General features: G+C 71.0%; 97 protein-coding genes, 2 tRNA genes and 2 pseudogenes (2 of these 101 cut by a window edge). 37 read left to right on the plus strand and 64 right to left on the minus strand.

Annotation, left to right across the window (positions count from 1 at the left end; all coding sequences use genetic code 11):
- Positions 1-414, minus strand: partial view of a hypothetical protein gene (locus tag ACWDLG_RS05810; RefSeq protein ID WP_449916396.1) — the 5' portion only. 453 nt of this gene lie to the left of the window's left edge; only the first 414 of its 867 coding nucleotides appear in the window; it begins with the start codon at positions 412-414; its stop codon lies beyond the left edge, outside the window.
- 61 nt (positions 415-475) lie between these two features.
- On the minus strand, positions 476-910 hold the full coding sequence (locus tag ACWDLG_RS05815; RefSeq protein WP_354913197.1) for a TIGR02611 family protein: 435 nt from the start codon (positions 908-910) through the stop codon (positions 476-478).
- A gap of 158 nt (positions 911-1,068) precedes the next feature.
- Between ACWDLG_RS05815 and ACWDLG_RS05820 the strand changes: the two genes are divergently transcribed.
- On the plus strand, positions 1,069-1,971 hold the full coding sequence (locus tag ACWDLG_RS05820; RefSeq protein WP_449916399.1) for a phosphotriesterase family protein: 903 nt from the start codon (positions 1,069-1,071) through the stop codon (positions 1,969-1,971).
- 264 nt (positions 1,972-2,235) lie between these two features.
- Complete coding sequence (locus tag ACWDLG_RS05825) at positions 2,236-3,414, plus strand: ROK family protein (RefSeq protein ID WP_354913067.1); 1,179 nt, start codon at positions 2,236-2,238, stop codon at positions 3,412-3,414.
- Between the two features lie 12 nt (positions 3,415-3,426).
- Here the strand turns inward: ACWDLG_RS05825 and ACWDLG_RS05830 are convergent, their stop codons facing one another.
- Positions 3,427-4,416 (minus strand): helix-turn-helix domain-containing protein, encoded by a 990-nt coding sequence (locus ACWDLG_RS05830; RefSeq protein ID WP_449916402.1) that lies wholly within the window; start codon positions 4,414-4,416, stop codon positions 3,427-3,429.
- A 59-nt stretch (positions 4,417-4,475) separates the two neighbouring features.
- Here ACWDLG_RS05830 and ACWDLG_RS05835 point away from each other — a divergent pair, with 59 nt between their 5' ends.
- Entirely contained in the window at positions 4,476-5,723 is a 1,248-nt protein-coding gene (locus ACWDLG_RS05835; protein ID WP_449916404.1) for an MFS transporter, read from the plus strand.
- A gap of 432 nt (positions 5,724-6,155) precedes the next feature.
- Here ACWDLG_RS05835 and ACWDLG_RS05840 read toward each other — a convergent pair whose 3' ends face one another.
- Positions 6,156-6,785 carry a winged helix-turn-helix transcriptional regulator gene (locus ACWDLG_RS05840; RefSeq protein WP_449916405.1) on the minus strand — a complete coding sequence of 210 codons (630 nt, stop codon included), beginning with the start codon at positions 6,783-6,785 and terminating at the stop codon, positions 6,156-6,158.
- 81 nt (positions 6,786-6,866) lie between these two features.
- Here ACWDLG_RS05840 and ACWDLG_RS05845 point away from each other — a divergent pair, with 81 nt between their 5' ends.
- From ACWDLG_RS05845 to ACWDLG_RS05855, 3 genes are all read left to right on the plus strand, one after another.
- Entirely contained in the window at positions 6,867-7,514 is a 648-nt protein-coding gene (locus tag ACWDLG_RS05845; protein ID WP_449916407.1) for a DUF899 domain-containing protein, read from the plus strand.
- Between the two features lie 95 nt (positions 7,515-7,609).
- Positions 7,610-9,262, plus strand: a complete 1,653-nt coding sequence (locus tag ACWDLG_RS05850; RefSeq protein WP_449916409.1) for a histidine kinase — start codon at positions 7,610-7,612, stop codon at positions 9,260-9,262.
- Between the two features lie 325 nt (positions 9,263-9,587).
- Positions 9,588-10,241: a response regulator gene (locus tag ACWDLG_RS05855; RefSeq protein WP_449916412.1), complete on the plus strand. Its 654-nt coding sequence runs from the start codon at positions 9,588-9,590 to the stop codon at positions 10,239-10,241.
- Between the two features lie 168 nt (positions 10,242-10,409).
- Here ACWDLG_RS05855 and secY read toward each other — a convergent pair whose 3' ends face one another.
- On the minus strand, positions 10,410-11,681 hold the full coding sequence (gene secY / locus ACWDLG_RS05860; RefSeq protein WP_449916414.1) for a preprotein translocase subunit SecY: 1,272 nt from the start codon (positions 11,679-11,681) through the stop codon (positions 10,410-10,412).
- Positions 11,682-11,766: 85 nt separating this feature from the next.
- Between secY and ACWDLG_RS05865 the strand changes: the two genes are divergently transcribed.
- Positions 11,767-12,363, plus strand: coding sequence for an AAA family ATPase (locus ACWDLG_RS05865; protein WP_449916417.1), 597 nt, complete (start codon positions 11,767-11,769; stop codon positions 12,361-12,363).
- Positions 12,364-12,548: 185 nt separating this feature from the next.
- Here ACWDLG_RS05865 and ACWDLG_RS05870 read toward each other — a convergent pair whose 3' ends face one another.
- The 7 genes from ACWDLG_RS05870 to ACWDLG_RS05900 form a co-directional block, all read right to left on the minus strand.
- Positions 12,549-13,325, minus strand: a complete 777-nt coding sequence (locus ACWDLG_RS05870; RefSeq protein WP_449916418.1) for a putative hydro-lyase — start codon at positions 13,323-13,325, stop codon at positions 12,549-12,551.
- A 9-nt stretch (positions 13,326-13,334) separates the two neighbouring features.
- Positions 13,335-14,561, minus strand: a complete 1,227-nt coding sequence (locus tag ACWDLG_RS05875; protein ID WP_449916419.1) for a sugar ABC transporter permease — start codon at positions 14,559-14,561, stop codon at positions 13,335-13,337.
- Positions 14,554-15,318: an ATP-binding cassette domain-containing protein gene (locus ACWDLG_RS05880; protein WP_354913084.1), complete on the minus strand. Its 765-nt coding sequence runs from the start codon at positions 15,316-15,318 to the stop codon at positions 14,554-14,556. The genes ACWDLG_RS05875 and ACWDLG_RS05880 overlap by 8 nt, the downstream gene beginning before the upstream one ends.
- 1 nt (position 15,319) lies before the next feature.
- The gene (locus ACWDLG_RS05885; RefSeq protein ID WP_449916422.1) at positions 15,320-16,438 is read right to left on the minus strand and encodes a sugar ABC transporter substrate-binding protein; all 1,119 of its coding nucleotides are present in this window, start codon (positions 16,436-16,438) and stop codon (positions 15,320-15,322) included.
- 110 nt (positions 16,439-16,548) lie between these two features.
- Positions 16,549-16,923, minus strand: a complete 375-nt coding sequence (locus ACWDLG_RS05890) for a DUF4190 domain-containing protein (RefSeq protein ID WP_449916424.1) — start codon at positions 16,921-16,923, stop codon at positions 16,549-16,551.
- A gap of 91 nt (positions 16,924-17,014) precedes the next feature.
- Positions 17,015-17,251 carry a hypothetical protein gene (locus tag ACWDLG_RS05895; protein WP_449916425.1) on the minus strand — a complete coding sequence of 79 codons (237 nt, stop codon included), beginning with the start codon at positions 17,249-17,251 and terminating at the stop codon, positions 17,015-17,017.
- Positions 17,248-17,463: a DUF6158 family protein gene (locus ACWDLG_RS05900; RefSeq protein ID WP_354913091.1), complete on the minus strand. Its 216-nt coding sequence runs from the start codon at positions 17,461-17,463 to the stop codon at positions 17,248-17,250. Before ACWDLG_RS05900 ends, ACWDLG_RS05895 begins: the two co-directional genes overlap by 4 nt.
- Positions 17,464-17,561: 98 nt before the next feature.
- Here ACWDLG_RS05900 and ACWDLG_RS05905 point away from each other — a divergent pair, with 98 nt between their 5' ends.
- The 3 genes from ACWDLG_RS05905 (at position 17,562) to ACWDLG_RS05915 (ending at position 21,233) form a co-directional block, all read left to right on the plus strand.
- On the plus strand, positions 17,562-18,491 hold the full coding sequence (locus ACWDLG_RS05905) for a LysR family transcriptional regulator (protein WP_449916427.1): 930 nt from the start codon (positions 17,562-17,564) through the stop codon (positions 18,489-18,491).
- An 86-nt stretch (positions 18,492-18,577) separates the two neighbouring features.
- Positions 18,578-20,029, plus strand: coding sequence for an alpha-lytic protease prodomain-containing protein (locus ACWDLG_RS05910; protein ID WP_449916430.1), 1,452 nt, complete (start codon positions 18,578-18,580; stop codon positions 20,027-20,029).
- Positions 20,030-20,210: 181 nt separating this feature from the next.
- Complete coding sequence (locus ACWDLG_RS05915) at positions 20,211-21,233, plus strand: LLM class flavin-dependent oxidoreductase (RefSeq protein ID WP_449916431.1); 1,023 nt, start codon at positions 20,211-20,213, stop codon at positions 21,231-21,233.
- Positions 21,234-21,243: 10 nt separating this feature from the next.
- On the opposite strand, the gene ACWDLG_RS05920 is transcribed toward ACWDLG_RS05915, so the two are convergent.
- Genes ACWDLG_RS05920 through ACWDLG_RS05945 form a run of 6 tightly spaced genes read right to left on the minus strand, consistent with a single transcriptional unit; the run spans position 21,244 to position 24,055 of the window.
- Positions 21,244-21,627: a MauE/DoxX family redox-associated membrane protein gene (locus tag ACWDLG_RS05920; RefSeq protein WP_354913098.1), complete on the minus strand. Its 384-nt coding sequence runs from the start codon at positions 21,625-21,627 to the stop codon at positions 21,244-21,246.
- Positions 21,624-22,166, minus strand: coding sequence for a hypothetical protein (locus ACWDLG_RS05925; protein ID WP_354913100.1), 543 nt, complete (start codon positions 22,164-22,166; stop codon positions 21,624-21,626). The genes ACWDLG_RS05920 and ACWDLG_RS05925 overlap by 4 nt, the downstream gene beginning before the upstream one ends.
- An 18-nt stretch (positions 22,167-22,184) precedes the next feature.
- On the minus strand, positions 22,185-22,352 hold the full coding sequence (locus ACWDLG_RS05930) for a hypothetical protein (protein ID WP_354913102.1): 168 nt from the start codon (positions 22,350-22,352) through the stop codon (positions 22,185-22,187).
- Between the two features lie 3 nt (positions 22,353-22,355).
- Positions 22,356-22,859, minus strand: coding sequence for a hypothetical protein (locus ACWDLG_RS05935; RefSeq protein ID WP_449916435.1), 504 nt, complete (start codon positions 22,857-22,859; stop codon positions 22,356-22,358).
- Complete coding sequence (locus tag ACWDLG_RS05940; RefSeq protein ID WP_449916438.1) at positions 22,856-23,359, minus strand: hypothetical protein; 504 nt, start codon at positions 23,357-23,359, stop codon at positions 22,856-22,858. The genes ACWDLG_RS05935 and ACWDLG_RS05940 overlap by 4 nt, the downstream gene beginning before the upstream one ends.
- Positions 23,360-23,362: 3 nt before the next feature.
- The gene (locus ACWDLG_RS05945) at positions 23,363-24,055 is read right to left on the minus strand and encodes a hypothetical protein (protein ID WP_449916441.1); all 693 of its coding nucleotides are present in this window, start codon (positions 24,053-24,055) and stop codon (positions 23,363-23,365) included.
- A gap of 459 nt (positions 24,056-24,514) precedes the next feature.
- Here ACWDLG_RS05945 and ACWDLG_RS05950 point away from each other — a divergent pair, with 459 nt between their 5' ends.
- The gene (locus ACWDLG_RS05950; protein WP_449916443.1) at positions 24,515-25,768 is read left to right on the plus strand and encodes an esterase/lipase family protein; all 1,254 of its coding nucleotides are present in this window, start codon (positions 24,515-24,517) and stop codon (positions 25,766-25,768) included.
- Between the two features lie 56 nt (positions 25,769-25,824).
- Here the strand turns inward: ACWDLG_RS05950 and ACWDLG_RS05955 are convergent, their stop codons facing one another.
- The 3 genes from ACWDLG_RS05955 to ACWDLG_RS05965 all read right to left on the minus strand — a co-directional run bounded on the left by ACWDLG_RS05955 (position 25,825) and on the right by ACWDLG_RS05965 (position 30,914).
- Positions 25,825-26,289, minus strand: a complete 465-nt coding sequence (locus tag ACWDLG_RS05955; protein WP_449916445.1) for a hemerythrin domain-containing protein — start codon at positions 26,287-26,289, stop codon at positions 25,825-25,827.
- Between the two features lie 213 nt (positions 26,290-26,502).
- Entirely contained in the window at positions 26,503-28,572 is a 2,070-nt protein-coding gene (locus tag ACWDLG_RS05960; protein ID WP_449916447.1) for an ATP-binding protein, read from the minus strand.
- On the minus strand, positions 28,569-30,914 hold the full coding sequence (locus tag ACWDLG_RS05965; protein ID WP_449916450.1) for an ATP-binding protein: 2,346 nt from the start codon (positions 30,912-30,914) through the stop codon (positions 28,569-28,571). Before ACWDLG_RS05965 ends, ACWDLG_RS05960 begins: the two co-directional genes overlap by 4 nt.
- Before the next feature lie 271 nt (positions 30,915-31,185).
- Here ACWDLG_RS05965 and ACWDLG_RS05970 point away from each other — a divergent pair, with 271 nt between their 5' ends.
- Entirely contained in the window at positions 31,186-33,489 is a 2,304-nt protein-coding gene (locus ACWDLG_RS05970; protein ID WP_449916452.1) for an ATP-binding protein, read from the plus strand.
- Positions 33,490-33,652: 163 nt separating this feature from the next.
- On the opposite strand, the gene ACWDLG_RS05975 is transcribed toward ACWDLG_RS05970, so the two are convergent.
- The 6 genes from ACWDLG_RS05975 to ACWDLG_RS06000 all read right to left on the minus strand — a co-directional run bounded on the left by ACWDLG_RS05975 (position 33,653) and on the right by ACWDLG_RS06000 (position 37,567).
- Positions 33,653-34,075 (minus strand): hypothetical protein, encoded by a 423-nt coding sequence (locus ACWDLG_RS05975; protein WP_354913117.1) that lies wholly within the window; start codon positions 34,073-34,075, stop codon positions 33,653-33,655.
- Positions 34,072-34,266, minus strand: coding sequence for a DUF5999 family protein (locus ACWDLG_RS05980; RefSeq protein ID WP_449916454.1), 195 nt, complete (start codon positions 34,264-34,266; stop codon positions 34,072-34,074). The genes ACWDLG_RS05975 and ACWDLG_RS05980 overlap by 4 nt, the downstream gene beginning before the upstream one ends.
- Before the next feature lie 166 nt (positions 34,267-34,432).
- Positions 34,433-34,657 carry a hypothetical protein gene (locus tag ACWDLG_RS05985; RefSeq protein WP_354913121.1) on the minus strand — a complete coding sequence of 75 codons (225 nt, stop codon included), beginning with the start codon at positions 34,655-34,657 and terminating at the stop codon, positions 34,433-34,435.
- The gene (locus ACWDLG_RS05990; RefSeq protein ID WP_449916458.1) at positions 34,644-34,892 is read right to left on the minus strand and encodes a DUF6400 family protein; all 249 of its coding nucleotides are present in this window, start codon (positions 34,890-34,892) and stop codon (positions 34,644-34,646) included. The genes ACWDLG_RS05985 and ACWDLG_RS05990 overlap by 14 nt, the downstream gene beginning before the upstream one ends.
- Before the next feature lie 213 nt (positions 34,893-35,105).
- Positions 35,106-35,561 carry an ATP-binding protein gene (locus ACWDLG_RS05995; RefSeq protein ID WP_449916461.1) on the minus strand — a complete coding sequence of 152 codons (456 nt, stop codon included), beginning with the start codon at positions 35,559-35,561 and terminating at the stop codon, positions 35,106-35,108.
- Positions 35,562-35,800: 239 nt separating this feature from the next.
- Complete coding sequence (locus ACWDLG_RS06000; protein WP_449916462.1) at positions 35,801-37,567, minus strand: thiamine pyrophosphate-binding protein; 1,767 nt, start codon at positions 37,565-37,567, stop codon at positions 35,801-35,803.
- Between the two features lie 396 nt (positions 37,568-37,963).
- Between ACWDLG_RS06000 and ACWDLG_RS06005 the strand changes: the two genes are divergently transcribed.
- Positions 37,964-42,406, plus strand: a complete 4,443-nt coding sequence (locus ACWDLG_RS06005; RefSeq protein ID WP_449916464.1) for an HAD-IC family P-type ATPase — start codon at positions 37,964-37,966, stop codon at positions 42,404-42,406.
- Positions 42,407-42,646: 240 nt separating this feature from the next.
- Here the strand turns inward: ACWDLG_RS06005 and ACWDLG_RS06010 are convergent, their stop codons facing one another.
- Positions 42,647-42,913, minus strand: a complete 267-nt coding sequence (locus tag ACWDLG_RS06010) for a hypothetical protein (RefSeq protein WP_449916466.1) — start codon at positions 42,911-42,913, stop codon at positions 42,647-42,649.
- Positions 42,914-43,037: 124 nt separating this feature from the next.
- Positions 43,038-43,895: a TetR/AcrR family transcriptional regulator gene (locus tag ACWDLG_RS06015; protein WP_449916469.1), complete on the minus strand. Its 858-nt coding sequence runs from the start codon at positions 43,893-43,895 to the stop codon at positions 43,038-43,040.
- A 385-nt stretch (positions 43,896-44,280) separates the two neighbouring features.
- On the opposite strand from ACWDLG_RS06015, the gene ACWDLG_RS06020 reads away from it, so the two are divergent.
- Positions 44,281-44,919 carry a hypothetical protein gene (locus ACWDLG_RS06020; protein WP_449916471.1) on the plus strand — a complete coding sequence of 213 codons (639 nt, stop codon included), beginning with the start codon at positions 44,281-44,283 and terminating at the stop codon, positions 44,917-44,919.
- Positions 44,920-45,318: 399 nt separating this feature from the next.
- Here the strand turns inward: ACWDLG_RS06020 and ACWDLG_RS06025 are convergent, their stop codons facing one another.
- Positions 45,319-45,705 (minus strand): hypothetical protein, encoded by a 387-nt coding sequence (locus ACWDLG_RS06025; protein ID WP_449916474.1) that lies wholly within the window; start codon positions 45,703-45,705, stop codon positions 45,319-45,321.
- A gap of 356 nt (positions 45,706-46,061) precedes the next feature.
- Here ACWDLG_RS06025 and ACWDLG_RS06030 point away from each other — a divergent pair, with 356 nt between their 5' ends.
- The gene (locus ACWDLG_RS06030; protein WP_449916475.1) at positions 46,062-48,200 is read left to right on the plus strand and encodes an alpha-L-fucosidase; all 2,139 of its coding nucleotides are present in this window, start codon (positions 46,062-46,064) and stop codon (positions 48,198-48,200) included.
- A 64-nt stretch (positions 48,201-48,264) separates the two neighbouring features.
- Here ACWDLG_RS06030 and ACWDLG_RS06035 read toward each other — a convergent pair whose 3' ends face one another.
- The 6 genes from ACWDLG_RS06035 to ACWDLG_RS06060 all read right to left on the minus strand — a co-directional run bounded on the left by ACWDLG_RS06035 (position 48,265) and on the right by ACWDLG_RS06060 (position 53,258).
- Entirely contained in the window at positions 48,265-49,002 is a 738-nt protein-coding gene (locus ACWDLG_RS06035) for a dienelactone hydrolase family protein (protein WP_449916477.1), read from the minus strand.
- Between the two features lie 219 nt (positions 49,003-49,221).
- Complete coding sequence (locus tag ACWDLG_RS06040) at positions 49,222-50,082, minus strand: DUF899 domain-containing protein (protein WP_449916479.1); 861 nt, start codon at positions 50,080-50,082, stop codon at positions 49,222-49,224.
- 225 nt (positions 50,083-50,307) lie between these two features.
- On the minus strand, positions 50,308-50,688 hold the full coding sequence (locus tag ACWDLG_RS06045; protein ID WP_449916481.1) for an ArsR/SmtB family transcription factor: 381 nt from the start codon (positions 50,686-50,688) through the stop codon (positions 50,308-50,310).
- On the minus strand, positions 50,678-51,109 hold the full coding sequence (locus tag ACWDLG_RS06050; RefSeq protein WP_354913142.1) for an SRPBCC domain-containing protein: 432 nt from the start codon (positions 51,107-51,109) through the stop codon (positions 50,678-50,680). Before ACWDLG_RS06050 ends, ACWDLG_RS06045 begins: the two co-directional genes overlap by 11 nt.
- 99 nt (positions 51,110-51,208) lie before the next feature.
- On the minus strand, positions 51,209-52,354 hold the full coding sequence (locus ACWDLG_RS06055) for an epoxide hydrolase family protein (protein ID WP_449916484.1): 1,146 nt from the start codon (positions 52,352-52,354) through the stop codon (positions 51,209-51,211).
- A 229-nt stretch (positions 52,355-52,583) separates the two neighbouring features.
- On the minus strand, positions 52,584-53,258 hold the full coding sequence (locus ACWDLG_RS06060; RefSeq protein WP_449916487.1) for a YqeB family protein: 675 nt from the start codon (positions 53,256-53,258) through the stop codon (positions 52,584-52,586).
- A 310-nt stretch (positions 53,259-53,568) separates the two neighbouring features.
- Between ACWDLG_RS06060 and ACWDLG_RS06065 the strand changes: the two genes are divergently transcribed.
- The 5 genes from ACWDLG_RS06065 to ACWDLG_RS06085 all read left to right on the plus strand — a co-directional run bounded on the left by ACWDLG_RS06065 (position 53,569) and on the right by ACWDLG_RS06085 (position 59,786).
- Entirely contained in the window at positions 53,569-54,618 is a 1,050-nt protein-coding gene (locus ACWDLG_RS06065) for an NAD(P)-dependent alcohol dehydrogenase (RefSeq protein WP_449916489.1), read from the plus strand.
- 81 nt (positions 54,619-54,699) lie between these two features.
- On the plus strand, positions 54,700-56,529 hold the full coding sequence (locus ACWDLG_RS06070; protein ID WP_449916491.1) for a glycoside hydrolase family 15 protein: 1,830 nt from the start codon (positions 54,700-54,702) through the stop codon (positions 56,527-56,529).
- Positions 56,526-57,920, plus strand: coding sequence for a glucose-6-phosphate dehydrogenase (locus ACWDLG_RS06075; RefSeq protein ID WP_449916494.1), 1,395 nt, complete (start codon positions 56,526-56,528; stop codon positions 57,918-57,920). Before ACWDLG_RS06070 ends, ACWDLG_RS06075 begins: the two co-directional genes overlap by 4 nt.
- A 193-nt stretch (positions 57,921-58,113) precedes the next feature.
- A complete protein-coding gene (locus ACWDLG_RS06080; RefSeq protein ID WP_449916496.1) occupies positions 58,114-59,097 on the plus strand; it encodes a GlxA family transcriptional regulator in 984 nt (327 codons plus the stop codon).
- Between the two features lie 80 nt (positions 59,098-59,177).
- Entirely contained in the window at positions 59,178-59,786 is a 609-nt protein-coding gene (locus tag ACWDLG_RS06085; protein WP_449916499.1) for a cysteine hydrolase family protein, read from the plus strand.
- A 6-nt stretch (positions 59,787-59,792) separates the two neighbouring features.
- Here the strand turns inward: ACWDLG_RS06085 and ACWDLG_RS06090 are convergent, their stop codons facing one another.
- From ACWDLG_RS06090 to ACWDLG_RS06110, 5 genes are all read right to left on the minus strand, one after another.
- Positions 59,793-61,277: a serine hydrolase domain-containing protein gene (locus tag ACWDLG_RS06090; RefSeq protein ID WP_449916501.1), complete on the minus strand. Its 1,485-nt coding sequence runs from the start codon at positions 61,275-61,277 to the stop codon at positions 59,793-59,795.
- A gap of 321 nt (positions 61,278-61,598) precedes the next feature.
- Positions 61,599-63,401, minus strand: a complete 1,803-nt coding sequence (locus ACWDLG_RS06095) for a DUF5107 domain-containing protein (RefSeq protein WP_449916503.1) — start codon at positions 63,399-63,401, stop codon at positions 61,599-61,601.
- 249 nt (positions 63,402-63,650) lie between these two features.
- Positions 63,651-64,694, minus strand: a complete 1,044-nt coding sequence (locus ACWDLG_RS06100) for a CAP domain-containing protein (RefSeq protein WP_449916506.1) — start codon at positions 64,692-64,694, stop codon at positions 63,651-63,653.
- Positions 64,695-65,119: 425 nt separating this feature from the next.
- On the minus strand, positions 65,120-66,961 hold the full coding sequence (locus ACWDLG_RS06105) for a serine hydrolase domain-containing protein (RefSeq protein WP_449916509.1): 1,842 nt from the start codon (positions 66,959-66,961) through the stop codon (positions 65,120-65,122).
- A 103-nt stretch (positions 66,962-67,064) separates the two neighbouring features.
- Positions 67,065-67,367: a hypothetical protein gene (locus tag ACWDLG_RS06110; RefSeq protein WP_449916512.1), complete on the minus strand. Its 303-nt coding sequence runs from the start codon at positions 67,365-67,367 to the stop codon at positions 67,065-67,067.
- Between ACWDLG_RS06110 and ACWDLG_RS06115 the strand changes: the two genes are divergently transcribed.
- Entirely contained in the window at positions 67,356-67,520 is a 165-nt protein-coding gene (locus ACWDLG_RS06115) for a hypothetical protein (RefSeq protein ID WP_449916514.1), read from the plus strand. The genes ACWDLG_RS06110 and ACWDLG_RS06115 overlap by 12 nt on opposite strands.
- Before the next feature lie 137 nt (positions 67,521-67,657).
- On the opposite strand, the gene ACWDLG_RS06120 is transcribed toward ACWDLG_RS06115, so the two are convergent.
- Positions 67,658-68,803 carry a serine hydrolase domain-containing protein gene (locus tag ACWDLG_RS06120; protein WP_449916517.1) on the minus strand — a complete coding sequence of 382 codons (1,146 nt, stop codon included), beginning with the start codon at positions 68,801-68,803 and terminating at the stop codon, positions 67,658-67,660.
- Positions 68,804-68,926: 123 nt separating this feature from the next.
- On the opposite strand from ACWDLG_RS06120, the gene ACWDLG_RS06125 reads away from it, so the two are divergent.
- From ACWDLG_RS06125 to ACWDLG_RS06135, 3 genes are all read left to right on the plus strand, one after another.
- Positions 68,927-72,055: an AfsR/SARP family transcriptional regulator gene (locus ACWDLG_RS06125; RefSeq protein WP_449916519.1), complete on the plus strand. Its 3,129-nt coding sequence runs from the start codon at positions 68,927-68,929 to the stop codon at positions 72,053-72,055.
- A 38-nt stretch (positions 72,056-72,093) separates the two neighbouring features.
- On the plus strand, positions 72,094-72,801 hold the full coding sequence (locus tag ACWDLG_RS06130; protein ID WP_449917556.1) for a serine hydrolase domain-containing protein: 708 nt from the start codon (positions 72,094-72,096) through the stop codon (positions 72,799-72,801).
- Between the two features lie 119 nt (positions 72,802-72,920).
- Positions 72,921-75,836: a BTAD domain-containing putative transcriptional regulator gene (locus ACWDLG_RS06135; RefSeq protein WP_449916521.1), complete on the plus strand. Its 2,916-nt coding sequence runs from the start codon at positions 72,921-72,923 to the stop codon at positions 75,834-75,836.
- Positions 75,837-75,870: 34 nt separating this feature from the next.
- Here the strand turns inward: ACWDLG_RS06135 and ACWDLG_RS06140 are convergent.
- From ACWDLG_RS06140 to ACWDLG_RS06150, 3 genes and pseudogenes are all read right to left on the minus strand, one after another.
- Positions 75,871-77,930 (minus strand): annotated as a pseudogene (locus tag ACWDLG_RS06140) (ABC transporter ATP-binding protein).
- Positions 77,927-78,832: an ABC transporter permease gene (locus tag ACWDLG_RS06145; RefSeq protein WP_449916523.1), complete on the minus strand. Its 906-nt coding sequence runs from the start codon at positions 78,830-78,832 to the stop codon at positions 77,927-77,929. The pseudogene ACWDLG_RS06140 and the gene ACWDLG_RS06145 overlap by 4 nt, the downstream one beginning before the upstream one ends.
- Positions 78,825-79,805, minus strand: coding sequence for an ABC transporter permease (locus tag ACWDLG_RS06150; protein WP_449916526.1), 981 nt, complete (start codon positions 79,803-79,805; stop codon positions 78,825-78,827). The genes ACWDLG_RS06145 and ACWDLG_RS06150 overlap by 8 nt, the downstream gene beginning before the upstream one ends.
- Positions 79,806-79,957: 152 nt before the next feature.
- Here ACWDLG_RS06150 and ACWDLG_RS06155 point away from each other — a divergent pair, with 152 nt between their 5' ends.
- From ACWDLG_RS06155 to ACWDLG_RS06165, 3 genes are all read left to right on the plus strand, one after another.
- Entirely contained in the window at positions 79,958-81,565 is a 1,608-nt protein-coding gene (locus tag ACWDLG_RS06155; RefSeq protein WP_449916529.1) for an N-acyl-D-amino-acid deacylase family protein, read from the plus strand.
- 199 nt (positions 81,566-81,764) lie between these two features.
- Positions 81,765-83,501, plus strand: coding sequence for an ABC transporter family substrate-binding protein (locus tag ACWDLG_RS06160; protein ID WP_449916530.1), 1,737 nt, complete (start codon positions 81,765-81,767; stop codon positions 83,499-83,501).
- Between the two features lie 127 nt (positions 83,502-83,628).
- Positions 83,629-84,414: a carbon-nitrogen hydrolase family protein gene (locus ACWDLG_RS06165; RefSeq protein ID WP_449916533.1), complete on the plus strand. Its 786-nt coding sequence runs from the start codon at positions 83,629-83,631 to the stop codon at positions 84,412-84,414.
- A 20-nt stretch (positions 84,415-84,434) separates the two neighbouring features.
- Here the strand turns inward: ACWDLG_RS06165 and ACWDLG_RS06170 are convergent, their stop codons facing one another.
- The 6 genes from ACWDLG_RS06170 to ACWDLG_RS06195 all read right to left on the minus strand — a co-directional run bounded on the left by ACWDLG_RS06170 (position 84,435) and on the right by ACWDLG_RS06195 (position 91,371).
- Complete coding sequence (locus ACWDLG_RS06170) at positions 84,435-84,740, minus strand: ATP-binding protein (RefSeq protein WP_449916535.1); 306 nt, start codon at positions 84,738-84,740, stop codon at positions 84,435-84,437.
- Positions 84,741-84,793: 53 nt separating this feature from the next.
- Complete coding sequence (locus tag ACWDLG_RS06175; protein WP_449916538.1) at positions 84,794-85,972, minus strand: ABC transporter permease; 1,179 nt, start codon at positions 85,970-85,972, stop codon at positions 84,794-84,796.
- A gap of 2 nt (positions 85,973-85,974) precedes the next feature.
- A complete protein-coding gene (locus ACWDLG_RS06180; protein WP_354913179.1) occupies positions 85,975-86,652 on the minus strand; it encodes an ABC transporter ATP-binding protein in 678 nt (225 codons plus the stop codon).
- Positions 86,645-88,471, minus strand: a complete 1,827-nt coding sequence (locus ACWDLG_RS06185) for a peptidoglycan-binding protein (RefSeq protein WP_449916540.1) — start codon at positions 88,469-88,471, stop codon at positions 86,645-86,647. The genes ACWDLG_RS06180 and ACWDLG_RS06185 overlap by 8 nt, the downstream gene beginning before the upstream one ends.
- Positions 88,472-88,663: 192 nt before the next feature.
- Positions 88,664-89,527, minus strand: a complete 864-nt coding sequence (locus ACWDLG_RS06190; protein ID WP_449916541.1) for a hypothetical protein — start codon at positions 89,525-89,527, stop codon at positions 88,664-88,666.
- Between the two features lie 635 nt (positions 89,528-90,162).
- Positions 90,163-91,371 carry a vanadium-dependent haloperoxidase gene (locus ACWDLG_RS06195; RefSeq protein ID WP_449916544.1) on the minus strand — a complete coding sequence of 403 codons (1,209 nt, stop codon included), beginning with the start codon at positions 91,369-91,371 and terminating at the stop codon, positions 90,163-90,165.
- A gap of 436 nt (positions 91,372-91,807) precedes the next feature.
- Between ACWDLG_RS06195 and ACWDLG_RS06200 the strand changes: the two genes are divergently transcribed.
- The 3 genes from ACWDLG_RS06200 (at position 91,808) to ACWDLG_RS06210 (ending at position 96,684) form a co-directional block, all read left to right on the plus strand.
- Complete coding sequence (locus ACWDLG_RS06200) at positions 91,808-93,490, plus strand: hypothetical protein (RefSeq protein ID WP_449916545.1); 1,683 nt, start codon at positions 91,808-91,810, stop codon at positions 93,488-93,490.
- A gap of 790 nt (positions 93,491-94,280) precedes the next feature.
- Positions 94,281-95,366 (plus strand): RICIN domain-containing protein, encoded by a 1,086-nt coding sequence (locus ACWDLG_RS06205; RefSeq protein WP_449916547.1) that lies wholly within the window; start codon positions 94,281-94,283, stop codon positions 95,364-95,366.
- Between the two features lie 475 nt (positions 95,367-95,841).
- Positions 95,842-96,684 carry a sulfurtransferase gene (locus ACWDLG_RS06210; RefSeq protein WP_449916548.1) on the plus strand — a complete coding sequence of 281 codons (843 nt, stop codon included), beginning with the start codon at positions 95,842-95,844 and terminating at the stop codon, positions 96,682-96,684.
- 472 nt (positions 96,685-97,156) lie between these two features.
- On the opposite strand, the pseudogene ACWDLG_RS06215 reads toward ACWDLG_RS06210, so the two are convergent.
- The 5 genes and pseudogenes from ACWDLG_RS06215 to ACWDLG_RS06235 form a co-directional block, all read right to left on the minus strand.
- Positions 97,157-97,301 (minus strand): annotated as a pseudogene (locus ACWDLG_RS06215) (IS1380 family transposase); the annotation flags it as partial.
- 38 nt (positions 97,302-97,339) lie between these two features.
- Positions 97,340-98,344, minus strand: coding sequence for a hypothetical protein (locus ACWDLG_RS06220; RefSeq protein WP_449916550.1), 1,005 nt, complete (start codon positions 98,342-98,344; stop codon positions 97,340-97,342).
- A gap of 219 nt (positions 98,345-98,563) precedes the next feature.
- Positions 98,564-98,637 (minus strand) — tRNA-Ile (locus ACWDLG_RS06225).
- Between the two features lie 586 nt (positions 98,638-99,223).
- A complete protein-coding gene (locus ACWDLG_RS06230) occupies positions 99,224-99,376 on the minus strand; it encodes a PEP-utilizing enzyme (protein ID WP_449916553.1) in 153 nt (50 codons plus the stop codon).
- A gap of 492 nt (positions 99,377-99,868) precedes the next feature.
- Complete coding sequence (locus ACWDLG_RS06235) at positions 99,869-100,372, minus strand: DinB family protein (RefSeq protein ID WP_449916554.1); 504 nt, start codon at positions 100,370-100,372, stop codon at positions 99,869-99,871.
- Between the two features lie 42 nt (positions 100,373-100,414).
- Here ACWDLG_RS06235 and ACWDLG_RS06240 point away from each other — a divergent pair, with 42 nt between their 5' ends.
- Together ACWDLG_RS06240 and ACWDLG_RS06245 are read left to right on the plus strand one after the other, a co-directional pair.
- Positions 100,415-100,801 (plus strand): hypothetical protein, encoded by a 387-nt coding sequence (locus tag ACWDLG_RS06240; RefSeq protein WP_449916557.1) that lies wholly within the window; start codon positions 100,415-100,417, stop codon positions 100,799-100,801.
- A 79-nt stretch (positions 100,802-100,880) separates the two neighbouring features.
- The gene (locus tag ACWDLG_RS06245; protein WP_449916559.1) at positions 100,881-101,555 is read left to right on the plus strand and encodes a DUF6766 family protein; all 675 of its coding nucleotides are present in this window, start codon (positions 100,881-100,883) and stop codon (positions 101,553-101,555) included.
- Here the strand turns inward: ACWDLG_RS06245 and ACWDLG_RS06250 are convergent.
- Positions 101,489-102,310, minus strand: a complete 822-nt coding sequence (locus ACWDLG_RS06250; RefSeq protein ID WP_449916562.1) for a 1-aminocyclopropane-1-carboxylate deaminase/D-cysteine desulfhydrase — start codon at positions 102,308-102,310, stop codon at positions 101,489-101,491. The two genes, ACWDLG_RS06245 and ACWDLG_RS06250, sit on opposite strands and share 67 nt — an antisense overlap.
- A gap of 43 nt (positions 102,311-102,353) precedes the next feature.
- Here ACWDLG_RS06250 and galK point away from each other — a divergent pair, with 43 nt between their 5' ends.
- The 3 genes from galK to ACWDLG_RS06265 all read left to right on the plus strand — a co-directional run bounded on the left by galK (position 102,354) and on the right by ACWDLG_RS06265 (position 106,028).
- The gene (gene galK / locus ACWDLG_RS06255; protein WP_449916565.1) at positions 102,354-103,469 is read left to right on the plus strand and encodes a galactokinase; all 1,116 of its coding nucleotides are present in this window, start codon (positions 102,354-102,356) and stop codon (positions 103,467-103,469) included.
- A 230-nt stretch (positions 103,470-103,699) separates the two neighbouring features.
- Entirely contained in the window at positions 103,700-104,818 is a 1,119-nt protein-coding gene (locus ACWDLG_RS06260) for a nitric oxide synthase oxygenase (RefSeq protein ID WP_449916567.1), read from the plus strand.
- Positions 104,819-105,254: 436 nt separating this feature from the next.
- The gene (locus tag ACWDLG_RS06265; protein WP_449916570.1) at positions 105,255-106,028 is read left to right on the plus strand and encodes an enoyl-CoA hydratase-related protein; all 774 of its coding nucleotides are present in this window, start codon (positions 105,255-105,257) and stop codon (positions 106,026-106,028) included.
- A 179-nt stretch (positions 106,029-106,207) separates the two neighbouring features.
- Here the strand turns inward: ACWDLG_RS06265 and ACWDLG_RS06270 are convergent, their stop codons facing one another.
- Positions 106,208-107,137: an aminoglycoside phosphotransferase family protein gene (locus ACWDLG_RS06270; RefSeq protein WP_449916572.1), complete on the minus strand. Its 930-nt coding sequence runs from the start codon at positions 107,135-107,137 to the stop codon at positions 106,208-106,210.
- A 422-nt stretch (positions 107,138-107,559) separates the two neighbouring features.
- Positions 107,560-107,632: transfer RNA gene (locus ACWDLG_RS06275), tRNA-Asn, on the minus strand.
- A 126-nt stretch (positions 107,633-107,758) separates the two neighbouring features.
- Here ACWDLG_RS06275 and ACWDLG_RS06280 point away from each other — a divergent pair.
- Positions 107,759-108,076, plus strand: coding sequence for a YtxH domain-containing protein (locus tag ACWDLG_RS06280; protein ID WP_449916573.1), 318 nt, complete (start codon positions 107,759-107,761; stop codon positions 108,074-108,076).
- A 36-nt stretch (positions 108,077-108,112) separates the two neighbouring features.
- Here the strand turns inward: ACWDLG_RS06280 and ACWDLG_RS06285 are convergent, their stop codons facing one another.
- The 5 genes from ACWDLG_RS06285 to ACWDLG_RS06305 all read right to left on the minus strand — a co-directional run bounded on the left by ACWDLG_RS06285 (position 108,113) and on the right by ACWDLG_RS06305 (position 112,498).
- Complete coding sequence (locus ACWDLG_RS06285) at positions 108,113-108,586, minus strand: hypothetical protein (RefSeq protein ID WP_354906518.1); 474 nt, start codon at positions 108,584-108,586, stop codon at positions 108,113-108,115.
- On the minus strand, positions 108,583-109,860 hold the full coding sequence (locus ACWDLG_RS06290; RefSeq protein ID WP_449916576.1) for an amylo-alpha-1,6-glucosidase: 1,278 nt from the start codon (positions 109,858-109,860) through the stop codon (positions 108,583-108,585). The genes ACWDLG_RS06285 and ACWDLG_RS06290 overlap by 4 nt, the downstream gene beginning before the upstream one ends.
- A 24-nt stretch (positions 109,861-109,884) precedes the next feature.
- Positions 109,885-111,084 carry an iron uptake transporter deferrochelatase/peroxidase subunit gene (gene efeB / locus ACWDLG_RS06295; RefSeq protein WP_449916578.1) on the minus strand — a complete coding sequence of 400 codons (1,200 nt, stop codon included), beginning with the start codon at positions 111,082-111,084 and terminating at the stop codon, positions 109,885-109,887.
- A gap of 3 nt (positions 111,085-111,087) precedes the next feature.
- Complete coding sequence (gene efeO / locus ACWDLG_RS06300) at positions 111,088-112,263, minus strand: iron uptake system protein EfeO (RefSeq protein ID WP_449916581.1); 1,176 nt, start codon at positions 112,261-112,263, stop codon at positions 111,088-111,090.
- Positions 112,264-112,339: 76 nt separating this feature from the next.
- Positions 112,340-112,498 (minus strand): hypothetical protein, encoded by a 159-nt coding sequence (locus ACWDLG_RS06305; RefSeq protein WP_354906522.1) that lies wholly within the window; start codon positions 112,496-112,498, stop codon positions 112,340-112,342.
- A 180-nt stretch (positions 112,499-112,678) separates the two neighbouring features.
- Between ACWDLG_RS06305 and ACWDLG_RS06310 the strand changes: the two genes are divergently transcribed.
- Positions 112,679-113,615 carry the 5' portion of a hypothetical protein gene (locus tag ACWDLG_RS06310; RefSeq protein ID WP_449916584.1) on the plus strand. Its footprint extends 236 nt past the window's final position, so the window shows 937 of its 1,173 coding nt (coding positions 1-937); its start codon is at positions 112,679-112,681; its stop codon lies off the right edge, out of view.

Below are 113,615 nucleotides of genomic sequence, written 5' to 3' on the forward strand. Positions count from 1 at the left end.
CGCGGCCACGTCGACCGTGACGTAGCCGCCGGTGCGCCACTTGCCCGCGGTCTTCCGCTCCAGCGTGAGCAGCACCTTCGTGCCGTCGCGCGACCAGGAGGCGTAGGAGGCCATCAGCGGCCTGGCGACCGTGGGGATGCGCTTCACCCTGCCGGTCGTGCGGTCGGTGACGACGAGGGCGTCGCGCCCGCCCGTGTAGGCGGCCGGTACGGCGGCGGCGAACCGGCCGTCGGGCGAGACGACGACCTCGGCGGCGCCGCGCTGCCGGGCGAAGGCGGTGGCGCCGCGGAGGTAGGCCTGCCGGGTGCCGAGGCCGTACGCGGTCAGCCGTACGGGGTCGCCGGGCTTCTCCTGGAGCACCACGGATGTCCCGGGAAGGGGGATGAGGGCGAGGGCCACGAGGACGGAGAGCACGGCGGCAGCCTAGGCAGCGATCACCTCTTCGTCCCGCCAGCAGAACGAATGGGCATGAATGTCAGATACCGAGGATCTTGCGGCCTTCGACCACCAGGTCGATGCCGAGGCTCAGCTTCATCGCGGCCCAGATGATCACACCCATCGTGGCCAGCGTGACGAGCAGGACGAGGATCCGCACCGTCCAGCCCTGCTGCTTGTACCAGACGGTCCAGGCGCCGAGGACGCGCTTGCCGAACACCAGGAGGTTGTGCGCCCAGTGGAACTCGGTGGCCAGCACCGCCAGGCCCGCGAAGACGACCAGCCACCCGGGGCCGGGGAACGGCACCATGATGAGGCCGCCCACGACCATCACCGCGCCGATCACACCGATGACGATCTTGAGCGTGAGGGCGCCGGTCCTGGTCGACCTGATGCCGTCGAGCCAGCCGTGTATGCCGGAGCGACGCGCCGCCTCGTCTTTCAGCTGGTCGGCGTCACCGGTTTCGGAGTCCATTGCCACCCATCCAGCCTAATGGGGGAAAAGCCGCGCCACGGCAGACATCGCGCCGGAGTGGCGCGGCTTGTCACCGCAGGTCAGCGGTGAAACCTCCGCCGGGTAAAACTTTCTGCCGACATTAGGCCTCTACCGGCAAACGTCGGTTAATGTCGTGCATGCCCGAGGTTCTGATACGCACCGTCACCGGTCCGATCCGCGCCGACGCGATCACCGGTGCCGTCCTCCCCCACGAGCACCTGCGCTGCGACCTGCGCTGGGCGGTCGGCATCGACTCCGACCCCCACCGCTGGCTCGACGAGGAGCGCACCGTCACCGAAGAGCTTCGCGAGCTGCGCCAGTCGGACGACCTCGGGCTCACCGTCGAGCTGTCCTGCATCGGCATGGGCAGGGACGCCGCCTCCCTCGCCCGCGTCGCCGCGGGCAGCAGGGTGCCGGTCATCGCCTCGACCGGCCTGTTCGCCGAACCGTTCACGCAGGTGCGCAAGGACGACGTCGACACCCTCACCGCGCGGCTCATGGACGAGATCACCTCGGGCCTCGACGGCACCGGCATCCTGCCCGGAGTCATCGGCGAGGTCGGCGCCTGGAGCGCCGAGCCCACGCCCACCGAGGAGCGCTGCCTGGTGGCCGCCGCCAGGGCCTCGCTCTCCACCCGCCTGCCCGTCGCCACCCACGGCCAGAACGGCCTCGCGCTGCTGGAGATCCTGCTCGGCCAGGGGCTGCCGGCGTCGCGGGTGAGCGTCGCCTGCACCGCCCCCGACCCCGCCGTCGCGCGCAAGGTCGCCGAGGCCGGCGCCTACGTCGGGCTGTCGTCGGTGACGCTCGGCGCCACCCAGGCGGCCGCGATCGCGCGGGAGCTCATCTCCGAGGGGCACGCCGACCGGCTGCTGCTCGGCAGCGGCGTCTCCCGCGTCGCCCAGCTCCAGCGGTACGGCGGGGCCGGGTACTCCCACGCCTTCCGCACGCTCCTTCCGCGCCTGCGGGAGACGGGGGTGGACGAGGAGACGATCCGGTCCATCACCCACGGCAACCCGCTGCGCTGGCTGACCAACGGCTGAGCCGTCCGGGATTCGCGCGGCGCGTCCCCGGCATGTCCCGCATGCCCGGCGCCGCGCGAGTCGTCGCGCCACCGGAACCTCGCGCCGCGCATGCCGTGCGCGCGAGCGAGGGTCCCGGTGTGCGACGAGCCATGGGCGCGCCAACACCGGCCCGCCATCGTGCGCGGAGATGACATGATTCTTCCGCCGATGGTCATGCACAAGTGTGATTCAATTCGACATATTGCATCGGGGTGGCGGGAGGAGCGGGGGTTGTCGTCGGACATGCTGAACGAACCAGGCGGCGCGGTCGCCGGAGCAGGCGCACTGCTGGCGATCCTCAGGGACGGCCAGGCCCGCACCAGAGCCGAGCTCGTCCAGCTCACCGGCCTGGCCAGGTCCACGGTCTCGCAGCGGCTCGACGCGCTGCTGAACCACCAGTGGATCGTGCCCACCGAAGAGGCCATCTCCTCGGGCGGCAGGCCCGCCGTGGCGTTCGCGTTCAACAGCGCGGCCCGCGTCGTGCTGTCGGCCGACCTCGGCGCCACCCACGCCAGGGTCGCGGTGACCGACCTGGCCACCACCGTGCTCGCCGAGCGCACCGCCGACCTGCCGATCGACCGCGGCCCCGAGCCGACACTCCAATGGCTCGTCGACACCTTCCTCGACCTGCTCGCCGAGACCGGCCACACCGTCGAGCAGATCTGCGGCGTCGGCGTCGGCCTGCCCGGGCCCGTCGAACACGCCTCGGGCCGCCCGATCAGCCCGCCCATCATGCCCGGCTGGGACGGCTTCCCCGTCCCCGAGTGGCTCGGCGAACGGCTCGGCGCCGCCGTCCTCGTCGACAACGACGTGAACATCATGGCGCTCGGCGAGCACTGGGCGGCCAGACCGGAGGCCGACCAACTGGTGTTCGTCAAGATCGGCACCGGCATAGGGTGCGGCATCATCTCCGACCGCCGCCTGCACAGGGGCGCCCAGGGCGCCGCGGGCGACATCGGCCACGTGCGCGTCTCCTCCGCGGCCGACGTGATCTGCCGGTGCGGCAACACCGGCTGCCTCGAGGCGGTCGCGGGCGGCGCCGCCGTGGCGGCCAAGCTGGCCGCCGCCGGCGTGCCCGCGGCCAACAGCCGAGACGTCGTCACCCTGGTACGCCAGGGCAACACCCAGGCCGTCCAGCTGATCAGGCAGGCCGGCAGGGAGGTCGGCGACGTACTGGCCTCCATCGTGAACTTCTTCAACCCCGCGGTGATCGTGATCGGCGGGGACATCGCGGAGGCGGGCGAGCACGTCCTGGCGGGGGTGCGGGAGGTCATCTACAGCAGGTCGCTCCCGCTGGCGACCCAGCACCTGAGCATCCGCACCAGCGAACTCGGCGACCGGGCGGGAGTCGTCGGCGCGGCGGTCATGGTGATCGAGCACGTCCTGGACCCCGGCACGGTGGACCGCTCCGTCCTGCGCTGACCCCGGGCGGACTCACTCCCCGACGCCCACTCGGCCGGCGAGCAGGTGACCGGTCTCGGTGCGCCGGTAGACCACGCGCCGACCGACCCGCGTGCCGACGACGAGGTCCGCATCGCGCAGGATGGTCAGGTGGCCGCCAACGGTGCCGAGCGACAGGCCGAAATGTGCGGCGAGTTCGCTGCTGGTCGCGGGGTGTTCGAGTTCGCGCAGGATGGCCGCGCGGCCGCTACCTATGAGCCGCTCCAGCGACCGGGCGGGCCGAGTTCGCGCCGCGCCGTCGGCGGATCCGCGGGCCGGGTAGACCAGTGCGTACGACGTCGGCGGTGCCTCGCACAGCCACGTGCCGCTGCTTATCACGCCGACCGGGACGAACAGCATGCCCTCATCGCCGACGACGCGGTCCGGGGAGTCCTGGTCGCTGAAGCGGATGGCGTCGTCGCCGACCCAGGCGCTGCGGCGGCTCATGCGCTGCAGAGCACGCGGCCAGCCGTAGGCGGCCAGCAGCCCCGCCCTGTAGGTGACGTCGCGTTCCAGTAGTGCTCGTCGGCGCGGCCAGTCGGGGGCCACATGGGCCTCCCACGTGTACTTGAGCAGGTCGGCGGTGCGGGCCGCCCAGGCTCGTCCGGTCAGCCAGTCCAGATCGTGCTGCTTCCAGCTGTGCGCCACCGACTTCTCCAACTCGGCGCGCACCTCCTCGTCGGGCGCCTGGGTGACCTGCGCGAGCTCGTCCTGCAGGGTGGTGTGCATGCCGCCCGCCGGCGGGATCACGACGTGACTCGGCAGCCACTTGGTCGAACCCAGCAGCCTGACCAGGCCCTCGGCGAAGGGGTCCGCCTCGAGAGCGGCGCGAAACGCGCCGTGGTGGCGGGCATGCCAGGAGGCCAGCCACGGATCGGTGCAGGGCTTGCCAAGCACCATCATCGACCCCAGCGTCTCGGCGAGCGGGGACAGTGCGAACCTGGACCGCGACAGGGCCAGGGTGCTCAGCCGCAACAGCATCATCTTTCGCCTCCTGCCGAAACGATAGTGTCCGCTTCGGTGCTCCTGCAGACTCCCGGCCCATGCGCTCGACCCTCATGCGACTGACCGACTTCCGCTGGTTCCTCTCCGCACACGTGGTGTCCCTGCTGGGCAGTTCCATGGCGCCGGTCGCGCTGGCGTTCGGGGTCCTGGATGCATCGGGCAGCACCAGCGACCTCGGTGTCGTCCTGGCCGCCCACATGGTGCCGCTGCTGGCCTTCCTCCTGATAGGCGGGGCCGTCGCTGACCGCATCCCGCGCCGAACGGTCCTGGTGGCCGCCCACCTGGGCTCGGCCCTCACCCAGGGCGGCGTCGCCGCCCTCCTGCTCACCGACAGGTACGCGCTGCCGCCGGTGGCCGCCCTGGGGTTCCTCAGCGGCGTCCTCGCTGCGTTCACCACGCCGGCGCTGCGCGGCATCGTGCCCCAGCTTGTCCCCGTAGATCGGATACGGCAGGCGAACGCCCTGCTGGCATCCGCGAGGAACACCACGAAGATCCTCGGACCGAGCTTGTCCGGGATCGCGGTCGCGGCTGCCGGTGGGGGTCCCGCCATCGCCTTCGACGCGCTGACGTACCTCCTCGCGGCGGGCTTCCTCGCCCGATTGTCCCTCGCCGCAGCTCCGACCTCGCCGCGGCCCTCCTCCAGGATGCTGGCCGACATCCGCGACGGCTGGACCGAGTTTCGGCGCGTTCGCTGGGTGTGGACGGTGTCCCTGTGCTGCTGCGTGATCAACCTGGTGCAGGTTGGCACCTGGCAGATCCTGGGACCCGTACTGACCAAGCAGCTCAGCGGCGAGGAGACCTGGGGGGTCGTGCTCAGCGCCCGCGGCGTCGGCATGCTGGTGGTGAGCGCGCTGATGTACCGGCTGGTGGTCAGGCACCTGCTGCGGCTGGGCCAGTTGATGAGCGCGCTCGGCGCGCTCCCCCTCCTCGCACTCGGTGCGCACCTGCACGCCTCCTGGCTGATCGCCGCCGCCTTCGTCGCCGGACTGGGATCCGCAGTCGCCGCCGTCGGCTGGGAAACCTCGCTGCAGGAGCACGTCCCCGCGCAGGTGCTCTCGCGCGTCTCGTCCTACGACGACCTGCTGTCCTACATCGCGATCCCTGTCGGTCAGTTGGGCGTAGGACTGCTCGCCGACAGGTTCGGCGGCTTCCAGGTGGCTGCGGCCGCCGGCATCGTCTACGCCGTCGCGGCCGTCCTCCCGCTGGCCTCCGCCGCCGTGCGCCGACTACCACACGCCCAAGACGACCATGCCCGCACCGATGGCTACAGCCCCAGTCGCCGATGAGGCCCCTGCCCGAGCATCTCGCCCAGAGCCCGGCACGACCGCGATCCCGAGACCCCCAGCAACCACAACGCCCGAACCAGGAGTAAATCGGGAGAAATCCCTGGAGGCCAGGCCTCGGCACGCCAGCATGGTCGCTTCGGCGGCCGCCCGAGGGTTTTCGACGACGACATGATCACCTACGCCTGCGGCCTGCGCGCCCGCGGCGGGCTGGTGCTCCACCCCCGCAGCCACGCACGAACACGAAACCGGCACCTCGGCCGCGCTCTGCGGAGCCGCCGCCCAGCCGGATAGGGCGCGCAGGCGCCGGCGCTGCTCAGGCGGAGACAGTGCCCCGCCGGAGACAGCGCACAGGCGGAGACAGCGTCCCGCCGGAGACGGTGCACAGGCGGAGACAGCGTCCCGCCGGAGACGGTGCGTAGGCGGAGGCGCTGCTCAGGCGGACACGGCGAGGTGGGCGATCAGGCGGGTCACGGCCGCCTCGTCGCCCTCGATCTCCAGCACCCCCGTGGCGACCGCCTCCCCGAGGTCCCCGCGCTGGAGGAGCACCGAGGCCAGCGCCCCCGCCTCCCCCTTCAGCACCGCGTCAGGACGGACTGCCGCGCCGCCCCGCCCGACCGAGATAGCGGAGGGCGACGCCTGCACATGGAAGGTCTCCTCCCCTGTCCGCAGCTCGATGACCGCCTCGGTGCCGGGCAGGTACATCGTCTTCAACGCCATCAGCAGGGACGTGACCCCGAGCTGGTTGGTGGTCGTGATGGGCGCCTGGCTGCCCCAGCGCCCCAGGTGCAGCAGGACCGGTTCGAGCCCGAGCCCCCACTCGGTCAGCTCGTACACCCAGACGGCCGCGGGCAGCGGCAGCTTGCGCCGCCGTACGACTCCGGCCGTCTCCAGCTCCCGCAGCCGCTGGGACAGCACGTTCTGGCTGCTGCCCGGCAGGTCGCGGTGGAGGTCGGTGAAGCGCTTGGGGCCGAGCATGAGCTCGCGGATCACCAGGAGCGCCCATCGCTCGCCGACGAGATCGAGCGCGCGGGCCACCCCGCACGGGTCCTGATAGCTACGCACGTGATCAGCATACCGCTTCCTCTTGTTTAATCTAAGTGTCTACTCCTAAATTAGGAGTAGGACGAAACGAGGGGAACCACCATGAACCTTCCGAAGATCGTCTCCGCCGAGGAGTGGCAGGCGGCTCGCGACGCGTTGCTCGTCGAGGAGAAGGCGGCCACCCGGCTGCTCGACGCTCTGGCCGCCAAGCGCCGTCGCCTGCCGATGGTGGAGTTCGGCACCGACTACGTCTTCGAAGGCCCCGAGGGGAAGGTCGGCCTGCTCGACCTGTTCGAGGGCCGCCGCCAGCTCGTGGTCTACCACTTCATGCCGCTGCACAAGGACGGCCTGCCCTGCCGGGGATGCGCGTCCTTCACCGACAACATCCCCAACCTGGCGCACCTGCGAGCCAGGGACACCGCCATGGCGGTCGTTTCACGCTCGCCGTACGCGGACCTGGAGAAGGTACGGCAGCGCCTCGACTGGCGACAGCCGCTATATTCCGGCCCGCAGTTCAACCTCGACTGCGGCACGGGTGACGGCTTCGGCATCAGCGTGTTCCTGCGCGACGGCGAGCGCGTCTTCCGCACCTACTTCACCACCTCGCGTGGCGCCGACCGGCTGCGGATGGACTTCAACCTGCTCGACCTGACCCCGTACGGCAGGCAGGAGAGCTGGGAGGACTCCCCCGAGGGCTGGCCGCAGACCGCGCCCTACGAGTGGTGGCGGCTCAACGACGAATACGCCTGATCGCCCGTCGCGGGCGGGACCACGCCGCGCCGCCGGGCTCAGGGCGCGGGAGGGTCGATCGCGGGGACACCGAAACTGGTTAGGATCTGGGCGGAATGGTGACACGGGACCGACGCCCTGTCCGCCGCCTGTGGGAGTCCATGTCCGCGGCGGCCTCCCGTGCTGCCCGCATGGGCGACATGCCCGCCGTCGTCATGCTGGTGTGGGCGGGGTGGCTGGCGGTACCGCTCTCGCTGAGCGGTCTGGCCCAGGCCCGCGCGGCGGTGGCCGCCGCCTACGACCACGACAGCCCGCCGCCGGCGCCTTCGACCGACCACCCCGGCACGCCAGGCGTCCCCACCGCTCGCGTCGCTGCGCCACGTCACAGCACCTCCCATGTGCCCCAGACACACGACGGGGCGGCGCGTCACGGCACCTCGCCTGTGCCCCAGACACACGACGGGGCCGCACGCCACGGCGCCTCGCCTGCGCCCCACACACACGACCTGACGTCGAGCCACGGCACCTCGAATGTTCCCCGCACTCACGACGGGGCGGCACGTCACGGCGCCTCCCACCTGCTCCCCGGTCACGACGCGGCGGCTTATCAGGCCCGCCACCACACCGCCGGTGCGCCCGGCATCGCGTCGCACGCCGCGTGCTACGGCGACGGGTCCCAGGCGGCTGCGGGTCTCGACCTCTCGGCGCGCCCCGCCTGCTACGGCGACCTGTCCGACGGGGCCGCCGGCCTCGACGGCTCCGCGCGCCCCGCCGGGCTGCACGCCTGGTCGGCACTGGGCACGAGCGGATCGCCCGCCGCCGCCCTGTGGCAGTCCTCGCTCCCGGCCCCGGCCCCGGCCGCACCCGCCGACACGCGGCCCGCCTCGAGCCCTCTGTCCGCCGATTCGACCCGCACCCCCGCCAGCGCCCTGGCGACGGGGACGGCCGGCACCCAGGCAGCCGCGAACTCCCTTCCCACGGAGACGACCGACGGCCTGGCTGCCGCGAGCGCCCTGGCCACCGGCTCGCACGCCAACGCGAACACCCTGACCACACAGACGACCGACAGCCGGACCGCCGCGAGCGCCCCGGCCACGAAGACGACCGGCTCGCGCGCCAACGCGAACACCCTGACCACGCAGACGACCGACGGCCGGACCGCCGCGAGCGCCCTGGCGGCGGAGATGGTGGCGCGGGAGCGGGCCAGGATCGCCGGTGAGGTGCACGACGCGGCGGGCCACGGCTTCTCGACCATCGCGATGCAGGCCGGGCTCGCGCTGCTGGTCCTGGAGGAGAATCCCGAGCAGGCCAGGGAGTCGCTGCGGGCGATCCGCGAGACGAGCCTGGCGGCGCTGGCAGGCCTGCGTGGCGCGCTCGACCTGATCGATGCGCGGGAGGGCGACGACCAGCTGACGGGCCTGGTCGCCGGGGTCCGGGCCGCGGGCCTGCCCGTCGATCTCGAGCCTGCCGAGCCCGACGTGCCCTCGCACCTGCGCGGCACCGTCTACCGCGTGGCCCGCGAGTCCCTGACGAACGTGATCAGGCACGCGGGGCCGACCAGCGCGCTGGTGAAGGCGGTCGACGACGGGCGCGGCGGGTTCGTGCTCGAGGTGGCCGACCGGGGACGCGGGGCCTCCGTGGCTAGCGAGGGCAGGGGGCTGTCCGGCATGCGGGAGCGGGTGCTGGCCGCGGGAGGCGAGTTCAGCGCGGGCCCCAGGGACGGCGGCGGCTTCAGCGTGGTCGCCCGCTTCCCGCGAGGCGTCGCGTGATCCGGGCCGAAGGTGCTCCTGGCGCGACGCTGGACCCAGTGACCCCTGGCAGCGGCGTTCCCGACAGGCATACCGTGGCCCCGGGCGAAGGTGGCCCCAGAGAGACGCGGCATGCCGTACTCACGGCCGAAGGCGAACCCGGCAAGACGCGGCATGCCGTACTCACGGCCGAAGGCGAGCCCGGCGAGACGCGGCATGCCGTACTCACGGCCGAACGCGAACCCGGCAAGACGCGGCATGCCGTACTCACGGCCGAACGCGAACCCGGCGAGAGGCGGGATGCCGCTATCCCGGTCGAGGGCGGTTTCGGCGGGGGCGGGACGCGATGATCAGGGTGGGGATCGCCGACGATCAGGCGGTCGTGCGGATGGGGCTCAGGGCGCTCATCGCCAGGGAGTCCGACCTGGAGCTGGTCGGAGAGGCGGCCGACGGCGGGCAGGCGCTGGCGCTGGTCAGGGAGAAGCGTCCTGACGTGCTGCTGCTCGACATCAGGATGCCCGGCATGGACGGCGTGCAGGTGCTGCGGGCCGTCGCCGCCGAGCCGGACGTGCGGGACACCAGGATCGTGGTGGTGACGACGTTCGCGGTCGACGAGTACGTCTTCGCCGCGCTGCAGGCGGGCGCGAGCGGGTTCCTGCTCAAGGACAGCGCTCCCGACGAGCTGGTCAGCGCGATCCGGGTGGTGGCGGCGGGCGAGGCGCTGCTGTCGCCCGCCATCACCCGCAAGGTCATCGGCCTGTTCGGCAGGACGGGCGGGGCCGAGCCCGTCGCCGGACTCGACACGTTGACGCCTCGGGAGCGGGAGATGGCCGCGTGGGTGGCCACCGGCAGGTCGAACGACGAGATCGCCAAGGAGCTGGTGATCAGCCCTGACACCGTGCGGACTCACGTGAGCAGGGCCATGGTGAAGCTGGGTGCGCGCGACCGGGCCCAGCTCGTGGTGTTCGCCATGCGGGCGGGCCTGAGCCTCCCCGCCTGACCGACCCAAGCAAGCCCGCCCCTCCCCGCCAGAGCGACGCAAGCGCGCTCAGCTGTGAGCCGCACGAGCGGGGCTCCTCCGGGTAAGTCTCGCCGGCGTCGGCGGCCTGGTGCTCCCCAGGGCGTAGGGGGGCAGCCGGGCACGCCGCCCCGGCCCCAGGACCGGCGGTCACCTGAGGAGGCCCTCGTAGTTGCGTTGCTGGAGCTGGGCCTCGATCTGCTTCACGGTGTCCAGCCCGACACCCACCATGATGAGCACGCTCGTCCCGCCGAACGGATAGTTCTGCTGCGTCGAGGGGTCGCGCAGGATCGCGAAGGCCACCAGGGGCAGCAGCGCGAGCACGCCCAGGTAGACGGCGCCGGGCGCGGTCAGTCGCGACAGCACGTGGTCCAGGTACTCGGCGGTGGGCCGGCCGGGCCTGATCCCGGGCACGAAGCCGCCGTAGCGCTTCATGTTGTCGGCCACCTCGGCCGGGTTGAAGGTGATGGAGACGTAGAAGTAGGAGAAGCCCACGATCAGCAGGAAGTAGACCAGCATGTAGAGCGGGTGGTCGCCGGCCATGTACTGGCTGATCCACGGCACCGAGCCGCCGACCAGGGTGGGAATGTACAGGAGGGACGAGGCGAAGATCACCGGGGCGATGCCCGCCTGGTTGACCTTGAGCGGGATGTAGGTGTTGCTTCCGCCGTACATCCGTCGCCCGACCATGCGCTTGGCGTACTGGACGGGCACGCGCCGCTGCGCCTGCTCCATGAAGACGACCGCCGCGACGAGGAACAGGCCCGAGACGAGGATCACCACCGCGGTGAAGGGGCTCAGCACGAACATCGTCGACATGTAGGCCGGGAAGACGGCGACGACCTGGGTGAACATCAGGATGGACATGCCGCTGCCGATCCCCTTGTCGGTGATCCGCTCGCCGAGCCACATCACCACGCAGGTGCCCGCGACGAGCACGGCCACCAGTACGGCGAGCGCGAGCGGGCCGGTCTCGCGCAGCACGGGGCGGGTGCAGCCGGGCAGCAGCATTCCAGAGCGGGCCAGCGCGACGACGGTCGTGGCGTTGAGGACGGCCAGCGCCACCGTGAGGTACCTGGTGTACTGCGTGATCTTCACCTGCCCGTTCTGCCCCTCCTTGCGGAGCTGGTCCAGGCGCGGGATGAGCACCGCCATCAGCTGCATGATGATGCTGGCCGTGATGTACGGCATGACGCCGAGGGCGAAGACCGACAGCTTCAGCATCGCGCCGCCGCTGAACAGCTGCACCAGGTCGACGAATCCACCGCGCGCGCCGCTCAGGCACTGCTGCACCGCCACCATGTCGACGCCGGGCGCGGGCAGCACCTGCCCCAGCCTGAACAGCACGATGACGCCCAGCGTGAACAGCAGCTTCTTGCGCAGGTCGGGGATCGAGAAGGCGCGCAGGACGATGGTGAGCATGCGCCGAGTCTGTCCATGATCGCGCGGGAGGTCGTCCGCAGGCGGGCGGCATCGGCGTACGCAGATCCGCGTACGCTCTGACCTTGTGGTTCCTGTCTGGGTGATCAGCGGCCCGCCCGGCGCGGGCAAGTCGACCGTCGCCGCCGCCCTGCTGGCGCGGCTCGACCCGGTCCCCGCGCTGCTGGACAAGGACGCCGTCTACGGCGACTTCGTCGCCGAACTGCTGTCGGTGCACGGCAGGCCGCGGGGTGAGCGTGAGGGTCCGTGGTACGACGAGCACGTCAAGCGGCACGAGTACGCGGGCCTGACGCGGCTGGCCCGGCAGATCCGCGCGCACGGCTGCCCCGTGCTGCTCGACGGCCCGTTCACCTCGCAGGTGCACTCGGCGGCCCTGTGGGCCGACTGGGTCGAGCGGCTCGGCGGGCCCCCGGTCAGGCTGGTGTGGGTCCGCTCGGACGGGGCCACCCTGCGCGAGCGGCTCGTCGCCAGGGGGCTGGCCAGGGACGAGGGCAAGCTGGCGACGTTCGACGCCTACCTGAAGGCGATCATGGTGGACGAGCCGCCGGCCGTATCGCATCTGGAGATCGACAACCGGTGGGGCGCGCCGAGCGTGGGCGAGCAGCTCAGCGCGGCGGGTGTGCCGCCGCGAACACCGCCGGCAACAGGCGGACCAACAAGGTGAAGGCCGCCGACAACAGGCGGACCGACCGGGTGAAGGCCGCCGCGAACACCGCCGGCAGCAGGCGGACCGACAGGGTGAAGGCGTGCTCCTGCGGCCGGCGTCGGCACCGCTGACGCTCCCGCTCGACCGGCTGGTCGACGGCGGCGAGCCGGTCCGCGTCTCCACCCGCCCGGCCACGTAGCCGGCTAGGTCTCCCGAAGGTCGGTGATCGCCATGTGGCCGGGCAGGTGGCCGATGGCGTAGTCGACGCCGCTGGCCATGACGGCCTCCTGCGGGGTGACGCCGCAGGCCCAGAAGAGCGGCACCTCGCCGGGCCGTACGGGGACGGGGTCGCCGTGGTCGGGCCGGGACAGGTCGGCGATGCCGAGCTCCGCGGGGTCGCCGGCGTGCACCGGAGCGCCGTGGACCCGCGGGTAGCGCCCGCTGACCTCGACCGCGGTGGCCACCAGGTGTTCGGGGACGGGACGCATGGAGACCACGAGCGGACCGCGCAGCGCGCCCGCCGGTCGGCAGGGCACCGCCGTGCGGTACATCGGGACGTTGACGCCCAGCTCGACATGCCGCACGGGCACGCCCGCCCGCATGAGGGCCGCTTCGAAGGTGAAGCTGCAGCCGATGAGGAAGGCGACGAGGTCGGGACGCCAGTGCTCGACGGCGTCGTCGACGTCGGCGACCGGCCTGCCGTCGCGGTAGATCCGGTAGCCGGGCAGATCGGTGCGCAGGTCGCCGGGGAAGATCCGGGTGCTGGTCGCGCCGGGCTCGCCGACGTCGAGCACGGGGCAGGCCTGCGGGTTGCGCTCGGCGAACAGGCGCAGGTCGCCGGCGAGGGTGTCGGGGACGGCGATGAGGTTGGCCTGTGTCCAGCCTTCGCACCAGCCGGCCGTGGGCGTGCGCTCCCCCGCCCGGAACCGGGCCCGTGCCTCGCCGGCGGTCAAGCGCTGTAAGGGAAGGGCGGCTTTCATGACCCCACGTTACGCTCGCCCTGCCGCCTTCTGGCTCCGGCGGGAGACCGAGTCGATGACCACGGCGGCCAGCAGTACCGCTCCGGTGACCATGAACTGGATGGCGTTGCTGACACCCTGCAGCGCCATTCCCGAGGCGATCGACTGGATGACCAGCATGCCCAGCAGCGCCGAGTAGGTGGTGCCCCGGCCGCCGAACAGCGAGGTGCCGCCGATGACCGCCGCGGCGATCGCCATCAGCAGCACGTTGCTCTGCCCTGTCGCCTGGCTGGCGCTCGAGATGCGGGAGGCGGCGAAGATGCCGCCGAGGGCCGCGAACGAACCCGAGATGACGAAGACCGAGATCCGGATGAGCGCCACGCTGATGCCCGCCCGCCTGGCCGCCTCGATGTTGCCGCCGACCGCGAAGATCATGCGTCCGTACCTCGTACGGCGCAGCACGAAGTCCGTGCCGACGACCACCAGCAGGAAGATCAGCAGTGCGAGCGGGAGCCCCTTGTACAGGTTGAGGATGTAGGCCGCGCCGAAGGCCACCACCGCGAGCACGACCGTGCGGAAGACGATGTCGCCCGTCGTCCTGGACGGGACCCCGGCCGCGCGGCGCCTGTTGTTGCCGACCAGCGAGACGACCAGGAAGCCGGCCACGGCCACCGCGGCCAGGCCGTACGCGGCGACCACGTAGGCGAAGTAGGTGCTGGTCAGCCCGGCGATGAAGCCGTCGTTCGGCAGGTTGATGGTGCCGTTGGGCCCGAGCACCCACAGCTGGAAACCGGTCCAGGCCAGGAAGCCCGCCAGCGTGACCACGAAGGAGGGCACCCCGATCTTGGCGAAGAAGAAGCCGTGGATCAGGCCGAGCACGGCGCCGACGACGACGGCGCACACCATGGCCAGCACCGGGTTCATGCCGAGGTTGACGTTGAGCACCGCCAGGACGGCCGCGCAGGCGCCGCTGACCGCGCCCGCCGACAGGTCGATCTCGCCGAGCAGCAGCACGAACACGATGCCCACCGAGATCAGGCCGGTCGGGACGATGTCGACGCTGAGGTTGGACAGGTTCTGGGAGGACAGGAACTGGCTGTTCAGGCTCTGGAACACGGCCCAGATGACGATCAGGCCGATGATGACGGGCAGCGCGCCGAGCTCGCCGCCCTTCACCCGCCGCTGGAACTCGCCCAGATAGCCGGTGAGGCCCTGCTCGCGGACCACCAGCCGCGGGTCTATCGAGGATTCACTCACCGAGCCTCCTCTGCCGGCGGGTCACGGCGTTGTCGGTGGCCCCGGTGATCGCCGAGATGATCTCTTCCCGGGAGGTGGCCTTGGCGTCGAAGACCCCGTTGTTGCGGCCGAGCCTGAGTACGGCGACGCGGTCGGCCACGGCCATGACGTCGACCATGTTGTGGCTGATGAAGATGACGCCGTGGTCCTGGGCGCGCAGCCGTTCGACCAGGTCGAGGACCTGGGCGGTCTGCTCGACGCCGAGGGCGGCGGTCGGCTCGTCCAGCAGCACGATCTTGGGTTCGCCCAGCAGGGAGCGGGAGATGGCCACCGTCTGCCGCTGTCCGCCGGACAGCGAGGCCACGGGGATCCGCACGCTCGGGATCTTGATCGACAGCGTGTGGAGCAGGTTGCGGGAGCGCTTCTCCATCGCGACCTCGTCGAGGACGCCGCCCGTCGTCAGCTCGTTGCCGAGGAACAGGTTGCCGACCACGTCGAGGTTGTCGCACAGCGCCAGGTCCTGGTAGACGGTGGCGATGCCGAGCCCCTGCGCGTCGGAGGGGCTGTGGATGGTGACCTGCCGTCCCTCCCACGTGATCCGTCCGGCGTCGGGCGGGCCCACCCCCGCGATCACCTTGATCATGGTGGACTTGCCGGCGCCGTTGTCGCCGACCAGCGCGACGACCTCGCCGGCGTTGACTTCGAGATCGACGTCCGTCAGCGCCTGGACCGCGCCGAACCGCTTGGAGATGCCCTCGAGGGCGAGGACGGGGGCCATCTCAGGTGACTCCTGCCGTTTCGCAGGCCACCTTCACGGCACTGGTGCAGACCTCGGCGACCGTCCAGAAGCCGTCCTTGATCACGGTGTCCTTGATGTTGCTCTTGATGACGACCACGGGCGCGATGATCTGCGCGGGAATCGAGTTGTTCGCCCCGTTGTCCACCTTGGCAGTGCTCTGCACGGGCTTGCCGGTTCCGACGTCGATCGCCATCTGGGCGGCGTTCTTCGCCTCCGGCCTGATCGGCTTGTAGATCGTCATCGTCTGGGTGCCGAGCAGGATCCGCTGGATGGCCGCCAGCTCGGCGTCCTGGCCGGTCAGCGGGGTGCCCTGCTTGACGCCCGCGTTCTGCATGGCCCTCGCGATGCCGCCCGCCATGCCGTCGTTGGCCGCGTAGACGCCGATCACGTTGCTCGGGCCGAGCGCGGTGAACGCGCCCGCCGCCTCGGTGTTGGCCTGGTCGGGGCTCCAGTCGGGCGTGTCGTACTCCTTGCCGATGGTGACCTGGCCGTCGAGCACCGAGTGGGCGCCCTTCTTGAAGTCGCCCGCGTTCGGATCGGTGGGCGAGCCGTTGACCATGACGATCGGCCCGCGCTTGGGGTCGCCGCCCGCCTTGATCGCATCCAGCAGGGCCTGCCCCTGCGCCTTGCCGACCTGCAGGTTGTCGAAGGAGGTGTAGGCGTCGATGGGGCCGCCGGCCAGCCGGTCGTAGGCGACCACCATGGCGCCCTGGCTCTTGGCCTTGGAGACGGAGGAGGCGATGGCCTTGGCGTCCACCGCGTCCAGGATCAGCACCTTCACCCCGTTGGTCAGCATGGAGTCGACCTGTTGCTGCTGCAGGTTGGGGTCCTGGTTGGCGTTGTTGTAGACGACCTCGCACTTGGGGCACAAGGCCTTGATGTCGTTGGTGATGTACGGCCGGTCGAACTTCTCGTACCTGGCCGTCTTGGACTCCGGCAGCAGCAGGCCGATCTTGAAGCCCTGCTCGACGGTGCCGATGGCGCTCGCGCTGGCGGTGCCGCCTCTGGCGCCCCCCGTCTCCCCGGACTGCCCCGCCGTCCCGCATGCGACGGCAAGTCCGGCAACGGCCAGAAGCCCGCCGATGACCTGTGCTCTCACCGCGTCCCCCGATCGGTTCCCTCGGGAGGGGCCCTACCCTCACGGGGCGGTCATGGCCACGGTCTTGTCACAGCTTTGCCAGCCGATGTTCTGATTTTTCGGGACGTGGGCTAATTCAGCATGGAATCCAGCCAGGAGAGGACGGCGTTGACCCAGCCGGCGAGCGAGGAGGCGTCGGAGCTCGCGATGATGATCAGCGTGACGATCAGCGCGGGCACGACGACGATGTAGCCCAGGATGAGGCCCGCGACGGCCAGGCCGTGCCCCGGGCGCAGGCCGCGCTTGGTCTTCGAGGTGGCCACGTGGCCCAGGACGATGGCGATGATCGACGGGACGCCGAACAGGCACCAGCTGCCGACCAGCCCGAGAACGCCGAAGACGAGACTGGCGACGGCCGTGCCCGATGTGGGGGCCGGGCGGTGCGGGAGTGGCGGGGGAACGTGGTGCCACTCGCCTTCACCGTAGCCCGCTGGGGGAGGATGCATGTCGTCTCCATGGCCGGAGCGATGTCTCCCGCCACGATCCCGCACATCCCACAGGCGATCAAGACCCGCGGGAAGCCCCGCGGGTGATCGTTCAGTATTCGAGGCCGAAGTCGTGGCGACCCAGGCCGAAGCCCTCGCCCCTGGGCACCACCTGCCCCATCGCGACGAGCCTGGCCATGCTGCGCCGCGTCTCGTCCTCGCTCAGTCCGGCCATCCTCGACACCTCGGCCACCCGAGCCTCGTCGCCACCGACCGCGATGGCGGCGACGGCCTCGTAGACGGCCAGGTCGGTGTCGGACAGCGCCTGCACGTCGTGTGGTTCCGTCATCGCTGCCGTGCTCCCTCCCGCAACCGGCCCGGATCGATGTCCCGCACGGGATGGCGGCGCAGGTACTCGCTCTCCAGCTCGTTGGTCCGCGAGGTGTGGCGGGCGAGCGCGTCGTCCGGCCCGTGCAACAGCGTCTGCATCCGTGTCTGGTAGAGCTGCCGCAGCTCGCGGAGCAGGTCCTCTTCCGACAGGTCCCTTGGATCGATTCCCATGGACAGTGAGCTACCCGGCGACGCGCTACCACAACATACGTCAAATTTCCTGACAACCGGGGATTGCGAGGAGGTGATGGTGGTTTTACTTTCCCGGTATGGACCTCGAGCTCCGGCACCTCAAGATCGTTCGAGCGGTCGCGGAGTCGGGCAGCGTCAGCAAGGCAGCGACCCGGCTCGGGGTGGCCCAGCCGGCGCTGACCGCCCAGCTCAAGCGCATCGAACGCGCGTTAGGCGGCGCGCTCTTCCAGCGCGACCGCTACGGCGCCAGGCCCACCCCCCTCGGGGAACTGGTGCTCTCCCGAGCCCGCGTGCTGCTGCCCGCGGCGCAGGAACTGCAGGACGAAGCCGTGCGCTTCGCCAACGCCACCGCGGTCGGCTACCGCATCGGAGCGACCAACGGGCCCGTGCTGGGCGGGCTGGTCGACCGGCTGGCCGCCGCGGGGCCCGTCTCCACCTACACCTCCTGGTCGTCGCGCGAGCTCGCCGCCATGGTGGCCCAGGGCAGGCTCGACTACGTGCTGGCCGGATCGTGCGGCGACGGGGTGCCCGACGGCGACATCGCCTGGCAGACCATCGGCGTCGATCCCGTCTTCGTCATGGTCGCCCAGGATCACCGGCTGGCCGGCGAGAAGGAGCTGACCCTGTCCGACCTGTCCGGCGAGCAGTGGGCGGTCACCCCGGGCGACGGCTGCTTCGGCGACTGCTTCGCCGCCGCGTGCACGCGCGCCGGCTTCACGCCCAGCACGATGTACGAGACCGACGTGGCCACCTGCGTCCATCTCGCCCAGGTCGGCCGGGCGGTGGTCCTGTGCCAGGCCACCCATCCCTTCGCCTCCGGCCTCGTCATGGTGCCCATCGCCGGCGCGCCCCTGCGCTGGCGCCAGATGCTCGGCCACCACCCGGGCGCGCCCGGCGCGTCATGGATGGCCGCGCACGCCAAGGCCGCCCACGCCGACGCCGTACGGCGCAGCCCCGTCTACCACGAATGGGTCCTCCGCAACCCCGGCTTCGGCACCTCCCCATAACACCGCGATAGGGGGCAACTGATATCTCCTCGCGCTGGTCGCACGCCGTTACGGTGACGGCACCCCCAGCAAGCGAAGGAGACCGCATGCTTCGCCGCACCCGTGCGCTGGTCGCCATCGCGATCGGCGCTTTAGCGCTGACCACGACCCCGGCCATCGCCTCCGTCCCCGCCGAAGTCAACCCGCCCAAGGGCATGGTCGAGGCCATGCAGCGCGACCTGAACCTCACCAGGGAGCAGGCGCTCACGCGCCTGGCCAACGAGCAACGGGCCGCGCAGACCGCCGCGGGGCTCGCCAAGCGCCTCGGCGGCCAGTTCGCCGGCGCCTGGGTCGAGGGCCCCGAGAGCGCGCTGGTCGTGGCCACCACCGACGCCGCCCAGCGCCGCCTGTCCGGCGCGCGGCTCAAGGTCGTCACCCACTCGCTCGCCCAGCTCGACGCGGCCAAGGAAGCCCTCGACAAGGCCGCGGCCGGCGCTCCCAAGACCGCTCCCGTCTGGTACGTCGACGTGCGGTCCAACAGCGTCGTGATCCTGTCCTCCGCGCCCGCCGAGGCCGAGGCCTTCATCGCGGCCAGCGGCGCCGACAAGGCGCTCGTCCGGGTCGAGCAGTCCGGCGAGCAGCCCGTGCCGTACGCCGACATCCGCGGCGGCGACGCCTACTACATCGGCAGCGGCTCCCGCTGCTCGGTCGGCTTCTCCGTCACCAAGGCCGGCACCAACGGCGGTTTCGTGACCGCGGGCCACTGCGGGACCGTCGGCGCCACCACCCGTGGCGCCAACCAGCAGGCCCAGGGCACCTTCCGCGGCTCCTCCTTCCCCGGCAACGACTACGCGTGGGTCGAGGTCAACACCGGCTGGACCCCCGTCGGCGTCGTGAACGGCTACAGCGCCGGCATCATCCCGGTCAACGGCTCGACCGTGGCCCCCGTCGGCTCCTCCGTCTGCCGCGCCGGCTCCACCACCGGCTGGCACTGCGGCACCGTCCAGCAGCTCAACACCAGCGTCACCTACTCGCAGGGCACCGTGCGCGAGGTCACCAGGACCAGCGTCTGCGCCGAGCCAGGCGACTCCGGCGGCTCGTACATCTCCGGCAACCAGGCGCAGGGCGTGACCTCCGGCGGGTCGGGCAACTGCTCCTCCGGCGGCACCACCTACTTCCAGCCGGTCAACGAGATCCTCTCGGCCTACGGGCTCACCCTCGTCACCGGCGGCGGCAACCCGCCCACCGGCTGCCAGAACTACCGCGAGGTCTTCAACGGCTCGCTGACCAGCGGCCAGAACCAGTACCAGCCGAACAACTCCTCCTACCAGTCGACCGTGTCCGGCACGCACGCCGGCTGCCTCGACGGTCCGAGCGGCGTCGACTTCGACCTCTATCTGGAGAAGTGGAACGGCTCCTCGTGGGCGCAGGTGGCCAAGAGCGACAGCGCCAACCCCGACGAGTCGATCAGCTACAACGGCACCGCCGGCTACTACAGGTACCGGGTCCACGCCTACTCCGGCTCCGGCTCCTACACCCTCGGGCTGAACAGGCCGTAGCCGCCCCCTCCGTGCGGCGGCCACCGGCCCCCGGGTGGCCGCCGCCGCTCCGCTTCCCTGGACAGAGCCCGCCCCAGCGCAGGGGGCGGGCTCGGCCGTTCCCTGCGCTGAGGGCGGGCTCGGCCGTTCCCGCGGCGGGGGCGGTGGAATAGACGCACGGGGCCCGCGGGTTGCCCGGAAGATGACCGATCAGATCAGGGGCCCCGCCCGCGGCCGGGCCGACGTGCCGCTGTCCATCCTCGACCTGGCGACCGTGAGCGCGGGCGGCACCGCCGCCGACGCCCTCCGGACCAGCACCGAGCTCGTACGGCGGGCCGAGCGCTGGGGCTACCACCGCTACTGGGTGGCCGAGCACCACGGCATGCCGAGCGTCGCCAGCTCCGCCCCCGCGGTCCTGATCGCCCACCTGGCCGCCCACAGCGAGACCATCAGGCTCGGCTCGGGCGGCGTCATGCTGCCCAACCATCCGCCGCTGATCGTCGCCGAGCAGTTCGCCACCCTGCACGCGCTCCATCCCGGCCGGATCGACCTCGGCCTGGGCCGGGCGCCCGGCACCGATCCCGCCACGGCCGCAGCGATGCGCAGGGGCGACGCCGACGCCTTCCCCGAGGAGGTCGCCACGCTGACCGCCTTCCTGGACGGCGACGCGCCCGCCGGCCTGCAGTCCTACCCGCTCAACGCCGACCGGCCGCCCATCTGGCTCCTCGGCTCCAGCGGCTTCAGCACCCAGCTCGCCGGGATGCTCGGCCTGCCCTTCGCCTTCGCCCACCACTTCAGCGCCGAGAACACCGAGCCCGCGCTCGAGCTGTACCGCACGAGGTTCCAGCCGTCGCAGTGGCTCGACAAGCCGTACGCCATGATCGGGGTCAGCGCCGTCGCCGCCGACACCTCCGAGCAGGCTCTGCGCCTGGCGCGGACGATCGCGCTGGCCATGCTGCGGCTGCGCCGCGGCCGGCCGAGCCCCGTCCCCTCCCCCGAGGAGGCCGCGGCCCACCCCTACACCGACGTCGAGCGGAGCTTCGTCGACGGCTATCTCCGCAACGTCGTCATGGGGACGGGCGACGAGGTCCGCGCCGGCCTGACCGCGCTGCGCGACCGCACCGAGGCGGACGAGCTGATGATCACCACCGGCGTGTACGGCGGCGCCAACCGCCTGCGCTCCTACGAGCTCGTCGCCCGCGCCTTCGAGCTCGACCAGGGCTAGCCGCGGCGGCTCACCCCGCCAGCAGCAGCACCAGCCCGGCCAGCAGCACGACGGCCGCGTGCGCCAGGGAGGTGGCCGACACCGGGGCCGCGGTGCCGAAGCACAGGCACGGCGCCCGGTTGCCGGTGGCCAGCAGGTGGACCTGCAGGCCGGTGAAGATCGTGCCGAGCACGGTGCCCACGACGCCGACGAGCGCGGCGTCCACCGTGGACACGGCGAGGGCCGCGGCGAGCGCCTCCACGGCGAGGACCGTGAAGGCGCCCGCCCAGGCGAGCGGGCCGTACAGCCCGTACCCGCCCAGGCTGCCGCGGAAGGCGGCGAAGTGTCGCGCCTTGCCCAGCACGGCCACGGCCAGGATCGCGGCCAGGCCGTACCGGAGGACAAGGAGCGTCATGCCGCCACCAGGATCGCGACCAGGGGAACGAACATCAGGGCGAACAGCCACGTCATCTTCGGCAGCGCGAAGTCGAACGCGGTGTCGGCGCGCATCTTGTCCCGTGCCAGCAGGAACGTGAGCAGCATGAGCGCCCTGCCCAGGGCGAACCCCGCCCCCGCCATGAGCGCGTCGGACCACGAGCCCAGCAGGAAGAGGGAGATCGCCATGATGTGCGGCAACCCGGTCGGCGAGTAGGTGCGCATTCCCGTGCCCATCTCCGCGCCGAACTGCACCGCGCCCCAGACCGGGGTGTGGGCGACGAACTGCGGGACCAGCCGGGCGTTCTGCAGCAGCGGGAAGCTGAAGACGTGGAACTCCCGCAACAGGAACACCACCGCCGCCAGGCCGGCGAGAACCTGGCACGCGATCACGGGCAGCGGCGAGCGCACCACCGAGCCGATGACCATGAAGGCGAACGCGGTGGGGAACGCACCGAGGAACAGGCCGGCGATGAAGCCGGCGGCATCAGAACCCCGTCGGACCGACGAGGACAGCACCCAGGCGCTGTTGAGGCTTCAAACCGAGCCCGACAGGGAGAAGCCCGCCACCAGGGCCGCCACGAGCCAGGTGAAGCCCCGCACGTCGAAGCCGGAGGCGAACGCGCTCAGCGTCGCCGCCTCCGCCGCGACGACCAGGCCCATGGCGGGCACCAGCAGGCGGGTGGCGGGATTCAGGGTCCGCATGCGTCAGATCGCGGTCCGGCAGATGGAGAAGCGGGAGATGTTGCCGCCACCGCAGTCGTGGTACTCGTACCAGCCGTCGGAGCACTTGCGGCGGGCGACGCTGCCGGTCCATCGCCAGGCGTTCCGGCCGCCGCAGGAGGTCTCGTTGGGCGTGTAGCGGTAGTTGTAGCAGGTGCCCGAGCCGCCCTGGTTCTTGTGCCAGCTGCCCGAGCAGTTGTCGCTGCCGTAGTACGCGGTGGAGGGCGTGCACACGGTGGAGGAGTTGAAGTAGCCGTGGCAGCCGTCGGTCCACTCGGTCAGCGCCATCGCCGCCCTCGGCCTGGACCAGGGAAGCAGGTCGAGCGCGCCGAGCCCGGCGGCGACCGTGACGCCCGCGACCGTGCCGAAGAGCCGGCGGCGGCTCCAGCGCTGCTCGGTGACGGCGTACCTGGACGGTTCCGGCGACTCCGGCTCGTCCGCGACGCTCGGGATCTGGTCGAGGATGGAGGGACGGGAGAGGTTCTTCACAGCTTCGCTTCCTTTCGCCGGGCGATCACCCGTTCGACTGTCTCCGGCACGATCTCCCCTGAGCCCGCGGGCGTCGTGTGCACCACGAACCCCTGCTCGTCCACGACGAGCACGGCGGGCACGTAGGGCACCGTGATCGAGCGCCAGACCTGCGGATCCCTGATGACCTGCACGGACTCGGGGAGTTCCTTGTCGAAGCCCGGGTCGTCGGACACCACGGTGAAGCCGACGCCTTCGGGCAGGTCGGCCGCCAGCTTCCCGACGGCGAGCAGCACGTCCTCGCAGATCGGGCACCGGCGGTTGACCTTGACGGCGATGGTGGTCTGGCCGGGACGGCCGATCCCCGTGCGCTCCTCGCCGCCCGCGGCGACGCGGATCCCCACGCCCTTGTACGTGGCCAGCTCCAGCTCGCGCACCCGCCGGTAGAGACCGGCCCCGGCCGCGAACGTGAGCGCCACGAGGACGAAGAGGATCACCACCGCCGCAGTGATCGGGTCCACTCCTCACGCTCCCCAGGTGACGCGCTTGACCTTGGTGAGGAACTCCGCGGCCGCCTCCGGCGTGCCGCCGCCGGACTTGGCCACCCCGTTGGCGACCGGCAGACCCTTGCGTGGGGCGTCCCACGGGCTCACCCTGATCACCGCGGTGTCGGTGACCATCAGCAGGGTCTCGCGGTCCTGCCCGTCGGAGCTGGGCACCCGCCACACCTCGCCGGCGGGGGCCGAGAAGCCGCGGAAGCGGGGGACCTGGCCGGCGGCCAGCCGCTTCGGCTCCACCTGCATGGTTCCCACCCCGGCCACGGTCTGCAGGTAGACCGCCTGCTGGAGGTCGAAACGCCGGTTCGGCGTGGCGACCAGGCCCTCGGGCGTGTCGGTCCACTGCAGCCTGGAGAAGACCGCCACCACGTCGGCCGACTCCCACTCCGGCGCGTAGAACAGGCCGTGCGCCATGTTCCACGGGCCCAGCCAGGTCGCCCAGCGCGCGTCCGAGGGGTCCTCGCAGTCGTAGATCACGACCTCGCCGCCGGCCAGGGAGAAACGCTCGCGCTCCCGGCCGCGCACGGAGGAGACGCCCACGCCCAGCGACGACTTCGGGGCCAGTTCCAGCGCCCACACGTCGGCGGTCGTCTCGCGCACGCCGTAGCGGGGGGTGTAACGGATGTGGCCCGTCCAGGCGTGGAGATCGTCCTGCTCCACACCGTCGATGTCAAGCGTTAAAAGCTGGTTGTCAATGGTTCGGACGGTTGAATTCTGGCCCATTCCGCCTTCCTTTCCCTGAGTCTCGATGAAGGCATGGCAACCAGCGAGAACGCCGGGTGGCGGGCTCGCTGGAGTATTGCTACGAGGGCAGAACAAAGTGGAGGACAGCGGTCGGAGGAAGTGAAGTCATCGCCTCGTCATCGGTCCGCGATCGCCTCCCGCTGACGGGCCAATAATTGATCAGTGGTGAACTGTCTGACAAGAGCGACGATTGGGAAATTTGTGGTTCCCGATGGTCGCGCGCGCGTGAACTCCCGTTACGTCTGAGCGTGATCGGCATGTCGCGCACCCACGGCCACGGACGCGGACATGGCGCCGGCCCACATTGACCCGGCCGCCTCGATCCGGCGAGATGAGCTCACCTGTCCCTGCACGATCGGTTCTGGGAGATGTGAGATGATGCGACGTCCTTGGGGACGAACCGCCACCGCTTTAGCGCTGGTGGCGACAGCGGTGTTCACGGCGCCGGCCGCGCCCGCGGCGGCCGTGGCCGGACCGGTCACGCTGGAGGCCACCTACACGACCGGGCTGGAGAACGGCTGGGCGCAGGTCGAGCGTTACCGGGACGCCTCCAGCGGGTTCCAGGCCGAGACCTATCCCCCTGACGGCCGCGGCGACCACACGGGCCAGACCAGGCGGCTGTTCGGCGACGTCGCCCGCCCGCACGCGTCGCGGTTCCTGCTGTACCACGCGCCGGGCTGGCAGACCGGCGCCAAGGCCACCCCCGTGCTGCTGGTCCACGGCGCCAACCAGACCGCCGACCTGGCCTGGGCCAACCCCAACGCCCGCGGCTCGTACGGCTGCGGCCAGGCGAGCTGTCCCACCACCGGACTCATGCAGCACCTCAGCGGCCAGGGCTACAAGGTGTTCGCGATCGGCTTCCCGCACGTCACGGGCGACGGCTACTACTGGGCGGAGCAGATCCACGACGCCATCGCGCGGATCAAGGCCAAGACGGGCGCGGCCCAGGTCGATGTGATCGGCTGGTCCAAGGGGGCGTTCAACGCGCGCATGTACGTCTCGTCGCTGCGCCGCTCGTGGGGCACGGCCTACGCGGGAGACGTGCGCAAGCTCGTTCTCGTGGGCGGTCCGAACAAGGGCTTCGACTGGGGCTACCGGCACGGCTGGACCCACGATTTCGCGATATTTCCGGAATGCGGAGGGTCGCTGAACGCGCCCGCCCCGCACACCCAGATGATCTGCTACGGCCTCTGGCGCAACCACCCCGAACTGAGCTACGAGGGCGACGCCTACCCGGGCTCGGACGACATGCTCTACCGCTGGGACGACGTCTACCCGCTGCCCGCCGCCGAGCAGGACTGGTACACCACCTACTACGGCGGCACCGGCTTCTACACCGCCGGCCGCGGCATCCAGTACGCCATCGACAGGGGCTCGCTGGTCAGGCCGCTGATCGACGCCGGCACCCCGGCGGGCGTGCCGGTCTACCAGCTCTGCGGCAACTCTCCCGACATGGCGCTGCTGCACAACGAGCACACCGGCCCGTCGGACGGCGCGGTGTTCGTCGCCAGCTGCGCCGCCCCCGACGGCGTGGCCAACCGGGCCGCCGCCGTGACCCTGCCCCTCAACCACCTCAAGCTCGGCTGGGCCACCAACGCCATGGGCCAGATCACCACCTGGCTCGGCTGAGACGGCGCGGCGTGCCGTGCCGTACCCCGGCCCGGGATACAGGTGGGCACGGCACGTCACTCGCCGCCGATGTCGATCTCGTAGGCCTGGTAGAGCAGGTCCGCCCCCCGCCGCCGGTGGCGGCCCAGCGCCGTCACCACCGCGGTCAGCCGCTGCCTCAGCCGCTCCACGGCCGGCTCGTCGCCGGGCGCCGCCAGCTCGTCCTCCGCGGCGGCGAGCTGCGCGGCGATCTCGAGATGCTCCCGGTGCAGCCGGCGCAGCATGCCGTCCAGCCGCGGCGCCGCCGTACGGACCTCGTCGAAGAGCCCGTCGGGCCCCTCCACGATCGAGATGTGCGCGTCGAACGCCTCCCGCATCCTGGCCAGGACCGGTGTCAGCTCATGCGCCCACTCGGCGGCCCGGCCGGCCGGCGGGGCGGCCAGGGCGCGGTCGAGTTCCTCGGCGGCGCGGCGCAGATGGGCGCGACGTTTGCGGAGCGTCGCGAGCTCCTCCTCTGGAGGAGTGACGGGATTCTCGGACATGGTCTCTACTCGATCGCGCATTGCCACGGCCCGAGCCGTATGCGGATGTCTTCCACCGTACGACCGCGACCCACCGGCTGACCATGCCTTCGCGCCGGGGCCCGCGCGGCGGCCGGTCCGCGGGGCCGCACGGGCGCCGTCAGATGCGGCCGGTCAGCCGGACCGCGCGGGCACCCTCAGGAGCGGCCGGTCAGCCGAGCCGCGCGGGCGCCGTCAGGAGCGGCACGATGTCAGGGCTTGCCTGGCCCCGTCGCGGAAGGCCGCGGCGAACTCCCGCTCCCCCAGCTCCTGGCGGGTTCGCTCGACGCAGCGCTCGTGCCATGTCGCCTGGTACCAGAGCCGGGTCGGCGAGGAGTCCACCGCCTGCCACAACGTGTGCGCCGCCCCCAGCATCCGGGCCGCCCGCCGGTGGTCGCCCCTGGCGCAGGCCGTCCATGCCAGCAGTTCCAGGCACTGGGTCAGGCCCCAGCGGTCGTTGACCCCTCTGGTGAACTCGGCGGCCTCGCTCGCCAGCGCCTCGGCGCGGTGCCAGTCGTCCAGGTTCCACGCGGCGATGGCGAGCGACAGCTGGGCATAGGCGCGCCACAGGATCGCGCCATGGGCCTCGCACAGCGCCAGCACCTCCTCGCCGATCACCGCCGCTCGCGCCGGGTCCTCCATCGAGCCGTAGGCGGCCGTGTAGTAGAGGTCGACGGTCACGCCGGCGAGGTCCCCGGCGGCGCGGTGGATGGCCAGGGCCTGCTCCATGAGCGCCTGGCCGCGTCGCGCGTCGCCGGTGGAGAAGGCGGCCAGGCCGGAGGCCCGCAGGACGAGCGGCAGGACGCTCTCGTTGCCCGCCAGCTGTGCCATGGCTCGGCACTCCTCGAGTCTCGGCGTCGCCGCGTCCAGGTCGCCCTGCCGCAGGGCCAGCATGCTGTCCGTGCACAGCGCGATCGCTCGGGTGCGGCCCTCGCCGGGCACCTGGTCAAGGCCGCGCCGCAGCCAGTACCGTCCCTCGGTGGGGGAACCGGCGAGCATCCAGTAGCTCCACATCGACGAGGCGATGTCGAGGGCCGTCGCCGCCGTGCCCGGCGCGCTCAGGCACAGCTCGAGCGCGACGCGCACATTGGGCAACTCACGGCCCAGGAAGCGGTAACGGTCGAGCTGGTCGGGAACGAGCCGGTCGATCCGCCGTCCTTCCGTCACGTCACGGTAGTGGTCGATGTACCGGCCGCGCAGCGCCGTCGCCTCCCCGGGCTCCAGCCGCTCCGCGCCGTAGGCGCGGATGCTCTCCAGCATGCGGTACCTGACCCCGGCCTCCCCGTGCTCGGTCACCAGGACGGACTTGTCCACCAGCCCGGCCACCAGGTCGATGACCTCGACGGGGTCGATCCCGTCGCCCGCGCAGACCGCCTCGGCCGTGTCGAGGTCGGCCCCGCCGGCGAACATCGACATCCGCGCCCACAGCCGCTGCTCGGCCGGTGAGCACAGCTCGAAGCTCCAGTCCATGGTCGCGCGGAGCGTCCGATGGCGTGGCAGCGCGCTCGGGCTGCCCTCCGCCGGCACGTCGAAGCGCTCCTCCAGCTCGCGGGTGAGCTGCTCCAGGGGCACCGTGCGCAGCCGCATCGCGGCCAGCTCGATCGCCAGCGGGATGCCCTCCAGGCGCCGGGCCAGCCGCGCCACGGCGGCCGCGTTGCCCGTGTCCAGGGAGAAGCCAGGCCACACGCTCGCCGCGCGGTCCATGAACAGCCGTACGGCATCGTGCCTGGCGATGTCGCGTGGCGGCAGGGCGCCGTCGTCCGGCACGGACAGGGAGGGCACCACCATGACCTGCTCGCCGCCGACCGCCATGGCCTGGCGGCTGGTCGCCAGGATGCGCAACCGGGGCGCGCCGCGCAGCAGCAGGTCCACCAGGCGGGCGCAGTCCTCGAGCAGGTGCTCGCAGTTGTCCAGCACGAGCAGTATCCGCTTGTCCGCGAGGTAGTCCACCAGCATGGTCGCCGGATCGGGCCCGACGTCCCGCAGCCCCAGCGCCGCGGCCACGGTCGCCGCCAGCAGGTCACCGGCCTCCAGGGTGGCCAGCTCGACCACCTCCACGCCGTCCTTGTAGGCGCGCTCCAGCGACTCGGCGACCCTGAAGGCCAGCCGGGTCTTGCCGACGCCGCCCGTTCCGGTCAAGGTCAGCAGCCGGGTGCGGGACAGCATCCGCCGGGCCTCGGCCACCTCGTGCCGCCGCCCGACGAACCTGGAGGCCTCCGCCGGCGGGTCGGTCGTGGCCGCGCGTGCGCGCTCGGCCGGGCTCACGGCGAGCCTCCGGCCGGGCCCCCCTCGTCGCCTTCCTGCTCCTGCCGGCTGACCCAGGCGGCGATCTGGACGCGCGAGGTGAAGCCGAGCTTGCCGAGGATGTGTTCCACGTGCCCCTCCGCGGTACGCTGCGCGATCATCAGCGCCGCCGCGATCGCCTTGTTGCTCATGCCCTGCGCGACCAGCCGGGCGATCTCCATCTCCCTGCGGGTCAGCGGTGAGGACTTCGGCCGGGCCCCGCCCGCCGGCCGGTCCTCCCGCATCGCGTACTCCAGCGCGTCGGCCAGGGTGAGCCCCATGCCCCTGCGCAGGGCGGTCTCGAACGCCCTGGTGCCGAGTGTCCTCCTGGTCGCCAGCTCGCAGGCGTCATGGTGGTCGGCCAGGTAGCCGAACAGCGGCCCGCCGAACGAGCGCCAGATCTCCCGCAGCGCGCCGAGCAGCAGGGCCGCGCGCTCGGCTTCGCCGTCGCCGCAGCTCGTCCAGGCCAGGACCTCGATGCACAGCGCGATGCCCAGACGGTCGTCGAAGGGCTCCTTGAGCCGTACGGCCTCGCGTTCCATCGCGACCGCCCGCCGCGTGTCGCCCTGCTTCCACACCTCGATCCCGTACGTCCACAGCGCGTACGACCGGAACCAGTTCTCGCGGCGCGGCTCGCAGATCGCCAGGCACTCCTCGAACCTGTCGACCGCCTTGCGGGACTGGCCGAGCAGCGAGTGCACGGTGGCCAGATAGATCAACGAGTTGACGACGCCGATCGCGTCGCCCGTCCTGCGGCTGTGGTCCAGCGCCCCGCCGAGGAGGGTCAGCGCGCTGGGCAGATCCCGCTGGAGCAGGGCGGCGAGGCCGGCGACGTACATGGCGGCGCCCATGGTCGCCGGGTCGTCGAACCGGCGGGCCAGGTGCCGGCCCTCCCCCAGCAGGGTCGCGGCCGTCGCGAAGTCGCTCTGCAGGACGGCCAGCCGCGCCTCGACGCAGAGGGCACGGGCCCGGACCGGGGTCGGCCGCCGGTCGGCGGCGAGCAGGCGTTTGAACCAGCTCCGGCCCTCCTGCGGGGAGTCGGAGGCGATCCAGTAGAACCGCAGCGCCGCGGCGATGACCAGGCCGGAGGCCGCCTGTCCCGGAACCGTCAGGCAGTAGTCGAGGGCGGTTCGCAGGTTGTCGTGCTCGGTGCGCAGGCGCGCGTACCAGCTCACCTGGTCAGGGCCGAACCAGGCGTGGTGCGCCCGGACCGCCAGGTCCTGGTACCAGTCGCGGTGCCGGCGTCTGAGTGTGTCCTCCTGGCCGGCCTCGCGCAGCCGGTCCCTGCCGTACTGGCGGATGGTCTCCAGCAGCCGGTAGCGCGCGTGGGCGCCGTCCTCCTCCCTGATCAGGATGGACTTGTCCACCAGGCCGCACACCAGGTCGACGATCTCCTCCGCGGCGACGCCGTCACCGGCGCACACGCGCTCGGCCGCCTCGAGGTCGAGGCTGCCGGAGAAGACCGACAGCCGCGCCCAGAGCCGCTGCTCCTGCTCGGTGCACAGGGTGTGGCTCCAGTCGATCAGGGCGCGCAGCGTGCGCTGGCGGGGCAGCAGCACCCGCGATCCCGTGGTGAGCAGCTGGAAGCGGTCCTCCAGCCGGGCCAGCAGCTGGTGCACGGAGACCACCCGCAGCCGGACGGCCGCCAGCTCGATGGCCAGCGGGATGCCGTCCAGGCTCCGGCAGATCCGGAGCACGGCCTCCCAGTTGTCGTCGGTGATCCCGAAGCCGGGCGCGACCGCCCCGGCCCGCTCGACGAACAGCCGCACCGCGTCGGACTGCTCCAGCGACTCCCTCGACAGGCGCTCGATGTCGCCGTCGGGCACCGGCAGCGACGGCACGACCATCGTCTGCTCCCCCGCGACGCCGAGCACCTGCCGGCTGGTGGCGAGGATCCGCAGGCCGGGCGCGGCGCGCGCCAGCGTCTCGGCCGCGACGGCGCACTCGTGCAGCAGGTGCTCGCAGTTGTCGAGGACCATCAGCATCTGCTTGTCGCGCAGGTGGCCGGTCAGCACCTCGATCGGCGGTCTGGTGGACAGGTCCGCGATCCCGAAGGACTCGATGAGGGTCTGGACGAGCAGGTCGGGCGACTCCAGCGCGGCCAGCTCGATCACGCACACGCCGTCGCGGAACGCGCGCCGTACGTCGGCGGCGACCCGCCGGGCCAGCCTGGTCTTGCCGACGCCGCCCACGCCGACGAGGGTCACCAGCCTGGAGCCTGCCAGCAGCCGTTTGACCTCGGCTATCTCGCGCCGACGGCCCACGAAGCTGGTCAGCTCGGCCGGCAACCCGCGCGTCTGCGAACCCTTGGACGCCACCCCCATGCGTGCTCACCCGCTCGGATCCGTCGAGGCACCCGTGCCGTCGGGACGGGAGCCGACGAAACCCAGATTACGCCTGGGCCATTTTCGGCATGCTTTTACCGTTCTGTAATGAATGGCCACAAGGATCCTGAGGGTGCGGACCGCTGAGGCCCTGCGCACGACCCTGAACGATGACGGCTACAGCCGCGCTCCAGCGGCGACGCAGCCGGCGAGGAAACCCATGACGACGAGCGCCTCCAGACGGCAGCAGACGGCGAGGTTGCCGGCAGAGGTGACCAGCTTCGTAGGCCGTCGGCACGAAGTGGCCGAGGTCAAACGGCGCCTGCCGCTGTCCCGCGGGGTGACCCTGACCGGTGCCGGCGGGGTCGGCAAGACCCGGCTGGCCCTCCGGGTGGCGCTCGACGTGGCCCGCGACTTCCGCGGCGGGGTGTGGTTCGTCGAGCTGGCCACGGTGGAGAGCCCGGACATGCTCGCGCAGAGCGTGGTCGAGGCGCTGGAGATCCGCGACCTCAGCCTCAGCTCGCCCATGGAGGTGCTCGTCGACCACCTCAGGGACAAGCAGGCCCTGGTGATCCTCGACAACTGCGAGCACCTGGTGCACGAGTGCGCGGTTCTCGCCGAGACGCTGCTGCGCGCCGCGCCCGAGCTGAGCATCCTGGCCACCAGCCGGGAGGCCCTCGGTTTCGCCGGCGAGCAGACGCTGCCGGTGCCCACGCTCCCGCTGCCCGACAACGACGGCGCGGGGATGCCCATCGAGTCGCTGGCCAGGTGCGACGCCGTGTGCCTGTTCGCCGAGCGGGCCAGAGCCGTCCTGCCGTCCTTCGCCATCACCGAGGAGAACAGAGAGGTCGTCGCCCGGATCTGCCGGCGGCTGGACGGCCTGCCGCTCGGGATCGAGCTGGCCGCCGTCAGGCTGCGCGCCCTGTCCGTCAAGCAGCTGGACGAGCGCCTCCACGACCGCTTCCGGCTGCTGACCGGGGGCTCTCGGGCCGTGCTGCCGCGGCACCAGACGCTGCGCGCCCTGATCGACTGGAGCCACGCCCTGTGCTCGGAGAAGGAGCGGCTGCTCTGGGCCCGCGTGTCGGTCTTCGCCGGCGACCTGGACCTGGAGGCGGCCGAGGCGGTCTGCTCCGGCGACGGCATCGACCGCGACGAGGTGCTCGACCTGGTGTGCGGTCTGGTGGACAAGTCGATCCTGATCAGGGAGGAGCACGGGTCGCGGGCGCGCTACCGGCTGCTGGAGATCATCCGCCAGTACGGCATGGAGAAGCTCGCCGACACGGGCCGGCAGGCGACGCTGCAACGGCGGCACCGCGACCACTACCGCACGCTGGCGGCGCAGTCGCGAGCCCAGCTGTTCGGCCCGTCGCAGGTGGCGTGGTTCGACCGGCTGCGGCTGGAGCACGCCAACCTGCACACCGCGCTGGAGAACTGCTTCGGCGATCCCGAGGAGGTCTCCACCGGTCTCGACTTGGCCGCCGACCTGCTCTACCACTGGATCAGCGGTTACTGGCTGGGAGAGGGAAGGCGCTGGCTGGACCGGGCGCTGGCCGCCGCGCCCGAACCGAGCCAGGCGCGGGCACGGGCGCTGTGGACCGCCGGCTGGCTGGCGATCATCCAGGCCGACATCCCCGCGGCCAAGGCGATGCTCGAGGAGAGCCGGACGATCGCCGAGCGGCTGGGGCTGGACGCGACCCTGGCCTACGTCGAGCTCTACTGCGGGATGATCGCCATGTACGAGGGCGACGCCGAGTCCGCCATCACGCGCTACGAGGACGCGCTGGCCGGGCACCGCGCCGCCGGCGACCCCGTGGGCACGGCGCTGGCCCTCATCCGGCTGTCCCTGGCGTACTCCTTCCGCGGCGACTCCCCGCGGGCCATCGAGCTGGGCGACCAGTGCCTGGCCCTCTGCGACGCCCACAGCGAGGGCTGGCACCGGGCGTACATGATGATGGCGCTCGGCGTGGAGGTCTGGCGGCAGGGCGACCTCGCGCGGGCGACCGAGCTGGAGGCGACGAGCCTGGTCTTCAACCGCGCGCTCGACGACCCGCTGGGAGTGGGAATCAACCTGGAGGTGCTGGCGTGGATCGCCACCGCCGAGAAGCAGTACCGGCGAGCGGCCCAGCTGCTCGGCATCCTCGAAACCGTCTGGCAGGCGATCGGCGCACCACTGTCGGGGTTCGGGCACCTGTCCCACTATCACGACGAATGCGTGGAGAGCGTGCGCCAGGCCCTCGGCGACGCGGCCTTCGACACCGCCGTCAAGCGCGGTGCCCGGCTCTCCTACGACGAGGCGCTCGCCTACGCCCTCCGCCAGGACCGGCCGCAGCAGGGCGACGAGCAGCCGGCCGCGGCCAAGTCGGCGCCGCTGACGCCGCGGGAGACCGAGATCGCCCACCTCGTGGCGCAGGGACTGACCAACAAGGAGATCGCCGCCGCCCTGGTGATCTCCCAGCGGACGGCGGAGGGGCACATCGAACGCATCCTGAGCAAGCTCGGCTACCACTCCCGCGCCCAGGTCGCGGTCTGGGTGGCCGAGCAGGGCCACGTGGCCGGCGACGAGCCGTCCGGCTGACACCCGGCCACGCGGGCGGCGCGGTCGCCCAGCAGTGCGGTCACCCAGCCGGTCGCTCAGTAGGGCATCGGCCGTCCCGACGGTGTCCGCAGGTCCGGGGCGTGGGGGTCGGCCGACCTCCTCGTCTTGCGGATCCGGGTCTTGCGCACGGTCACGGTTCCCTTCAGATGAGTCCCGGTGCGGGAAGCTCGAACCAGACGACCTTCCCCTCGTCGGTCTGGGCGGTGCCCCAGCAGCAGGCCAGGTGGGCCAGCAGGAGGTGTTCGCGTTCGGCGCGCCGTCCCGAGGGCTCGGCGTGCTCGATCTCGCAGCGCAGGAGCCCGTCCTCGGCGGTGAGCGTGACCCTGACGGTGTCGGCGCTGTCCTGCAGCGCGCTGGTCACCAGCTCGCCCACCAGCACGTCCGCCACCGCCGCCTCGTTCTGCAGCCCCCACTGCACCAGCCGGGCGCGCGTCATGCGGCGGGCGCTGGGCACGGCTGACGACGTGGCCGTCAGCACCCAGGAGGCCCTCCGCTCGCCCGGCACGGCGCGGGTGAACAGGCCGTCGGCGAAGGCGAGGAAGCGGTTGGGGGTCATGAGCCTCATGCCGCGTGTCCGGAGTGCACAGGTCCGATGGCGATGCTCCGGCCGTCCGGCAGCAGCTCGCCGCAGTCGTCGAAGATGACGACCCCGTTGCACAGCAGCCCCCAGCCCTGTTCCGGGTGGAAGGCGACCAGGCGGGCCGCGTCGTGGTGCGGAGCGTCCGCCGATGGACACGGCGGTTGATGCTGGCACATGGCTCGTTACCCCTCTCATGGCATTCGGGTTCGGCTGAGCTCATGTCTGGAACCAGCCTGCACCGCACGGCGCCACGAGCGAGACGGGATAAACCCCCGTATGGGTACCCGTAAGGCATGGGTAGGTACCTACGTAGCGGGTGGGGGTAGTGCCGGGGGCGGCCCGTCAGGAGGTGCCGCTCGCCCCGAAGTGGGTCTCGTGATCCCACACGTGGGTGCAGCCGGGGCACTGGAGGTGCAGCCGGCTGCCGGTGTTGCCGAGCAGGTAGCGCCAGTGCACCCCGCAGGTGCGTCCGCCGCGGCAGTCCCCGCAGTCGGTGCCGTCGAAGCACCGGGGGCAGGAGACCCATGCCCGGCGGCCCCGATCGGCCTGGGGGTCAATCGGCAACACGGCCCGGCGCCTTCCGCGGGAGGACCTCGGCGGCCACGAGCATGTCGTAGGTCTCCTGCTGCTGCCGGTCGAGGCCCGAGTAGAGGAGCGCGTACGCCTCCTCCTCCCCGCGCATCACCGCCAGGGGGTCCCAGTTCGCTCCCAGCGCCGCCATGACCGCGGCCCGTCGGCGGGTCTCGTCCGCGGTGAGGTCGAACTGGAAGACGGCGTGTGCGCTGCTGCTGTCGTGGCTCATGGCGCGACTTTCCGGTGGGATGGCGGAGGCGGGCGGAATCGGGGAGGTTCCTCCTGGAGGGCCGGAACGAAGGCTCAGCGCGAGGATCGGGAGGGGGTCGGCGACCACTCGGAGGCACGCTGAGACAGGAGGCCCTCCCCGCGGAGGGGTATTGCCATTTGTATACCTTATGTCCGGATTTATGGTCAATTCATGACGTTGTCCGCGCCACGGTCATCCCCGGACCGGTTCCGTCCGGGTCCGGTCCGCGGTGGGGATCTCGAACCAGACGACCTCCCCCGAGTCCGTACGGCCGGTCCCCCAGCAGCAGGCCAGCGCATCGAGGAGGGCGCGCCCGTACCAGCCCTCCGCGGGAAGGAGAAGCGGCCCGCCGTCCTCGACCTCGCATCGCATGAGGCCGTCGTCGACCGTCAGGGTGAGCCGGACATGGCCGCCGGCGTGCCGTACGGCGTTGGTCACGAGCTCGCTGACCAGGAGCTCGGCGGCCTCCACCAGCTCCGGGAGCCGCCACAGGTGCAGCCGGACGCGGGTGAGATGCCGGGCGATCGGCACCGCGGTGGGCCTGGACGACAGGATCCAGAAGGCGGCAGGCGCGTCGTCGGCCGGCCCGGCGCGCAGGGTCAGCGCGTCGGCGAGGGCCTGGACCTCGGTGTGGGACGTCGGTTTCACGCGGCGCCGTCCCGCGTGCGCACTGGTGGCCGTTTCCGCTGACGGTACGACATGGTTCGCCCCCGGTTCTCCGCTGGATGCGCGTACGGCATGCCTGGCACGACATGTCCACGGGCGAGCATGCGACGCGGGCGGCACGACCGGCGAGGGGAGAAACCCGTATCCCGGTACCCGAATCGGGCAGCCGGCCCTCCCCTTCGCGTGCGGTAGCCGCCCAGCGGCCAGGGCGGCGAGCGGGCTCAGTCGCCCAGCTTCTGGATGCGGTCCTTGAACAGCGTGGTGGCGATGGCCGCACGATGCGGCTGGCCCTTGACGAACGCCTGGGCGAACTTCACGGCCTGCTGGTAGCTCACCTTGCCCGGCATGGGCGGCTCGTTCGGATCGACGTCGACGTCGACCAGCGCGGGACCGTCATGGGCGAGGGCCCGCTCGACGGCGCCGCGCAGGTCGCCCGGCCTGGTGACCTTGGCGCCGAACCCGTGGCAGGCCGTCGCCCAGGAGGAGTAGTCGGCCCAGGGCTCGGCGTAGCGCACGCCGTGCTCGGGATAGCCGAGCACCATCTGCTCCCACAGGATCTGGCCCAGCGCGTTGTTGTTGTTGATCACCACCTTGACCGGCAGCCCGTGCTGGGCGGCGGTGAGGAACTCGGCCATGAGCATGGCGAAGCCGCCGTCCCCCACGTACGCGATCACCTGGCGGCCGGGGAAGGCGTGCTGCATGGCGAGGGCGTACGGCAGGCCGGGCGCCATCGTGGCGAGGTTGCCGGACAGGTAGAACCGCCGGTCGCCGCGGATCGTCCAGTGCCGGGCGGCCCACGTGGCGACGGTGCCGCTGTCGCAGGCGAGGATCGCGTCGTCGGCGGCCAGCTCGTCGAGGACGGACACCAGGTACTGCGGCGCGATCGGGTCGCGCTCCGGGTTCTCCAGCGCGCGCAGTTCGCGGCGCCACTTGTCCATCTTCTCCTGGTACTTCACCAGGTGACGGAGGTCGGTGCGCCGCTCCAGGAGCGGCAGCAGCGCGCTGAGGCCTTCCTTGGCGTCGCCGACCATGGGCACGTCCGTGGGCACCCTGGTGCCCGCGCGGGCCGGATCGACCTCCAGTTGCACGAACCTGGCCGTGCCGGGCTCGGGGAGGTGCTTGGTGTACGGGAAGTTCGTGCCGATCATGAACAGCACGTCCACGTCCTCCACCAGTTCCTCGCTCGGCCGGGTGCCCAGCAGGCCGAGCCCGCCGGTGGTGTACGGGGAGTCGTCCGGGACGACCGCCTTGCCGACGAGCGTCTTGATCACCGGCGCCGCCAGCGTCTCGGCGACGGCCAGCACCTCCTGCCTGGCGTGCAGCGCGCCGGCTCCCACCAGCAGGGCAGGGCGCTCGGCCGCGTTGAGCACCTGCGCGGCCCGCTCCAGGTCCTCCTGCCTCGGGACGCCGGGGGCGGGCAGGTAACACGGCGCGGTCCTGGGTGGGCGTACGGGGCCGACGTGCTTCCACGGATCGGCGGCGGCGTCGGCGACCTGGATGTCGTTGGGAACCGACAGGTGGGCCACCCCCCGCCTGGCGTAGGCGGTCCTGACGGCGATGTCCACCAGGGCCGGCAGCTGCGCCGGGTGGTAGATGACCATGTTGTACTCGGCGACGTCGCCGAACGCCTTGTCGAGGTGGACCTCCTGCTGGTAGCCGGTGCCCAGCACGGTCGTCTCCTGCATGCCGGTGATGGCCAGCACGGGCGCGTGGTCGAGCTTGGCGTCGTAGAGGCCGTTGAGCAGGTGCAGCCCGCCGGGGCCCGAGGTGGCCAGGCACACGCCGATCCTGCCGGTGGCCTTGGCGTACCCGGCGGCCATGAACGCGGCGGCCTCCTCATGGTGGACGAGGACGAAGCGCACCTTGTCCTGGTGCCGCCGCAGCCCCTCCATCAGCCCGTTGATGCCGTCGCCCGGCAGGCCGAAGACGGTGTCGACGCCCCACTCGGCCAGCCTCTCGATCAGTGTTTCCGAAGCGATTCGAGCCATGCGACGGCGCCTACCCGTCACCCGCTCGCCCATACGGCGCGCGGCGCGCCACGGTTGGCCACCCGCTCACCGGCAGGTCGACACAAGGACCACGGGCTGGGCCTGCGCAGGCCGCCCAGGGGGCGAGGCAGAAGGAGCTCCTGGAGCCGGCTTGAAGCAACCAAACGTGCTGTACGTCACCTATGACTGGAATGGGTAGGTATGTAAGCGAAAGGGAGATGTGGAGCATCACGGCGTGTGCTCGCCCCCGGCCCCGCGCCGGGGAGGGGGAGGAGGAACCGATGGCCGTCATCCCGGCACTCCCCGCTCGCGCACATCCGGGGTGAGCTCCGTTGCCCCGTGATCCCAGCGAGCCGCGCGCTCTCGCGGCTCGACGAACCGTTGCCGGGAGGGTGTATGGCATGGCTCGGCCTGCCCTCGGTTGACACGCTGCTCGACCTGGTCCCCGAACCGGTGCGCGGCTTCATTCCACGACCTCGCCGGGTACAGCCGTGCGCGGGCGGGGTCCGCATCGAGTTGCGGCGCGTCGGCGGGCCGGGAAGCGAGCGGTTCGCGCGCGCCCTCGAGGAGCGGCTGCGCGCGGCGGGCGCCGGGCGCGCCGAGGTGAACGGGGCGCTCGGCTGCGTGTTCGTCGGGTGCGACATCACCACGGTCGACATGGACAAGCTCCTGGCGCTGGTGGAAGAGCTCGACACGGACGGGCGGACCCCCGGCACGACCGCGGACAAGACGGCGGACGGCAGCGCGGACGGCAGCGCGGACGAGAGCGCTGACGACAGCGCGGAGGAGGGGCCGGCGGCCACCCGCGTGCTCGACGGCGTCGAACAGCAGGCCCGCGCCGCGGTCAGCCTCGGCCTGCACCTCGTCGGAGCCGGAGTGGCGCTGGCCGGCCAGGCCGCGCGCCTGCCGAGGCTGCACGCGGCGGTGCCGCCCTTCCTGGCGCTGGCCGAGGACACCCCGCGGATCCGCCACGAGCTGGAGCAGCGCCTCGGCAAGCACGCCGTCGACACGGTGCTGACCGCGACCAGGGTCGTCTCCCAGACGCTGGCCGGGCGGCCCCTGTCGCTGCTGGTCGACGCCGTCGCCGCGGCGGGCCGCTACGTCGACGCGCGGGCCGGGCTTCGGGCCTGGGCGCTGCGCGAGGAGGGGTTCGCCGCCGAGCAGGGCGCCTACCGCCATCTCAGGACAGCGGCGACCGCCCGCCCTGTTCCGCTCCCCCGCGGGCCCGTCGAGCGCTACGCCGACGCGGCCAGCGCGGCCTCGGTGGTGGCGCACAGCGTGACCACGGCCATCAGCCAGGACCACCAGCGGGGACTGTCCGTGCTCATCACCGGGGCGCCCAAGGCCGCGCGCCTCGGCAGGGACGCCTTCACCAGCGCCGCCCTGCGTGCCCTGGCGGGACGCGACACGATCGTGCTGGATCGCCACGCGCTGCACCGCATGGATCGCATCGACACGGTCGTCCTGGACGCCGACGTGCTCGCCTCCGGCGCCTGGACGGTCGACAGCGTCGTCCCGCTCGCCCAGGACGTGGACACGGACGACCTGCACGCCAGGCTCTACACCCTGCTCGACCTGACCGATCCCGCGGCCAGGTGCGAGCACGACGGGTGGACCGCCGTGCCGTACGAGGAGGCGGAGGGGCCGGTCGCGGCGGCCGTCGGGCCCGCCCGCCTGGCCGAGTGGCGCGAGCAGGGGATCCGGGCCGTCGTGGTGGCCGAGCGTGAGGTCCCGCGGGCCCTGGTCGGGCTGGCCCGGGAGTTGCACCCGCTAGCCGAAGCCGTGGTCGCGGCGCCGGACGGCGTCTGCGAGGTGATCCTGGCCGGCGGGGACACGGGCTTCGCCCGCCGGCTCGGCGTGGAGCGGACCGTCGCCGGCGGGTCCCGGCTGGCCGCCTCGGTCCGCGCGCTCCAGCTCGAGGGGCACGCCGTGGCCGTGGTGTCCCAGCGCGCGCGCCGCGGCCTGAGCCAGGCCGACCTGGGCATCGGGGTGCTCGGACGGCAGCGGCGGGTCCCCTGGGACGCGGACGTGATCGGCGAGCTCGACGGGGTGCACCTGCTGCTCCAGTGCCTGCCGTACGCCAGGAAGGCGAGCACGCGAAGCGTGCGGGTGGCCGCCGCGGGAGCCGTCGCGGGGGCGGGACTGGCGTTCCTGGTGCCGCAGCCGGTCGCCGTCCGGCAGGCCCACCTGGTGCGCGACTGTACCTCCCTGGCCGCGCTGGTCGTCGGGGAGTGGGCGGGACGTCACATGGAGCGCCGGCTGCCGCCGATCCAGGCCGACCACACGCCCTGGCACGCCATGGCGGTGCGCGACGTGCTGGCCCGGCTGCGCACCTCGCCCGGCGGCCTGACCGAGGCGGAGGCGGCCCGGCGCCGCCGGAAGGCGCCGCGACGGCAGGCGGCCGGCCCGACGTCCCTGGTGGGTGCGTCGCTGCACGAGCTGGCCAACCCGCTGACTCCGGTCCTGGCCGCGGGCGCCGGCCTGTCGGCCGTCGTCGGCTCGGCGCTGGACAGCGTGCTCATCGGCGGCGTGATGGTCGTCGACGCGCTCATCGGCGGCGCCCAGCGGCAGGGCGCCGACCGGGCGCTGCGCCGCCTCACCGAGGCCACCGCCGTGCGGGTACGGCTGCGCCGGCCCGGCGGCGGCATGACGGGCGTCGCCGACGACCTGGTGCCGGGGGACGTGATCGAGCTGCGGGCCGGCGACGCCGTACCCGCCGACTGCAGGCTCATCCAGGAGACCGGCCTCGAGCTGGACGAGTCGGTCCTCACCGGCGAATCGCAGCTCGTCGCCAAGACGGCGGCGCCGACCGCGGCGCGCGCCGTCGCGGACCGCGCCTCGATGGTGTACCAGGGGACGACCGTCGCGGCCGGCCATGGCCTCGCCGTGGTCGTGGCCACCGGCGAGGCGACCGAGGCGGGCAGGACCGCCAGGCTGGCCCGCGAGCGGCCGCCGGACAGCGGGGTGGAGCTGCGGCTTCGCGAGCTGAGCAGCAGGATCCTGCCCGCCGCGGTCGGCTCCGGGGTGGTCCTGATGGTCGTCGAGATGGTCCGCGGCTCGCGCCTGGCGCAGGCGGTGGCGCCCGCGGTGAGCATGATGGTGGCCGCGGTCCCCGAGGGGCTGCCGTTCGTCGCCACCGTGGCCGAGCTCGCCTCGGCCAAGCGGCTGTCGGCGCGCAACACGCTCGTCCGCAACCCGTCGACGATCGAGGCGCTGGGCCGGGTCGACGTGCTCTGCTTCGACAAGACGGGAACCCTGACCGAGGGGCACATCAGCCTGCGCAGGGTGTCGAACGGGTGGTCCGAGGAGGCGCTGGAGGCGGCGACGCCGGCGCTGCGGGAGATCGTCGCCGCGGCGCTGCGCGCGGGACCGCGGTTCGGCGGCGGGCGGGCCATTCCCCATCCCACGGACCGGGCCGTGGTCGAGGGGGCCGCCCGGCTGGGGGTCACCGCGCGGAACGGGCTGGTGCGCTGGGAGCGGGTCGACGAACTGCCCTTCGAACCGGGGCGCGGCTACCACGCGGTCCTCGGCCTGTCGGAGTCCGGTCATCTGCTGAGCGTCAAAGGCGCTCCCGAGGTCGTGCTCACCCGCTGTGCCGACCTGGTCCGCGGGGGCCGGCGGGTCCCGTTGGACCCGGCGGCCAGGCGGGCGCTGGAGAAGGAGGTGGACCGGCTCGCGCTGCAGGGCTACCGCGTGCTCGCGGTCGCCGAACGGCCGGCCTCCAGCCGCGCCGACCTCGACGAGTCCCGCATCGAACGCCTTTCCTTCCTGGGTTTCCTCGGTCTGGCCGACCCCGTGCGGCCGACGGCCAAGCGCAGCGTGGAAGGACTGATGCGGGCGGGCGTCCGCGTGGTCATGATCACCGGTGACCATCCCAGCACGGCCGAGGCGATCGCCGCCGAGATCAACGCCCTGAACGGCGGGCGCGTCCTGACCGGCCCCGAGCTCGACGGCCTGGACGACGCGGCCCTGGGCGCGGCGCTGCCGGACGTGGCGGTCTTCGCCCGGGTCACCCCCGAGCACAAGGCGCGGATCGTGACCAGCCTGCGCCGGACGGGAAGGGTGGTGGCCGTCACCGGCGACGGCGCCAACGACGTGCCGGCCATCCGGCTCGCCGACGTCGGTGTCGCCCTCGGACCCCGTGCGACTCCCGCCGCCAGGGCCGCCGCCGACATCGTCGTGATCGACGACCGGATCGAGACGATCATCGACGCGATCGTCGAGGGCAGGGCCATGTGGGGCTCCGTCCGCGACGCGCTGGGCATCCTGCTCGGCGGCAACATCGGAGAGATCGCTTTCACGCTCGGCTCGAGCCTGCTCACCAGGCGCAGCGCGCTGAACGCCCGCCAGTTGCTGCTGGTCAACCTGCTCACCGACATGCTGCCGGCGATGGCGGTGGCCGTCCGGCCGCCCGGCGCCGCCAGTCCGGAGGCGCTGCTGGCGGAGGGGCCCGAGGCGTCGCTGGGCGCCGCGCTGACGCGGGACATCTACCTGCGCGCGGCCACCACGGCCGCGGCGGCGACCGCGGCCTGGATCCTCGCCCGCATGACCGGCACCCGTGGCCGCGCGGACACGGTCGGGCTGGTGGCCCTGGTCGGCGCCCAGTTGCTGCAGACGCTGGCGCTGGGCAGCAGGGACCGGGTGGTGGTGCTGGCCTCGGTGTCGTCGCTGGCGGCGCTGGGTGTGATCGTCTCAGTCCCCGGCCTCAGCCAGTTCTTCGGGAACCGGCCGGTCGGGCCGCTCGGCTGGGGCATCGGGCTCGGCTGCGCGGCGCTCGCGGTGCTGCTGGCCACCGTGATCGAAAGCCTGGGGCGGAAACGTTCTGGACAGTTCACCTGACCGTCATCCGAACGACACCCGAACACGGAAATTTATAGCGAAATATGCCTATAACAGTGTCTTTCTCCATGTGAGGTAGCAAGTGTCTGATTTCTTGGCGTCCCTGCTTGCCAAGGCCGCCTTCATGCTCGTGGAGGCGCTGATCACGCGCCTCGTCCAGGCCCTGATCGCGTCGATGACCCGACCGGCCGGCCTCCGGCTCGCCTGACACGCCGGTCCGGCCAGAAAGCACCAAGCGGTTCACGGACTGCGATGACACCCCACGATGACGTTCACCTTCGCCGCGAACCCGCCGATCCCGGAGCCGTATGTGCGGGCCAGCGCGTGGTCGGCAGCCGCGCTGGAGGCCAGCAGCATCGCGTACGGCAGGTCCTCGCCTGTGGAGCGGTCTCCCGAGCGCAGGTTCGCGATCGAGGCTCGGCCCTGCGCCGCGTACCGGACGTCCTCGCGGGGTGACCTCGACCATGTCGGCTGGCATACCTGCTTGAGCACGGTGTACGCCGTCATCGTCTTGGAGAGGCTCGCCCCCCGGCACGCGCCGATCGGCTTGCTTGCTGAACCGGACGTCGCATCGGCTCATCATGCCCCGCAGTGGACCGCGTCCTTGAATGGTCTCCAGCTTCGGCCTGCGTCAGGGGGTCTTCTGCGGCGGGATGAGCAGACGGTCGAGCAGGAGGTGGAGGTACCTGCGGAAGTCGACGGAGGCTTTCCGATCATCGGGGCCGAGGCGGTTGCCCTCGTCGTCGAGTACGTCTCCGCAGCAGAAGCCTTCGACGCACCAGATCATCGTCCAGAGGACGTATCTGAAGTCGGGAGCGTCGTCGATGTGTCCTGCCTCGAGGGCGGGCTGGATGCTCTTGTGGATCTGGGCGTGCAGCGGCCAGACGTAGCGACGCTCGAGGTCGGTGACGTCCTGGGCGTCGAAGAGGCTGCGGTGCGCCCAGAGTGCGGGGATCTGCGGGTTGGCTTGGCAGAAGTCCAGATAGCTGTCGGCCAGCGCATGGATCATCTTGGGGGCGTCGGCGGGGGACAGCGGAGTGAATCGGGCCATGACCGCCTCGATCGCAGCGCGATCAGCCTCGTGGGCACGTTCCATGATGGTCAGGTAGAGGTCCCGCTTGCTCCCCAACAGGGAGGTCACCTTGGCGACGTCGAATCCGGCGGCCTCCGCTATCTGCTGAAGGGAAGTCCCGTCATATCCGAGAGCCGCGAACATGCGGGTCGCAATCTGCAGGATCGCCTCGCGCTGGCCATCGGCAGCAGAGGTCATGAATCGGACGGTATGAATGGAATCCGGCATGGTCAACCATTTGACAGGCAAGGGCAGGCCATCTGCCGGCCAGTTCGTGGAGAATCGGCAACAGCCCAGCGAAGCGAGCGCGTTCGTGACGGCACCGCGGTCGTTGTAGTCGCCGATGTTGGTTCGACGGCCTCTCCGGTCGTAGCCGTGCATCGGCGCATCGACGGTGGCATACCAGGCGTTGACCATCCCGGTGAGGGTCCCTGACGCGCTTGCCCGGCGGCGGCTGTTTCGCCGCCGCGGTGGAAGCGGACGCTCGGCTACCGGGCAGGTTGACCTGCTGCCCGCCGGGACGCACCTCGCCCTGCGGCTCCGCGGTGAACAGCCCGGCGATGCCGTTACTCACCCAAGAGGCAACCTGGGATATGAATCCTGCCTCGTGGGGGTGACAGGTACCACTGGAAGAGGCGGCGAGCGGCGGTCGGAGCCAACACTCGCGCCAGGAGGGCCAGGGCGGCGGCATCCGTTCCCTCATGCTTGGGCATGATGTTATGCGCCCAATGACGGTAGGTTTATGGCCTTGTCGAACCGTTGTCCAAGACAGGCGTGGCCTCACAGCGGGCATGGAGATGGAATGCATGAATTCATGAGAGGCATGGCCCCCTTGAGCGTTGCCGCGGTAATCGCTGTCGCGGCGGGCTGCGGACAGCGGGACCTCGTCGTCGCAAGCGGCTCCCCTACGTCCCCGGGCGCCAGGACTGGAGGCATGTCTCCTCAGCCCACGATCACCGCGCCTCGCGCGAAGCGCTCGGCCTACTCCTTCGAATTGCAGAAGAGCGACTGGAGCGACACAGATGCCAGCTCTTATAACGCACAGACAGAGCTCGCCGACGGTCGGCGGGTGGCGATGTTTTATGCCGCCGACAAGGGTCTCATGGAGCAACACTTCGATCCAACAGATGGCGGATGGACCAGGCCCGTCTTGCTTTATCGAACGAAGGAACACCCGTGTCAGGGCATCGAATTGGAGGCCAAGGCGGGAACGGTTGCGGCTGTTGCCAACTGGGGAACCTATTGTTTTGACGGCGAACCCCCGCAGGAGTCCGTTGCCATAGTCGGCGCGAGCACACTCGAAAAGTGGGATACGCACCTTACCGAAGGCTTCGACGGCTGGGAGAAGTACTCCATATCGAGTGACGGTGACGTTGTCATGTTTGTCAACGAAGCCTGGAAAAAAAGCCTTAGGTGGAGTCGATCCAAAGGTTTTTCGTGAGCAAACCCTTTTCATCCTTGTCGAAGGCGGGTGCGTGTCCCCGCTGGTGGTCATGAACTGGCCGCCGGCGGGGGACTGGTCGCCGTCGGGCAAAGATCGCGGACGGCCGGATACAGGCAGGCCTCTTGGGGTCCCGGTAGCAATGAAGCCTCTGACCTGCGGCGATCCCGGACCCTATGGCTAGAGAGCGTTGAAGGCGGGGGTCTGGCGGATGTCAGCACGATCTTGGGCCTGTGCACGCAGGGCGTCTACCACGGTCCTGCGACGGCTGCTCAGCACCAGGGAGCCCCCTGGAAAGCTCACCTGGCGCGTGAGACCTCCATGCCCTCATCGCCTGGGCCGCAGATCAACCGATCGGATACGCCCTGGCGATCATCGTCAAGCGACCCGGCGATGCACTCATGCAACCGCGAAATGACGTCCCGCCGCGGTGGGCGACACCCTCCGCAGACCGCCCGAACTCATCACCTCCGGCAGGACCATCAGCCCGACCGCATTCACCACCAGGGCGGTAACCGGCTCCGGCGCCCAAGCGACCGCACCGCGACTTTGGGCGTTCGGTAACCAAGCCGGCGCCGGCCGCTTGACGTCCAGGAAGAGTTCGTCGAGGGCGAGGCCCTTGCCGATGTCGGCGACCAGGGTGGCGCCCTGACGGCTGATCCGTCCCGGGGCGAGCCTGCGCCCGCCGCTGAGCACGACCCGCTCGCCTGCAAGGCGCGAGGTCCTGGAACGCAGGGAGTAGACGCCCGCCCGCACCCGCGCCCGCAACCGACCGGTCGCGGGCATGACCTCGCGTACGGCACGCTGTGTGATCGTCCTGAACCGGCGCCGCCTCGGGTGCCCGCGCGTCGTCGTCACCCTGCGTGGCCACGGGGAAGACGGCGTTGGCCGCCGGAGCTCTCGGTGAGGTGAGGGCGGTCGGCCCGCTCGCGGCGCCCGCGTGGCGCGAGCAATGACCGCCAGGGCTCGCCGTCATGCACCGGGGCCTCCCGTCGTGGGACGACTCTCGTTTTGACCTGACCCCCTTGTGAAGGCGATAACACGGAGGTTACTTTTCATCCGATCAATCAACGTCTGGAGCCCCCCACATGAGGCGAAAACTCCGCTTAGCTCCTGCCATCAGCCTCCTTCTCATCGGACCTATGTGCGTCACGCAGCCGGTCGCCGCTGACACGCCGCCCGCGTACGAGCCCACGGTGGAGTCACTGAACAGCCACCCGGTGCCCCGATGGTTCAATGACGACAAGTTCGGCATCTTCATCCACTGGGGCGCCTACTCGGTGCCCGCGTGGGGACCGCGCGGCAGCTACGCCGAGTGGTACTGGAACTACATGAACGCGCGCGGGAGCGCGACGAACGCCCACCACAAGGCCACCTACGGCCAGGACTTCGACTACGACACCTTCCTGCGGCAGTGGAAGGCGGAGAAGTTCGACGCGGCCGACTGGATCAAGCTGTTCAAGGACGCCGGCGCCAAGTACTTCGTCCTCACCTCCAAGCACCACGAGGGCATGGCCCTGTGGGACAGCAAGGTCAGCGGGCGTGACAGCGTCGACCTCGGGCCGGGCCGCGATCTGGCCAAGGAGCTGTTCGACGCGGCGCGCAAGGACGAGGCCAAGCTGAAGGCCGGCTTCTACTACTCGCTCTACGAGTGGTACAACCCCGCCTACACCGGACGGCCGGCGACCAACCCCTACACGGGCGCGGCGATTCCCTACACCGGAGCGCCGAGCGGGGTCGACTACGTCAAGGACTACATGCTCCCGCAGATGCGCGAGCTCATCGACGGCTACGACCCCGACATCATCTGGTGCGACGGCCAGTGGGAGAAGCCGGCCTCCTACTGGAACACCGCGGGGGTACTGGCCGACTACTACAACAAGGCGGTCAAGAGCGGCAAGGAAGTCGCGGTCGCCAACCGGTGCAAGATCCAGAGCGGCAACCTCGACAGCCCCGAGCTGGACTTCCAGACCCCTGAGTACACCGTCAAACCGGACATCGACCCGGTCAAGTGGGAGTCCAGCCGCGGCATCGCGCACTCCTACGGCTACAACCAGAACGAGCCGGAGGAGGATCACCTGACCTCCGACCAGCTCGTGGACTCGCTCGTGGACATCGTCAGCAAGAACGGCAACCTGCTGCTCGACATCGGCCCGAAGGCCGACGGCACGATCCCCGAGATCCAGCGGCAGCGGCTGCTGGACATCGGGGCCTGGCTCAAGGCCAACGGCGAGGCGATCTACGGCACCACGTACTGGAACCGGGCCGAGGAGAAGGGCGGCCCCGACGACGTCCGCTACACGGTGAAGGACGGCACCCTGTACGCCACGGCGCTGACCTGGCCGGGCGAGCAGCTCACACTGGGCGCCGACCTGCCGGTGAACCACAGCACCCGCATCACCATGCTCGGCTCCGGCGCGCCCCTGTCGTGGAGCCGCGACGAGCGGGGCCGCGTCGTGGTGGACACGCCGGAGCAGACCGGGAAGCACGCCTACGTCTTCAAGATCGAGACGCCGGGCGTGCGCAGCCTGCTGCGCACTTCCTCCAGCCTGGCCAAGGAGATCGCCGCCGATCAGACGATCACCGGTGAGCTCACGGTCACCAACCCCGGCAAGCGGCACGCCCCTGCCACCGCGCTCTCCCTCACCGCGCCGCGGGGCTGGACGGCCACGCTCGGGGCGACCGGCGTGCGCCCGCTCGGCCCCGGCGAAAGCGTGACCGTGCCGATCAGCGTGAGTGCCCCGGCGGGAACCCCTCCCGGGGAGTACCCGCTTGAGCTGCGCCAGCGCACCGGACGCTTGGAGACCACCACCACCCTGCCCCTGACGGTCAACCGGCCCAACCTCTCGCTCGGCAAACCGGCCACGCAGAAGAGCACCGGCTACGACGCCCCGGCCTCCCGGGCCGTCGACGGCGACACCGACGGCAACTGGGGCGCCGGAACGACGACGCACACCGCCGAGCCGGAGAAGCAGGCCTGGTGGCAGGTCGATCTCGGCGCCTCGGCCGCGCTCGACAGCGTGGACATCTGGAACCGGCTCGACTGCTGCGCCGACCGGCTGAAGGACTTCTGGGTGATGGCCTCCGACCAGCCGTTCACCACCGACGACCTGGACCAGGCCCGCACCGCGCCCGGCGTGACCGCCGTGCACGTCAGCGCCCAGGCCGGGTCGCCGAGCAAGATCAAGCTGCCCGAGGGCACCAGAGGCAGGTACGTCAGGATCCAGCTCGCCTCGCCGTCCAACCCGCTGTCCCTGGCCGAGGTCCAGGTCAGAGGCTAGGACCCGGCTTCGTCAGGACCGAGCGGGCGGGACCGGCCTGTCCGCTCGGTACGGCCGGCCGGTCCTACCGGTGGTCGGCGACGTAGGTGTCGAAGAAGGCGAAGGTGCGCTGCCACGCGTCGTCGGCCGCCGGGCGGACGAGGCCGTGACGCAGCGGGAAGGCCGCCAGTTTCGCCACCGGGTGATGGCCGTCGGTCATGAACGAGTGACCGGCGCTCGGGTAGATCTCGACGTCGTGCTCGATGCCGAGCGCCCGCATGTGCTCCTGCAGCCGCGCGCCCTGCGACCGGAAGCCCAGGTCACGGCCACCGTAGGAGCCCACGACCGGACACACCGACCGCAGCTGTTCCTGGTCGCGGGGAACCACGCCGTAGTTCACCGACACGGCACGCACACCGGGCGGCGCGCTCGCCGCGTACGCGAGGGCGAACCCGCCGCCCATGCAGAACCCGATCACACCGAGCCGGTCGCCGTCGACGCCGTCGTGGCCGGCCAGCCATTGCCGGGTCGCGTCGATGTCGGCGGCCGGACGGCCCGGCCTGCCGGTCGCGAGCTGGTGCATGGCCCGGGTCAGGCACCCGATCCTGCTCCCGTGGCTGTACAGATCCGGCAGGACGGCCGCGTACCCATGGGCGGCGAACAGGTCCACGACATCCAGCATGTCCGGTTCGACGCCGTAGGCCTCGTGCACGACCACCGCCCCCGGCCATCCGGCCGCCGGTGCCGGTCCCTCCGGCAGTGCCACCGTCGCGGCCAGCGAACTGCCGTCCGGTAACGGGATGCGCGCGTGTTGTCTCCTCATGGGCAGCCCTCCGCCGACCCGGTCACAGGAGACGTAACGTAACAGGTCGTCACAGGTGTCGCGGAAGGCGGGCTTCGGCGGCCGCACCGTTATGTCGCTTCACGCCGGCGGTCGACGCGCGGCCGGGCGTAGCCCCTGCGCCGACACGGCCTCTTCGTCGTCGGCCACGGCGCCGGAGCGGTCGACGACATCGGGGAGTCGCCGCCCGGCCCTGGCCGCTCATCCCGGACAGCAGCACCCCGCCGACCCGCTGGATCCCGTCGTGCCCTCGCCCTTCGCGACGCTGGGCCGCGGCCGGGAGCCGGTGGAACCGGGGTCGGTGGAGCCAGGGCCGGTGGAACCGGGGTTGTCCTTGCCGTCGTCGCCGGTGCCGGTGGCCGCGGCGATCTTGTCCAGCCATCCCTGCGCCGGCCCGGCGTCGTCGTACGCGTCGTGCCAGTTCCACCACTCGTACGGCCGGCTCTGCGGGTAGCCCTCGGGTGAGTCCTCCCACTCCTCCTGCCGCCCGAGCGCGGTCATGTCGAGGTAGCTCCAGGTGCTGCCCAGCGCCTCGTCCCCGCGGTTGTTGATGAAGTAGGTACGGAACACGCCGTCGCCGTCGCGGATGAACGCGTTCGTGCCATGCCATTCGTCCACCCCGAAGTCGGCGTCGAACGCGTCGGTCATGGTGTACCAGGGCATCGTCCAGCCCATCCGCGCCTTCACCCGCTCGATGTCCTGCTGCGGCGCGCGCGAGGCGAAGACGAGCGTGGTGTCGCGGGCGTTCAGGTGCGCGAGGTGGGCGACCTGGTCGGCCACCAGGGAGCAGCCGCGGCAGGCGTGGTCGGGCCAGCCGAACACGCCGGGCTCGAAGAAGGCGCGGTAGACGATCAGCTGGCGACGGCCCCCGAACAGGTCGAGCAGGCTCGCCCTGCCCCCGGACCCTTCGAAGGTGTACTCCTTCTCCACCGCCAGCCACGGCATCCGCCGCCGCTCCGCGGCCAGCGCGTCCCGGGCGCGGGTCATCTCCTTCTCCTTCACGAGCAGCTGCTGTCGCGCTGCCTCCCACTCCTGCGGCGTGACGATCGGTGGGGTCTTCATCGTGCTCTCCTCCTTCTGGTTCGGGCCCACTCTCACGGGCCGAGCACGCGAGCCGCTTTCACCGCCCCTGACGGGCCGCCGCCTCTTCGGCGGGCAGGCGCGGGCGGTCGCGGCTCTCGGGCCGCCCGCGCCGGTGGTGATCAAGCCCTGCGGGCCGCTGTCGATGGAGAAGCCGAGCCAGGGAAACCTTCCCCCGGAACGGCCTCCGTCACCCGGAGCCCATGATCAGGTCTGCTGTCCCCTTTCGCGGGATGGGGCTGTGGCGGGCCCGCCGGCGTCCCGGTCGAGGTGGTCCTTCAACGCCTCCAGCGGGCTGTCCCAGTCGCGCGCCAGCGCGGCCAGGAACTGCTGGGCCACCTGCATCGGCGCGGAGCGAAGCCGGTAGCGCACCCGGCGCCGCTCCCCTGGCTCGGCCGTGACCAGACCCACCTCGGCCAGCAGGGCCAGGTGCTTGGCGATCGCCTGCCGCGTGATCGGCAGCCGATCGGCCAGGTCCGTGGCCGTGGCCGGCCCTCCTGAGGCCAGCGCGGCCAGGATGGCGCGCCGGCTCGGGTCGGCCAGGGCGATGAAGACCTGTTCGGCGACCGCCTCGACGTCAGGCGGCATCGAGGTATTCGACAAGCTCACCCAGCTCGCTCGCCCACCCGTGGGTGTTGGAGTCGTACGCCTTGCGGTAGGCGTCCTCGGGCAGCTGGGCGAAACCGGTCTCGACCACCGTCAGCCGCGTGCCCGCGCCGACCGGTTCGAGCGTGAACTCGACATAGGTACGGCGCGGATCGTCCTCGGGCAGCCCGTGGATGTGCCAGGTGAAGCCGAAGACCGTCGGCTCCTCCACCCGTTCCACGCGCAGGTCGACCGTGGCTCCGCCGGCCCACCTCAGCTGGGCCGGCCCGCCCGGACTCAGGTCGATCGTCGCCTCGTCTCCGAACCAGGAGCCGAGACCCTCGGCCGTGGTGAGCGCCGCCCAGACCTTGCTCGGCGGGTGAGCGACCTCCAGGGTCCGCTCGATGCGATCAGGAAAACCCATGAGACCCTCCCATAAGTAGCAACCGAACAGTTGCGACACTATAGCAATCGACTGGTTGCGTCAATGGGCGCCCCGAGGGCGGCCGACCGTACGGCCGGGCTAGGCCACGTGCCCGTCGAGGCCCGCGAAGAACGTCCGGATGTCGGCCACCAGCGGATCGGGGGCCGCCATCGCCAGCATGTGACTGGGGTGCTCGTGGTCCCCCCAGTGCACGATGTCGTTCCCGCGCTCGGCGATCCGGCGGAAGGCCGACGGGCCGCCGTGGGAGACGCCCGTCGGCACCACGTTCTGGTCGATCGGCATGCCCGCCGCGCCCTCGTAGTAGGTCCACGACGACGACCCGCCGGTGCCCGTCAGCCAGTACAGGCTCGCATTGGTGAGCACCAGGTCGCGGTCGACGGGCTCCCGGGGCGCCGCCCCGTCGGGCCAGCCGTCGAACTCCTTGAACCTCTCCACCAGGTAGGCCAGCTGGGCGACCGGCGAGTCCGCCCAGCCGAAGCTGAGCGTCTGCGGCCGCGCGGCCAGGTACGGCGCGTAGCCGCTGCCTACCGCGCCGCTCAGCATGCCGGCCAGCCATTCCACGCTGGCCCGCTCCTCCTCCGACAGCCCCTCGAGTTCGGCCGGGTCGCCGGTCGGCATGCCGACGCCGCCGGTGATGTGCACCCCGACCACCCGCTCCGGGGCCAGCGCGCCGAGCTGCGGCGAGACCAGCGCGCCCGCGTCGTTGCCGTGGACGCCGTAGCGCTCGTAGCCCAGCCTGCTCATCAGCTCCGCCCACGTGCGGGCGACCCGCTCGATGCTCCAGGGCCGCTCGTCCGCGGGCTCGGGGAAGGGGGAGAACCCGAACCCGGGCAGCGAGGGGGCCACCACGTGGAAGGTCTCCGACAGCGGGCCGAGCAGGTTCGTGAACTCGGCGATCGAGTTCGGCCAGCTGTGCGTGATGATCAGCGGGAGCGCGTCAGGGTCGGCGGACCGGACGTGGAAGAAGTGAACGGTCTGCCCGTCGATCTCGGTGGTGAACTGCGGGAACCGGTTCAGCTTCGCTTCCTGGGCGCGCCAGTCGTATTCCCCCGCCCAGTACTCCACCAGGTCCTTGAGGTACGGCACGGGCACCCCGCGGCTCCACTCGGCGCCCGGCAGGCGGCTGGGCCAGCGGGTGCGGGCCAGCCGGTCGCGCAGGTCGTCCAGGTCGCCCTGCGGGATCTCGATGCGGAAGGGCCGGATGTCGGTCACGTCGTGCGTCATGAAGCCCAAGCTAGACGGCACTGCGGAAAGGTTCTTTCCGCAATCGACCGCTGAATCCGGCGCCTGCCCACGACACCCCCGGCACCCTCACACCCGGCATCCCGCACCCCCGGCACCTCCGGCACCCCCGCCCCCGGCACCGCTGGCACCCCCGGCACCCCCGGCACCCGCACGACCGCGCCGGCGCCCTAGGAGTTTCGCAGCCCGGGTGCCGCCCACCGGTCGGAGATCACATGCGCCAATACTGTCGTTTGTCCCTGTCTCTCACGACGACGCCGAATCTGGCCAGTTCCTTGCGCAGCTCCCGGGCGTCGCCGCCCTTGTCCGCCTTCAGCGCCTTGGCCCGGGCGGCGAGGACGGCGTTCGCCCCGTCGGGGAGGCCGGAGGCGCCGGGCACCCAGAGCCGGTAGGCGTCGTCGTGCGGGTCCGCGTCCGCCCAGCCGTACCCGTGCTTGGTGAAGGCCCTGGACAGGCGTTTCGCGCTCAGGTCGGTCTCTTCCCTCGCGGCCTCCCCGCCGTGGTGGCCGAGCAGGACGAGTTGCTTGCCGTCCTTGAACGCCAGGGCGATGTCACCCCGCTCGACCACCTGGGTCTCGTCCCTGGTGGAGAGCGTCACCTGGGTGTCGGAGACGGTGACCGTCAGGGATTCGTGCAGGGCGGTGAGGCCCAGCAGCAGGCCCGCCAGGGCGCCCACGGCGACGACGCCGACGGTGAGCCCCGGTTCCGGGAACGAGTTGAGCAGCTTGGCCGGGCCCTGGAACGGCGCCCAGGGCAGGGACACCAGCCATCGCGCGAGCAGCTTCACCACCCAGCCGAGGACGGCGCCACCGGCGACGCAGACCAGCATCACGATCAGGGCGGAATCGGCGACGACGGTGGCCTCTGGGTCTTTACCGGCTTTCACGTCATCTGTAGATACCGCCAGCCGAGGCGCGTTGTCCGGCGCATGCCCCGATCGGCGACCAAAGTCCGGAAATCAGCGACTTAAGGAGGGTCGGCGGCACCGATCAGGGGCCGTACGCCGCGAGATCGTGGGCACCCTTGCGCGATCCGTCCGTCATGGGTCTTTTGTCCACATAAGGACTAGTCCTTGCTGGAGCCCCGCTTCCGCCCCCCTGGCAGGGGAAGGCCAGATATCAGCCATGTCGCCGGGGTGTCAGGACGATGCCGGCGGCGTTCGGGGAGTGATCATGACAGGACGAACCGGGGGAACCATGAAGGCGTTCGTGATGAAGGAGATCGGACGCGTCGGCTTCATGGACAAGCCCATACCGCGGCCCGGCCCGCTGGACGCCGTCGTACGGACGACCACCGCCCTGATCTGCACGTCGGATTCCCACACGGTCAAGGGCGGCATCGGGCCCCGCGAGAACCTGACGCTCGGCCACGAGGCGGTCGGCGTGGTGCACGAGGTCGGAGAGGAGGTGCGGACCTTCCGGCCCGGCGATCGTGTCCTGGTCGGCGCCATCACCCCTGACTGGGGCGATCTCGCCGCTCAGAACGGGCATCCGTCACAGTCCGGCGGACCGCTCGGCGGGTTCAAGTTCGCCAACTCCAAGGACGGGGTCTTCGCCGAGTATTTCCACGTCAACGAGGCCGACGCCAACATGGCGAAGATACCCGGAGAGGTTTCCGACGAGATGGCGGTCTACTGCGCCGACATGCTCTCGACCGGATTCATGGGCGTCGAGAACGGCCATCTGCCGCTGGGCGGGACGGTGGCCGTTCTCGCTCAGGGCCCGGTCGGGCTCATGGCGACCGCGGGAGCCAGGCTCTGCGGCGCCGGCCTCGTCATCGGGGTCGAATCGGTCCCCCGCCGCAAGAAGCTCGCGCAAACCTACGGCGCGGACGCAGTCGTGGACTTCACCCAAGAGGATGTCGTCGAGCGGATCCTCGAACTGACGCAGGGCCAGGGCGTGGACACCGCCATCGAGGCCCTCGGCGCGGACGCGACCTTCCAGACCGCGATCAAAGTCACCAAGCCCGGCGGGACGGTGTCCAACACCGGCTATTACGGTGAAGGCGAATTCGTGCGCATCCCCCGTGTCGAATGGGGAGTCGGCATGGCCGAAAAGACGATCACGACGGGCTTGTGCCCAGGCGGCCGGCTGCGCATGGAGCGACTGCTGCGAATCCTCCAGACGAAACGGCTCGACCCAACCCACATGACGACCCATTCGTTTGATTTCGAGGAGATGGAGCGGGCCTTCGAGGTATCGGACAAGAAACTCGAGGATGTCGTGAAGGTGCTGATCACCTTCTAGGACCGCGACCGGGCGGCGTTTCGCCCTCGCAAGCAGCGGTGCCCTCCGACGGCGCGTCGTACGACGAAAGAGGAACCTGGCATGCTCGATCCCGATCCATCGTTCCGCCCGATCCGCCGGCGGGAGGGCTACCTGCCGCTGGAGGATCTCGGCCTCATCGGGGACGGCACGACCACGGCGCTGGTCGGCCTGGACGGCTCGATCCGGTGGCTCTGCCTGCCCCGCTTCGACAGCGAACCCCTACTGTGCGGCCTGCTCGATCACGCACGAGGTGGGCACTTCACGCTGACGGTGGAGGATCTGCGGGAGGCCCGGCAGCGCTACGAACCTGACACCGCGGTGCTGGTGACCGAGTTGCGTGGCCCGAGCGGTTCGGTGCGGATCACCGACGCGCTGGCGCTGCGTGCCGGCGCGGATCTCAGCGACGACGCGGGCGCGAGCCGGGCTGAGCTCGTCCGTTCCGTCCAGGTCCTGGACGGGACCGTCCGCGTGTCGGCGGAGCTGTGGCCCCGCGGTGGCGCACAGACCCGGCTTCTGGGCAGCGGCCTGGAGGTACAGGCGTCCCGGCGGCCGGACCTGCGCCTGCATCTGCGTTCCAACCGTCCCCTGACCGGCCTGCACACCGTCCACGACCTGGAACAGGGCGATCGCCTTGATCTCGTGCTGTCCTGGGGTCGTATTCACCGCCACCACCGCTTCGACCCCGAGGCGATGCTGCGAGAGACCGCCGAGGCGTGGCGCCGGTGGATGAGGAACTGCCGCTACAGCGGGCCGGAGGAGCCGCTGGTCCGCCGCGCCGCGATCACGCTCAAGCTGTGCGACGACTGGGTCAACGGCTCGCTGGTCGCCGCCCCCACGTCCTCGTTGCCCGCGCCGATCGGTGGCGTACGCAACTGGGACTACCGCTACACCTGGATCCGGGATGCCGCCTTCGCCGTGTTCGCGCTGCGCCGCATCGGCTTCGACGGCGAGGCCGACGCCTTCCTCGGCTGGGTCCTCGACGCCTTCGAACAGAGCCGCCGGCCGCGGATCATGTACAGCCTCTGCGGCGATCCCGTACCTGAGGAGATCCAGGACGCCGACCTGGAAGGCTACCGGCGTTCCGCTCCGGTGCGATGGGGTAACGGCGCGGCTGATCAACGCCAGCACGACGTTTACGGCGAGGTGCTGGACTGCGCCGACCAGTGGCTGCGCTCCGGGGGTGAGATCCAGCCCGCGCTGTGGACCGGCCTGGCGGAGCTGGCCGACGCCGCCGTGAGTGCGTGGCGGCAGCCGGACCAGGGCATCTGGGAGGTACGCAGCGCGGGCCGCGTCTTCACCTACTCGGCCGGGATGTGCCAGGTGGCCCTGGACCGGGCCGCGTCGATCGGCGAGCGGCTCGGCCTGCCCGGCCAGGTCACGACGTGGCGCGCCACGGCCGGCAAGCTGCGTCAGCTCATCCTGGACCAGTCCTGGAACGAGGACGTGCGGTCCCTGGGCGAACACCTCGACGGCAGCGGCGGGCTGGACGCGAGCCTGCTCGCGCTCCCGCTGCGAAGGGTCATCCCGGCCGACCACCCGCGGATGGCGGCCACCACCGCGGCCATCGCCGAGCGTCTGTCCGCCGGCGACGGACTGCTCTACCGCTACCTGCACGACAACTCGCCCGACGGGCTGCCCGGCGACGAGGGCGCCTTCGTGCTGTGCAGCTTCTGGCTGGTCGAGAACCTCGTCCTGCAAGGCCGCGTCGAACAGGCCGAGGAACTCTACGCGTCACTGTGCGCACGGGCGGGCCCGCTCGGGCTGCTGCCGGAGCAGATCGACCCGTCGACGGGCACCTTCATGGGGAACTTCCCCCAGGCGTTCAGCCACATCGGCGTCATCGCCGCCGGCGTCCGCCTCGCACGAGCGAAGGAAGGGATGATGACGTGATCAACAGGCTCGTCATCTTCGGCGCCACCGGCGACCTCAACGCGCGCTACCTGCTCCCGGCGCTGGCTGCCCTGCGGACAGCCGGGCACCTGGACGACGGCTTCCAGCTGACCTGCGTGGACCGGGCGGACTGGACCGACGAGGGGTTCCGGCGCTGGGCGGCCGACCAGCTCGGCCGGCACGACCTCTCCTCCCCCGCCGACGCCAGGAAGGCGATCGCGGAGTCCGCCCGCTACCTGCGGGCCGACGCCACCGACGTCACCGACGTCGCTGCGGCCATCGCCGGCGACGGTCCCGTGGCCGTCTACCTCGCCCTCCCCCCAGCGATCTTCCCTGGCACGGTGGCGGCTCTGCGCGGCGCGGGCCTGACACCGGGCAGCCGGATCGTGCTGGAGAAGCCGTTCGGCGAAGATCTGGACAGCGCTGTGGCGCTGAATCGGCTGCTGTCGGAGGTCGTGCCGGAGCAGGCGGTGTTCCGTGTCGACCACTTCCTGGCCATGACGACCGTCCAGAACGTGCTCGGCAGCCGGCTGGCCAACCGCGTGCTGGAGCCCATCTGGAACAGCGCGCACATCTCCGAGGTGGAGATCGTCTGGGACGAGACCCTGACACTGGAAGGCAGGGCGGGCTACTACGACGGCGCAGGGGCGCTGAAGGACATGCTGCAGAACCACCTGCTCCAGGTGCTGTGCCTGGTGGCCATGGAACCACCGCTCAGCCTCGGCGAGCGTGACCTGCGCGACCGGAAGATCGACGTGCTGCGCTCGGTACGCCGTCTCACGGACGACGACGTCGTGCACCGTACCCGCCGCGCCCGTTACCTGGCCGGCCGCGTCGGCGACCGTGACGTTCCGCCCTACGCCGAGGAAGAGGGCGTGGACCCACGGCGAGGTACCGAGACCTTCGCCGAGGTGGAGCTGGAACTCGAAAGCTGGCGCTGGTCCGGCACGGTCTTCCGGCTCCGCACCGGCAAGGCGCTCGAACAGGACCGCAAAGAGGTCGCGGTACGGTTCCGGCCCGCACCACACCTGCCCTTCGGCGACAGCGAGCACGCGCCCAACGTGCTGCGCTTCGGGCTGGAGCCGGAGAGCATGACCCTCGCGCTGACCGGCGTCGGCCCCGGCGGCCATGCCCTTGCCCCGCTCACCCTCACCGCACAGCTGGAGGCCCCCGATCTGCCCGCCTACGGCCGGCTGCTGCTGGACGTCCTGCACGGCAACGCCGCCCTGTCCATCCGCGGCGACGAGGCCGAGGAGTCCTGGCGGGTCCTCGCACCTGTCATGTCGGCCTGGTCCAGGGACCTGGTCCCGCTTCTCGAATACCCGGCCGGATCGGACGGGCCCGCCCGCCCCCAGGAGGTCAGCCCGGCGGGGGCCCGGTCAGGCCGGTGAGGAGTACCTGATGCCATCTCCCCAGGCGGCCTGCGCATCGGCCGATCATCGGCATCGCCCAGACAGGTAGCGACCCCGTTCCCCGGCCGTTTCCCGCTGCTGAGCCGGACCCGAGCGGCGAGCTGCGGCGATGTCCGTATGTGACAGATAACTGTCGTTGCGGCCACTCGGAGGGGCCGGTAACAATCTGCTCATGTCCACCGCGCACCGCGTCGTCATCGCGCTCTTCCCGAACGTCGACCTGCTCGACGTCACCGGCCCGGCCGAGGTGTTCGCCCTGGCCAACCGGATCGGTGGCCGCGCCCTGTACGACGTGCGGCTCGCCGGGCCCCAGGGCGGCCAGGTCACCACGGCCGCCGGGGTGCGACTGGTCGCGGACCTGAGGTTCGACGAGGTCGGCGACGAGGTGGACACCCTGCTGGTCCCGGGCGCCGTGGACGTCACCCCTGACGGGCCGCGCGCCCTGACGGACGCCGAGGTGGTGGCATGGGTGCGGCGGATCGCTCCCTCCACCCGCCGCGTGGCCTCGGTGTGCGTCGGCGCGCACGTCCTGGCCGCGGCGGGGCTGCTGGACGGCCTGACCGCCACCACCCACTGGTCCACCGCCGCGCAACTGGCCGCCGACCACCCGGACGTCACCGTCGACCCCGATCCGATCTTCGTACGGTCCAGCGGCCGGGTGTGGACGGGCGCGGGCATCAGCGCCTGCCTGGACCTGACCCTCGCGCTGGTGGCTGAGGACCATGGCGAGGAGACGGCTCTGGCGGTGGCTCGCGAACTGGTCATGTACCTCAAACGCCAGGGCGGTCAAAGCCAGTTCAGCGTGCCCATGGCCCACGCCGCCTCCGGCCGCCGCGACATCGACGACCTGCGCCTGTGGATCGGCGAGCACCTCGCCGAGGAGCTCACCACGACGGAACTGGCGGCACGGATGGGGCTGAGCCAACGCCAGTTCACCCGCGTGTTCCGGCAGAAGACCGGCACCACCCCCGCCGCCTACATCGAGTCCGCCCGCGTGGAGGTGGCGCGACGGCTGCTGGAGACCACCGACCTGCCGTTGCCGCAGGTCGCGGCCCACAGCGGCCTCGGCTCGGTGGAGACCCTGCACCGCGCCTTCCGGCGCCGCCTGGGCACCGGCCCCGGCTCCTACCGCCGCCGTTTCCACACGGTGGCCTGACCCCCGTTCACCCGTTCACCCGTTCACCGCGCGCCCGACGGCGGCGTGAGCCTGCCCGAACCCCGAAAGGAAACCCCGCCATGAGCACCACCGTCTCCCCCACCCTCCGTCAGGTCGTCGGCCTGCCCACCGACCCGGTGCGCCTGGCCGACGCGACCCTCGTCCTGATCGACTACCAGAACACCTACACCACCGGCGTCATGGCCCTGCCCGCCGCCGATCGGGCTCTTGCCGCCGGCGTCCGCCTGCTGGAGCGCGCCCGCGCCGCCGGATCCCGCGTCGTCCACGTCGTCAACGACGGCGGTCCCGGCACTCCCTACGACATCCGGGCCGAGATCGGCGCCATCAGCCCACAGATCGCGCCGCGCGAGGGCGAACCGGTGGTGGTCAAGACGTTCCCTGACGCCTTCCACCAGACCGGCCTGCACCAGGTCCTGACCGACCTGAACGCCGGACCCGACCTGATCCTGGCGGGCTTCATGACTCACATGTGCGTCACCTTCACCGCGCAGGGAGCGTTCAACCTGGGCTACCGTCCCACCGTCGTCGCCGACGCCTGCGCCACCCGCCCGCTTTCCGGTCCGGGCGGCGCGCCGCTGTCCGCCGCCACCCTGCACGCCGCCGCCCTGACCACGATCGGTGACCTGTTCGGCGTGGTGGTGCCCACCGCCGATGCCCTGCCCTCCTGACCGACGCTAGCGTGCCGTCCACGCCACGAGTACGGCCGAGGCGGCGCAGGCCCACAGCAGCAGCGAGGCCGCCGTGGTCACCCAGCGCAGTCGCGGTGTCCTGGCCAGGGGCAGCCGCGGCGCCCTCACCAGCCCCACGGCCGCTCCGGCGGCGAGCGACACCGCCGCCAGGACCCACAGCCCCGGCCACACGACGGCCCAGGCGCCCAGCATCCAGGTGATCGCGAGCAGCACCAGCCCGCGCCAGGTCATCGAGATCAGCTTGAGCCGGTCGGGGAGCGGCAGCATGGGGCGCTTCCCGCGACGAACGGCCACCTCCGCGGTGCGGGCGACGGCGAGCAGGCCCAGAACCGTGATGGCGATCAGCGGAAGCCCGCCGGTGAGCGGGTCGGCGTGGGCCGGCGTCCGGACGCCGAGCAGTGCCTCACCGATGTAGGCCACCGAGGCGGAGGAGTTGCCCAGGACGACCACGCCGCGCCCGCTGCGCCGGTCGAGGCCGACGTAGCTGGAGAAGCCGCCCGTGCTGCCGTCGTGCCAGGTGATGGCGCCGGTGGTGCGCCAGCCGTAGCCGATGAAGTCATCGTCGGCGATCTTCCAACGCGGCTCGGTCGCGGACGCCCCCGGCGCGTCGCCCGCGATGGTGGCCGCCAGGTAGCGGGCCAGGTCCTCGGCCGTGCTCCAGCCGCCCGCGCCGGTGGGCGCGTACCCCTCGCTGGGCCAGGGGTCCGCCTCCAGGCCGGAGGTGAGGTAGCCGTGCGCCCGCTGCTCGGGCAGGCGCGCGCTGTCGCTGATCAGGACCGTGTCCCGCATGCCCAGCGGATCGAGGAGACGCTCGCGCAGCAACGCTTCGTAGGTGGTTCCCGCCCGCGCGGCGAGCGCATGGCCGAGGAGGGCGAAGCCGTGGTTGGAGTAGGCGATCTCGCCCCTGCCCACGGGGACCGTGCGCGCGGCGTCGCCGACCACGCGGGCGGTGCTCTGCCCGCGGTAGGGGTTGCCGCCGGTCTCGCCGGCTATCACCGACGAGATGCCGAACGAGGCAGGAAGGCGCGGAACGCCGGAGCGGTGGCCGGCCAACTCCTCCAGCGATGTCGCCGCCACCGCGGTGCCGCGCAGGGCCGGAACGACCTCGGCGAGGGTGGTCCGCGGGCGGACCTCACCCCTGTCCACCATGTCGGCGAGGATCATGGCGGTCATGGTCTTGATGACCGACCCGAACTCGAACAGGGTGCGCGAGGTCACGGGCTTCCCGTCTCGCAGGCGGTCGGTGCCCAGTCCCGCGGTCCTGACGGAGCCGTTCTCGATGCGAGCCACGGCCAGTCCGACGTGGCCGGCCGACGGCAGTGCCGCGTGCCGTACCGCTCCTGCCAGCGCCGGATCACCCGTTGTCTGCGGGCCGAGGTGCGGGCGGGCGGGTACGACCAGGGTGGCCAGCAGCGCCGCGACGGCGGCCGACACCGCGACGACGAGGACGCTTGTCCGTTTCCGGATCACAGGGTGTCCACCTCCGGCCGTCGCCCCCGGGTGCGCGTCACCGCTGGGGAGATCGCGGCCGGCCCGGACGACGGCGGGACGACGTTGCGGGAGGGATGCCAGGCGGGTCCGCCTGGTGGGGCGACAGGGCCCGCCGCGAGGAAGAGCGAGAGCAACGACGACTCCTTGGTTCGAACGATCGAAGCTCACGCTAGGAGCCGCCCATCGCCCGTTCCTCCCCACCGTGGACGATCATCGTCTCCTTCCTGGGGCCAGGAGCCGGACCATCCGGTAGTGCCCCGCTCCCACGACGTGGCCGGGTCGCGGACAACGGCTGCGCCGCTAGCTCATGCGGAAGTCGTATTCCGCCGGGAGCTCGCGGTCACCGCCGTGATAGGCGGACCACAGGTCGTCCAGGGCGTCCTCGCCCTCGCGCAGGTCGGGCACGACCAGGCCCTCCTCCAGGATGCGGCCGGTCCGGTCGCGGTCGCCCGCGGCCAGGGCGGCCTGGGCCTCCAGCAGGCGGATGCGGCCGTGGGCGCGGTCGCCGGGGGCCAGGCCGTCGACAAGCGCCAGGGCGTCGGCCGGGCGGCCGGCGGCGATCAGGGCGGACAGGGCCTCGACGGTGAGCGGGCGTACGGCGGGCGCCAGCGTGTGCGCTTCCAGGAGAAGGACGGCCGCGGCCGGGTCGTCGCCGTCGAGGCGGTGGGATTCGGCGAGCGCCCGCAGGACCAGCGGATGGCGCCGCTCGGCCAGTGCCCTGCCCCAGGCGTCCGTGGCCTGGGCCCGGTCACCCGTGGCCCACAGGTTGAGGCCCAGATGGTAGAGGCCGTGCCAGTCCGCCGCCGCGCGCAGCAGGCTCAGCCAGCGCGGTCCGACCACGCACACCGCCTCGCCCGGCAACCGGCCCTCGTCGAGGAGGGTCAGCCACGGCGCCTGTTCCTCCCCGAGCGTGTCGTCGGGGAACGGCGTGACCGCCGATGCCGGCAGTTCCCCGGCCCTGCGCTCCAGCGCCCCCCATCCGGATCCGCGGTGGACGGCCTCGGCGACGGGACGATCGGCCCACGCGCCGCCCGCGTGCCCCTGGGCGGTGGTCCGGGTCCGGGCGAGTGTCCCGGCTGTCGCCTCGACGGCCGCGCGGGCCTGGTCGTAGGGGGCGTGGGGGTCGGCGAGGGTGAGGGGGCTGTAGGTCTCGGTCCAGGTCCAGGTGGTGCCGCCGGGGATGGGGAGGTGCTGCAGCTGGGTCCGCGCCAGGCCGGCCTGGATCTCCAGGTAGGGAGCGTGCGGGCCGGACAGCCAGCGCTGCCAGTGGGCGCCGCCGGGAGAGGTGCCCCAGCCGAACAGCTTGCGGCCCTTCAGCCGGGAGGTGGATGTGTGCAGCAGGCCGCGGCCTTCGCCGTCGACGGCGGCTATCCAGGGGGTGTCCGACGTGACGTGGAAGAAGTAGTCGGCGGCCGCGCGCCAGGTGCCTGGATAGCTGGCGTCGGGGTCGCCTGGGTAGGCGACGGTGGTCAGGCGCTGGGTGTATCCGAAGTGATCGGCCTGGGCGGCAGGGGCGAGGACGCGGGTGCCGGGCGTCTGCGGGACGGCGATGTTGGACCACCAGTAGACGGGTACGGTCTCCCGGCGCGGGTTGCGGACGGAGACGGACACGACCAGGGCGGGAGAGCCGGGCGGGAGGCCCGCGTCGATCTGGACGACCAGGCCGCGCAGCCGTTCGTACTCGTACAGCCGCAGCACGGGGTACGGCGCCTCCACCCAGGCCGCGTGCAGCGGGTCGCAGGTCAACGCCCAGTGGCCGGTCGTGCCGAGGTTCCACTCCACGCCGCCGGCGAACCACGCGTCGCGCAGGGCGAGGTTGGCCGGTTGGATCACGGGATTGCGGTGCAGCAGTTCCCGGCCGGTGGCGAGGTCGACCAGCGACCACAACCGCCCGCCGAGGCCGGGCAGGAACACCGCCCGCAGCCGCTCGTTCTCCAGCGTGACGGCGGGCACCTCCCGCTCGACCGGGTGCCGCCCGTAGGAGTCGCGCCTGCCGTACGGGAGCATCGAGGGCGGGTGCCCGAAGTCGGTGACGGCCACGGCGGGGGGCCGCAGGATCGGCAGCGCGCTGACCGGCCCGGGGTCGGCGATGGTGAGCTTCATCCGGACGTCCGCCCTTCGCGCAGAACGTTTTAAGAAGATCCGGTGCGAACGGTAGAGACCGCCCGGCGGGTCTGTCAACGGCGCCACCGGTGCGTATAACGGTCCGAATACGAGTCATTGACGACAGGTCTGTGCACCGGCAAGTGACGTCATACCCCCGGCCCGGCGGACGGTGATCCGCTGGGCCACCGAGGTCCGCCCGCCGACATGCTCCCTCGAGCCTGCCGCGCGGGTGGCGTCCTGCGCGGCTCACCTCAGGGCGAAGTTCTGCGTCCAGTACACGCGGTTGTCGTGGCCGAGGGCACGTCCCACGCCGATCACCCTGTACTCGCAGTTGAGGATGGCGTCGCGGTGACCCCAGCTGGACTTCTCATCGTGGTACAGCCACCCGTCCATCGCCTGGGCCAGCGTCAGGTTGGTGCCGAGCGCCCAGTTCTCCGACTTCTGCGCGGGGGTGAATCTCCCGGACTTGATGCGGTCCGGTGGCATCGTTCCGTCAGAACCGATATGGCCGCGCTTGGAGTCCCCTTCCGGGTACGCGGTGATGAGTCGGGCATAGTTCGCGGCCAGGTCTTGGCTGTGAGCTCTCGCTATGTCGCTGAGCCGAACGTCGATCCGCACGCTCGGATCGGGGCAGCGGCCTTCGTCGCGCCGTACCCGGATGACCTGGTCCACCATCTGCTGCATCTCAACGGTGGGGAAGGTCGTCGACCTCGCCCTGATCCTTTTGCCGAAATCCCAGGTCTGGTTGACGGCCCATGCGCTGGAACTGGAGGTGACGCATGACCATTGCTGCAGGGGGGCGCCGACCTGTGGCGGCTTCGGAAAATTCGGATTGGCCGCATCGAGGCATTTCCGACCGTAGACATTCTGGATTCTGACCGGACCCGAGCAGTTGAGCCTGTCGGCCGAACACTGTCCGCCCTCAAGAGGCTCGCGACGCCAGTGCTGGGTCGGGTGCTCGCCGCATTCCTGCTGGTCTATCCTGACCCCGTCCTGATGCGACGCGGGGAACCGGAGAGCGAGGCATTTCCCCGACTGCAGCGACTTGATGCGAAAGGAGCCGTTCCAGCCGTCCGGCTCACCGATGGGCTCGAGCCTGAAGTGGTCATCTCTCGATGACCAGCGCGGATACCAAAGGACCGGCGGCGCGTCGGCGGACTCCGGCCCGGCCTGCACGAGCAGGCCGCTGGCCACGTTGCCGATCCACACGGTCACGGGTTGACGGACTCGGTCACGGCCGACTTCGACGGCGTCGGAAGCCGGGAGGGTCGACGTGACGACGAATGCCATCGCGACAATTGACCGCGACACACGCCTTCCCGTTTTGAGTACGCTCGCTGCCATGACAGTGCCTCCTCTTACGAGTTGGCCATATCATCCGACTTCACGAAAAGCGTCTTGCGCAGAGCTCACCGAAATGGGCCGGCCGGTTGAGGGAGCAGAAAAAGCATACCGCTGTTTCGACAGGCCTCGCCCCGCATATCACGTAATCTATGATTTGCAAATCCTTGAGTGTAACGGCCCGACGAGAATAAGGACGCCGATTCCCTGGCCTGTCTCAAGGGTTGGGGAGGGAGCAGACCATGTCCCCGCTCCGGTTCGCCCCCGCCCTCCTCGTCCCGGCCGAGGGCGGGAGGCTGACGGCCGCGCCTGCTGAGCAGCCTGCGGCGGCCGTCCCGTCCCAGCCGGACACCTGCCTGCCGGGCCCTGCGGGCTCAGGCCCAGCCGTAGACCGATCGGATGGCCGAGGCGATCTCGTTGACCAGGTCCATGTTGTCGCCGTTGGCCAGGATCGCGTACCCGGCGCCGAGCTGCGGATAGCCCTTGAACACAGACTTGAAGCCGTAGTTGGAGCCGTCGTGGGTGTAGGAGAAGCTGTTCGTCCCGGAGCCGGCGATGAAGAAGCCGCGCCCCATGGTGGGCTGGGGGCCCGCGGTGAGCAGCGTGCGGGTGGAGGCCTTGGAAAGCGGTCCGGCGATGTCACCTGAGGCGGTCCACGCCTTGTTGAGGTAGCACACCAGGCGGCACAGGTCGAGGACGTTGGTGTAGAGGCCGGCGGCGGCCGACTCCGGGTAGCGGTTGCGCTTGCCCGGGATGACTGCGCCCGCCTTGGTGTGGCCGGCGGCCAGCTCGAAGCCGGGCGACAGCGCGTACGAGCTGTTCTTCATGCCGAGCGGCGCGAACACCTCCTTGTCCATGTACTGGGCCAGCGGCAGGCCGGTCTTCTGTTCCACCATCCGCTGCAACAGCACGAACCCCGCGCCGGAGTAGTGGAACTCGGCCCCCGGGCTGGTGGACAGCTCGATCTTCGGGGAGTCGCCCTGGCCGTTCATGACCTGGAGCAGCGAGGGTACGGCAGCGTCCGGGCCGTACCCGGCGAAGCCGCCGCCACCGGCATCGAAGCCGGAGCAGGCGCTGACCGGGAAAGTGGAGCCACGGCCGATGACGCCGGCCCGGTGCGTCAGCAGGCGGTCGATCGTCGGAACCGCCGTCGAGGAGACGCAGGAACGGCCCGGCAGGGTCCAGCCGAGGTAGGGGCGGACGTCGTTGGTCAGGGGCTGCTTGAGCGTCTGCATGAGGCGCAGCACGCCGACCGAGGCCACGGCCTTGCTGATGGAGGCGGCCTGGAACGCGGTCTCCGGGTGTGCCGCGGCGCCGCTGCCCGCCTCCAGCCAGCCGTACCCGGTGGACCAGGCGATCTTGTTGCCGACCACCACCGCGATGGCCACTCCCGGCGTCTTCCACGCGCTCATCCGCTGCCAGATGGTCGCGCCGCCCACCGCGTTCTCCACCTGCCGCGCCCGGTCGGCGGGCAGCGACGGCACCTTGCCGCGCGTGCTCAGCGACCAGCCGCCGGCCGGCGAGAAGTCGACGTTGTGGATCTGCCAGCCGTCGGCCGCGAGGTCGTTCATCTCCTGGAAGCAGGCGTCATCGATGCCGCGCACGTGCAGCTCGTCCTGCGCGACGACCGCCCACCCGCCGCCCTTGGGGAAGGCGACGCGGGTCACCCGGCGTCCGCCCTGGGTCAGGTTGCGCATCATCTGGTAGCACTCGTCGTCGACACCCCGGGCGAAGAAGGCCGTGGTGTCGGCCACCACCCAGCGGTTCCCTCCGGCCGGCGGGAACGCGACGTGCACGACCTGCTGGCCGGCGGCGTAGCTGTCGCTGACGCGCTGGTGGCACTCCTCGGGAAGGCCGCGCGCGGACATCCCCCTGTCACTGGTGATCACCCAGCGGTCGCCGCCCTCCGGCGGGAAGGCCACGCAGTGGATCTTCGCACCCGCGTCGACCATCTTGCCGAGCTCGGCGAAACACGCGTCGGGCACGCCGCGGGCGAAGTAGCGGCCGTCCTGGGTGACGATCACCCAACCGTTGGACGGCGTGAAGGCCACAGCCGCGATGCCGTACGGCGCCAACTCCCCCATCTTGGTATGCATCTCGTCAGGGACGCCGCCGTTGGCGAACGGGTAGCTCGCCGCCAGCGCCCGCCGAGGGAGATCCACGGCGAGCAGGCCTGCGGTGGCGCCGGTCAGGGTGAGGAAACGTCTGCGGTCCATGGGGGTGAACTCCTCGGAGCGGGCCCGAGCGCCGGGCACCGACGGTCAAGAAATGCCTTCGAAGCATGGCAGACCACTGAGGCTTCTTGATCCGCCGGACATGTCAGAACCGGTAGCGGAGAACGCGCGCCCCTTGCCGCGACAAGGCGGTACTGCGGGCGGTGAGACGGGTCAGCGCGCGGAGCGGTTGCGGGAACCGGGCGGCTTCCGGCGCGCGGGTGAGGATCTGCTCCTCGACCAGTTCGAGGCCGGCGTCCCAGGACTCCGGTTCGTGCGGGTCACTAGCAACGTCAACGCAGGGCCGGCCCGTTCGCCTCGCCAGACAGGCCAGAACAGATCGGGACAAAGCGCTGTTCGCCCGCCTGACCGCCACGCCGGCGCCGATGCTGGCGACATGGACGCTCACGACAACCCCCACACCCTGACCCCCGAGGAGCGGGCAGACCTCACCGCCGAGGAGCGGCCGGCCATGCCGCTGGAGGACGAGCCGCAGACTGACGCTGTACACAGGCGGGCGCTGGCAGTGTTCGAGGAGCGGCGACGCCGGGGCCCTGCCTGACCGAGCACCCTCACACCGTGGGGGGCGCCCGCCCCCGCACGAGGTGGCCGCCAAGCCTCACCGGGTCTTCCTGCCACGGGCCGGGAACAGCCGGGAAGGTCCACGAAGGCGGCGCGGTCGCTGCCCGAGCCTGGTGCCTATGCGCCGAGCGTGATGCCGAGCTCCGCCTCAGCCATCTTGAAGAGGAGATCCCAGCTCTTCGCCTCGGTGTTGGTGTGGAAGGCGATGGTGCGCTCGCCGTCGGGGGTGCCCAGCGCGCAGAACATGTGCCCCCAGTAGCTGCCGGCCACCCCGCCCACGGTGCGCCCGCCCGTCACCGCCCTGTCGAGCTCGAACAGGCCGAGGCCGTAGCGGGTGTGCGGCAGCCAGCCGGCACCCTCGGTGGAGACCGTGGTCCACATCTTGTGGTGCTGCGCGGGTGGCAGCAGGCCGCCGCCGGCCGCGGCGCCGACGAACCGGATCATGTCGCCGGTGGTCGAGACGAGGTTCCCAGGCTCCCAGGAGGTGTCGAACTCGGTGACGTCGAGGGGTTCGAGCCCGGGTTCCTCCATCATCGACTCCCAGTTCTCCGGGGTGACGGCTGCCGGGTCGACGCCGTCCTTGTAGAACTGGGTCGAGTACGCGCGCGGGTACGGACCGCGGTACCCCGTGTCCCCTGGGGACCGCACGTAGGTGGAGGTCAGGCCGAGCGGCCGGATGACCGTGCGCTCGACCTCGCGGGCGTAGGTGTCGCCGGCGACCTTCTCGATGATCGCGTGGGCGATGGAGAAGCCGCCGTTGGCGTAGAGGAAGCGTTCGCCGGGCTGAGCGACCGGCGGCTGGGACACCGTCAGCCTCAGCAGGTCCTCGAGGGTCCAGACGTCGAAGCGGTGCTCGGCGAATCGGGATCTGCTGGCGTAGCCGGACACCAGCTCCGGCGCGAGACCCGTGGCGAACAGGCCGCCGGTGTTGCTGAGCAGGTGCCTGATGGTGATCCTGTCGCCGTCGTAGCCGCCCGCGTCCAGCACACCGGGCAGCCACCTGTTCACCGGATCCTCGATGTCCAGCCGGCCCTCGGCCTCCAGGGTGAGGATCGCGGCGGCGGTGAAGGCCTTGCCTGCGCTGCCGACGGGCAGGTACTCCCCCGGCCCGCGCCTGGCCCCGGTCGTCAGGTCGGCCACTCCTGCGGTGCCGAACCAGGTGCCGTCCGCGTCCTTGACCTCGGCGACGATGCCGGGGATCCCGAGCTCGGCCACCGCCCACTCCAGCAGCCGCTGCGTCTTCTCGTGCCCCTTGCCTGTCATGTCGTGCCTTTCAGGAAGTCGTCGTTGACGGTCTCGACGATGCCGATCGGCGATGACAGCGCTCTTACAGCGCTACGACAGGCGGCGCGGTCCCTGTAAGCGGGTCCTCATAGCCTGGTGGCCATGCGGGTTGAGGTGCTGGGGCCGGTCCGGGCCTACGGCGACGGCGGCGCGCCGATCGACGTCGGCGGGGCCAGGGTTCGTGCGCTGCTGGCCAGGCTGACGCTGGCGGGCGGTGAGGTGGTGCCGGTCGATTCGCTCATCGACGGACTGTGGGGCGACCGCCCGCCGCGGGAGAGCGCCAGAGCGCTGCACGCGCTGGTGTACCGGCTGCGGAGGGCGTTGGGCGAGACCGAGGTCGTGGAGCTGGCGTCCGGTGGATACCGTCTTCACGTACGCGCCGAGGACGTCGACGCCTGTCGTTTCGAGGAGCTGGCCAAGCAGGGCCGCGGCGCGCTGGCCGCTGGTGCCGGACGGGAGGCGGCCGCGCTGCTGGGCGAGGCGCTGGCGCTGTGGCGGGGCGACGCGCTGGCCGACGTGCTCGACGTCCCTTTCGCCGGTACGGCTGCCGCCCGCCTGGAGGAGCTGCGTGCCGCGGCCACCGAGGACTGGTTCGAGGCGGAGCTGCTGCTGGGCGACCACGGCGAGATCCTGGCCGGGCTGGAGGCGGCGACCGCAGCGCATCCGCTGCGCGAACGGCTGGCCGTCCTGCGGATGCGGGCGTTGCACGCGGCCGGCCGCCGGTTCGAGGCGCTGGCCCTGTTCGAGAAGGTGCGCCGCACGCTCGCCGAGGAGCTGGGCGTCGACCCCTCCGAGGAGCTGCGCAGGACGCACCTGGCGGTGTTGCGCGGCGAGGGCGAGCTGCCGGAGCGCTCCCGGGCGGCGGCGGGTCGGCTGCCGTCCCCGCTGACCGGCTTCGTCGGCCGGCAGGAGGAGCTGAAACTGCTCGCGGGCCTGTTGGAGAGCTCGCGGCTGGTCACGGTCGTGGGTCCCGGAGGAGTGGGCAAGACCCGGCTGGCCGTGGAGGCGGTGAGCCGGCATCGGGCCCATCGGCGCGGCCGCGTCTGGCTCGTCCCCCTGGCCGGGGTGGACACGCCGGCCGGGTTGCCCGAGGCGGTGCTGGGCACGATCACCACGACAGCGGCCCTGCCGCCGGGGACGCCGCTGGATCGATCGGTCGCCCTGTTGGCCGGTGGCGAGGGCGTGATGGTGCTGGACAACTGCGAACAGATCTCCGAAGCGGTGGCCGAGTTCGCCTGGCAGGTGCTCGAGCGCCTGCCGAACCTGACCATCCTGGCCACCAGCAGGGAGCCGCTGGAGGTCATGGGTGAAGCGCTGTGCCGGTTGGCTCCGCTCGCCCTGCCCCCGGCACACGCGGATCCCGTTCGCGCCGCGGAGGCGACCGCGGTACGGCTGTTCCTCGATCGGGCGGTCGCCGTACGGCCCGGCTTCGTGCTGGACGAATCGACGGCGGGCCCGGTGGTGGACATCGTGCGCCGGCTGGACGGGCTGCCGCTCGCCCTGGAACTGGCCGCGGCGCGGCTGCGCACGATGAACGCCGGCGAGCTCTCCCGGCGGCTGGATGATCGCTTCCGGCTGCTCGACACCGGCAACAGGACGGCCCAGCCGCGGCAGCGGACTCTACGCGCGGTCATCGACTGGAGCTGGGACCTCCTCACCGATCAGGAGCGGACACTCGCCCGCCGGATGTCGGTGTTTCCGGCCAAGGCCGGTCTCGGCCCGATCGAGGCGGTGTGTTCGGATGGCTCCGCGGGAGATGTCGCCTGTCTGCTGGATTCCCTGGTCGACAGGTCCATCGTGGAGCGGGCCGGTGACGGCTACCGGATGCTGGAGACCATCCGGGCCTACGCGGCCGGCGAACTCCGCTCCGCCGAGGAGCGCGAAGCCGTACGGCACAAGCTCACGCGCCACTACGCCGGCCTGGCCGAGCGTCACGAACCGCTGCTGCGCTCGCACCAGCAGGCGGAGTCGCTGCGGTTGTTCGAGTTCGAGTACGACAACCTCGTGTACGCCCTCCAGACGGCCATCGACGACGGCGACGCCGAGGCGGCGGCCCGGATCCTCGGCCCGCTGTACTGGTACTGGGACACGCTGCGTTATGACGGCCGGGCCGATGCCTACGTGGCGAGGGTGCTGGAGTACGGCGACGCGCTGCCCCCGGCGGCCAGGGCCGCGTTCACCACGATCCACCTGCTGGCCGGTGGAGGAGACGCCGAGCGGTTGCGGGCGGCGGCCGAGGACTGCGCGCGGACGGGCGCGCTGCTGCGCTATCCGATGCTGCTGGCCATGACGCTGACGGCGGCCTTCATGGCAGGCCTGGACGACCTGGTCGACCGGGAGACAGCCCGGGTCCGGGACGGCTCGGACGGCTGGGCCATCGCTCACACCCACCTGGTCGAGGCGCTGCGCAGCCGTACCCGCGGAGACTGGGCGGGCGGCGCGAGCGCGGCGGCGAGGGCGTTGCGCGCGTTCGAGGAGTCGGGCGACCGGTGGTGGACCGCGATGATGCTGAACGGCACGGCGCAGATCCATGCCATCGAGGGCCGCCACGACCGTGCGGTCGCCGACCACGAGCGCAGCATCTCGCTCAGCACCGGCCTCGCCTGGCAGGAGGAGATCTCATCCCGGCTCGGGCTCGCCACCGAGCGCATGCGCGCCGGCGATCTGAAGGGCGCCGGGCACGACCTCGAAACCGCGCGGCAGGCGGCCTGGGACCACGGTCAGCCCATGCTGGAGATCCAGGTCCACGCCTGCTCGGCAGAGCTGTATCGCCGCTGCGGCGAGATCGACCGAGCCGATCGAGAACTCGACCGGCTGGAACGGGTCGCCCGCGAGTGGTCCCTTCCCGCCGAGATGAGCCAGAGCCTGCTGCTTCCCGCCAGGACGGCCAACCTCCTCACCGCCGGTGACGCCACACGGGCGCGCGAGATGCTGCCCGCCGCCGTCCAGGCGGCACAGGCGAACATGGACCTACCGCCGGCCGCCCAGCTCCTGGCCCGGCTGCTGCTGCTCGAGGGCGAACCGGCGGGCGCGGCCACCGCGCTCGGCATGAGCGAGGCCATCCGCGGCACCTTCGACCGCGGCGATCTGGAGCTGAGCGCGCTCGTGGCCACCCTGGTGGACCGGCTCGGCCGTACCGGCTATGCCAGGGCCTATCAGCGGGGCGCCGACATGCCCCGGCCTGAAGCGATCGACAACCTGATCAACACCCGCACGGAGTCACCAAGCTGATCGGGCCGGCCGGTGACCTGCGGATCGATCAGCCTGCGCTGAGGGTGGCGGTCTCTCAGCCGCCGGTCGGTGAGCCCGGCGAACGCTTCGAGTACGCCAACGGCGGCTTCCACCTCGCCGGCGCGATCATCGAGAAGGTCACCGGCAACGGCTATGCCGAGGAGGTCAAGCGCAGGGTCATCCGGCCGCTCGGCCTGACCCGCACCTACGTGCGCCCCGCCACGGACACGGGATACCCCGATCCGCACCCGCGGGGATACTCGAACCTGTTCTTCAAGGACGGCGTCGACCCGGCGGCGGTCACCCCTGAGAACTGGGAATCGCTGATCGAGGAGCCCGGCCTCCCGCCCCTGGACGTCACCGAGTTCAACTCCTCCCTGGCCTGGTCGGCCGGCGATGTCGTCTCCACCACCGGCGACATGATCCGCTTCGTCGACGCGATGGCCGGCGGCAGCCTGCTGCCGCCGGCCCAGCACCGGCAGATGTGGACCACTGTCTCCACCGAGGGCGGTCACTGGATGCCGCACGCCCGCTACGGCCTCGGCCTGTTCCAGTTCGACAAGCAGGCGACGGGCGGCCGGACGCTGCGCGGCGTCGGCGGCAGCCTCTGGGGATCCTGGTTCTTCGCGGTGGGCACCCCCGACGGCCGACACACGATCGCCGTCCACACCAACACCGAATGGAAGACCTGGGACCCCATGTTCGAGATCATCGAAGCGGAGTTCGGCATCTCCGTCGGCGCGTAAGCACGCTGCCCGCCACCGGCTCGCGATGTCCGCCCGAGGCCGGCGGACGCCGGTGGCCACCTCGCCGGCCCGGCCACGCGGGGAGATCGGACCGGATTCGCGGCAGGAAAGCGATCTCCATGATTCGGTCGCGCGCGTTCCCCTATAGTTTCGGCCCGGGGGTGCTTGTGGCGGTACGGGTGGCTGTGCTGGGGCCGGTGCGCGGCTGGCGTGACGGTGCGGAGATGCGGCTCGGGCCGCCGAAGCAGCGGGAGCTGCTGGCGGTGCTGGTGCTGGCCGGTGAGCGTACGGTGCCGATCGAGGGAATCATCGACGCCCTGTGGGACGACGAGCCCCCGGCTTCGGCGGTCTCGATCGTGCGCACCTACGTGTCGCTGCTGCGCAAGGCGATAGGCCATGAGCACCTGGTGTCGCGGGGACGCGGGTACGCGCTCACCGGCGTCGGCACGGATCTGGCCGACTTCGAGAGGCTGACCCGCCAGGGTGCCTACCGCGAGGCGTTGGAGTTGTGGACGGGTGAGCCTCCCGGCCTGCGCGGACCTCACCTGCGCCGCCTGGAGGAGGCCAGGCTCCTGGCCATCGAATCGGCCTGTGCCCAGGAGCTGGACAGCGGGCAGGCGCCCGGTCAGGTCCTGGCAGAGCTGGCCGAGCTGTCGGCGCGATATCCGCTGAGGGAGCGGCTGCGGGCCTTGCTGATGCGAGCCCTGGCCGCCGGCGGACGCCGTCCTGAGGCGCTGGCGGTCTTCGCCGACCTGCGGCAGACGCTCGCCGACGAGCTGGGCATCGACCCCAGCCCCGAGGTGGCCGAGCTGTTTCAGCGCCTGCTGAGCGCCGACGACGTTCCCGCGCCCGCCGCGATGCGGGTCCCGGCGCGCCCGGCGCAGTTGCCGCCCGTTCCTGCCGACTTCACCGGCCGCGCCGAGCTGGTCGCCGGCCTGGTCGCGACGTTGGCTGCCCGAGCTGGGCAGGCGCCCATGGTCACGGTCATGACCGGCATCGGCGGCGTCGGCAAGACCACGCTGGCCGTGCGGGCGGCGCATGCCGTACGGGAGCACTTCCCGGACGGGCAGCTCTTCGCCGACCTGCAGGGCGCCGGAACCGCGCCTGCCGATCCGGCGGCTGTGCTGGCCGCCTTCCTGCGGGCGCTGGGCGTCGCCGACGAGCTCCTGCCCGAAACGCTGGAGGAGCGGGCGGCGCTGTTCCGCTCCACGGTGGCCGATCGGCGCGTGCTGGTGGTTCTCGACAACGCCCATGATCGCGCACAGGTGTTGCCGCTGCTGCCGGGCTCGTCCTCCTGCCGGGTGCTGGTGACCAGCAGGGCACGCCCCTACCTCCTGCCGGGCGCCGGCCTCGTCGAGGTGGACGTGCCGCCCACCGCCGAGGCGCTGGCGCTGCTGGAGCGGATCGTCGGCACCCCGCGGGTGGCCGCGGAGACGGCGGACGCCGAGCACCTGGTCGAGCTGTGCGGGCGCCTGCCGCTGGCGGTGCGGGTGGCCGGCGCCCGGCTCGCCACCCGCCACGGCTGGCCGATCCGCGTGATGGTCGACAAGCTGGCCGACGAGAGCAAGCGGCTGGGCGCCCTGCGGACCGCTGACGTGGCCGTGAGTGCCGCCTTCGAGCTGTCGTATCGCCAGCTCGATCCCTCCCAGGCCCGAGCCTTCAGGCTGCTCGCGCTGTCGCAGGGGCCGGACCTCCCGCTGGCGGCCGCCGCCGCGATGCTGGACCTGAGCGAGGTCGAGACCGAGGATCTGGTGGAGTCGCTGGTGGATCTCAGCCTGCTGGAATCCCCCTCCCTCGGCCGCTACCGCTACCACGACCTGCTGCGCGCCTACGCACGCTCGCTGGCCGAGCCCGACCGGCCGGCGCTCGCCCGGCTGCTGGAGCACTACCTCGCCACGGCAGGCAACGCCTTCACCACCCTCAATCCAGGCGATCCCTCGGCCGCCTCGGTGACGGCTGAGGGAGGGCTCACCTTCGACACGATCGAGGCGGCCACCGCGTGGGTCGCCCGTGAGCGGGAATGCCTCATCCGGGTACAAGCGATGGATCTCTCGAGCGAGCTGCAGATCCTCGACCTGATCCTGCTGCTCGCCTATGAGTCCAACAGCCTGGTGCCCAGGTTCCACGACCTCGCCGCCCGCGCCGCTACCGCGGGCGAGGTCTTCGTCGAGGGGCGCGCCCGCGCCTCCCTCGCCCATGTCCTGCGAGACGCCGGCCGCCTGGACGACGCGATCGCCGAGTGCGCCGCGGCCCTGGAGGTCACCCTGCGCGCGGGCGACATGAACCACCATTGGGTGGCCCTGTCGACCATGGGCGTAATCCAGGCCGATCGTCACGACCGCCAGGATGTGGCGCTCGACAGTTATCGGCAGGCCGCGGCAGGCTTTCACGAGCTCGGCGAGCGCTATCAGGAGGCGGCCATGCTCTATGGCGTCGGCCAGCGGCTGGCCTCCCTGGAACGCTATGACGAGGCGATCGAGACCCTCCATGAGGCCGAGACCGTCATGCGGGCCCACCTGGGCGACGACGTCCGCGACCCGTACGCCGTGGTCGCGATGGCCAAGGTGTACACCCGCGCCGGACGCCACCATGAGGCGCTTCCCCTGCTGCGGGAGGCGCTGGCGTTGTTCCGGCAGCGGCGCAATTTCTCGTGGGAGCAGTCCACACTGATCTACCTGGTCCGGGTGCTGCTCGCGCTGGATCGCGCCGCCGAGGCTCTGCCCCACGCCGAGGCGGCCGTCGTGCTGGCCGAGGAACGCCGCGGCGGCGGCTGGGCCGACGGCGCGTCCTGGAGCGAGCTGGGCCAGGTGCTGCACGCCCTGCGCCAGCACAGCCGGGCGCGCTCGTGCTGGGAACGGGCACTGGAGCTGTACGAACAACTTCCCGCCAAGGCCGCGGAAGTCAGAGCGCTGCTGGAAAGGCCCGTCCCGAGGGGGCCGGCCCAGGCTGAGCGACAGCCGTCTCGCGGCCACGAGAACAGCTCAGCGGTGGGCGACACCGGCAACGCCGCAACAGACGCGACAGTGGCCCGGTAGGACGCCTGTGCCGGCCATGGCCGGCTTGACTGCTTCACCCGGCGGCGGCCTCCGCGTAGTGGCAGGCGACCGGGTGGCCGTGGCCGCGCTCGGCCAGGTCGGGCGGCTGTTCGACGCAGACCGTCCGCTCCGCCTCGGTGAGCCGCGTGAACTTCGGGCAGCGGGTGCGGAACCGGCAGCCGCTCGGCGGAGCGGCCGGGTTGGGCACGTCGCCGCCGATGACGATCCGCTCGCGCGCCCTGACCCGTTCGAGCCGCGGGTCGGGCAGCGGGATGGCCGAGATGAGCGCCTGGGTGTAGGGGTGAGCGGGCCGGTCGAACAGCTCGTCGGTGTCGCCGACCTCGACGATCCGGCCGAGGTACATCACCGCGACCCGGTGGGCGATGTGCCGGACGACCGACAGGTCGTGGGCCACGAACAGGTAGGCGAGACCCAGTTGCTCCTGGAGGTCCTCGAGCAGGTTCACCACGCCCGCCTGGATCGAGACGTCGAGCGCCGACACCGGTTCGTCGAGCACGATCAGCTCGGGCCTCATCGCCAGCGCCCGGGCGATGCCGACGCGCTGGCGCTGGCCGCCGGAGAACTCGTGCGGGTACCGGTTGCCGTGTTCGGGGTTGAGCCCGACCGTGGCGAGAAGCTCCCGTACCCGGTCCGGGCCCTCCTGGCGGTAGGTGTCGTGGATGCGCAGCGGCTCGGCGATGGCGTCGCTGACGGTCATGCGCGGGTCGAGGGAGGCGTAGGGGTCCTGGAAGACGATCTGCATGCGCTGCCGCAGCCGGCGCATCTCCGCGGCGCCGACGGTCCCGAGATCCAGGCCATCGAACACCACGTGCCCGGAGGTCGGCGGCTGCAGGTTGAGCACGGCCCGCCCGGTGGTCGACTTGCCGCAGCCCGACTCGCCGACCAGTCCGAGGGTCTCACCCCGGTGCAGGTCGAAGGAGACCCCGCAGACGGCGTGCACCTGCCCCGCCGTACGCCGCGACAACCCCTTGCCGCGAACCGGATAGTGCTTGACCAGATCCCGCACCGACAACAGCGGCGACCCGTTCATCGTGCGCCTCCAGGGTGGTCGGCCGAGGTCAGGGCGAAGACGTCCTCGGGACGCCGCCCTTCCAGGTCGGCGGAGAAGTGACAGGCGGCCAGATGGTCCGGCGCGGAGGCGGCCAGCAGCTCGGGCTCGGCGCTCTCGCAGACCTCCTGCCGCATCGGGCAGCGCGGCCCGAACGGGCACCCCGGCGGCAGGTCGAGCAGGGACGGCGGCGAGCCGGTGATCGGGACCAGCCGCTCGCCCCTGCGCGCGTCGTCCAGCCGGGGGAGGCTGCCGATCAGGCCCAGCGTGTACGGCATGCGCGGCTCGTAGTAGATGGAGTCGACGTCTCCGAGCTCCACCGGCCGGCCCGCGTACATGACGAGGACCCGGTCGGCCGTACCGGCGACGACGCCCAGATCGTGGGTGATCAGCACCATGGCGGCGTCGGTCGCGGCCCGCGCGGTCTCCAGCGCCCGCAGCACCTGCGCCTGGACGGTCACGTCGAGCGCGGTGGTCGGCTCGTCGGCGATGATGACGTCGGGGTCGTTGGCCATCGCGGTGGCGATGACGACGCGCTGGCGCATGCCGCCGGAGAACTCGTGCGGGTAGTCGCGGGCGCGTTCCCTGGGCCGGGGGATCTGCATGATCGCCAGCAGCTCGATCGCGCGTTCGCGGGCGGCCGCGGCGCTGACGTCGTTGTGCGCCCTGACCGCCTCGGCGATCTGGTCGCCCACCGGGTAGACGGGGTTGAGCGAGGTCATCGGGTCCTGGAAGACCATCGCGATCCGGCCGCCGCGGATGGTCCGCAGTTCCTTGTCCGGTGCCCCGATCAGCTCCTGGCCGCGGAACCGGACCGAGCCGCCGACCTTCGCCGAGCCCGGCAGCAGGCCCATCACCGCCATCGAGGTGACCGACTTGCCGGAGCCCGACTCGCCGACGATGCCGAGCACCTCGCCCCGCCGCAGGGTGTAGCTGACGCCGCGCACCGCTCTGACCAGGCCGTCTTCGGTCGGGAACGACACGGTGAGGTCCTCGACCTCCAGCACGATCTCGCGTTCGGTCATGGGCGCACCTTCCGCTGGGTGGGGTCGAAGGCGTCGCGCAGCCCGTCTCCGATGAAATTGATGGTCAGGGCGATCACCACGATGAACGCGCCGGGGAAGTAGAACAGCCAGGGCCGGGTGCTGACCGCCGTGGTGGCCCCGCTGACCAGCAGGCCGAGCGAGGTGTCGGGCGGCTGGACGCCCAGGCCGAGGAACGACAGGGCCGTCTCGACCAGGATGGCGGCCGCCACGAGGATCGTGACGTTGACGATGATCGGCCCGAGCGCGTTGGGGATCAGGTGCCGGAAGATGATCCAGCGGTCGGTGGCGCCGAGCGCGCGGCCGGCCTCCACGTATTCCTTCTCCCGCAGCGACAGCACGACGCCGCGCACCACGCGGGAGACGTACGCCCACTGCAGGGAGGCGATGACCAGGGCGACGAACCACCACGAGCCCGAGGTGCCGCGGGTCAGCACCGCGGCGACCGCCAGCAGCGGCAGGGTGAGGACCAGGTCGGCGAACCGCATCATCACGCTGTCGACGACACCTCGGTAGTAGCCGGAGAAGGCCCCCCACAGGGTCCCCACCAGCCCGGCCAGTAAGGCGATGAGCAGGGCGATCTCGATCGAGCGCTGGGTGCCACGCAGCACTTGGGCGAAGGTGTCGTGGCCGAGGTTGTCGGTGCCGAAGGGATGCTCGAACGAGGGCGGCTCCGACACCGCCGAGGTGATGTCGGCGTAGTCGTGGCGCCAGAGCGCGCCGCCGGCGAAGGCCAGCAGGACGACGGCGACGAACAGCACCAGGCTGATCACCGCCGCCTTGTGCCGCAGGAAGCGGCGCAGCACCAGCTCGCCCTGGCTGCGCTGGCGCACGACAGCCGACGGCGAGGGGCGGACCGTCATCGCCTCGGTGTTCTTACTCATAGCGGATCCTCGGGTCGAGAAGGGCGTACAGGAGGTCGGCGATGAGGTTGAACACGATGACCGCCACGGCGACCACGAGCAGCCAGGCCAGCACCGCGTAAGCGTCGCGCTGGTTGACCGAGGTGACGAGGAAGTCGCCGAGCCCGCGCCACTGGAAGACCGTCTCGATGATCACGGCGCCGGAGATCAGGGAGGCGAAGTCGAGCGCGGTCACCGTGGTCATGGGGATGAGCGCGGTGCGCAGCGCGTGCCGTACGACCACACGTCTCCGCGACAGTCCCTTGGCCCGTGCGAACAGCACGTAGTCGCTGTTGAGCACGTCGAGCATCGAGGCGCGCTGGAACCGGCTCCACGCGCCGAACGAGATCAGCGCCAGCGAGATCGTCGGCAGCACCATGTGACCGGCCGCGTCGGCCAGCTGTGCCCAGGCGCCGCCGTCCACGACGACGGATCTCTCGCCGATCGTGTACACGACCTGGTCCCCGACGAGCTGGTTGAGCGAGATCCCGCCCTGCTTGAGCAGGACGGCGAACCAGAACGACGGCATCGACAGGAACAGGAACGCGGCGAAGGTGAACCCGTAGTCGACGCCCGAATACTGCTTCACCGCGCTGAGGACGCCGACCACCACGGCGAGCAGAAGGGCCAGGACGACGGCCACGGCGATGAGCCGCAGTGTGACGCCGAACCTGGCGGCGATCTCGTGGCCGATGTCCAGGTTGGTCCGCACCGAAGGGCCGAAATCCCCGCGGGCCACGCCGGCCATCCAGGTCCAGTAGCGCTGCAGCACCGGCTGGTCCAGGTGCAGCCGGTGTTCCTCGACGGCGATGACCTGCGGGGACGGGGGCGGGTTGCGGCCCTTGAGGTTGGCGAGCGGGTCGCCGGACATCGTCACCAGCAGGAACACGACGAAGGTCGAGGCCACGATCACCGGCAGGGCGACCAGGAGGCGGCGGAACGTATAGGTGAGCACGGTCGGATCACCGCTCTCTGTCGCGGGTGAGCTGTGGTCACTCAGTGCAGTCGTTTCGGCCGGCGTGCACTTCGTCGTACGCGACGTAAGATCGGCGTCAGTTCATCGGATCCGATGAACACTCGGCGCGCCCGGCGTCGCAGGATGACCGCATGTCGGCTTCTCTGGTGATCCGCGGTGGCACAGTCCATGACGGCAGCGGCGGCCCCGGCCGCGTTGCCGACGTCCTGGTCGAAGGCGATCGCATCGTCGCCGTCGGCCCCGAGGCGGGCGGCCACGACGCGCCCGCGCTGGACGCGACCGGGCTGGTGGTGGCGCCCGGGTTCGTGAACGTGCTCAGTCACGCGTACTTCACCCTGGAGACGGACGGCCGTGGCCTGTCCGACCTCTACCAGGGGGTCACCACCCAGGTCTTCGGCGAGGGAATCTCGATCGGACCCTTCACCCCCGCCGTCCGGGCCGAGCTGGAAGCGGTCTTCGGTCCCGCCACTCCCCCGCTGGTGTGGGAGCGGTTGTCGGAGTTCCTGGCGCACCTGGAGAGCAAGGGCGTCGTCCAGAACGTCGCAAGCTTCGTCGGCGCGGAGAACCTGCGCATGATCGGGGCGGGCTCGGAGGACCGGCCGATGACCGCCGCCGAGCTCTCCCATGTCCGCGGCGTCCTGGACGAGGAGATGGCCGACGGCGCGCTGGGCCTGGGATCGGCGCTCATCTACCCGCCGGGATGCTTCGCGCCGACCGACGAACTGGTCGCGCTGTGCGAAGTCGTCGCACGGTACGACGGCATGTACATCTCGCACCTGCGCAGCGAGGGCGACCACTTCCTCGACGCGGTCGACGAACTGATCGAGATCGGCCGCCGCGCCGGGGTACGGGCCGAGATCTACCACCTCAAGGCGGCCGGACGTCGCAACTGGCCGAAGATGGCCCGCGCCGTGGAGAAGGTCGAGGCCGCCCGCGCCGCCGGCCGGCCGGTGACCGCCGACATCTACCCCTATCTCGCCGGGCAGACCCACCTGGCCGCCGCGATCCCGCCGCATTTCCACGAGGGCGGCCACGAGGCGCTCGTGGCCCGCCTGGCCGACCCGGCCGAGCGCGCCCGCATCCACGAGGGCGTGCGGACGCCGTCGGAGCGGTGGGAGAACATCTACCTGGCCTCGGGCGGCGCGGACGGCGTGATGCTGCTGCCCGACCCGAAGGGGCCGGTGGCCCGCTACCGGGGGCTCAGCCTCCGGCAGACGGCGGAGAAGCGGGGCGCCGACCCGGTGGAGACGCTGTTGTGCCTGGTCGAGCAGGATCCGTCGCTGCACGCCATGTACTTCATGATGGACGAGGAGGTGCTGCGGACCGCGCTGCGCAACCCGTGGGTCTCCGTCGGCTCCGACGCCGAGACCTTCGCCGCCGAACCGCCCCACACCGACGTTCCCACCCATCCGCGTGCCTACGGGACGTTCGCCCGCGTCCTCGGCCGATACGTGCGCGAGCAGGGGCTTCTCACGCTCGGCGAGGCCGTACGCCGGATGACCAGCCTCCCGGCCGCCAACCTCGGCCTGCGCGACCGTGGCCTGCTCACCCCCGGCGCCTACGCCGACATCGTCGTGTTCGACCCCGCCACCGTCGGCGACCTCGCCACCTACGAGGACCCGCACCGCTACGCCCGCGGGATCCGGCACGTGGTGGTCAACGGGACGACCGCGCTCGCCGACGGCGTCCCCACCGGGCAGCTGCCCGGCCGGGCGCTGCGGCGCGGCAGGTCACGGTGAAGGAGCAGGCGGAGCAGGTCCTCGGCCGGCTCGGCGCGCGAGCCTGGGTGCAGGTACGCCGTGGGCGTCTTCACCCGCGCTGCCGACCCCACCCCCAACGCCCCGCACCTCGACACGCCGATCGGCTGGGCGGCGGCCGAAGCCGTCGCTCAGCTGCGCGGCGAGCGCCACTGAACCTTCTCACCCCTGGGAGCCGACCATGGCTATCCGCAGAACGAACTCGATGGCTCTGACGGCCGGCGCCCTGGCGCTGCTGCTCACCGCCTGTGCGGGCGGCGGCGCGAAGACGGCGACGTCCGGCGACGGCCGCGTCACCGGCGAGCTGAACACGGTCAACACCACCACCGCCGTCGGCACCGGCGGCACAGTGACCTACACGATCACCTATCCGATCTCGAACTGGAACGTCCTGAACACCGGCGGCGCCACCTACTCGGTGATCGACATCTCCAGCGTGCTGCTGCCGAACGCGTTCGTCATCCAGCCGGACGGAACGGTGGCCCGCAACGAGGCGCTCGTGACGAGCGCGGAGAAGACCGCCGACAAACCGCAGACCATCACGTACACGATCGACCCCAAGGCCGTCTGGTCCGACGGCACGCCGATCACGGCCGACGACTTCGCCTACACCTGGCGGGCGCTCAACCCCCGCCAGTGCCCGAAGTGCCAGGCCGGCAACACCGCCGGCTACGACCGGATCACCTCGGTCAAGGGCTCGAACCAGGGCCGGACCGTCACCGTCGTCTTCGACCGGCCGTACGTCGACTGGCAGGCCCTGTTCTCGCCGATCCTGCCGGCCCACGTCGCGAAGACCTACGGCCCCACCGACACCCCCGCCGGCCTGGAGAAGAGCTTCAACGAAGGCTTCGCCAAGTCGGTCCCGAAGTTCTCCGCGGGCCCGTTCAGGATCGAGGAGTTCACCGCCGACGGCTCGGTGGTGATGGTCCGCAACGAGAAGTGGTACGGCAAGGCGCCGCACCTGGACAAGCTCGTCTTCCGTCTCATCACCGACGTCTCCCAGCAGCCGACCTCGCTGGCGAACGGCGAGGTCGACGTGATCTATCCCAACCCGCAGGTGGACATCGTGCAGCAGGTCGACGACCTGCCCGCGGTCCGCTACCAGGTGACGCCAAGCGCGTCGGTTCACCAGATCTGGCTGAACCACAACGCCCCGGCCCTGAAGGACGTCGCCCTGCGCAAGGCGATCTTCCAGGCGGTGAGCGTGAAGGACCTGATCGCCAAGACGATCGGCCAGTTCGACAACACCGCGGAGCCTCGGCTGAGCCAGATGTTCCTCAGCGGGGCGCCCGGCTACGCCGACGTGGTGAGCGCCTTCGAGTACGGCATCGGCGACGCCGAGAAGGCCAAGAAGACGCTGACCGACGCCGGATACACCGGAGTCGGCACGAAGCTCGTCGCACCGGACGGCAAGGCCGTGGGTACGCTGCGTTTCGCCGTCCAGGCGGGCGACCAGCTGCGTGCCAGCGAGGCACAGCTGGTCAAGGCCGCGGTCGCCCCGCTGGGCGTCGACGTGCAGGTGGCCACGGTGTCCAACACGATGGACGCCGTCCAGGAAGGCAACTGGGCGCTCACGGTGGGCACGGTGTCGCAGTCGCCGTTCACCGCGACCAGCAACATCCCGTACTTCCTGAGCTGCGAGGAGGGCGCGAGCTTCTGCCGCTTCAACCTCGGCAACTACGGCAACCCCAAGGTCGACGAACTCCTCGACGACGCCCTGTCGGCGACCGACGCCGAAGAGGCGACCAAGAAGCTGCAGGAAGCCGACAAGATCGTCTCATCGGACTATTCGATCCTGCCGCTCTACCAGAACAGGTCCTTCCTCGCCTACAACGCGAAGCTCGGCAACATCCGCGACAACAGCCTGGCGTTCCCGACCTACAACAGCGAGCAGTGGGGCCTGCTGAACGGCTCATGACCTGCGGCGGGCCCTCTTCGGCTCAGTTCCGGACGATCTTTGACATCTTGGTCACCAGTCTGTTTCGGCCCCACTCTGAGTGCAGACGACGAACGACGAACCGGGGTGGCCTGTGCGAGTTGCAGCCTTGCAGTCGAAACTGGACGGGTGGCGGGCGGGTGGCCTTCCTGCAGCGATCAAGCTGTGTGAGCGGCAGGAGGTCGAGCTGCTGGTGCTGCCCGAGTGCTACTTCGGCGGCATGCGCGCCGCCAGGCCCGACGCGGATGCGGTTGCGATGGCGGCGCCTTACCCGGACTTGGTCGAGGCGCTTCGCGACTGCCCTTCGGAACTGACTGTGGTGGCCGGCTTCACCGAACGAGCCGGCGACGGGGCGCTGTACAGCTCGGCGGCGGTGTTGCGTGCGGGACGGCTGCTCGGCGTCATGCGCAAGCTGTTTCCTCGAGAGCCGGCTTTCAACCCGGGTGAGGAACTACCGATCTTTCATCACGGCGCATGCGCCTTCGGTGTCGTGATCTGCAACGACGCCAACTTCGTCGAGCCGTCCCGGCTGCTGGCACTGGCCGGGGCCCGCCTCCTCGTGTGCCCGCTGAACAACGATCTTCCCATGGAGGTCACCCGCGATTGGAAGGTCCGGACGCGATCAGCGCTCATCGCTCGAGCGGTGGAGAACGACTGCTGGGTGATCGCGGCTGATGTATGTGGCAGGGCAGAAGGACGGCAGGGAGGCGCGGCGACGCGGATCATCGGCCCGGATGGCCGCATCCTCGGTGAGGCGGACGGAGCGGAGCCGGGCTTGGTGGTGGCGGACATCGATACGACGGGCAGGTCCATGCTGCCGCGCTGGGATGTGGCGCAGAACCCAGCTGTCTTCGGAAAGTGGATGGGAGCCCTGGCCGATCGCGCCAGTGGTTGAGGCAAGGCGTGATCGCTTCCTCATCGGTCTCGCCGCCCGAGCGCGCCCTTGAGCGCGTCGGCCTGTGCGTCGGGGAGCCCGTCCACCCTGGCCAGCCCAGGCAGGAGCACCTGGTGCAGGGCCGCGAACGGCAGTTCGGTCTCGGGTTCCACGCCGGTGCAGCGCAGGATCCCACACCCCTCGGCCGCGCGTGCCGCGCTGTCGAGGAGCGCCGTCTTGCCGATGCCCGGGTCGCCGCGGACGACCAGGGCCCCGCTGCGTCCGGCCCGCGCGCCGTCCACCAGGTCCCCGATGGCCCGCTCGTCCTGATCTCTCCCTCGCAGCATGCCAAGCAATGGAGCGATCGCAGGCCGCTCACCCCCATGCGGCCAGCTGCCGGTCAGCGCAGGGCGTCGACGGGCTCCATCCGGGCGGCGCGCAAGGCCGGATACAGTCCCGCCAGAAGCCCGACCAGCGCGCCGACCGCGGGGGCGGCCAGGGCCAGACGGATGTCCAGCACCGGGGTCCACTGGCGGACGGCCGCCACCACGACGACGGCGACGGTGCCCAGGCTGGCGCCGATGACTCCACCGGTCAGGCCGATCAGGCTGGACTCCAGCAGGAACTGAGCGGCTATGTGGCGACGGGCGGCACCCAGAGCCCGGCGCAGGCCGATCTCGGCGACGCGTTCCATGATGGTGACCAGGGTGACGTTGGCGATCCCGACCGCGCCCACGATCAGGGAGACCAGGCCGAGGATGAGGAACAGGCCGTTGACGTCGTCCTGGGCGCCGTCGCGGGCGCGCTTGGGGCTGGGCGGGGCGATCACCTGGAGTTCCGCAGTGTGGTTGGGGCTGAGGGCGAGGGGGGCCTGGCGGGCGATCAGCTCGGCGGCGCCCAGCTGGGTGCCCACCAGGACACGGGTGACGTTCTTCAGGCCGAAGTCGGGGCCGAGGGTGGGCGGCACCAGGACCGCGCTGGCGAGGATCTGCTCGCGCTGCAGGCCGCCGATGATGCCGATGACGGTGTAGGCGCGGTCGTTGATGAACACCGCCGGCGCGTGGTCCAGCCGGGTGATGCCGAGCATGGCGGCGGCCTGCTCGCCCAGCACGACGACGCGGTCGCCGCGGGTGAGGTGGCCCGCGTCGTAGAAGCGGCCGGTCAGCAGTCTGCCGCGGGTGGTGGCCGGCAGGTCCGGGGTGGCCGCGACGACGGCGAGCGTCTGCCCTGCCACCTGGGTCGGGTCGAGCAGGTTGTTGGCGGTCACCACGAGGTTGGAGCTCTTGTCGCTCTGCGCCAGCGCGGTGGCCGATACCACGCCGCGCAGCCGCCGCAGTTCCGCGGCGGCCTCCCACGACACCAGGGCCTGGCGGCTGTTCTGCGGCACCTCGACGGTGACACTGGTGGCCAGCAGTTCGTCGAAGCGGCCGACGATCTGGTTGCCGGCGGTCGCGGCGATGCCCATGGTGACCACCAGCGTGGTGATCCCCAGGACGGTGCCCAGGGTGGTCAGGGCGGATCGGACGGGACGGGCCAGCATCCCCGCCAGGGACTCGGCCCACAGATCGCGGATGTTCATGCTCACCCCTGCTCGGTCAGGATGCCGTCGCCGATGCGCACCCGGCGCTTGGCGTGGGCGCTGACCTCGTCCTCGTGTGTGATCACCAGGATGGTCAGGCCCTGGGAGCGCAGCCCGTCGAACAGGTCGAGCACGGCCTCGGTGTTGCGGCTGTCGAGGTTGCCGGTGGGCTCGTCGCACAGCAGCAGGGACGGACGGGCCATCAGGGCGCGGGCGATGGCCACCCGCTGGCGTTCGCCGCCCGACAGGCGGTCCGGCCGGAAACCGATGCGGTGTCCCATGCCCACCTGCTCGAGGGCTTGCTCGGCACGGGCCAGGCGACCGCGGCGCGGGTGCTGCCCGTAGACCTCGGCGAGCATCACGTTTTCGGCCACCGTCCGGTGGGGGAGCAGGTGGAAGGACTGGAAGACGAACCCGATGCGCGCGCCGCGCAGCCGGGTTCGCGCGCCGTCGCGCAGGGCGGTGGTCTCGATGCCGTCCAGCCGGTACGAGCCCGAGCTCGGCCGGTCCAGCAACCCGAGAATGTTCAGCAGAGTGGACTTGCCGGACCCGGACGGGCCGATGATGGCCACGTAGTCGCCGTGGTCGACGCGCAGTGTGACGTCGTCCAGCGCGCGCACCGGCGGGTCGGCGGGGAACTCCCGGCAGACGCCGGTCAGCTCGATGACGGGCTCAGGCATCGCTCACCACGACCCGGTCGCCTTCCTTGACCGTCCCGGCCTGCACGGGCGTGATCTCCACGTTTCCGTCGGCGGTCAGCCCGGTGCGCACCTCGACCTCGCGGGTCCTGTCGCCGTCGAGCGCCACCCGCACCCGGGGACGGCCGTCGGCGGAGGTGACGACGGCGGCGACCGGCACGCTGAGCACCTCCCCTTCGGTCGAGCCGACGGAGATCCGCACCGTCAGCGACGAGCCGACCAGCGCCTTGAGCCCCTTGGCGGTGTCGGGAGTGAGCAGGACCGGCACCGAGCCGGTGTCGGGCGTGTCCTGCTTCTCGTCCTTCTTGTCCTGCGAGGTGACGCGGGCGGCCTCCCCCGTGGCGGTCAGCCTGGCCTGCAGCAGGGTGCCGTCGAGGGTTTCCATGGTGGCCTTCTGGTTCCGGCGCAGCAGCTTGGCCTCCTTGGCGTCCACCGACCCGGTGATCGCGAAGGCGGAGCTCGTCACGGTGGCGACCTTGGACTCGATGGTGTCGCCGGGCTTGACCTCGGCCTTGTCGATGCGGGCCGGCAGCGTCGGGAGGAAGACGACCTCGCCCGCCGGGAGACTGACGCCGTAGGTCTTGAGGAACCCGGCCAGCATGTCGCGGGCGTCGGCCAGGCCGGCGGCGCTGTTGCTGACCTTCATCCGCAGCGGCGAGACCTCCCGGGCCCTGCGCAGGCTCTGCTTGGCGGTGGCCTCGGCTTCCTTGGCGGTGCGCACCCCCTTGCGCAGCTCCTCCAGCCGCTTGTCCTGCTCGTCGCGGACTTGCTCGAAGTAGTCGTCCACGGCCGTTCGGGCCTCGTCCAGGGCCTGCCGGGCGTTGGCGAGCTTCATCTCCAGCAGGCGGGTGTCCGTCGAACGGAACGGTGTGGGAGTGGGCAGCGGTGGCGCAGGTGGTGGCGGGGTGCCGGAGGGTGTGCCGGACGGCGTCGGCGCGGGCGGCGGCGCCGGCGGCGGGGTGTTGTTGTTCTGCTCCATGGCCTCGGTCAGTTCCTTCTCGGCCGCGAGCACCGCTTCCTCGGCGGTGCGCACAGCCTGCCGCAGGCTCGTCAGCTTGGCGGCCTGATCGGGCGTCATGTCCTGCCGCATCGCCTCCCGCAGCGCCCGCTCGGCCGAGCGCAGGTCGCGGCGGGCGTTGTCGAGGCGCAGCTTGAGCGGCTGGACATCGAGACCCTCATCCAGCGCCTTGCGGGCCTCGGCCAGCTCCGCCTGCCTGTTGCGCACGGTCTCGCGGTAGGTCTGCAGGTTCTTGTGCGCCTCCATGTCAGGCTCCTGGGCCTGGTAGCCGCGCTTGGCGTACCAGCGTTTCACCGCGGTGACGGTGGCCTGGTCGAAGACGCCCGAGACAGGCACCCGCACGCCCTTGCGGCGCAGCGCGCGCTGCAGTTGGCGGACGTCGTCTCCTTCGGTGCCCGGCACCAGCGGCCGGTACATCGGCAGCCGCCCGCGAAAGACGAACACCGGCCGCCCGTTGACCTGCATCAGCACGTCACCCTCACCGATCGGGCCGGTTTGGGGCGCCTTGGTGACGCGCTGGGGCGTGCCGCCGCCTCCACCCGTACCGCCGCCTCCACCCGTGGCGCCGGTCACGCCGACCGTGCCGGCCAGCGTGACCGGCAGCGGGGAGCCGTAGGTGAGCGTGCCGTTCACGGTGACGGTGCTGGTGAGCTTCCGCCGTTCGACCAGTGCGGTGACCAGGGACGGCTTCGGCGGGCGGCGCGCGGCCAACTGGTCGGCGGGGGAACGCAGATCCGCACCCACCGCCCAGCCGACGCCGGCGAGCGCCACCACTGCGGCCACGACACCGGCCAGCACCTTGTTCCTCGAGAGACCGGCCTTCGAGGCACCCGACCTGCCTGTGCCTGGGCCGCCGGGACCGCCTGGACCGCCGGGCTCCGCGGCCGGCTCGCCTGCGGACGCCCTGAACTTGCGCATACTGAACTCGCTTCGATGCAAAGGGAGGGAGGGGTGGAAGCGGCGGGCCCTCAGGGGCTATCCCTCGACGGCCATGGGCATGCCCATGCCCGCGAACGGGCCGGCCTGCTCGTAGACGGCGTTCAGCTTGGGCCGGTAGGCGGCGTAGAAGTCCTTGCCGCACTCCAGGTCGTCCAGCGCGGCCTTGATCTCGCGCGTCAGGAGAGGGCGGGCCTGCTCGGGCGTGGGTTTCTCGCCGAGCTTGCTCAGCTCCTGCCCGAACGACCCCTCGGTGCTGTTGGCGATCTCGACGGGTTGCTGGGAGGTGACCGTGAAGCCCTTGCCCTTGAGACAGTCAGCGAACCGGCCGGCCAGCTCCACCAGGCGGGCGTCGCCGTTCAGCTCGCGGTTGATCGCCTGCTTCATCATCTCGGACTGGGCCTTCGCCGCCTCCTGCATGGAGGTCATCTTGCGGCCGGTTTCCTTGTTGAGCATCTCCAGCATGCACGCGTCCATCCCGGCGAAGTAGGCGTCCCGCTGCGCCTTCGACAGCCCGGCGACGACCTTCGCGTTCGGGTCGTCGCCCGGGCCCTCAACGGTCCGGGAGACCATGCGCCCGCCCGGGTCGTTCGGATAGACGATCGAGGCGGCCCAGCCGAAGCCGTACTTGCTCCGGTGCTTCTTCATGGCCTCGTAGTCGCCGGACATCTCCTTCTTCTGCGCTTCGGGGAGGTCCGGCGCGGAAACGATCGGGTGGTAGGTGAAGCCCTTGCCCTTCATGCAGGCGGCGAGCTGGGCCTGGTTCTGGCGCTGCTTGTTCTGGGGATCCACGGAAGGAGCCGCCGACGGCTGCGCCTGACCGGTCGAAGCGCAGCCGGTCATAGCGGCCAGCAGGGCCGCGCCGGCCACCACGGTTGCGAGCGATCTGTGGGAGTGAATCATGGGGGCCTCTCGCAGGTGACAAGGGGATGAGCGGGCAGCACGAAGCACCGCGGCGCAACCGTGCAGTCAGGCCCGCTCATCGGAGTTCGTCCATCGGGGTGGTCTCGCGGTACTGGGCCGCGAAGCCGGTTCACCTTCCCGTGGGCTTGCTGAAGCGAACCTGAACGCACCTGAAGCGCGGTGCACGGATCGAGGGCAGCGAGCGACCGCGTACGCCCTCGACTCCCCCTATCCGGCCTTCGTCACTGCGGGCCTGCCGGCCGCGGGCTCGGCTTCGTTGATCATTCCGTGTATGTTCCGGATCCTGCTGTGGCGACGTGCCAATCTGGCGGACATGGAGACTGGTTCCGCGCGCAGGGTCCTGGCCGTAAAGCGGGGTGGTCCGTGGCTGGTGCTCGTCAACGGGACCACCTGGAACGTCGAGTCGCGAAACGCTGGGGTGGATACCCCATTCGCCACGTCGAGGCTTGCACTCTTACCGCTCTTGGAGAGGCCTCGGGACGAAGTGGAGAGGCTTGCCGGGCAGGCGCTTGGTCCTGATGATCCCGTTCGGTCGGCGTCGTACTGGATCACGCCCGTACTCCAGGCCGCCCAGCCGGCCGGGTTGACTGGGCGGCCCGAAAACGGTCCTCGGTTCAGCGGAACAGCGCCTGGGCCCTGGGCAGGTCCCACAGGGCCACGCGGTCGCCGAGCCGCGCGCCGCTCTCGTCGGAGAAGCGGAAGTGGATGCCCGACCAGACTCGGCCGTTCACGTTGTCCCTGGTGAGCTGCCGCCACTCGGTGTAGGTGCGGCTCGTACCCGCTGGGCCCGTCATCTGGAACGGCGCCGTCCTGGGGCCGGCCAGCCGCGTGAGGACCTGTTCGGCAGCGCCCGCGTAGGTGGAGTGGCCACCGGGGTACTCGGGGTGCGCGGGCGTCGTGATCAGCGGCTCCCAGGCCGGGTCGCCGCCCTCTCTGATCGCGGTGATCGGCCGCCAGCGCGTGTAGGTGTACTTGGCGTCGAACACCGCGATCTGCGCGTCCACGGTCACCGCGTGGAAGACGGCGACCAGTTCGGCGCGCCGAGCGGGAGATCCGCCGGCGTGCGCCACGGCCGCGCGCAACGCCTGGGTGTAGCCGGACAGGGAGGCCTGCGACCACAGCGTCGCGGTCGCCGTCTGCTCCGGCGTCCGTACCGCGCTGTCCTTGACGCCGTAGGCGCGCACCTCGGCGAGGTCCCTCAGGTACCGCGCCGAGTCGAGGGCGGGGGCGGAGCCTGGACGGAACCGGTCGGCCTGGCCGAGCAGGAACGTCCTGCCACGAGCCTGCCCTGCCTGTACGGCGCTCTCCTCGCCGGAAGGCGTCGGCCGCCACACGCCGGGCGCCGCAGGTGGAGGCGTGTAGGGGGTGTTGACCGACGCGGCGTCGAGGCCGTCGCCGGCCCGTTCCGCCAGGGTGCGGCGGGCCTGCTCGCGCCCCGCCAGCACGCCGCGGTCCCTGGCGGCCCCGGCGGGGACGCGGTCCAGCGTGCGGGCCAGCGCACTGTCGAGCGTGCCGGTCTGGCCGGGGACGAGCGCCGCCAGCGAGTCGTGCACGGCCTGCGCGAGCGCCGCGTTCTGGAAGTCGCGGGACCGGCTGTCGCCTCGCAGCGCGCGGCTCGCGGCGATCCAGGCGATCGCCCACGCCCGGCCGTTGGTCACCTGAGGCGTCTGCCGGGTCGAAGGCGGGATGACGGACGCGGACACGTCAAACCATTCCAGGACCGTGTCAGCAGGAGCGCGTCCGGCGGACCAGGCGGGGGCGGACGTCCCCGCCAGGGTGGAGGTCATGGCCACGAGCCCGGCCAGGAGAGCTCTTCGTCGCACGGAGATTTTCCCTTCTGCGGATGAAAGCTGCGCAAGGGAATACGGAGCCCGCCCCGCCCGCGTTGGCCGTGGACGCGGAGAGCTCAGGAAATGCGCTGGGGGGCTGGGCGGGAGATCTCGCCAATCATGGATCACCAAATGCTCGAAGCGCGTCGTCCACCACATCGTCGGCCGGCCCGGTTGCCCGCGTGGCCATCTCGGCCCCCAGAATTGCGACCTCCCGTGGGCTACCCCCTGGCCGCGCCTCGATCACAGCGACCAGACGCGGCCACCGGCGAGGACCTCGCGCTGGTCGACCAGATAACGCTGGTCGATCGCCTACTCGCTCCGCACACCCCGGCGCCTGCTGAATGACCGGCCCCGTGATCCCTTCCAGCAGATCCGCTGTCAACCGACTGGTTATGGATCGTCAATCCGAGCCCGCCACCGTCAGCTCATGCCCTCGAGAACCCTTGCGGCCCTGACGGTCGCCGTGATGCTCACCGCGACCGCGACCGCGTGCTCGGACACCGAGGACAGCGGCGGCAAAGGAAACCTGACCTATGGAACGGCCATCGACGACGCCCCCACCGGGAAACTCATCGCCGACAGCGGCTTCCGACCCGAGACCAACGGTTTCGGGTTCGAGAACTACGGCGGCGGGGACGAGACCAACCTGACCTCCCAGGAGGTCCACAACCTGTTCGGCGACGCCGTCTGTATCGACGCGGAAACCGAGTCCTGCGAGCTCATCCCGCAGGCCGAGGCGTGGATGGAGCACACCAACAAGTCCATGGACGGCGGCCATTGCTACGGCATGTCGCTGACCAGCCTCCAGATGTGGCAACAGACGCTCAACGTCTCGGACTACGGCGCCGACACCACCCCGGAACTGGCGAAGGAGGACAACCAGCCCCTCCAGAGCGTCATCGCCCAGAACTTCGCCACCCAGTACGGCGCCGTCGTGAAGCAGCAAATGATCAAGGGCACGCCCAGCCAGATCGTCGACCGCCTCATCCAGGCCTGGTCCGCCGAGGAGAAGGAGGGCATGTCGCTCGGCTTCTACAAACGTGACGGCTCCGGCGGCCACGAGATCACGCCCTACGCGATCGAGAAGGCCGGCGACGGGCAGGTCAACATCCTGGTGTACGACAACAACTACCCGGGCGTCACGCAGAAGGTCAGGGTTGATCTGACGCGCGACACCTGGGAGTACAAAACCACCACCAAACCCGGCGAACCCGTCGACCTCTATGAGGGCGACGCCGAAACCGGCACCCTGGAACTGACCCCTGTCGAGGCCGTCACCGAGATCCAGCCCTGCTCTTTCTGCGGCAGGAACGACGACAGCGAGCAGAGCGGCAAGGGCTCCGCCAAGGGCGAACCGGCCGCCGACACCAAGCTCGTCTACCTGGACGGCGACGCCGCCAACCACCCGCACCTGCTCCTGACCGACGACGCCGGCCGTAGAACCGGCTACGTCGACGGCAAACTGGTGAACGAGATCCCCGGTGCCGCAGTCAGCAAGCCCAAGGGCGGCAAACCCGGTGACGACCCCGAACCCGAGTACACCATTCCCGGCGACAACCACATCACCATCACCGTGGACGGCGGCCATCTGACCAAGGACGTGAAGGACGTCCAGGTGGGCATCATCTACGACGCCTTCGACGTCGCCGCGGAGCAGATCCAGCTCCGCAAGGGAGCCAAGGACGTCTTCGACGTCAGTGCCGACATGAGCAAGTTCGGCTACACCGCCAGCGACACGGTCTCCCCCGTCGTCCACTTCGGCGCCAGCATCTCCGACGACGAGTACCTCACCTTCAACGTCTCCAACTCCGCCGACGTCGCCGGTAGCACGATGAGCGCCGAACTTCCCCTGGACGGCAAGCGCTTCGGCCGCTTCATCCTGGACACCAGCAAGGTCAAGGGCGACAGCGCAGCCTATGGCATCGAGGTCATCTACCAGGACAAGAAGGACGAGATCCGGTTCACCACGGACGACGTGGAGATGAACACCGGCGCCAAGGCCGCCGTCCGCTGGGACAAGGTGAATGAGAAGCGGCCGTACATGCCCCTGCTGGTTCAGGATGCGGGCGAGCGGACCTGGAGCAAGCTCGAACCGGCGGTCAATGAGTGACCCGTTCGAGGCAGGTGGAGATCTTGGCGGTGCGGCCGCGCCCTGCCCGTCGTGTCTGAAGGTACCCCGGCCGCCGTGTGCACGCTCCGCGTGTCCGGCACCACCAGACTCGGGTCGGCTGGTCGTCCCCGCCTCTCCCGTACCTGCCGGCGCAGCAGGTCGTGGGGCAGGAAATCCCGCTGGCGGCCGGTCGGCCCTGGTAGAGGATCGCGTTGACGATCTCCCGCATCTCGTGGCCGCTGACCGAGGGGTGGACCCCCGGCCGGCGGCCATGCTCTTTCACTCCTCGATCGCGGTCACATGGCTTTCCGCATGAGGAAGGCGGCAAACCCGTGCCGGAAGCACACGATCGCGAGGCTTCGGGTCGTGGGACGCAACCGGAGGACCGCCTTCTCGCCGCCGACTGCGGCATGCCTGCTTGCGCACGCCGAGGGCATCACCGCTGGACAGCGAACGGCAGCTGAGGCCGCCGGGCCTGACACGAAATGGCGAAGCGAACTGCGACAGGCGGCGGCGTTCTTTTGGACCGAGCATGGACGGGCGGCTCGGTCGCGTTGCCCGTCAGTTCTAGGCCGTTCACCGGGGAAGGCAGGCGATGCGGTCGCGGTTGGGACGCGGCGCGCGCGGAGGATCTCCGCCAGGGTGGTGAACACCGCCTCGTCCTTGGACTGCGGATGGACGCCGTGTCGACTTCGCGGACCTGCTCACCTATCACCGAGTAATCAGCTGTCAAAGCGAATCTTGTGGACTCTCCAGCGAGAAAGATCCCGTTCTCGAGGAGTGGACACAAGTGAAACGAAGCATCGCCGGCGCGCTCGTCGGCATCATCGTGGGCGCGAGCCTGGTATTCGGGGCCGCGGGTACGGCACAGGCCGCCACGGCCCAGGTAAACGCCGGAGTTCAGCAACGCATCCTGCCGGTTGTCGTGGCCAAGATCGGCCGCCGGCTGGCCAAAGAGCTCGTCAAGGCCATCGTGCGGCACTTCAAGAACGAGGCCCAGAAGGCGAATGATCGCCGAGAGTACATGCGGGCGGTCCTTGACGACGTCTGGAACAACGACAGTCCAGGGGTCGACGACCAGCTCCCGTTCGGGTACCACGTGCTCATCGCCGACGACAGCCGAGTCGACCTGAGCAAGCTGCGGTGCGACGACTGCCCCGACGGCAGGCCGATCCTCGAGCAGGAAACGGTCGACCTCGGCGCAGACGGCACCCAGCAGACCTTCTCCTACAGCATCGCCATCTTCGAGAAGGGCGAAGCCACGCTCAAGGGGCGTAAGGGCCAGCGCGACCGGATCCAGTGGATCGAGCCGGAGACGGCCAACCGCGCCGACGACGGCGTCCAGGTCAAGGAGGACGACTATCTCGGGTCCTGCGGCGCCGGCGGCTGCAACGACTGGCAGACCAGTGTGACATTCGCCCCCTACGGCGTCGAGAACAAGCCGGACTGCGGGGATGAGGACCTGGAGGACGGATGCCAGGGCGGCGGCGGCTCCAAGCCCGTTCCGGGTAACCGTCTCGAGCACGGCAAGCAGCTGACCATCACCGCACAGGGCGGCTTCTCCCTCGGCCGACGCACCGTGTGGGACAAGGGCGACGGCACCTGGGAGATCGAGGTGCCCGCCACCGGCAACGTCCTGGAAGTCATCCCGAACAACTGGCGGGTCGAGGACAGACGCGCCCACCACGGCCCCACCCAGCTGTGGCGCTTCATCGACCCCGAAGGGGACGGCTGGTACAGCATCAAGAACGTCTACAACATGACCCACGGCTACCCACAAGGCGGCTGCCTGACCGTCGACGACAACGGCGGCAGGCCCATCTGGGCGATCGACTGCAACAAGCCGGGCAACCAACAGCTGTGGAAGCTGTCCTGACCTGACCGTCGGATGGGTGCCAGCCCCCGGGCGCTCACCCGACGGTCAGCCGGGCGCGCACCTCGTCAGCCTTCGGCACGCCGACGCCCTCGAATGCGTCAAGCGCCGCCGACCACGAGGTGCGCGCCCCTTCCGGCTGACCAAGCGTGAGCGTGGTCAATCATGGCGACCGCTCTGGCCGGTCGGCGGCTGGTGCGACGAAGATCGGCAGGGCAGCACCGCGTGTGGACGGTGTCCCCTGCCGGCACGGACGTCTTTCAGACGTGGCGAGGAGCAGCGTGCCGGCGCCTGTCGTGAGCTGATTCCACTTCCGCAGAGGTCTCCCCGCCGAACGTGGTCGACCTCTGGATCCTGCGGTCACGAACTTGATGATTGATTGACGGTCTCCGAGATCCGTCATCGGCCCTGTCATCCGGCGTCAATCCGCCGGCTTCACGCTGGACCCAGCACATGTCCGGATAGAGAGGGCTTTCCCATGAGCAGGGACACAGCGCTGGTGGACGCTGACTGGGCGCAGGCGCATCTGAGCGACCCCCGGGTGGTCTTCGTCGAAGTGGACGAGGACACCTCCGCCTACGACAGAGGTCATCTGCCGGGAGCGGTTCGCCTGGCCTGGACCACGGACCTGCAGGATCCCGTCCGGAGGGATTTCGTCGACAAGGCCGGGTTCGAAAGGCTGATGGCCAGAAAAGGCATCTCCAGCGATCACACGGTGGTGCTCTACGGGGGCAACAGCAACTGGTTCGCGGCCTACGCCTACTGGTACTTCACGATCTACGGCCACGCGGACATCCGGCTGCTCGACGGCGGACGTAAGAAGTGGGAGCTCGATGGCAGGGCGCTCACTCTCGATGAGCCTGCCCGCCGTCCCACGGTCTACCTCGCCCACGAGCCCCGCACCGACATCAGGGCGTTGCGGGAAGACGTGATCAAGGGCGTCGGCAGCGTCAAGCTGATCGATGTGCGCTCGCCCGACGAGTACGCGGGCCGCCTGCTCGCCCCTGCCCACCTGCCTCAGGAAGGTGCGCAGCGGCCTGGACACGTGCCCACCGCCACGAACGTTCCCTGGTCCAGGGCTTGCGCTTCCGACGGCACGTTCAGGTCCCAGGAAGAGCTGCGCGCGCTCTATGGCGAGCCGGAGGGCCCAGTGATCGTCTACTGCCGGATCGGCGAGCGCTCCGCGCACACCTGGTTCGTCCTGCACGAGCTGCTCGACCTGCCCGAGGTGCGCAACTACGACGGGTCGTGGACGGAGTACGGCTCCCTCGTCGGCGTCCCCGTCGAGCTGGGCGACGGCCGGATCTGGGACAACGTCTGAGTGTCTCCGGCAGGCTCACCCAGCGGTGCCGCCCGTTGGCGGGCCTCGGCGCCCGCCACGCGCACGATCGCCGACACCCGCCGCACTGCTGGGAAGGGTCCGACGCGATCCTCGGCGACTGGGCCTGGTGAGCCCGCGGCGAGAGCGTGTAGCGGCTGGGAGGGGACACGCGGCCGGCCACCGCTGTCGAGATCGTGATCGGGCTCCTCGATGCCGCCAGCCACGCGCCGCTTACGAGCCGCCGATGCTGCATCAGCCACCCCAACGTGCGTTCGACAACCCAGCGGCGCGGCAGCACGTGGAAGCCGCTTTCGGAAAGACGCTTCACTACCTCCACGGCGATTCCGCGCCGAGTACCATGCCGGATCACAGCGGCGTTGTAGCCGCCGTCGACCCACACGGTCGATACCTAGAAGCCGTTGTCTTACCGAATGTAGTTCCTGCGTTTCCGCTGGTGAGCCCAGGGGTGTTCGCAGCGAACGCGGTTTACGTCCACGTCGGTGGCCCACAATTGGGCGCCGGGGTGCGGGCGTTCCTTCCGCACGACCAGCCCCGTCCCACGCGTCCTCGCCGACGGTGCCGTCGGCTTCGACGGTCGGGGTCCACGCGCTCGCGGGAACCCCGAACCGGCACAACAGCGCGCCTGGGCGGGTGCCTACCGCAGGACGGGCCTGCCCTCAAGCACCGCCTTCAGGATCTTCAGGCTGTCGCAGATTCTGTCCTCTTCGAGGAACTCAGGGAGGACCGCCTCCGCCACGCTGACGGCCTTGCCTTCCCCGCCGAGGTAGACAGCGGCATTGGCTCCCTCGGCGTACTCGTCCAGGTGCCCGCGAACACAGGTGTCGGTCGTTGGTTTGCCGGCGAAGTAGATACAGCCCCGGCCGCCCATCTCAAGCCAGGTATGTGCAGACACCGGCCCTTTGACGACGAGGGCGGCCGGGTCGTACAGCGAAGTCGCGAGAAGGTTCCGGACGGTCAAAGACCGGCCGACGAACAGGCAACTGTCCCAGAGGCACACCAGATCCTGTGCCACGACCGAGCCGGTGACGTAGAGCGAAGTGTAGACGTCCGCGTTGCAAAAGGTGATGGGACCGCTGACGGTTAGATCGCCATCGATGACGTAGACCGTGTCCTCGTCCTCGCCAGGCGTGTTGCCCAGCGCCAGCGCACCGTCGATCGTCAGGTCACCGCGGTGGACGTAGAAATGCTCGGGTTCCTCACCGAAATAGTCGTCGACATCCCAGCTGGTGCGGTTGCTCGCTCCGGCCATGTCGTACTGCTCCAGGGCCTCCTCAACTGGCACGGCATCCCAGTTTGCGGTGGGCGATTCGAGAAACATGCCTCTCCTTTCGACAGTGGGGTCATCGGCGGGTGGTCGCCGCCGCAGCGTTCGATAGCTGCCGTGATCCTCCCTCACAGCTACGACAGCATGCTGACGGGCGATCCGAGTGAAGGTCACTCCCGCCCCCCGCCGCGGCAGGAAGGCCACAAGGCCGTCGTAGGCGTGGCCGGCCTGCAAGCAGTGGAACAGACAGCCAAGCATCCGGTTAAAGGTGTGGCGCAATGCGCTGGAATGCCGGTCACCATCGGCTCGCCGCCGATCAGCGAGCACTCGCTCAGCACCGATTGGTCTCGCATGGCTGACGATGAGCGCGCTCACGTTGCGCTACCCCCGTCCGCCAGAAGCGCCAGCAGCACGGAGGCGCTTGGCCTTCTGATGGTCGTATTGACAACCCGAGTTGACATTACGGGCCTAAGCGATCTACACATCAACACGGTCCGTACACAAGAGCAGCCAGCGAGCAACCACTCGCCGCCTTCGACTCACGGCGAGTCGGAGAAGAACCGAGAAACCCCAGGTCAACGCGATGGGAATGAGTAGGGCGGGTGGGACTTGAACCCACGACCCACGGATTATGAGTCCGATGCTCTGACCGGCTGAGCTACCGCCCCCTGCGAGAGTGCAGTCTCCCACAAAATCTCGCGCTTGCCAGCATAGATCGCATCCCACCGGCGGGGGCGCCAATGGCGTTCCCTTGCGTCCCTTCCTTCTGGTGCCCCGCCCCCGCGGAGGGCGGAGCACCCCCGTTCCGGGAGCCAGGAAGGGAGCCGGGAATGGATGCGCGGCTCTCGGGGTTACATCCCTCGTGGCCGGTGTGCCCAGTGTCCCCGGGCCTCACCTATTGCCTTCACGGAATACCGTTCGGCTGGAGCCGTGTTGCGCCTTTCGCCGAGAGGCGACCTGCACACCGGTTCGCACACGTGGGGAAACGCCCGCCCGATCCCGCCGGATCGGGCGGGCGTTTCTTCGTCCCGCCGCCCCGTCTCGCCGGATGAGCCAGGTGTTTCGGGTGGGCGTCTCCCGGCCGATGCCGCAGGATCAGGCGGGTGTCTTCTCGTCCGCGGGCCGCCGCGGTTCGAAAGTCCCGACCCTGCCAAGGTCCTGGCAAGCCTTACGGTAGGCCTCGCACCTGGCTTCCAGCTCCCGTTCCTCCTCAGTCATGCCTGGCATCCTGGCCGTCCTGTACGGGGCGACCGGTCAACTTGGCAGAACCTCTACCGTTCCCCGCTCTCCGTCGACCCGGACGCGGTCGCCGTCCTTGACGCGCATGGTGGCGGTGCCGGTGCCGACGAGGGCGGGGATGCCGGGTTCGCGCGCGACGATCGTGGCGTGGGACAGCGGGGCGCCCATGCCGGTGACGACGGCGGCGCGGAGGAACAGCGGCGTCGTTGGTCAGGGTGGCGGCAAGGATCTCGCCCTGTTTGAGCCGTTCGTCCTCTTCCGGCCCCGGGATGACTCTCGCCACGCCTTCGACGATGCCGGGCGCACCGGGGAAGCCGGTCACCGCATCGGACACCTCGTACGGCACGCCGCGCGTCGTAGAGGTCGGCGCGGCCGTGGGGCGAGGCGGCCCAGCGGACGTGGTCGAAGCCGAGCGATTCGCGCGGGCTAGCCTGCGCGACGTACGCGGCGGCGTCGAGATGGTCCTGTGTCGCCTTGGCGACGGCCTGGGGGTCGTCCGGCTCGCTCACCCCCACCGCACGCTGCCACGCGTCGGCCGGCAGGTCGGCGAGCCGTTCGCCGGGCCGCTTCGCCGAGGCAGGCGGGCGGTACCAGGCGACCAGGAACCGAGCGGCTCCGCCGAGGCAGGCGGGCGGTACCGGGTGATCAGGGACCGGGCGGCTAGACGCCCTTCACCCCGTCGACCAGTTCCCGCACCACGTCGAGATGGCCGTTGTGCCGCGAGGTCTCCTCGATCAGGTGCCCGAACACCCATCGCAGCGTGAACTCGTGGCCGGCGCGGCCCTTGCGCGCCGACAGCTCGTCCAGGTCGTGGTCGGCGAGCTTGCGGTCGATCTCCGCGCACGCGCGCGTGTACTCGTCCACCACATCGGCCAGCGTCCGCGAGGGGTCGGGCGTGAAGTCCATGTCGGGCGCCTCCTCCGACCACGGCGCGCGCACGTCCTCGCCGAGGAACACCACTTCGAACCACCAGTGCTCGACCCAGCGCAGGTGGCTGATCAGCCCGGCGATCGTCATGAGCGGCGAGTCGGGCAGCGGCGCCTTCCGCGCGGCCTCGTCGCTCAGCCCTTCGCACTTGGCCACGGCCGTGGCACGCGCGTAGGTCAGGAAGGTCTGCACGGTCGCTCGCTCGTCCCAGCTTCGCGGGACATCGGTTCTCTCCATGGCCCCAAGCTACTCATCCGTCATTTCGGGTAGCTGTCGGCTATGAGGTCCGCCGTCGTTCTGCTCGCGCTGCTGGTGCCGCTCGCCGTCGCAGGATGCGCCGCCGACACCGGCGCGCCCGCCCGTACGGCGGAGCGGTTCGTCGCCGCCGTGACCGCCCGGCAGGGAGAGGCGGCCTGCGCGCTGCTGGCCGCGAGGGCCGCCCAGAAGCTGCCCGACAAGGGCCAGACGTGCGCCCAGGCGCTGGTGGAGCTCGGCCTTCGGGAGGGCCCGGTGGTGTCGGCCGTCGTGTGGGGTGACGAGGCGCAGGTGCGCACGACCCGCGACACGATCTTCCTGCACCGCTTCGGCGGTGGCTGGCGGGTCAGGGCCGCGGGCTGCACGCCGCGGGGCGACGACCTGCCGTACGACTGCGAGGTGGAGAGCTGATGCGCGCGGTGTTCGTCACCACGGTGCTCATCGTCGTGGTGGGGCTGACCTGGTTCTTCGCGATGGGGCTGATGCACCGATGAAGCGTTTCCTCAAGGAGAACTCGCTGTCGCTGTTCTTCCTGCTGATCTTCGCCCTGGCGCTGGTGGGCCAGGCGGTGGCGGGCAACGGCCAGTACAACGACCGGCAACTGGTCGACGGCGGGCAGCCGATCTCGGTGGTCGAGTACGTGGCCTCGTCTGACTTCGCGGTGGACGTGGCCGAGAACTGGCAGTCCGAGTACCTGCAGTTCCTGCTGTTCATCGTGGCGACGGTGTGGCTGGTGCAGCGGGGCTCGCCCGAGTCCAAGGAGGTCGGCAAGGAGGGCGGCGAGTCCGACGAGGACCAGATGATGGGCAGGCACGCCCAGCCCGAGTCGCCGAACTGGGCCACGGCCGGCGGCTGGCGCAGCGCGGTGTTCAGCAACTCGCTCGGCTGGGTGATGGGCACCATCTTCGTGCTGTCGTGGCTGGCCCAGTCGGTGGCCGGGCTCGCCGCGAACAACTCCGAGCGGCTGGCCGAGCTGCGTGACCCGCAGGACTGGGGCGCCTACGTCATCGGCCCGGAGTTCTGGAGCAGGACGTTGCAGAACTGGCAGTCGGAGTTCCTCGCCGTGGCGTCGATGGTGGTGCTGTCGATCTTCCTGCGTCAGCGCGGGTCCCCGGAGTCGAAACCGGTCGGCGCTCCCCACGACGCGACGGGGGTCGAGGGCTGACCCGTGACGACGGCGACGACGCGCGTGCCGGGGGCGAAGGCGCCCTGCCTGGCCCGGTCGACGATTCCGTAGATCATCTTGGCCACGTAGACCTGCTCGAAGGCTGGATCGAGCGCGGGCGAGAGCTTGGCGTAGCCGCCGAAGTGGTAGTCGAGGTCGAGGTCCCAGTTGCCGCTCACCTCGCCGTAGGCCTCGCGCTGGAGCCTGGCCACCTCGTCGGCGAGGAAGGCGGCGCCTTTGAGAACGGCGAAGCCGAGCGCGCGCTTTCCCTCGGGCAGCCCGGCCGCGATGCCCGCCAGGGTGCCGCCGGTGCCGACGGGGCAGCAGATCAGGTCGTAGTCGACGTCGATCTCCCCCGGCAGCTCGGCGCAGCCCCGCACCGCGGCGGCGTTGCTGCCGCCCTCGGGCAGGATGGCGACGTCGCCGAACCGCTCGCGCAGGCCGTCGAGCACGGGCGGGGTGTGCTTGAGCCGGTAGGTGGCGCGGTCGAGGTAGGTCAGGCGCATCCCGCACGCCTTGGCGTAGGCCAGTGAGGGGTTGAGCGGCAGACGCTCCTCACCGCGCACCACCCCGATCGTCTCGAAGCCGTGCTCCATGCCCGCCCTGGCCAGCGCGCGCAGGTGCCCCGAGTAGGCGCCGCCGAAGCTGAGCACGCGCGGGTGGCCCAGGTTGTACTTGAGCTTGCGGGCCTTGTTGTCGTCGTGCTTGAGGAAGAGCCTGACCGTCCCGAGCCGGGGATCCCTCATTTCCTCCATCGCGCTAGTCTACGGTCGAACCGTTGTTGAGGAGTGTTCGATTATGCGCGTTATTGAAGCTTTCCGTGGCGCCTACGGTGCCGAGCCGGCGACCGTGTGGCGGGCGCCCGGACGCGTCAACCTCATCGGCGAGCACACCGACTACAACGACGGTTTCGTGCTCCCCTTCGCCGTGCCGTGGGGTGTCACCGCCGCGCTCAGCCCGCGCACGGACGGCACGATCAGGCTGCTGTCGCTGCAGTCGCCCGGCGCGCCCGCCGTCATCGAGACGTGGGAGTCCGCCACCGGCTGGACCCGCTACGTCGTCGGCGTCCTGGCCATGCTCGGCTCGCGCGTCCGGGGCGCCGACATCGTGATCGACGGCGACCTGCCCGCGGGCGCGGGGCTCAGCTCCAGCGCGGCCCTCGAGGTCGTCGTCGGCTCCGCGCTCAACGAGGTGTACGGCCTGGGCATGACGCCCATGGAGATCGCCCTGCTCGGCCAGAAGGCGGAGAACGACTTCGTCGGCATGCCGTGCGGCATCATGGACCAGGCCGCCTCGGCGCTGTCCGAAGAGGGCAAGGCGCTCTTCCTCGACTGTCGCTCCCTCGGATACCGCGCCATCCCGCTGGACCTGGCCGCGTACGGGCTGCGGATCCTCATCATCGACACCGGCGTCCACCACGAGCTGGCCGACGGCCAGTACGCCAGGCGCCGCGCCGACTGCGAGTCCGCCGCCCGCAAGCTGGGGGTCGCGGCCCTGCGCGACGTGACGGACCTGGCGGGGGCGCTGGCCGTCCTGCAGGGTGACGAGCGCAAGCGCGTCCAGCACGTCGTCACGGAGAACCACCGCGTCGAGGCGGTCATCGGTCTGCTGCGCGCGAAGGCGGTCGCCGAGATCGGGGCGCTGCTGAACGCCTCGCACCTGTCGCTGCGCGACCAGTACGAGGTGTCCGCGCCCGAGCTCGACGTCGCGGTGGAGGCCGCCATCAGGGGCGGGGCACGCGGCGCGCGGATGACCGGCGGCGGGTTCGGCGGGTCGGCGATCGCGCTGGTGGCCGAGGAGCGGGTGCCCGCCGTCCAGGAGGCGGTGCTGGCCGCCTACGCCGAGCGCGGCTGGAAGGAGCCCCGGTTCCTGCCCGCCACGCCCGCCAGGGGCGCCCACAAGCTCACCCCCTGAGCGCGGCGCGACGGTCTCCGGCCGGCGTCGCGTGACGCTCCGGAGCGCTTCGATCACACAGTTTCCCGGTTCGGGGGACAAATCATGCCGAGCAGGGTGAAGATGTGATCTGCTGCGGGTCCCATGAGGGCGGCGCGGAAAGGGCGCCGCCACAGGAACGTGCCTCCGACCCGGAATCGGCAGGACGCTCCGCCAACCCGGAATGCGCTGGGTGCCAGGTGCTTACGTGGATGAGATCCCTTCGTCCCTTCGATGTCCACACCGCCGCCGAGAAGACCGTCGACTTCCGCGAGGCGGAACGATTCATCCGCCTGTTCCACGCGGAGAACCCGGACGCGGGGGACGTCACCGCGCGCCTACGCCGGATCGCGAGGGACGCGGCGAAGTTCGGCACCTACACGCACACCGCCGAGGAACTGGAGTTCGGCGCGAAAGTGGCCTGGCGCAACAGCAGCCGCTGCATCGGAAGACTCTACTGGCGGTCGCTGAAGGTCAGGGACCGCAGGGACGTCTCCACCGCCGAAGGCGTCGCCGTCGAATGCGTCGCCCACCTGCGAGAGGCCACGGGCCACGGCAAGATCCGGCCGATGATCACCGTGTTCGCCCAGGACCACCCCGGCTGCCCTGGACCGCGCATCGTGAACGAGCAGCTGATCCGCTACGCCGGCTACCAGCTCAAGGACGGCGGCGTGCTCGGCGACCCGCGCAACGTCGCCTTCACCGGACAGGCGCTCGCCATGGGCTGGCGCGGCGGCCAGGGAACCAGGTGGGACGTGCTGCCGCTGGTCGTCCAGCCCGCCAAGGGACAGCCGCTGCTGTGCAGCGTGCCAGGGGACGCGATCCTCGAAGTACCGATCAGGCATCCCGAGTACCGCTGGTTCGAGGAACTGGACCTGCGCTGGCACGCCCTGCCCGCCATCTCGAACATGTGCCTGGAGATCGGCGGCATCTGCTACCCGTGCGCGCCGTTCAACGGCTGGTACATGGGGACCGAGATCGGCGCCCGCAACCTCGCCGACCACGACCGCTACGACCAGCTCCCGCTGATCGCCCGGCGGCTGGGCCTGGACACCTCCCGCGAGCGCACCCTGTGGCGCGACCACGCGCTGGTGGAGCTCAACGTGGCGGTGCTGCACTCGTTCGAGCGGGCGGGGGTGACGATGACCGACCACCACACCGAGTCCAGGCGGTTCCTGACCCACCTGGAGCGGGAGGAGAAGGCGGGCAGGGTCTGCCCGGCGGACTGGTCGTGGATCGTGCCACCGATGTCCGGCGCGGCCACCCCGGTCTTCCACCGCTACTACGACCGGCACCGCCTCACCCCCGCCTTCGTCCCCGCCCACCCGTGACTCCCCCGCTCCCCGCTCCCCGCTCCCCGCTCCCTGTCTCTCCATGGCAGCGCAGGCACCTCTCCACGGCAGCGACAGACCTCTCTTCACGCAGCAGCGCAGGCACCCCTTCACGGCGGCCCAGGCCTCTCTTCACGCAGCGCAGGCACCCGTTCCAGCGGCCCAGGTCTCTCTTCACCGTGCGGGCCGCTCTTCACGGCAGCGCGGGCGCGGGCCGTCCGGCCGGCGCGTCTTCCTCCTGTACGGCAGGCCCGCCCAGGCGCCTCCGCCCGGCACGGGGTCCCGCCCGTCCAGGGGACGCTCCTCGGGCGCGCGTGGCGGGGGTGGGCGACGGCGATCCCCACCCGACCTGCCCGATCACGGCTTTCCGGACCTGCCCCCCTTGGTGTAGAACGTTGTTCTGTAACGTCAGTAGCAGGCGCCTGGAGGGTGCGCGATGTCGGAGCTGGTGCTGTCGTCGGTCGACCAGGGCGTGATGACGCTGACGTTCAACCGTCCCGAGCGCCTCAACGCGTGGACGGACGCGATGGGCCGCCGCTACTACGACCTCCTCGAACAGGCCGAGAAGGACCCCGCCGTACGGGCGATCGTGGTCACCGGCGCGGGCAGGGGCTTCTGCTCGGGCGCCGATTTCCAGACCCTCGACGCCATCCGGTCCGGCACCTATGACGAGGAGCCCGACCCGAGGCCGAACACCTTCCCCACCACCATCCGCAAGCCGATCATCGCCGCCGTCAACGGGGCGTGCGCCGGGCTCGGCATGGTGCACGCGCTGGTGTGCGATCTCGTCTTCAGCGCCGAGGACGCCAAGTGGACGACGGCCTTCGCGCGCAGGGGACTGATCGCCGAGTACGGCCTGTCGTGGGTGCTGCCGCGGCTCATGGGGCAGCAGCGGGCCATGGACGTGCTGCTGTCGGGGCGGGTGTTCACCGGCGCCGAAGCCTGCGCGATGGGCCTGGTCAACCGGGCGGTCCCGGGCGAGGAGCTGGTGCCGCAGGCGCAGGCGTACGCGCGGGAGCTGGCGGTGCACAGCTCTCCGGCGTCCATGGAGGTCATCAAGCGCCAGGTGTGGGGCGACTGGGACCAGACGCTGGAGGCGTCGGCCAAGGCCGCGGAGCGGGAGATGATGGCCTCGTTCGGCCGCCCCGACTTCACCGAGGGGGTGGCCGCCTTCCTCGAACGCCGCGACCCCCGCTTCCCTCCCCTGTGACCCCGCGTGGAGTCAGCCGATCAACCAAGTTCAGCCTCGTTCGTGCCCGTTCACACCGGCTGACTCCCCCTTCGACTCCTCAGCCCATCACGGCGGCCGGGTGATGCGGCCTGTCGGTGCGATGCGGGCCCCACGGGGTGATCGGATCCGCTCGGGCGCCTCGGATGCCACTCACTGTGTCACTCGCCAGGGCTCCCTGCTGAGTACTCAGCGAAGATCTCGGTCAGGACGCGCCGTGCGTTCAGCGCCACCTCGTCGGTATCGCCCAGGGTGTCTGAGCAGGTGGCCATCGTCTTCCAGAGAGCCCAGCCACGCCCGCGCGCCCACTTCGCATCGTCAACGGACAGTCGCTCGCGGAACGCCTGGCGGCCGTCGGCGGTCAGCAATGTCCACGCGATCGCCAGGTCGCAGGCCGGGTCGCCGACGCCGCACGTGCCGAAGTCGATGACGGCTGCCAACCGCCCGTCCTCGATCAGGACGTTGCCCTGGGCAAGGTCACCGTGGAACCACCTGTCCACACCGTCCCAGCGTGCGTCCAGCGCGGTCTTCCAGATCTCGCGCGCCAGGCTGACATCGACGTGGCCGTCCAGTTCCTTCAGCGCGTGCTCGAGCAGCCCCTCATAGGTGCGCAGTGTGGCGCCCCGGAACCAGTTGTGCTTTCCCGGCCGGGGACCGTCAGCGGTGTCGACGCTCTGCAAGGCCGCGACGAAGCCCGCCAGGTCGACCGCGAAGCCGACCGGATCGGCGATCCGGTCGGCGCTCGCAGGCTCGCCGTCGAGCCACTGGTAGATCGACCACGAGAAGGGGTAGCCCGCACCTGGCTCGCCCTTCGCCAGCGGGGTGGGAATGGGCAGCGGAAGCTGGGAGGCGAGCGGCGGAAGCCACCGGTGTTCCTTTTCCACCGCCAAGGCGTACTCGGCTGCGCTGGGCAGACGCATCAGCATTCCGTCGCCGAGATGGAAGGTCACGTTGTCCCAGCCACCATTGGCCACGGGCTCGACCGGGAGGTCGGCCCACTGAGGAAACTGCTCGGCGACGAGCCGATGAGCCTGCTCCGCGTTGACCGTGACGCGCTGGGGCAGTGGGCCAAGATCGGGTATACCGCTCAACGAGACCTCCCTGTCCGGCAACGGACTCGAGTGTGCGACCAGGACACCGGCTAGGCATCCTGCCAGCCGGGCGCCTGTCAGCGCGCAAGTGCGAACAGACGCCACCGCCCTGGCCTGCCCGTATGCCGTCGTCCCACCTGCAGGGAAGCGGGCGGCTGGGAGGCTGGCCCTGCCACGCGCCCGGTGACGGGGCTGAGCGACGTTTCGGTCTACTTCGACGCGAGCACGAACACGTCCGGCTCAAGGACCTGCGCGCTGGAGCAGGCCGTGGCGGTCCTGAGGGCGTAGGAGGGGCGAGAAGTTCGGCGCGTACGTCCCAGAGGAGGCCCGCACGCTCCCGTTCTGACGCTCTTAACGACTCAGGCCCTCCCACCTGTCACCAGGTAGAGGGCCTGAATCGTATGTTCCTTGGCTGAGCCAAGCTCCCGCGATAGGACTCGAACCTATAACCTGCCGGTTAACAGCCGGCTGCTCTGCCGATTGAGCTACACGGGATCGGACTTTCGCGCTTCCCGGCCGGGGCTTGGGGCCCTTCCGTTCGGCGCAGGAATAGATTAGCGCACATCTGGAGTGCGTGTCGCATCGTGAGCGGGGTAGGCCCGGAGACAGCGGAGGTGGAAAATGCGATATCGGATGATGTTCGCTGTCGGATTGGCCGTTGGCTACGTGCTCGGCACCAGAGCGGGGCGGGAACGCTACGAGCAGATCAAGCGCGCGGCCCGGCGTGTCGCCGACAGTCCGAGGGTTCAGGAGGCGGCCGGGCTGATGGGGGCCCAGGTCTCCAAGGTGGCCGGCGTGGCGCGGGCGAAGGTCGGCGACAAGGTGCCGTTCCTGGGGAAGGGCCGCGAGGCCGACCATCTGGACACCGGGACGGGCTGGCCCGAGTCCGAGAAGCCGGAGTCCAAGACGCAGGCCGACGACAGCGGCGTGCCGTACTAGACGCACGAGGGGCCCGGGGGGACAGCCGGGCTCCCTTCAGACGCCCATGCTGCGCCTGATGCCCTCCAGCGCCTGCTCGGCGTGGGCGCGCAGCCCGGGGTCGTCCGGGTCGAGACCCTCGTCGAAGTGCAGCTTCCAGGTGAAGTCGTTCGAGCCGGGCGCCCTGCGGGCCACCAGGCGCACCCCTCCCCTGCTGGGCAGCGGCACGTACTTGTTGACGACGATCGTGGAGTTGACCCGTTCGCGTACGGCCTCGGGCAGCCGGTTCGGTTCGGTGACGGGCGCCGACAGGCGGCGGCCGTCGGACGTGGTCAGGTTGAGCCCTTCGTCGTCCCATGCCGCCCGCTCGACCTGCTCCCACGGCACCCGTTCGCCGTCGGGCAGGAACAGCGCCAGGTCGGTGGCGACCACGTAGCCCTCGCCGGACCGGGCGAAGGTCAGCACGCGCTCCCCGCTCGTGGTGGCCAGGTTCTTGCGCACGTCGGACGGCAGGCGGCGGAAGATGCTCATGAGGCCAAGGTATCGGCGAGCAGATCCAGGGTGAGCGCCGCACTCCAGGAGAAGTCCCTGCACCCCCTGCCGCTGCCGTCGAAGGGGTCGAAGCACTCGCGGAAGCCCGCCTGCCGTACCAGCCGGAGGGTGCCGGTGGTGAGCAGCTGGGCCAGGTGGGGCAGGTCGTGGAGGATGGCGGCGCGGCGCAGCAACCAGTTGGTGTTGACCCAGGACGGGCCGCGCCAGTAGCGGGTCCGGTCGAACTGGTGCGCGCGGATCTCGCAGCTCGGCACGGGGTAGCCGGCGGCGCCCATGAAGCGGGCCGACTCCAGGATCTCGACCAGCGCGGTGACGGTGTCGCGGGGCAGTTCGGGGTCGAGGAGGGGGCCGAAGGCGCCGATGGTGGTGACCGGGATGAGGCGGTTCGCGCGCAGGTCACGGGCGTAGAAGCAGCCGTTCCAGAGGCGCTCGGCGAGGGCCGTCCTGATCCTGGCGGCCTGGTCGGCGTGGGGCGCGGGGTCGCGGCCCGCGACGGTGGCCAACTCGGCCAGGGCGTGACAGGAGGCCAGCCAGACGCCGTTGAACATCGGGTCCTCGACGGCGAACGGGTGGTCGTCGCGCAGGTACTCGTGGCGGTAGCCCGCGTCGCGGTAGCGGAGGGCGAGCCAGACGTAGCGGTCGTGGTCGCTGTCGGGGTGGCGCTCGTCCAGGCTGGGGGTGCGGTAGCCGTACCTGATCTCGGGGAGGGCGGCCAGCGGCTCGTCCCAGGTGGGGCTGTCGTCCATGCCGGACTCCCACGGGTGGACGATCGCGGCCAGCCCGCCGCCGCCGAGGTCGCGGGCGGTGGCCAGGTAGGCGTGCTGGGCGGCGAGCGCGGGGAAGACGCGCCTGACGTAGGCCGTGTCGGCGGTGTGCCGCCACACCCACCAGACGGCCAGCGCGTGCAGCGGCGGGGTGGTCAGGCCCGAGGTGAGGATGCCGGAGGGGGCGTCGGGGTGCTCGGAGGAGCGCCAGACGGAAGGCCCGGGAAAGTACGCCTCGGGGGTGTGGAAGACGATGTGCGGGATCATTCCCGTCGCCCACTGGCCCTTCAGCAGGCCGTCCAGCTCGGCCGTCGCGCGCTCGGGCCGGTGCCTGGCCAGCCCGATCGCGACGAAGGCGGAGTCCCAGCTCCACTGGTGCGGGTAAAGGCCAGGGGCAGGCACGGTGGCCGACCCCATCCAGTTCGCCTCGAGCACGTGCAACGCCTCGCGCCCGAGCGCGGCGTCATCGACCGCCGGCCGCGCCTCCATCTGCCCACTATGCGCCGGTCTGTCCTAGCTGAACAGGGTCTCCCCCCAGAACCCGCCCGGCCGGACGCCCGGCGGGCACACCCACAGGCCCGAGCCGACGTGCTGGATGTACTCGTTGAGCTGGTCCGTCCTGGCCAGCGACCGCTGGATCGGGATGAACCCGCGCTCGGGGTCACGCTGGTAGGCGATGAAGAACAGGCCGGCGTCGAGGCGGCCGAGCCCGTCGCTGCCGTCGGTGAAGGAGTAGCCGCGGCGCAGGATCCTGACACCGCCGAGCGAGGCGGGGTTGGCCAGTCTCACGTGCGAGTCGGCGGGCAGCTGGGACAGGTCGACGGGGTCGTGCTCCCGGGTACGGCCGTAGGCGGCGCCCTCGCCCTTCGTGCGGCCGAAGATGTCCTCCTGCTCCTTGAGCGAGGTGCGGTCCCAGGTCTCGATGTGCATCCTGATCCGCCGCGCCACCAGGTAGGAGCCGCCCACCAGCGCCTGCGGCCCCTCCGAGCCGATCCAGACGTGCTGGTCGAGCAGCTTGGCGTCGGAGCCGGGGATGTTGTTGGTGCCGTCCTTGAAGCCCATCAGGTTGCGCGGGGTCTGCTCCTCGGGCGTGGTCGAGGAGGTCTTGCCGAAGCCGAGCTGCGACCAGCGCACGCCGGCCGTGCCGAACCCGAGCCGCACCAGGTTCCGTACGGCGTGCACCGCCACCTGCGGGTCGTCGGCGCACGCCTGGACGCACAGGTCGCCGTCGCTGCGGGCCGGGTCGAGCTTGTCGCCGGGGAAGCGCGGCAGCGGCTTCAGCGCGGCGGGCCGTTCCAGGCCGAGCTTGTCGAAGAACGACGCGCCGAAGCCGATGGTGAGCGTGAGCCTGGAGGCGGGCAGGCCGAGCGCCTCGCCGGTGTCGTCGGGCGGGGCGAGCGGCACGCCGAGCGCCCCCTTGCCGACCTCGCGCCCGGCCGTCATCTGCTCGGCCGCCGCGGTCCACTGCCTGAGCATGGCCACGACCTTGTCGCGTTCGGTGGTGGTGAGGTCGAAGGCGGCGAAGTGCAGGCGGTCCTGGACAGGGGTGGCGATGCCCGCCTGGTGGGCGCCGTGGAAGGGGATGGGGGCGTGACCCGCGGCGGCGGCGGGGGCGGGCGTGGCCTGCTGGGCCAGGCCGTAGACGGCGCCTCCCGTCACGCCCGCGCCGGCCACGAGCCCGGCGCCGGTCAGCAGCCTGCGTCGCGTCACCATGGCTCAGCCCGCCACGGCGGCCGCGAGGCCGGACAGGGGCTCGGCGAGGGCGTTGACCGCGTCGGCCAGCTCCTTGACCTGCTCCTTCGACAGCTCGGTGTAGGAGACGAAGCCGTCGCCCTTCCGGTAGGCGGCCAGGAGCTTGTCGAGGTCGGCGAACCGGGTGTCGAGCGTGGTGACCAGGGCGGGGTTGCGTTCCATCAGGATGGGCGTGAGCAGCTCGTAGACCTTCTTGGCGCCGTCGACGTTGGCGTCGAAGTCCCACAGGTCGGTGTGGGAGAAGGCCTCCTCCTCGCCGGTGACCTTGCCGGTGGCGACCTCGTCGAGCAGTTCCTTGGCGCCGCTGGCCATGGAGGCGGGGGTGATCTCCGCCTCGGGCAGCCGCTTCTTGAGGTCGTCGAGGTCGGCCAGCAGCTGGTCGGCGTACTTCTTCTCCTTGTCGAGGCTGTCGGGCTGCTTCCACAGCGCCTTCTCCAGGCGGTGCCAGCCCGTCCATTTCTGACCCTGTTCGAGGTCGGCCTCGCGCAGGTCGACCTTGGGGTCGATGTCGCCGAACGCCTCGGCCACCGGCTCGATGCTCTCCCAGCCGACCCGGCTGGGCGCGTAGAGCGCCTTGGCCCGCTTGACGTCGCCCTTCCTGACCGCGGCGGCGAGCTCCTCGGTCTTGGCGATCGTGTCGTCGACCTGGGCGGTGATGTAGGCGCGGTAGTCGGTGACCGCCCTGGTCGCGCGCGGGTCGGCGGCGGCCTTCAGCTCGCCGGTGACGGTGAAGGGCGCCTTGATGCCGTCGCCCTTGTGGCCGGGCTTGCAGGCGAGCTCGTAGCTGCCGCCGCCGATCTCCACGACGAGGTCGGCGGTGGTGCCGGGCTGGATGTTGTTGCGCTCGCTCACCACGGTCCTGTCGGCGCGGTAGACGTAGACCGCGGTGAACTGGCCGCCGTCGTTCTTGATCGCGAACTTGACGACGCCGGCCTTGAGGGCGGTCTTGCCGACGACGCAGGTGGTGTCGGTGGCGGTGACGGGCACGTTCTCCTGGACCGCCCCGGTCGGGGCGGGCCGCGGAGCCGAGGCGGCGCTGCCGCTGCCGCTGGCGCTGCCGCCGTCGGCGCCGTCGTCGGCGGCGGTGCCGCAGGCGGCGAGCGTGACGGCGAGTACTCCACACAGGGCTAGGGAACGCATGGTCGACTCCTTGAGCGCGTTAGGTCGTCCTAACTTAGCTTTCCCTAACCTAAACCGCCTACGTGGGGTCCGTCACCTACCGCGTCTTGGCCCAACGGGAGACGAACATCACGGCCACCGCGATGCCGCCGATGATCAGCGCCCACTTCAGGAGCGTGAGAGCGAAGCCCAGGATCGGGCCGACGAGCATGAGGCCGACGATGACCAGGGCGATGATGAGCAGGATGCGTGCCATGGGAGCAACGCTAGGCCGCCGGAGCCCGACATGGACCGGTTCGGCAGTCGAATCAGGGACAAGTCAGGGAGACCCCTCAGGGTCAGGAACCCCCCTGGACACGACCGTCGTTGACCCGGTAAATGGGTGCGGGGTCCTCACTTCGACGGGGGAACGTTGATGCAACCGACCGGGCCGCCGATGAGCCGGGAAGGCGCCGACCACGCGCTGCGACAGCGCGGCGAAGAACGTGACCGCATCTCGGGCGATCTGCTCGACCTGGAGTCCCACACCACCTTCCAGCTGCTCAAGAGCACCGCCTTACGCGGCCGGACGCTGACCGTGTGGACCGCGGCGCAGCAGGCCGTGACCACGCTCTGGGCGTTATATGACGCCTATCGCGGGGTGCTGCGGCAGGCCGAGGAGGTCAGGGCCCGCCGCGCCCGCCCCGGGCCCGCCGAGCTGGAGGAGCTGACCGCCCTGCTCGCCGGTCCCTCCGTACGGCCGGCGCCGGAGAACCTGCCGGTCGAGCGGAGGTCGTTACGCCCTCCCCCGACCCAGGGCCTCACCCTCGACGAGACCGTCGCCCGGATGGACGAGGCGTTCCGCGCGACCGCCGACGCGCTGCGCGAGATCGACGCGGCGTGGACCGCGTTCCTGCCGCCGCTGGAGTCGGCGGCCACCCGCCTCGGCGAGATCACCCGCCTGACCGCCGAACTCGGCGAGCCGCCCCTCGCGCCAGGGCACGAAGAAGAACTCGCCCGCCTGCGCTCCACCGCCGCCGCCGACCCGCTCGGCCTCTCCCCCGCCGACCTCGACCGGCTCGGCGCCACGCTCGACTCCCGCCTCGCCGAACTCTCCCGCGCCGACGCCCTCCGGCAGTCGTACGGCCCGCGGCACGCCACCCTGATCCAGCTGGTCGAGCAGGTCAGGACCGCGGAGGCGGAGGCGCGCAGGACCCACGCCGCGGTGTCGGTCAAGATCCTCCTTCCTCCCTCGACCAGGCCCAGGACCGTCGCCGACCGCCTCGCCGCCGACGCCGCCGCCCTTCCCGGGGCGGACGCGCCCGCCGGCGGCTGGGTGGAGCGCGCCAGGCGCCTGTCCGGCGTGGAGCGCGCGGCCCGCGAGGCGCTGACAC

The sequence above is a fragment of the Nonomuraea sp. NPDC003727 genome, from assembly GCF_053586935.1.

What these genes read in the sequence shown, in the direction of transcription:
- ACWDLG_RS05965 (WP_449916450.1), bottom strand. Translation starts at nt 30,914, where the DNA reads ATGGGGGTGGCGTCCAAGGGTTCGCAGACGCGCGGGTTGCCGGCCGAG.
- ACWDLG_RS05910 (WP_449916430.1), top strand. Translation starts at nt 18,578, where the DNA reads ATGCTTCGCCGCACCCGTGCGCTGGTCGCCATCGCGATCGGCGCTTTA.
- ACWDLG_RS05835 (WP_449916404.1), top strand. Translation starts at nt 4,476, where the DNA reads ATGCGCTCGACCCTCATGCGACTGACCGACTTCCGCTGGTTCCTCTCC.
- ACWDLG_RS05895 (WP_449916425.1), bottom strand. Translation starts at nt 17,251, where the DNA reads ATGACGGAACCACACGACGTGCAGGCGCTGTCCGACACCGACCTGGCC.
- ACWDLG_RS06190 (WP_449916541.1), bottom strand. Translation starts at nt 89,527, where the DNA reads ATGATTCACTCCCACAGATCGCTCGCAACCGTGGTGGCCGGCGCGGCC.
- ACWDLG_RS06155 (WP_449916529.1), top strand. Translation starts at nt 79,958, where the DNA reads ATGTCGGCTTCTCTGGTGATCCGCGGTGGCACAGTCCATGACGGCAGC.
- ACWDLG_RS06085 (WP_449916499.1), top strand. Translation starts at nt 59,178, where the DNA reads ATGAGCACCACCGTCTCCCCCACCCTCCGTCAGGTCGTCGGCCTGCCC.
- ACWDLG_RS06100 (WP_449916506.1), bottom strand. Translation starts at nt 64,694, where the DNA reads ATGGCATTCGTCGTCACGTCGACCCTCCCGGCTTCCGACGCCGTCGAA.
- ACWDLG_RS05870 (WP_449916418.1), bottom strand. Translation starts at nt 13,325, where the DNA reads ATGAAAGCCGCCCTTCCCTTACAGCGCTTGACCGCCGGCGAGGCACGG.
- ACWDLG_RS06010 (WP_449916466.1), bottom strand. Translation starts at nt 42,913, where the DNA reads ATGACGGCGTACACCGTGCTCAAGCAGGTATGCCAGCCGACATGGTCG.
- ACWDLG_RS05905 (WP_449916427.1), top strand. Translation starts at nt 17,562, where the DNA reads ATGGACCTCGAGCTCCGGCACCTCAAGATCGTTCGAGCGGTCGCGGAG.
- ACWDLG_RS05890 (WP_449916424.1), bottom strand. Translation starts at nt 16,923, where the DNA reads ATGCATCCTCCCCCAGCGGGCTACGGTGAAGGCGAGTGGCACCACGTT.
- efeO (WP_449916581.1), bottom strand. Translation starts at nt 112,263, where the DNA reads ATGCGTTCCCTAGCCCTGTGTGGAGTACTCGCCGTCACGCTCGCCGCC.
- ACWDLG_RS06080 (WP_449916496.1), top strand. Translation starts at nt 58,114, where the DNA reads ATGTCCACCGCGCACCGCGTCGTCATCGCGCTCTTCCCGAACGTCGAC.
- ACWDLG_RS06125 (WP_449916519.1), top strand. Translation starts at nt 68,927, where the DNA reads ATGCGGGTTGAGGTGCTGGGGCCGGTCCGGGCCTACGGCGACGGCGGC.
- ACWDLG_RS05950 (WP_449916443.1), top strand. Translation starts at nt 24,515, where the DNA reads ATGATGCGACGTCCTTGGGGACGAACCGCCACCGCTTTAGCGCTGGTG.
- ACWDLG_RS06050 (WP_354913142.1), bottom strand. Translation starts at nt 51,109, where the DNA reads ATGGGTTTTCCTGATCGCATCGAGCGGACCCTGGAGGTCGCTCACCCG.
- ACWDLG_RS06120 (WP_449916517.1), bottom strand. Translation starts at nt 68,803, where the DNA reads ATGACAGGCAAGGGGCACGAGAAGACGCAGCGGCTGCTGGAGTGGGCG.
- ACWDLG_RS06045 (WP_449916481.1), bottom strand. Translation starts at nt 50,688, where the DNA reads ATGCCGCCTGACGTCGAGGCGGTCGCCGAACAGGTCTTCATCGCCCTG.
- ACWDLG_RS05980 (WP_449916454.1), bottom strand. Translation starts at nt 34,266, where the DNA reads ATGTGCCAGCATCAACCGCCGTGTCCATCGGCGGACGCTCCGCACCAC.
- ACWDLG_RS06035 (WP_449916477.1), bottom strand. Translation starts at nt 49,002, where the DNA reads ATGAGGAGACAACACGCGCGCATCCCGTTACCGGACGGCAGTTCGCTG.
- ACWDLG_RS06170 (WP_449916535.1), bottom strand. Translation starts at nt 84,740, where the DNA reads ATGCTGCGAGGGAGAGATCAGGACGAGCGGGCCATCGGGGACCTGGTG.
- ACWDLG_RS06115 (WP_449916514.1), top strand. Translation starts at nt 67,356, where the DNA reads ATGGACGCTCACGACAACCCCCACACCCTGACCCCCGAGGAGCGGGCA.
- ACWDLG_RS06020 (WP_449916471.1), top strand. Translation starts at nt 44,281, where the DNA reads ATGCATGAATTCATGAGAGGCATGGCCCCCTTGAGCGTTGCCGCGGTA.
- ACWDLG_RS06260 (WP_449916567.1), top strand. Translation starts at nt 103,700, where the DNA reads ATGAGATCCCTTCGTCCCTTCGATGTCCACACCGCCGCCGAGAAGACC.
- ACWDLG_RS06250 (WP_449916562.1), bottom strand. Translation starts at nt 102,310, where the DNA reads ATGGAGGAAATGAGGGATCCCCGGCTCGGGACGGTCAGGCTCTTCCTC.
- ACWDLG_RS05930 (WP_354913102.1), bottom strand. Translation starts at nt 22,352, where the DNA reads ATGCGGACCCTGAATCCCGCCACCCGCCTGCTGGTGCCCGCCATGGGC.
- ACWDLG_RS05855 (WP_449916412.1), top strand. Translation starts at nt 9,588, where the DNA reads ATGATCAGGGTGGGGATCGCCGACGATCAGGCGGTCGTGCGGATGGGG.
- ACWDLG_RS06005 (WP_449916464.1), top strand. Translation starts at nt 37,964, where the DNA reads ATGGCATGGCTCGGCCTGCCCTCGGTTGACACGCTGCTCGACCTGGTC.
- ACWDLG_RS05815 (WP_354913197.1), bottom strand. Translation starts at nt 910, where the DNA reads ATGGACTCCGAAACCGGTGACGCCGACCAGCTGAAAGACGAGGCGGCG.
- efeB (WP_449916578.1), bottom strand. Translation starts at nt 111,084, where the DNA reads ATGGTGACGCGACGCAGGCTGCTGACCGGCGCCGGGCTCGTGGCCGGC.
- ACWDLG_RS06030 (WP_449916475.1), top strand. Translation starts at nt 46,062, where the DNA reads ATGTGCGTCACGCAGCCGGTCGCCGCTGACACGCCGCCCGCGTACGAG.
- ACWDLG_RS06070 (WP_449916491.1), top strand. Translation starts at nt 54,700, where the DNA reads ATGCTCGATCCCGATCCATCGTTCCGCCCGATCCGCCGGCGGGAGGGC.
- ACWDLG_RS06015 (WP_449916469.1), bottom strand. Translation starts at nt 43,895, where the DNA reads ATGGTCAACGCCTGGTATGCCACCGTCGATGCGCCGATGCACGGCTAC.
- ACWDLG_RS05820 (WP_449916399.1), top strand. Translation starts at nt 1,069, where the DNA reads ATGCCCGAGGTTCTGATACGCACCGTCACCGGTCCGATCCGCGCCGAC.
- ACWDLG_RS05900 (WP_354913091.1), bottom strand. Translation starts at nt 17,463, where the DNA reads ATGGGAATCGATCCAAGGGACCTGTCGGAAGAGGACCTGCTCCGCGAG.
- ACWDLG_RS06230 (WP_449916553.1), bottom strand. Translation starts at nt 99,376, where the DNA reads ATGGGCGCCCCGCTGTCCCACGCCACGATCGTCGCGCGCGAACCCGGC.
- ACWDLG_RS05990 (WP_449916458.1), bottom strand. Translation starts at nt 34,892, where the DNA reads ATGAGCCACGACAGCAGCAGCGCACACGCCGTCTTCCAGTTCGACCTC.
- ACWDLG_RS05880 (WP_354913084.1), bottom strand. Translation starts at nt 15,318, where the DNA reads ATGGCCCCCGTCCTCGCCCTCGAGGGCATCTCCAAGCGGTTCGGCGCG.
- ACWDLG_RS06025 (WP_449916474.1), bottom strand. Translation starts at nt 45,705, where the DNA reads ATGCCCGCGACCGGTCGGTTGCGGGCGCGGGTGCGGGCGGGCGTCTAC.
- ACWDLG_RS06160 (WP_449916530.1), top strand. Translation starts at nt 81,765, where the DNA reads ATGGCTATCCGCAGAACGAACTCGATGGCTCTGACGGCCGGCGCCCTG.
- ACWDLG_RS05955 (WP_449916445.1), bottom strand. Translation starts at nt 26,289, where the DNA reads ATGTCCGAGAATCCCGTCACTCCTCCAGAGGAGGAGCTCGCGACGCTC.
- ACWDLG_RS06180 (WP_354913179.1), bottom strand. Translation starts at nt 86,652, where the DNA reads ATGCCTGAGCCCGTCATCGAGCTGACCGGCGTCTGCCGGGAGTTCCCC.
- galK (WP_449916565.1), top strand. Translation starts at nt 102,354, where the DNA reads ATGCGCGTTATTGAAGCTTTCCGTGGCGCCTACGGTGCCGAGCCGGCG.
- ACWDLG_RS05845 (WP_449916407.1), top strand. Translation starts at nt 6,867, where the DNA reads ATGAACCTTCCGAAGATCGTCTCCGCCGAGGAGTGGCAGGCGGCTCGC.
- ACWDLG_RS06000 (WP_449916462.1), bottom strand. Translation starts at nt 37,567, where the DNA reads ATGGCTCGAATCGCTTCGGAAACACTGATCGAGAGGCTGGCCGAGTGG.
- ACWDLG_RS06145 (WP_449916523.1), bottom strand. Translation starts at nt 78,832, where the DNA reads ATGAGTAAGAACACCGAGGCGATGACGGTCCGCCCCTCGCCGTCGGCT.
- ACWDLG_RS06280 (WP_449916573.1), top strand. Translation starts at nt 107,759, where the DNA reads ATGCGATATCGGATGATGTTCGCTGTCGGATTGGCCGTTGGCTACGTG.
- ACWDLG_RS06210 (WP_449916548.1), top strand. Translation starts at nt 95,842, where the DNA reads ATGAGCAGGGACACAGCGCTGGTGGACGCTGACTGGGCGCAGGCGCAT.
- ACWDLG_RS05975 (WP_354913117.1), bottom strand. Translation starts at nt 34,075, where the DNA reads ATGAGGCTCATGACCCCCAACCGCTTCCTCGCCTTCGCCGACGGCCTG.
- ACWDLG_RS06240 (WP_449916557.1), top strand. Translation starts at nt 100,415, where the DNA reads ATGAGGTCCGCCGTCGTTCTGCTCGCGCTGCTGGTGCCGCTCGCCGTC.
- ACWDLG_RS06135 (WP_449916521.1), top strand. Translation starts at nt 72,921, where the DNA reads ATGATTCGGTCGCGCGCGTTCCCCTATAGTTTCGGCCCGGGGGTGCTT.
- ACWDLG_RS06305 (WP_354906522.1), bottom strand. Translation starts at nt 112,498, where the DNA reads ATGGCACGCATCCTGCTCATCATCGCCCTGGTCATCGTCGGCCTCATG.
- ACWDLG_RS05825 (WP_354913067.1), top strand. Translation starts at nt 2,236, where the DNA reads ATGCTGAACGAACCAGGCGGCGCGGTCGCCGGAGCAGGCGCACTGCTG.
- ACWDLG_RS05915 (WP_449916431.1), top strand. Translation starts at nt 20,211, where the DNA reads ATGACCGATCAGATCAGGGGCCCCGCCCGCGGCCGGGCCGACGTGCCG.
- ACWDLG_RS05830 (WP_449916402.1), bottom strand. Translation starts at nt 4,416, where the DNA reads ATGATGCTGTTGCGGCTGAGCACCCTGGCCCTGTCGCGGTCCAGGTTC.
- ACWDLG_RS06245 (WP_449916559.1), top strand. Translation starts at nt 100,881, where the DNA reads ATGAAGCGTTTCCTCAAGGAGAACTCGCTGTCGCTGTTCTTCCTGCTG.
- ACWDLG_RS06040 (WP_449916479.1), bottom strand. Translation starts at nt 50,082, where the DNA reads ATGAAGACCCCACCGATCGTCACGCCGCAGGAGTGGGAGGCAGCGCGA.
- ACWDLG_RS06200 (WP_449916545.1), top strand. Translation starts at nt 91,808, where the DNA reads ATGCCCTCGAGAACCCTTGCGGCCCTGACGGTCGCCGTGATGCTCACC.
- ACWDLG_RS05850 (WP_449916409.1), top strand. Translation starts at nt 7,610, where the DNA reads ATGGTGACACGGGACCGACGCCCTGTCCGCCGCCTGTGGGAGTCCATG.
- ACWDLG_RS06235 (WP_449916554.1), bottom strand. Translation starts at nt 100,372, where the DNA reads ATGGAGAGAACCGATGTCCCGCGAAGCTGGGACGAGCGAGCGACCGTG.
- ACWDLG_RS06095 (WP_449916503.1), bottom strand. Translation starts at nt 63,401, where the DNA reads ATGAAGCTCACCATCGCCGACCCCGGGCCGGTCAGCGCGCTGCCGATC.
- ACWDLG_RS05920 (WP_354913098.1), bottom strand. Translation starts at nt 21,627, where the DNA reads ATGACGCTCCTTGTCCTCCGGTACGGCCTGGCCGCGATCCTGGCCGTG.
- ACWDLG_RS06105 (WP_449916509.1), bottom strand. Translation starts at nt 66,961, where the DNA reads ATGGACCGCAGACGTTTCCTCACCCTGACCGGCGCCACCGCAGGCCTG.
- secY (WP_449916414.1), bottom strand. Translation starts at nt 11,681, where the DNA reads ATGCTCACCATCGTCCTGCGCGCCTTCTCGATCCCCGACCTGCGCAAG.
- ACWDLG_RS06290 (WP_449916576.1), bottom strand. Translation starts at nt 109,860, where the DNA reads ATGGAGGCGCGGCCGGCGGTCGATGACGCCGCGCTCGGGCGCGAGGCG.
- ACWDLG_RS06065 (WP_449916489.1), top strand. Translation starts at nt 53,569, where the DNA reads ATGAAGGCGTTCGTGATGAAGGAGATCGGACGCGTCGGCTTCATGGAC.
- ACWDLG_RS06055 (WP_449916484.1), bottom strand. Translation starts at nt 52,354, where the DNA reads ATGACGCACGACGTGACCGACATCCGGCCCTTCCGCATCGAGATCCCG.
- ACWDLG_RS06285 (WP_354906518.1), bottom strand. Translation starts at nt 108,586, where the DNA reads ATGAGCATCTTCCGCCGCCTGCCGTCCGACGTGCGCAAGAACCTGGCC.
- ACWDLG_RS06175 (WP_449916538.1), bottom strand. Translation starts at nt 85,972, where the DNA reads ATGAACATCCGCGATCTGTGGGCCGAGTCCCTGGCGGGGATGCTGGCC.
- ACWDLG_RS06265 (WP_449916570.1), top strand. Translation starts at nt 105,255, where the DNA reads ATGTCGGAGCTGGTGCTGTCGTCGGTCGACCAGGGCGTGATGACGCTG.